The sequence below is a fragment of the Rhodothermales bacterium genome, assembly GCA_041391505.1.
Taxonomy (GTDB): Bacteria; Bacteroidota; Rhodothermia; order Rhodothermales; family JAHQVL01; genus JAWKNW01.
Genome location: JAWKNW010000001.1, coordinates 403,700 through 519,042, shown reverse-complemented (window position 1 = coordinate 519,042; position 115,343 = coordinate 403,700). Strand labels below are relative to the sequence as shown.

At 65.9% G+C, this 115,343-nt stretch carries 81 protein-coding genes (2 of these 81 running past the window's edge); 45 read left to right on the top strand and 36 right to left on the bottom strand.

Annotated elements, in window-relative coordinates; all coding sequences use genetic code 11:
• From R2834_02030 to R2834_02015, 4 genes are all read right to left on the bottom strand, one after another.
• On the bottom strand, positions 1-1,089 hold the 5' portion of the coding sequence (locus R2834_02030) for a right-handed parallel beta-helix repeat-containing protein (GenBank protein MEZ4699082.1). Its footprint begins 630 nt before the window's first position; 1,089 of the gene's 1,719 nt are visible here — the first part of the coding sequence; its start codon is at positions 1,087-1,089; its stop codon lies beyond the left edge, outside the window.
• Between the two features lie 176 nt (positions 1,090-1,265).
• A complete protein-coding gene (locus R2834_02025) occupies positions 1,266-2,279 on the bottom strand; it encodes a hypothetical protein (protein ID MEZ4699081.1) in 1,014 nt (337 codons plus the stop codon).
• Positions 2,280-2,379: 100 nt separating this feature from the next.
• Positions 2,380-3,507, bottom strand: coding sequence for a zf-HC2 domain-containing protein (locus R2834_02020; protein MEZ4699080.1), 1,128 nt, complete (start codon positions 3,505-3,507; stop codon positions 2,380-2,382).
• 4 nt (positions 3,508-3,511) lie between these two features.
• Positions 3,512-4,069 carry a sigma-70 family RNA polymerase sigma factor gene (locus R2834_02015; GenBank protein MEZ4699079.1) on the bottom strand — a complete coding sequence of 186 codons (558 nt, stop codon included), beginning with the start codon at positions 4,067-4,069 and terminating at the stop codon, positions 3,512-3,514.
• Positions 4,070-4,395: 326 nt separating this feature from the next.
• On the opposite strand from R2834_02015, the gene R2834_02010 reads away from it, so the two are divergent.
• On the top strand, positions 4,396-4,872 hold the full coding sequence (locus R2834_02010; GenBank protein ID MEZ4699078.1) for a hypothetical protein: 477 nt from the start codon (positions 4,396-4,398) through the stop codon (positions 4,870-4,872).
• A 106-nt stretch (positions 4,873-4,978) separates the two neighbouring features.
• On the opposite strand, the gene R2834_02005 is transcribed toward R2834_02010, so the two are convergent.
• Both R2834_02005 and R2834_02000 read right to left on the bottom strand, forming a co-directional pair.
• Positions 4,979-7,177: a molybdopterin cofactor-binding domain-containing protein gene (locus R2834_02005; GenBank protein ID MEZ4699077.1), complete on the bottom strand. Its 2,199-nt coding sequence runs from the start codon at positions 7,175-7,177 to the stop codon at positions 4,979-4,981.
• 37 nt (positions 7,178-7,214) lie between these two features.
• Entirely contained in the window at positions 7,215-7,673 is a 459-nt protein-coding gene (locus R2834_02000; GenBank protein MEZ4699076.1) for a (2Fe-2S)-binding protein, read from the bottom strand.
• 420 nt (positions 7,674-8,093) lie between these two features.
• Between R2834_02000 and R2834_01995 the strand changes: the two genes are divergently transcribed.
• Positions 8,094-8,555, top strand: a complete 462-nt coding sequence (locus R2834_01995) for a hypothetical protein (protein ID MEZ4699075.1) — start codon at positions 8,094-8,096, stop codon at positions 8,553-8,555.
• A gap of 40 nt (positions 8,556-8,595) precedes the next feature.
• Positions 8,596-10,107 carry a T9SS type A sorting domain-containing protein gene (locus R2834_01990; protein MEZ4699074.1) on the top strand — a complete coding sequence of 504 codons (1,512 nt, stop codon included), beginning with the start codon at positions 8,596-8,598 and terminating at the stop codon, positions 10,105-10,107.
• Between the two features lie 158 nt (positions 10,108-10,265).
• Here R2834_01990 and R2834_01985 read toward each other — a convergent pair whose 3' ends face one another.
• Together R2834_01985 and R2834_01980 are read right to left on the bottom strand one after the other, a co-directional pair.
• Entirely contained in the window at positions 10,266-11,591 is a 1,326-nt protein-coding gene (locus tag R2834_01985) for a sulfatase (protein MEZ4699073.1), read from the bottom strand.
• A 34-nt stretch (positions 11,592-11,625) separates the two neighbouring features.
• Positions 11,626-12,603 carry a hypothetical protein gene (locus tag R2834_01980; GenBank protein MEZ4699072.1) on the bottom strand — a complete coding sequence of 326 codons (978 nt, stop codon included), beginning with the start codon at positions 12,601-12,603 and terminating at the stop codon, positions 11,626-11,628.
• A gap of 272 nt (positions 12,604-12,875) precedes the next feature.
• Here R2834_01980 and R2834_01975 point away from each other — a divergent pair, with 272 nt between their 5' ends.
• From R2834_01975 to R2834_01935, 9 genes are all read left to right on the top strand, one after another.
• Positions 12,876-14,597, top strand: coding sequence for a CRTAC1 family protein (locus R2834_01975; GenBank protein ID MEZ4699071.1), 1,722 nt, complete (start codon positions 12,876-12,878; stop codon positions 14,595-14,597).
• Positions 14,594-15,829, top strand: coding sequence for a tetratricopeptide repeat protein (locus R2834_01970; GenBank protein ID MEZ4699070.1), 1,236 nt, complete (start codon positions 14,594-14,596; stop codon positions 15,827-15,829). Before R2834_01975 ends, R2834_01970 begins: the two co-directional genes overlap by 4 nt.
• 607 nt (positions 15,830-16,436) lie before the next feature.
• Positions 16,437-17,090, top strand: coding sequence for an outer membrane beta-barrel protein (locus tag R2834_01965; GenBank protein ID MEZ4699069.1), 654 nt, complete (start codon positions 16,437-16,439; stop codon positions 17,088-17,090).
• A gap of 160 nt (positions 17,091-17,250) precedes the next feature.
• Positions 17,251-20,382, top strand: a complete 3,132-nt coding sequence (locus R2834_01960; GenBank protein ID MEZ4699068.1) for a SusC/RagA family TonB-linked outer membrane protein — start codon at positions 17,251-17,253, stop codon at positions 20,380-20,382.
• An 88-nt stretch (positions 20,383-20,470) separates the two neighbouring features.
• Positions 20,471-22,015 (top strand): RagB/SusD family nutrient uptake outer membrane protein, encoded by a 1,545-nt coding sequence (locus R2834_01955; GenBank protein ID MEZ4699067.1) that lies wholly within the window; start codon positions 20,471-20,473, stop codon positions 22,013-22,015.
• 361 nt (positions 22,016-22,376) lie between these two features.
• Positions 22,377-22,898 carry a TonB-dependent receptor plug domain-containing protein gene (locus R2834_01950; protein MEZ4699066.1) on the top strand — a complete coding sequence of 174 codons (522 nt, stop codon included), beginning with the start codon at positions 22,377-22,379 and terminating at the stop codon, positions 22,896-22,898.
• 154 nt (positions 22,899-23,052) lie between these two features.
• A complete protein-coding gene (locus R2834_01945) occupies positions 23,053-23,964 on the top strand; it encodes a TIM barrel protein (GenBank protein ID MEZ4699065.1) in 912 nt (303 codons plus the stop codon).
• A gap of 146 nt (positions 23,965-24,110) precedes the next feature.
• Positions 24,111-25,019 carry a sugar phosphate isomerase/epimerase family protein gene (locus R2834_01940; protein ID MEZ4699064.1) on the top strand — a complete coding sequence of 303 codons (909 nt, stop codon included), beginning with the start codon at positions 24,111-24,113 and terminating at the stop codon, positions 25,017-25,019.
• Positions 25,020-25,222: 203 nt separating this feature from the next.
• On the top strand, positions 25,223-25,738 hold the full coding sequence (locus R2834_01935; protein ID MEZ4699063.1) for a TonB-dependent receptor plug domain-containing protein: 516 nt from the start codon (positions 25,223-25,225) through the stop codon (positions 25,736-25,738).
• 212 nt (positions 25,739-25,950) lie between these two features.
• Here the strand turns inward: R2834_01935 and xylA are convergent, their stop codons facing one another.
• The 3 genes from xylA to R2834_01920 form a co-directional block, all read right to left on the bottom strand.
• Positions 25,951-27,270 (bottom strand): xylose isomerase, encoded by a 1,320-nt coding sequence (xylA, locus tag R2834_01930; GenBank protein ID MEZ4699062.1) that lies wholly within the window; start codon positions 27,268-27,270, stop codon positions 25,951-25,953.
• 84 nt (positions 27,271-27,354) lie between these two features.
• Entirely contained in the window at positions 27,355-28,071 is a 717-nt protein-coding gene (locus R2834_01925) for a hypothetical protein (protein ID MEZ4699061.1), read from the bottom strand.
• Positions 28,072-28,075: 4 nt separating this feature from the next.
• The gene (locus R2834_01920) at positions 28,076-30,001 is read right to left on the bottom strand and encodes a CocE/NonD family hydrolase (GenBank protein MEZ4699060.1); all 1,926 of its coding nucleotides are present in this window, start codon (positions 29,999-30,001) and stop codon (positions 28,076-28,078) included.
• 333 nt (positions 30,002-30,334) lie between these two features.
• On the opposite strand from R2834_01920, the gene R2834_01915 reads away from it, so the two are divergent.
• The 5 genes from R2834_01915 (at position 30,335) to R2834_01895 (ending at position 39,148) form a co-directional block, all read left to right on the top strand.
• A complete protein-coding gene (locus tag R2834_01915; protein ID MEZ4699059.1) occupies positions 30,335-32,434 on the top strand; it encodes a hypothetical protein in 2,100 nt (699 codons plus the stop codon).
• 113 nt (positions 32,435-32,547) lie between these two features.
• Positions 32,548-33,795 carry an ethylbenzene dehydrogenase-related protein gene (locus tag R2834_01910; protein MEZ4699058.1) on the top strand — a complete coding sequence of 416 codons (1,248 nt, stop codon included), beginning with the start codon at positions 32,548-32,550 and terminating at the stop codon, positions 33,793-33,795.
• Positions 33,796-33,850: 55 nt separating this feature from the next.
• Positions 33,851-37,837, top strand: a complete 3,987-nt coding sequence (locus R2834_01905; GenBank protein ID MEZ4699057.1) for a choice-of-anchor D domain-containing protein — start codon at positions 33,851-33,853, stop codon at positions 37,835-37,837.
• 66 nt (positions 37,838-37,903) lie between these two features.
• The gene (locus tag R2834_01900; protein ID MEZ4699056.1) at positions 37,904-38,329 is read left to right on the top strand and encodes a hypothetical protein; all 426 of its coding nucleotides are present in this window, start codon (positions 37,904-37,906) and stop codon (positions 38,327-38,329) included.
• A 237-nt stretch (positions 38,330-38,566) separates the two neighbouring features.
• A complete protein-coding gene (locus R2834_01895; protein MEZ4699055.1) occupies positions 38,567-39,148 on the top strand; it encodes a hypothetical protein in 582 nt (193 codons plus the stop codon).
• Positions 39,149-39,160: 12 nt separating this feature from the next.
• On the opposite strand, the gene R2834_01890 is transcribed toward R2834_01895, so the two are convergent.
• The 3 genes from R2834_01890 to R2834_01880 form a co-directional block, all read right to left on the bottom strand.
• Positions 39,161-40,837 (bottom strand): multicopper oxidase family protein, encoded by a 1,677-nt coding sequence (locus tag R2834_01890; GenBank protein MEZ4699054.1) that lies wholly within the window; start codon positions 40,835-40,837, stop codon positions 39,161-39,163.
• Between the two features lie 131 nt (positions 40,838-40,968).
• On the bottom strand, positions 40,969-41,487 hold the full coding sequence (locus tag R2834_01885) for a hypothetical protein (GenBank protein ID MEZ4699053.1): 519 nt from the start codon (positions 41,485-41,487) through the stop codon (positions 40,969-40,971).
• Between the two features lie 176 nt (positions 41,488-41,663).
• Positions 41,664-42,974: a hypothetical protein gene (locus tag R2834_01880; GenBank protein MEZ4699052.1), complete on the bottom strand. Its 1,311-nt coding sequence runs from the start codon at positions 42,972-42,974 to the stop codon at positions 41,664-41,666.
• A 253-nt stretch (positions 42,975-43,227) separates the two neighbouring features.
• Here R2834_01880 and R2834_01875 point away from each other — a divergent pair, with 253 nt between their 5' ends.
• The 16 genes from R2834_01875 to R2834_01800 all read left to right on the top strand — a co-directional run bounded on the left by R2834_01875 (position 43,228) and on the right by R2834_01800 (position 67,002).
• On the top strand, positions 43,228-44,484 hold the full coding sequence (locus R2834_01875) for an HlyD family efflux transporter periplasmic adaptor subunit (protein ID MEZ4699051.1): 1,257 nt from the start codon (positions 43,228-43,230) through the stop codon (positions 44,482-44,484).
• Positions 44,484-45,818: an ABC transporter permease gene (locus R2834_01870; GenBank protein MEZ4699050.1), complete on the top strand. Its 1,335-nt coding sequence runs from the start codon at positions 44,484-44,486 to the stop codon at positions 45,816-45,818. Before R2834_01875 ends, R2834_01870 begins: the two co-directional genes overlap by 1 nt.
• A gap of 30 nt (positions 45,819-45,848) precedes the next feature.
• Positions 45,849-47,372 carry a TolC family protein gene (locus tag R2834_01865; GenBank protein MEZ4699049.1) on the top strand — a complete coding sequence of 508 codons (1,524 nt, stop codon included), beginning with the start codon at positions 45,849-45,851 and terminating at the stop codon, positions 47,370-47,372.
• Between the two features lie 378 nt (positions 47,373-47,750).
• Positions 47,751-50,729, top strand: coding sequence for a TonB-dependent receptor (locus R2834_01860; protein MEZ4699048.1), 2,979 nt, complete (start codon positions 47,751-47,753; stop codon positions 50,727-50,729).
• A 47-nt stretch (positions 50,730-50,776) separates the two neighbouring features.
• Entirely contained in the window at positions 50,777-53,419 is a 2,643-nt protein-coding gene (locus R2834_01855; protein ID MEZ4699047.1) for a hypothetical protein, read from the top strand.
• A gap of 36 nt (positions 53,420-53,455) precedes the next feature.
• Complete coding sequence (locus R2834_01850) at positions 53,456-54,472, top strand: PorV/PorQ family protein (GenBank protein MEZ4699046.1); 1,017 nt, start codon at positions 53,456-53,458, stop codon at positions 54,470-54,472.
• A gap of 153 nt (positions 54,473-54,625) precedes the next feature.
• Positions 54,626-56,206: a hypothetical protein gene (locus R2834_01845; GenBank protein ID MEZ4699045.1), complete on the top strand. Its 1,581-nt coding sequence runs from the start codon at positions 54,626-54,628 to the stop codon at positions 56,204-56,206.
• Positions 56,207-56,235: 29 nt separating this feature from the next.
• Positions 56,236-57,129, top strand: a complete 894-nt coding sequence (locus tag R2834_01840; GenBank protein ID MEZ4699044.1) for a sugar ABC transporter permease — start codon at positions 56,236-56,238, stop codon at positions 57,127-57,129.
• Positions 57,126-58,016 (top strand): carbohydrate ABC transporter permease, encoded by an 891-nt coding sequence (locus R2834_01835; protein MEZ4699043.1) that lies wholly within the window; start codon positions 57,126-57,128, stop codon positions 58,014-58,016. Before R2834_01840 ends, R2834_01835 begins: the two co-directional genes overlap by 4 nt.
• Positions 58,017-58,026: 10 nt before the next feature.
• Positions 58,027-59,310, top strand: a complete 1,284-nt coding sequence (locus R2834_01830) for an ABC transporter substrate-binding protein (protein MEZ4699042.1) — start codon at positions 58,027-58,029, stop codon at positions 59,308-59,310.
• Positions 59,311-59,456: 146 nt separating this feature from the next.
• On the top strand, positions 59,457-61,220 hold the full coding sequence (locus tag R2834_01825) for a hypothetical protein (protein ID MEZ4699041.1): 1,764 nt from the start codon (positions 59,457-59,459) through the stop codon (positions 61,218-61,220).
• Positions 61,217-62,230 carry a hypothetical protein gene (locus tag R2834_01820; protein ID MEZ4699040.1) on the top strand — a complete coding sequence of 338 codons (1,014 nt, stop codon included), beginning with the start codon at positions 61,217-61,219 and terminating at the stop codon, positions 62,228-62,230. Before R2834_01825 ends, R2834_01820 begins: the two co-directional genes overlap by 4 nt.
• Before the next feature lie 111 nt (positions 62,231-62,341).
• Positions 62,342-63,157 carry a phytanoyl-CoA dioxygenase family protein gene (locus R2834_01815; GenBank protein ID MEZ4699039.1) on the top strand — a complete coding sequence of 272 codons (816 nt, stop codon included), beginning with the start codon at positions 62,342-62,344 and terminating at the stop codon, positions 63,155-63,157.
• A 49-nt stretch (positions 63,158-63,206) separates the two neighbouring features.
• Positions 63,207-63,965, top strand: coding sequence for a phytanoyl-CoA dioxygenase family protein (locus R2834_01810; protein ID MEZ4699038.1), 759 nt, complete (start codon positions 63,207-63,209; stop codon positions 63,963-63,965).
• A gap of 90 nt (positions 63,966-64,055) precedes the next feature.
• Entirely contained in the window at positions 64,056-65,051 is a 996-nt protein-coding gene (locus R2834_01805; protein ID MEZ4699037.1) for a cobalamin-independent methionine synthase II family protein, read from the top strand.
• Between the two features lie 70 nt (positions 65,052-65,121).
• Positions 65,122-67,002 (top strand): hypothetical protein, encoded by a 1,881-nt coding sequence (locus tag R2834_01800; protein ID MEZ4699036.1) that lies wholly within the window; start codon positions 65,122-65,124, stop codon positions 67,000-67,002.
• A gap of 259 nt (positions 67,003-67,261) precedes the next feature.
• On the opposite strand, the gene R2834_01795 is transcribed toward R2834_01800, so the two are convergent.
• Both R2834_01795 and R2834_01790 read right to left on the bottom strand, forming a co-directional pair.
• Positions 67,262-70,840, bottom strand: coding sequence for a family 78 glycoside hydrolase catalytic domain (locus R2834_01795; protein MEZ4699035.1), 3,579 nt, complete (start codon positions 70,838-70,840; stop codon positions 67,262-67,264).
• Positions 70,841-70,872: 32 nt separating this feature from the next.
• On the bottom strand, positions 70,873-72,501 hold the full coding sequence (locus R2834_01790) for a carboxylesterase family protein (GenBank protein MEZ4699034.1): 1,629 nt from the start codon (positions 72,499-72,501) through the stop codon (positions 70,873-70,875).
• A gap of 242 nt (positions 72,502-72,743) precedes the next feature.
• Here R2834_01790 and R2834_01785 point away from each other — a divergent pair, with 242 nt between their 5' ends.
• From R2834_01785 to R2834_01760, 6 genes are all read left to right on the top strand, one after another.
• Complete coding sequence (locus R2834_01785; protein MEZ4699033.1) at positions 72,744-75,005, top strand: DUF5916 domain-containing protein; 2,262 nt, start codon at positions 72,744-72,746, stop codon at positions 75,003-75,005.
• A 27-nt stretch (positions 75,006-75,032) separates the two neighbouring features.
• On the top strand, positions 75,033-75,722 hold the full coding sequence (locus R2834_01780) for a hypothetical protein (protein MEZ4699032.1): 690 nt from the start codon (positions 75,033-75,035) through the stop codon (positions 75,720-75,722).
• A gap of 15 nt (positions 75,723-75,737) precedes the next feature.
• Positions 75,738-76,115: a DUF2294 domain-containing protein gene (locus tag R2834_01775; GenBank protein MEZ4699031.1), complete on the top strand. Its 378-nt coding sequence runs from the start codon at positions 75,738-75,740 to the stop codon at positions 76,113-76,115.
• Between the two features lie 294 nt (positions 76,116-76,409).
• On the top strand, positions 76,410-76,853 hold the full coding sequence (locus R2834_01770; protein MEZ4699030.1) for a hypothetical protein: 444 nt from the start codon (positions 76,410-76,412) through the stop codon (positions 76,851-76,853).
• A 39-nt stretch (positions 76,854-76,892) separates the two neighbouring features.
• On the top strand, positions 76,893-77,858 hold the full coding sequence (locus tag R2834_01765; GenBank protein ID MEZ4699029.1) for a sodium-dependent bicarbonate transport family permease: 966 nt from the start codon (positions 76,893-76,895) through the stop codon (positions 77,856-77,858).
• Between the two features lie 22 nt (positions 77,859-77,880).
• Entirely contained in the window at positions 77,881-78,183 is a 303-nt protein-coding gene (locus tag R2834_01760) for a transcriptional regulator (GenBank protein ID MEZ4699028.1), read from the top strand.
• Here the strand turns inward: R2834_01760 and R2834_01755 are convergent.
• The 3 genes from R2834_01755 to R2834_01745 form a co-directional block, all read right to left on the bottom strand.
• The gene (locus R2834_01755) at positions 78,180-79,541 is read right to left on the bottom strand and encodes a sulfatase (GenBank protein MEZ4699027.1); all 1,362 of its coding nucleotides are present in this window, start codon (positions 79,539-79,541) and stop codon (positions 78,180-78,182) included. The genes R2834_01760 and R2834_01755 overlap by 4 nt on opposite strands.
• Before the next feature lie 56 nt (positions 79,542-79,597).
• On the bottom strand, positions 79,598-82,354 hold the full coding sequence (locus R2834_01750; GenBank protein MEZ4699026.1) for a PQQ-dependent sugar dehydrogenase: 2,757 nt from the start codon (positions 82,352-82,354) through the stop codon (positions 79,598-79,600).
• A 209-nt stretch (positions 82,355-82,563) separates the two neighbouring features.
• Positions 82,564-86,121 (bottom strand): carboxylesterase family protein, encoded by a 3,558-nt coding sequence (locus R2834_01745; protein ID MEZ4699025.1) that lies wholly within the window; start codon positions 86,119-86,121, stop codon positions 82,564-82,566.
• A 172-nt stretch (positions 86,122-86,293) separates the two neighbouring features.
• Here R2834_01745 and R2834_01740 point away from each other — a divergent pair, with 172 nt between their 5' ends.
• Positions 86,294-86,551 carry a hypothetical protein gene (locus tag R2834_01740; GenBank protein ID MEZ4699024.1) on the top strand — a complete coding sequence of 86 codons (258 nt, stop codon included), beginning with the start codon at positions 86,294-86,296 and terminating at the stop codon, positions 86,549-86,551.
• An 83-nt stretch (positions 86,552-86,634) separates the two neighbouring features.
• On the opposite strand, the gene R2834_01735 is transcribed toward R2834_01740, so the two are convergent.
• Together R2834_01735 and R2834_01730 are read right to left on the bottom strand one after the other, a co-directional pair.
• Positions 86,635-87,549, bottom strand: coding sequence for a sugar phosphate isomerase/epimerase (locus R2834_01735; protein MEZ4699023.1), 915 nt, complete (start codon positions 87,547-87,549; stop codon positions 86,635-86,637).
• A gap of 277 nt (positions 87,550-87,826) precedes the next feature.
• Positions 87,827-91,507, bottom strand: coding sequence for a ThuA domain-containing protein (locus R2834_01730; protein ID MEZ4699022.1), 3,681 nt, complete (start codon positions 91,505-91,507; stop codon positions 87,827-87,829).
• Positions 91,508-91,699: 192 nt separating this feature from the next.
• Between R2834_01730 and R2834_01725 the strand changes: the two genes are divergently transcribed.
• From R2834_01725 to cydB, 3 genes are all read left to right on the top strand, one after another.
• The gene (locus R2834_01725) at positions 91,700-92,329 is read left to right on the top strand and encodes a hypothetical protein (protein MEZ4699021.1); all 630 of its coding nucleotides are present in this window, start codon (positions 91,700-91,702) and stop codon (positions 92,327-92,329) included.
• A 106-nt stretch (positions 92,330-92,435) separates the two neighbouring features.
• Positions 92,436-93,839, top strand: a complete 1,404-nt coding sequence (locus R2834_01720) for a cytochrome ubiquinol oxidase subunit I (GenBank protein ID MEZ4699020.1) — start codon at positions 92,436-92,438, stop codon at positions 93,837-93,839.
• Positions 93,840-93,909: 70 nt separating this feature from the next.
• A complete protein-coding gene (gene cydB, locus R2834_01715) occupies positions 93,910-94,929 on the top strand; it encodes a cytochrome d ubiquinol oxidase subunit II (protein ID MEZ4699019.1) in 1,020 nt (339 codons plus the stop codon).
• 53 nt (positions 94,930-94,982) lie between these two features.
• Here the strand turns inward: cydB and R2834_01710 are convergent, their stop codons facing one another.
• The 9 genes from R2834_01710 to R2834_01670 all read right to left on the bottom strand — a co-directional run bounded on the left by R2834_01710 (position 94,983) and on the right by R2834_01670 (position 106,556).
• The gene (locus tag R2834_01710; GenBank protein ID MEZ4699018.1) at positions 94,983-97,295 is read right to left on the bottom strand and encodes a hypothetical protein; all 2,313 of its coding nucleotides are present in this window, start codon (positions 97,293-97,295) and stop codon (positions 94,983-94,985) included.
• Between the two features lie 19 nt (positions 97,296-97,314).
• Positions 97,315-99,246 carry a glycoside hydrolase family 97 catalytic domain-containing protein gene (locus R2834_01705; GenBank protein MEZ4699017.1) on the bottom strand — a complete coding sequence of 644 codons (1,932 nt, stop codon included), beginning with the start codon at positions 99,244-99,246 and terminating at the stop codon, positions 97,315-97,317.
• The gene (locus R2834_01700) at positions 99,243-100,202 is read right to left on the bottom strand and encodes an aldo/keto reductase (protein MEZ4699016.1); all 960 of its coding nucleotides are present in this window, start codon (positions 100,200-100,202) and stop codon (positions 99,243-99,245) included. Before R2834_01700 ends, R2834_01705 begins: the two co-directional genes overlap by 4 nt.
• Positions 100,199-100,897 carry a creatininase family protein gene (locus R2834_01695; protein ID MEZ4699015.1) on the bottom strand — a complete coding sequence of 233 codons (699 nt, stop codon included), beginning with the start codon at positions 100,895-100,897 and terminating at the stop codon, positions 100,199-100,201. Before R2834_01695 ends, R2834_01700 begins: the two co-directional genes overlap by 4 nt.
• 121 nt (positions 100,898-101,018) lie before the next feature.
• Positions 101,019-101,981 carry a zinc-binding dehydrogenase gene (locus tag R2834_01690; GenBank protein ID MEZ4699014.1) on the bottom strand — a complete coding sequence of 321 codons (963 nt, stop codon included), beginning with the start codon at positions 101,979-101,981 and terminating at the stop codon, positions 101,019-101,021.
• A gap of 50 nt (positions 101,982-102,031) precedes the next feature.
• On the bottom strand, positions 102,032-103,051 hold the full coding sequence (locus R2834_01685; GenBank protein MEZ4699013.1) for a zinc-binding dehydrogenase: 1,020 nt from the start codon (positions 103,049-103,051) through the stop codon (positions 102,032-102,034).
• Complete coding sequence (locus tag R2834_01680) at positions 103,048-103,869, bottom strand: TIM barrel protein (GenBank protein ID MEZ4699012.1); 822 nt, start codon at positions 103,867-103,869, stop codon at positions 103,048-103,050. Before R2834_01680 ends, R2834_01685 begins: the two co-directional genes overlap by 4 nt.
• On the bottom strand, positions 103,859-105,652 hold the full coding sequence (locus tag R2834_01675; protein ID MEZ4699011.1) for a hypothetical protein: 1,794 nt from the start codon (positions 105,650-105,652) through the stop codon (positions 103,859-103,861). Before R2834_01675 ends, R2834_01680 begins: the two co-directional genes overlap by 11 nt.
• Positions 105,645-106,556, bottom strand: a complete 912-nt coding sequence (locus R2834_01670; GenBank protein ID MEZ4699010.1) for a hypothetical protein — start codon at positions 106,554-106,556, stop codon at positions 105,645-105,647. Before R2834_01670 ends, R2834_01675 begins: the two co-directional genes overlap by 8 nt.
• Positions 106,557-106,686: 130 nt before the next feature.
• Here R2834_01670 and R2834_01665 point away from each other — a divergent pair, with 130 nt between their 5' ends.
• Together R2834_01665 and R2834_01660 are read left to right on the top strand one after the other, a co-directional pair.
• Positions 106,687-107,922, top strand: coding sequence for an aminotransferase class III-fold pyridoxal phosphate-dependent enzyme (locus R2834_01665; protein ID MEZ4699009.1), 1,236 nt, complete (start codon positions 106,687-106,689; stop codon positions 107,920-107,922).
• A 135-nt stretch (positions 107,923-108,057) separates the two neighbouring features.
• Positions 108,058-108,939 (top strand): DUF6268 family outer membrane beta-barrel protein, encoded by an 882-nt coding sequence (locus R2834_01660; protein MEZ4699008.1) that lies wholly within the window; start codon positions 108,058-108,060, stop codon positions 108,937-108,939.
• 7 nt (positions 108,940-108,946) lie between these two features.
• Here the strand turns inward: R2834_01660 and R2834_01655 are convergent, their stop codons facing one another.
• The 6 genes from R2834_01655 to R2834_01630 form a co-directional block, all read right to left on the bottom strand.
• Complete coding sequence (locus R2834_01655) at positions 108,947-110,590, bottom strand: amidohydrolase family protein (GenBank protein ID MEZ4699007.1); 1,644 nt, start codon at positions 110,588-110,590, stop codon at positions 108,947-108,949.
• 21 nt (positions 110,591-110,611) lie between these two features.
• On the bottom strand, positions 110,612-111,019 hold the full coding sequence (locus R2834_01650; protein ID MEZ4699006.1) for a biopolymer transporter ExbD: 408 nt from the start codon (positions 111,017-111,019) through the stop codon (positions 110,612-110,614).
• Between the two features lie 52 nt (positions 111,020-111,071).
• Complete coding sequence (locus R2834_01645; GenBank protein MEZ4699005.1) at positions 111,072-111,797, bottom strand: MotA/TolQ/ExbB proton channel family protein; 726 nt, start codon at positions 111,795-111,797, stop codon at positions 111,072-111,074.
• A gap of 59 nt (positions 111,798-111,856) precedes the next feature.
• Complete coding sequence (locus R2834_01640; protein MEZ4699004.1) at positions 111,857-113,677, bottom strand: SPOR domain-containing protein; 1,821 nt, start codon at positions 113,675-113,677, stop codon at positions 111,857-111,859.
• Positions 113,678-113,730: 53 nt separating this feature from the next.
• Entirely contained in the window at positions 113,731-113,937 is a 207-nt protein-coding gene (locus tag R2834_01635) for an HU family DNA-binding protein (protein ID MEZ4699003.1), read from the bottom strand.
• A 160-nt stretch (positions 113,938-114,097) separates the two neighbouring features.
• A protein-coding gene (locus R2834_01630) for a hypothetical protein (GenBank protein ID MEZ4699002.1) crosses the window boundary here: on the bottom strand, positions 114,098-115,343 show its 3' portion. 506 nt of this gene lie beyond the right edge of the window; only the last 1,246 of its 1,752 coding nucleotides appear in the window; the start codon falls outside the window, past its right edge; its stop codon occupies positions 114,098-114,100.

The following is a 115,343-nucleotide window of genomic DNA, read 5'->3' as shown; positions in this document are numbered from 1 at the left end:
GACGATACCGATGCCCGTCAGGCGCTGGTCGATGAGGTCGGAAAGGACGTCGCCCTCGGCCAGGTTCGAGGCGACGATGGTGCTGTAGAGGAAAGTCTTCGCGTCCTCGCCGTTCCAGATGCCGGCTCCAGGGAAGCCGGAACGGTTGTCGACCACGGTGGAATTCCGGAGGACGGTCGTCCCGAAATCCGCATTCATCAGTCCGCCCGTGCGGCCGGACGCGTTGCCCGAGATCGTGCTGTTCACGACGGCAAGCGTATCGCCGCCCCGGTTGCGGATTCCGCCGGCGTCCTGCGCCGCGGTGTTGCCCGAGACGGTGGAACTGGTGATCGTGAGCCGTTTGTTGTTGTAGATGCCGCCGCCTTCGTTGTCGGCGGTATTCCCGGAGATCGTCGATGCGTGGATGGTCATCGTGCCGGCGCTGGCGTTCCATATGCCGCCGCCGCGAGTCGAGCGGTTGCCGGAGACGGTGGAGCGCTCGATCCGTACCGTGCCGGCCGCGTTGTAAATGCCGCCGCCGTTCGGGGAGAAATCCCCGCCGGCTTCGTTGTCCAGGATCTCGCTGTCGGCGATCAGCAGGGTGGCGGCGCTGTGGATGTACACGCCGCCGCCGTTGTCCAGCGCCCGGTTTCCGGTGATGCGTGTCCGATTCAGGGTCAGATCGGCCCCTTGCCCGACCCATATGCACCCGCCGATGTCGGTCGCGTAGCCGTCCCGGAGCGTCAGGTCCGATAGCGTCGCCTTGACGCCGGCCTGGACAGCGATCACGCGGGAGGCGCCGTTGCCGCTGATGGATAACGCGTCCATCCCCGGGCCGGCGAGGATCACGTCGCGCTCGATGGAGAGGGCTCCGCTGGTGAGCGTCAGCGTCTGCCCGGCCAGCGCGTCGTCAAACCGGATTTCGTCGCCGGCATTCGCGGCGGCGAGCGCGTCGCGCAGCGTGCCGGCTCCGGCATCGTCCAGCGAGGTGACCGTATGCGTTGTCTGGGCGGCCGCCGGGCGGTGCGCCGCGAAACCGATCAGGAGCATCACGAGCGCGAACAGGGCGATCGAGGGGGCGGTGAGCGTCTTCATAAAGCGGTGAGGCATGGTTCGCGGGAAGATAGTCGCTTTCCCGATCACAGGCGAACCCAAAAACCATCCCCTTTCTGCAGACGTGACGCCGCGCACGTCGGCAAAAGCGTGAAGGGGCGGCCGGATCTCTCCGGAACATCCCGTCTCGGAAATGCCGCATCCCGCATACTGCATCCCGCATCGCCCACCGCCTAGTTTCCCGCAGCGTCCAGGGCTGCGACGGCGACGCGGTACACATCCCCCTGTCCGTTCCCCGGCCCCCGGAGCCGGCGCGCCATGGTCTCGTAGGACGCCGGCTGCGGATCGCCGATGCCACGCCGGCTCGTGAAAAAGAAGGCGTGGCCGTCGGGCGAGAGGGCCGGGCAGAAGTCGAGGGCCTCCGAATTGATCGGGGCGCCGAGGTTGACGGCGGGCAGCCAGTCGCCGGCGTCGTTTTTGCGGCTGATGTACAGGTCGCCGCCCCCGAGATCGTCGGGCCGGCCGTAGGACGAAAAGATCAGGGCTTGCTCGTCCGGACTCAGCAGCGCGTTGAATTCGTCGAACGCCGTATTGACGGCGTCACCCAGGTTTTGAGGTTCGAGAAAGCCGCCGGCGCCGTCCGGTTGCGCGATGTAGAGGTCTTCTCCGCCGGCCGAATCCGCTTTTCGGGCGGTGAATACGAGGGCGCCGCGGGAAGAGACGCTGGGGTAGAACTCGTTGCCCTCGGTGTTGACCGGCGCGCCGAGGTTGACGGGCTCGCTCCAGCCGTCGGCTGTTCGATCGAGATACCAGATGTCATAATCCACCGACGTGCTGTCGCCGGCGGGAGGGCGGTTGGAGACGAAATACAGGCGCTGCCCGTCGGGCGCAAAAAACGGTTCTAGATCGCTGTATTTCCCCGAGAAGGCGGCGATTTCCGGAGCGCCCGACCCTTCGGCGGCGACCTCTACGATCGTGCCGGTGTTGCCGTTCATGATCGTAAAAAAGATCGTCCGGCCGTCGGGCGAGAGGGCGATGTCGCGCTCGTTCAGGTCCGTCGACACGACGCCCTCGCCGAAGAGGGTCGGTGTAGCGCGTGGGGGTTCGGACAGGCGGAGGTTCGTTCTGGCCTGAGCAGGTTCAGGGCCGGCGTCGCCGCCGCAGCCGGCGAGGAGCGGCATCATCGCGGCGGCGAGGAGCCATGGCCAGAACGTACGGCGGGTGGTGGGGGAGGTTGACCGGAGCATAATGAATGCAGGGACTGCGTGAGGTGGTGTGTGAAACCACGCCTACGTGCCCCGTGCCGCAAGAGGTTCGCTCGCCGCAGGGCAAAAGGAACGCCCGTTTCTAGCTCGCCGGCTCGTCGACGTGGTGCCCCAGCCGGCGCGCCCAGCGCTCCACCATCTCCGGATCCAGACGCAAGATGCCGTCGCGGGTCACCCCCTCGGGTGGCGCCTCGTAGACGGTCAGCCGTTCGAAAACAGCGGCTCGTTCGGCGGCCTCGACCTGCAGGAGCAGTTGCCAGAGCGTGATGACGTCGGTAGATGTCGCTTCGGCGAGGACGCGTTCGAGCGCGGCCAAGCCGCCGTCCTCGAAGTCGTACTGCCGCAGCGCCTCGCGCAGCGCAGGGGACGCCTGCTCGTCGAACGGCGTTCCCGGGCCTTTCTCGCGGTGCGCCAGGCACATGGCGCCGGCCGGCACCAGAACGGCGCGTCCGTCCCGCTCCAGCTCGACATACCCGGAGGTCACATGCAGCAGGCTCGCCCCGGTGCTGTCGACGCTCAGGGTATAGATGCAGCCGAGGTCTGTCGCCAGCGCGGAGGGCGTCTCGACAAAAAACAGCCGCGGCGGCGCCCAGATGAACGCCTCGATGCGGCCCTGTTCCAGCGCGAGGCGGTGATCGGTGTCGCCGGCCCCGCGAAGCTGGAGGCGGGTGCCCGGCGCCACGTCCACCTGGCCGATCGCGCCGACCTCGACGCGGGCGCGCGATGAGGCGTCCGTTTCGAGCCAGTCGCCGACGCGAAGCCGGCCGGTGTCGACCAGCCGTTGCGCGGCGATGGCCGGGCTGCCTTCGACGGAAACGACCTCCCAGGCCGGCGCCGCGGTGTCGCGCAATGCCCAGATCGCAGCCCAGATCGTCGCCCCTAGCACCAGCACGCCGGCCAGCGCATAGGGCCAGCGCCGCCCGCTCCGGCCCCGGCCGGCAGGGGCGCGCCTCGGCGGCCGGGCGTCCGCCGGGCCGGGTGCCGCGACCGGCTGCAGCCGGGCCGAAATGCCGGCCCAGAGGTCCTCGGGAGGGGTGAGCGCCGGCGGGAGCCGGTGCAACCGATCGACGGTATCCTTCAGCCCGTCGAACGCGGCCTTGCAGGCTTCGCACGACGCCAGGTGCTGATCCACGCGCGCACGCTCCTCGGCCGGCAATTCGCCGTCGAGATAGGCGCTCAGGAGCCCGGTGATATGCTGGGAGGTGGTCATCTTGTCATCTCGTTGAATCCAACATCGCCCGAAGCAGCTGCCGCGCCCGGTGCAGGTGCGCCTTCGAGGTGCCGGTCGCGATGCCCATCATCTCGCCGATTTCCTCATGCCGGTAGCCTTCGATGTCGTGCAGGACCAGCACGGCCCGCGCTTGCGGGGGGAGCGTGGCGATGCCTTGCTCCAGGTCCATCTTTGCATCCGTCTGCCGATCCCGGGAGGGGGGATCGCTGTCGGCCAGATCGTCGAGGCTGTCGACCCGGCCGGCGCGGCGCTGCTGCGTCCTGAGCTCGCCGAGGACGACATTGACGGTCAGCCGGTGGAGCCACGAGCTAAAAGCGGCCGTTCCGTGGAAGGTCGCGAGCTGGCGCCAGGCGTGGACGAAGGCGTCCTGGGTCAGGATGCCGGCGCGGACCGGGTCGGCTACCATGCGGATGCATATCGCGTAGACCCGGCCGACGTGCATGCGATAGAGCTGTTCAAACGCATTCGCATCGCCGGCCTGGGCCCGATCCACGAGATCGTCCGGTACGGCATCGGGCGGGGCGTGCGGGCGTTCAGCCAAATGAATCTCCACAGGTTCGGCGGTCGGTCTGGTCCGGAGTCGAAGGTAGGATGCGCGGCGCCGATCAAAGGTTTAGCGCCTGTCGGAAAAAATCGTTCAGACCGCGCGGGCTACCCGGGCGCGATGCTGGGGCCATCGCTGTTTTTGGGGTTTTCGGATGCGAAGGGACACTCCGAATGCCTTTTTTTGACGCTGCATGGACGGCTGCAAAAATAAAAAAGGCGGGTCAACTAAACGCTGGAACGTGGCAGGGCATCCTATCCCTGAACGGTTCTCCGCGAGCGTCGCCGCAGAATCGATTGCACGAACCAGACCGGAAAACAACCATGAAACCCACGATTCAACGATTTCTGCTGCCCGTCGCGCTGTTGCTGCTCTTCGTCGGGACCGCCGCCGCACCGCAGGGCGGCTTCGAGGTCCGCGCCGAGCGTCCTGCCGTCGACGGGGCCGTACTGATGGTATACATGTTCGGATGCGACGAGCCGCAACGGGCGACGGTCGTCGGGATGGCCGAAGGGCAGGTCGACGGCGTCCGCCAGTCCAGGCCGCTGACGCTGCAGGCGCGATCGGCCGGCGTGTACGACGTAGTGTGGGAACGGCCCGCCGAGGGCGAATGGGTCTTGACGTTTACGGCGACCTACCACGAGCACCTGAGCAGCCTGGTCGTTCCGATCGACGACCAGGGCGTGGCGCAGCTGCCGGAGGCTGATCGGTACGGCCGGCGTTTCGAGCCGATCCGCCGCGAGCTGACTTCCGCCGACATTTCCCAGGCGCTGGAGCGGCTGGCGGTGGCGGGGCGATAACACACTCGACGGGCTAGGAAAGAAAAAACGGGTAGCAGGATGCACGACATCCCGCTACCCGTTTGACTGTTTACCGCGCGCCGGCGACTACCCGGTCCCGGTCGCGTCAGCCGACCGAACTCGGCAGTTCGAGGCCCTCCAGCGCCGGCGCGAACGGCTGGCTGTAGAGCCGTTTTCCGGTCGCCTTCGCGAGGGCGTTGGCCAGCGCGCCCGAAACGGGCGGGAGCGAGGGTTCGCCGAGGCCTGTCGGGTCGATCCCGTTGTCGACGAAAAACGCCTCGACGGCTTTCGGGGCCTGGCTGTTGCGGATGAGGCTGTAGCCGTCGAAGTTGCGCTGCTCGGGCCGGCCGTCGGCGATGGTGATCGCGCCGTACATGGCGTGGCCGATGCCGTCCACGATGCCGCCTTCGATCTGGTTGAGGGCGGCGTCGGGGTTGACGACGATGCCGCAATCGACCGCGCACCAGACTTTCTCGACGACGGGGCGGTTTCCGTCCATCGTCAGGTCGAGCACCTGGGCGACGTACGAGTTGTGGCAGAAATAGGCCGAGACGCCGCGGGCCATGCCGGACGCGTTGTCCCAGCCGGCTTTCTCGCGGACGAGCCTGAGCACGCCGGCGTACCGCGCGGCGTCGTAGTCGTTGTTATCGCCGACCGGGTTGTTGATGGCGCGGTCGAACAACGCGAGCCGGAAGGCGATCGGGTCCTTGCCGGCGGCTTCGGCCACCTCGTCGAGGAAGGCGTTTTCCACGCCGGCGATGAAATTGGACCGGGGCGCGCGCCAGGCGCCGGTCGATACGTTGGAGTTCAGCGAGGCCGTTTCGGCGAGGTAGTTATCCACCGCGCCGGCGGGGAAGCGGTTGGCGAAGACCGGGCTCTCGTTGATCCCGGCGCCCCGAATGTGGAACGCGATCAGGTTGTTGTCGGCGTCGAGCGCGGCGCGGTAGCGGACCTGGTACGCGGGGCGATAGGTGCCCTGCGTCATGTCGTCCTCGCGGGTGTAGATCAACTTGATCGGCGTGCCGGTCGCTTTCGAGATCAGCGCGGCCTCGGCGCCGAAGTTGCCGTACAGCCGCCGGCCGAAGCCGCCGCCCATGCGGGTGAGCTGGATCGAGACGTTTTCGATCGGGATACCGAGCAGCGCCGCCACGGAGCGGCTCAGTGGCTCGGGCGTCTGGATCGGGCCGATCAGCTCCGCGCGGTCGCCCTGGACGTTCGCGAAGAAGTTCATCGGCTCCATCGTGTTGTGCGCGAGGAACGGCGCCGTGTACGTCCGATCGATCACCTTGGCGGCATTCCGGAACGCCGCCTCGGGGTTGCCGTCGCGCCGGGCCACGTCCGCCTTGCGGGCCGTGAGCAGGGAAGCGAGCGCGGCCGACTGCTCGTCGCTGCTTTCCATCTTCGACGTGGCCTCCCACTGAACCGACAGCGCCTTCTTCGCCTTCATCACCTCCCAGGTCGACCGGCCCAGCACCACCACGAGTTCGGGGAAGGCCGTCGTGTCCGACCATTGCGGCTGGAAGCCCTCGGGACGGGTGTTGATCGTGATGACATCGACGATGCCAGGCATCGCCTTGGCGGCCGCGGCGTCGACGGATTTGACGGTCATGCCGAACGCCGGCGGGTGCTCGATCATGGCGATCAGCATCCCGTCGCGCTTGAAGTCCAGCCCATACAGCTTCTCACCGCGGACGATCTTCGGCGCGTCGACGTTCTTCTTGCTATGGCCGACGATCGAAAACGTCTTCGGGTCCTTGAGCGCGACGTCTTCCGGCACCGGGAGGAGGGCCGCCGCGCTGGCGACCTCGCCGTAGCCCATCGACTTCTTCGAGCCGGCGTGCGTGATGACCCCGTTTTTCGTCGTCAGTTCGGCTACCGGCACCTGCCACTCCTGCGCGGCGGCTTCCATCAGCATGCGGCGCGCCGTGGCGCCGGCCTGACGGAGGGCGGACCACGTCTGGCGGATCGACTGGCTGCCGCCGGCCGTTTGCCGGATGTATTTCGCGGTGTCGAGGCCCGCCTGTTCGACCAGCACGTGCTTCCAGTCCACGTCCAGCTCCTCCGCCACGATCATCGGCATGGAGGTCTTGACGTTCTGCCCGATTTCAGGCATGGGAGACATGATGGTGACGATCCCGTTCTCCGCAATCTTGAGGTAGGCGTTGAGGTCCGTGATCGCGCCGGCCGGCGCGAGCGGGTTCGCTGCGGGCTGACAGCCGGCGAACCAGTTGAAGCCAATCATCAGGCCGCCTCCCGTCATGGCGGAGGCTTTCAGGAAGGAGCGGCGGTTGAGCGTCGTGTTCATAGCAGCCGGGTTGCGTAAGGTGAGCGGATGAGCGGGATCAGCGGTTCGAGGCGGCCGTCTTCACGGCGGCCCGGATGCGGAGATAGGTGCCGCAGCGGCAGATATTCCCGTTCATCGCAGCTTCGATCTCTTCGTCGCTCGGGGCAGGGTTCGTCTTCAGGAACGCCACGGCCGTCATGATCTGGCCGGCCTGGCAGTAGCCGCATTGCGGCACGTCGTGTTCCTTCCAGGCTTGCTGAACCGGATGGTCGCCCTCCTCGGAGAGGCCCTCGATCGTGGTCACCGCCGCGTCGCTGACAGCGGAAACGGGCAGCGTGCAGGAACGGACGGCGACACCGTCCAGATGCACCGTGCATGCCCCGCACTGCGCGATGCCGCAGCCGAATTTGGTGCCGGTGAGATCCAGATGGTCGCGCAGCACCCAGAGCAGCGGCGTGTCCGATTCGACATCTACTTGATGCCGCTTTCCGTTTACGTTGAGCGTGTAGGTAGCCATGGCGAGAAGAGCTAGATGATTGCGGAATGGCTTAAAAATACGCCTTCGCCCCGCCAGAATCCAGACACGTTGTAAATAAGGAAGCAGGGCGTCGATGGGGCTGTGTGCAGGGGGACGAAAATCAGTTGGCAGACATGTCATAACACGTCTTGTTGTGGACATGTAGTGTTAGGCCCTTACGGAGGAGCGGAGATCGCCGGCAGGTCGACACGCGGATCGACGGTCCATCCCCGGATGCGGCGGGCCGTATCCTGTCCACGAACGCCTCCGGAACGGCTGGACGGCGCGGCGGGCTTCGGCCCGCCGGCTGATTTCCGCGTGAATGATGTAGGAGGTTTTTGCAACGATCCGCCCCGGCGAAGGCAGCCCGTTCCATACGACGCTGAGGCAGGGGGCGGTGAAGACATAGAGGATATCGCCATGAAAACCAGGCATTTTCTGGCCGGCATCATGCTGGCTGCACTGTTTTTGCCGGCCGGCCTCACCCTGGCGCAGGCCGGTCCGGGCAACGGCGCCTGTCGCAACAGCGCGTTCAATCAACCCTACGACCCGTCGACCGTCGAAACGCTGACCGGCGTCGTGCGGGCGGTCGAGCATGTCGCCTCGGAATCGGGGCCGTGCGTCGGTGTGCACCTCGCCGTCGACGTGAACGGCGAGCGGTTGGCCGTGCATCTCGGCCCGTCGTGGTTTATCGACAACCAGGACCAGACGTTCGCCGTGGGGGATGACATCGTGATCGTCGGCGCGCGCATCGTCAAGGACGGGATGCCGGCGGTGATCGCCGCGACCGTCAAACGAGGCGATCAAGAGCTCAAACTGCGCGACGACGCGGGATTTCCCGTATGGCGCGGATGGCGTCGCGGCCAGCGCCTGAACGGCTGAAACAGCCCGGTACGATACCCATCACGAGAGGAGGAAGATCATGAAAACGAACCTGCACTATAGATGGGCGGGCGTGGCGCTGCTGGCGCTGCTGCTCGCCGGCCCCGCCGCCACCCGCGTTCAGGCCCAGGGAGGCGGGCAGGGCACGGGCCTCCATACCTGGCCTGATTCGCTCGAAATGGTGACCGTCACCGGCGTCGTCATCATCGACAATACCTTTGCGCATCCGCTCTATTACCTGGATGAAAACAGCGATGCGACGGCCGATTACCACCTGTCGTTCGGACCCTGGTGGTACGACCCCGACGGTGTCGAACGGCCCGAAGCCGGCGCCACGGTCACCCTTACCGGCGCGCTGCAGACGCTGGTCGATCCCGGGATGCTGACGACGATCATCGTGTTCGATCTCGACGGCGTCACCTGGCGCGTGCCGATCGAATACGGGCTTCTCGGGTGGAATGCCGAGCCATTCTGGCCGGCCCCGACCAACGATACCCTGACGGTCACCGGCACGGTGTTTATCGATACCACGTACTTCTACACGCACTACTATCTGGACACGGACGGCGATACGCTGCCGGAGTACCGGCTGGGTTTCGGGCCGCCGTTTTTCGAGCCGGCATCCGGCGCGGTGCGGCCGGCGGAGGGGGACGAGGTCACGGTATTTGGCATCCTGCATGAAGGCGATGCGTTCGACCTGATCGCGGTGTACGAACTCGACGGGCTGGTCTGGCGCGTGCTCGGCGAGCCGGCCGCGTGGGCCGGCGGCTGGATGCGGGCCACCCGCGGCGACACGGCCCGCGCGTACTGCATGAACAACCGCCAGAGCTGGATCGATTTCCCGCCGGGAAACTTCGGCCAGGGCATGGGCGGCCCGAACTGGCCCGACTCGCTGTTTGTCCAGTTCTGGGAAATCCACCCGGACAGCCTGCCCGGCCCCATCCGCGACCGGATCTTCGCCGGCCTGCACATCCAGGTGCACGACCGCGACCGTATCCGGTTGATGGATGGGCGTTTTGGCGGTGAAAACGGGATGATGCGGTTCGAGAAGCAGCATCAGGTCCGCATCAGCTACTTCGATGAAGACCTCGCCGCCAACGATCTGATGGAATCCACGATCGAACTGTGGGCATGGGACGCCACGACCGAGGACTGGGTGGTGATGACGGATGCAACGATCGACCCGACGGAGAATACGGTCGTGTTCGAAACGACAGACCTCGCGAGCTACTACGCGCTGGCCGCGGAAGTAACCGGCGTGGCGGTCGAAGGAACACCGGAGCTGCCGGCGTCCATCGCGCTACGGCAGAACTATCCGAACCCGTTCAACCCGTCGACCACGATCCCCTATGTCGTCTCCGACGCGCAGCGGATCGAACTCGCCGTGTTCGACGCTCTGGGCCGCCGCGTGGCGCTCCTCGTCGATGAAGTCAAGCCGGCCGGCGAGTACCAGGCCGTTTTCGACGCGCGCCATCTCCCAAGCGGCGTCTACGTCTACCGCCTCAAGGGCGCCGACCGGACGCTGCGGCGTGAGCTGGTGGTGGTGAAGTAGGGGGGTAAGGGTCACTGGACATTGGTCACTGGACATTGGTCACTGGACATTGGTCACTGGGTCACTGGAATCAGTGTCCTGATCGCCAGCATGCCTACCATAGCCAATGACCGATGACCAGTGACCAGTGACCTCTTTCGGAACCGATGACCATTGAATCACCGATAGACCCTCCACCAACCCTCCAGCGTATCCGTCAACGCTTCGACCAGGTCCGGCCTTGCGCCGGCCTGGTCGTTTTTTTCGTACGGATCGTCGATCACGTTATACAGCTCCGGTTCGAACCGCATCCAGTCGGCCTGTTGGCCGTTGATCATCAGCGTCACGTCGCGGTTCGGGGTGTAGGGGAGGACGAGCTTCCACCCGTCTTCGCGGACCGTGTAGCGGTACTTGAGGTTGGCGATCGGGTCGTTCAGGTCGACGGCCGTATGGGCGAAAAGGGCGCCGTAGAGCGCCTTGCGTTCGCGTAGCCGCTCCGGATGGAGGAGGCTGATGCCTGGCAGGTTCGCGGGCGGCTCGATGCCGGCGGCCTCGAGCATGGTCGGCGCGAGGTCGATGCTGCCCGCCAGCGTCGTCTCGTCCCGGCCGGACGCGACGACGCCGGGCCAGCGGATGAGGATCGGCGTGCGCATGCCGGCGTCGTAGGGCGACATCTTGGCGCGGCTGTCGGCCATCGAGCGGCCCGCGCCTTCCTGCACCCATCCGTTGTCGCTCACATAGAGGACGAGGGTGTTTTCCGCGAGCCCGCGCGTGTCGAGCTGGCGCATGAGTTCGCCGATGGTTTCATCGAACCACGCCACCATCGCGTCGTACCGCGCGACTTCCACCGGGCGACCCGGCGTGAGATACTTTTCGAGCAACCGCTCGGGCGGGGTGTGCGGCGTGTGGGGCAGGAACGGCGCGTACCAGAGGAAAAACGGCCGGTCGCCGGTGGTGTCGAGAAAGTCGGAGATCGGCTGGAGGCCTTCCCGCCCGATGGCGAGCCCGTCGTCGCCATGCCGGCCGCCGCGCGACACGTCGCCGTGCGTCATCGCGGCCGTGAAGCCGGCCTCGCGCGGGTTGCCTTCCCACCATTTGCCCGATTGGTGGCTCACGTAGCCCCGGTCCGCCAGCGCCTGGCTGACGGTCGGGTTGTGTTTGAAGATCTCGACCATCATCGCCCGCGCCACCGGGTCGCGCATGGTCTCCGCGCCTCCGGGGGGATCGTTGCCGGTGATGCCGTGCTCGTGCGGGAAGAGCCCGGTGATCATGGTCGCCAGGCTCGGCCGGCAGACGGATGTCGGCACGTACCCGCGGGTATACACCCTGCTCTCCGCCGCGAGCGCGTCGAGGTTGGGGGTCTGGATGTCGGGATGGCCCATGAACCCGTAGTCCGACCACCCATGATCGTCGCTGATCAGCAACACGATGTTCGGTGGAGGCTTAGGCGCCGGCGGGGCGCACGAGCCAGCCAGCAGCATCACAGCCAGGGCCAGGAATGACATCGCCGTGCGAGAAAAACAGTTCATGTTGCGATTTTCATTTTGCGATTTCCAATGACTCTACCCACGCCATTCCGTCCGGATTCTCCAGACCGGTGATGACGCCGACGATGTCCAGTGTCTCCAGGTCGATGGCCACGACCTTGTCTTCGGGGCTCACGGCCACGAAGGCCCGCCGGCCGTCGGGCGTCATCAGCAACCCCTCCGATCCACCGCCGACATCGATCCGCCGGACGATGTCGTATGTCGCGGCATCGTACAGCACGACATGGTCGCCCTGGAGGTCGGCTACCAGCACCCGGCGTCCGTCGCGGGTGAACTTCAACCGGTTGGAAAACGTCGTGGGCGGCTGGAGGGTGCGGACGACCGATTTCGAGGCGACATCGATCACCGAGATGGTCCGTTCGTCGACGTTGGCGACCCAGAGCGTGCGGCCGTCGGGGGAGAGGTCGATGCCTTCGGCGCGCCGGCCGGTCGGGATTTCCGTGATCGTCCAGTCGCCCGGCTTTCCGTCCGCCCCGAGCGGGCGTTCGATGATGCCGGCGGAGCCGGGGCGCATGTTGGCGGTGAACAGGGTGGATGCGTCGGCCGAGAGGACGAGCATGTGCGAGCGGGGGAGGCCCGTCCCGAGCACCCAGTCGATTTCCCGCGTGGCGGGGTCGTACCGGCCGATCGTGCGGGCGTTTTCGCTCGCGAAATAGAGTTTGCCGCCGGCCATCCAGAGGCCGTGGCATGCCCCGAGGCCGCCGAGCGCGATGCCGGGCGCCTGGGCGCGCGCCGCGATATCGATGACCGTTATGGCATTGGCGCCGCTGTTGGACACATACGCGTACCGTCCGTCCGTCGCCACCTCGTGCGGATGGCTGTTGGCCGGAACACGCGCAAGGATCGCCAGGGTCGCGGGATCGACAAACGCCAGCCGGCCGCCGTCTTTTTCACCGACGAGGAGGGTCTGCGCGCGGACGGGGAGGGCGCAGAGCAGGAAACAGGCCGCCAGAAACAGGCCAGGGCGCATGTCAAATCTGCAAACGTTATGCTGTTGACCGGACGCGATGGCGCTCCGACCGTGCGATGCCGGGACGCAGGGAGGCCGGATGATCGGTCAAAAAAACGGAATTTCGGGCGAAATCCCGCCTCTTGCATGCCGGCGTCGATCCGGGGCGTGCAGGACGCCACGGCAACAGCCAGGGGGAGAAACCGCGAAACGAGCGGGGTCATGTATATAAGCGCGCAGGCTCGTACATTCCAACCCCGCTCCTTCCAAACCCCGATTTCCATCCGGATTCTGTGCGCGTTGCATTGCTCCAAGGCGTCATCTTTTGCGCGCTGCTGACGGTATGCGCCTGCGGCGGCCCGGCGGCGGAGCGCCCGGCCGCGTCGGAGGCGTCCGTCCGGTTTACCGACATCACCGCCGAGGCCGGCCTCGGGGCGTTCCGGCACCGCAACGGCGGTTTCGGCGCGTACTGGATGCCGGAAATCATGAGCGGGGGCGGCGGGTTCGTCGATGTCGACGACGATGGCGATCCGGACGTCGTGCTCGTCGGCGGAGGGAGCCTCCCTGGACGCACGGACGCGGCAGGGCCGGCGCTCGTCGTCTACCGCAACGACGGCGGGTCCTTTTCCGACGCGACCGCAGCGCTCGGGCTGGCCGGCGAGCGCGCCTACGGGCAGGGCATCGCGGCGGCCGACTACGACAACGACGGCGACACCGACATCCTGCTCACGGCCATCGGGCGAAATCGCCTTTACCGCAACGACGCCGGCCTCTTCAGGGACGTGAGCGACGCGGCCGGCCTTGCCGACGTGGAGGCCTGGAGCACCTCCGCCGTCTTTTTCGACGCCGACCGCGACGGCTGGCTGGATCTCTACATCGCCAACTACCTGGACTGGTCCGCCGAGACCGACAAGGTCTGCATCGAAAACGGGCAGCGCGACTACTGCAATCCGAAGACCTATCGCGGGATGGAGGACACCTTTTACCGAAACCGGGGCGACGGGACGTTCGAGAACCGCACCGCGCCCTCGGGCATCAGCCCGGCCGGCGCGCCGCGGCGCGGAAAGGGGCTGGGGGTGATCGAGCTGGATATGAACGACGACGGCTGGTCCGATCTCTACGTGGCCAACGACGGGGAGCCGAATTTTCTCTTTCGAAACGACGGCGCGGGCGGCTTCACGGAGGTGGCGCTGACGAGCGGGGTGGCGGTGGATCAGAATGGTACGCCGCGCGCCGGCATGGGCGTGGCGGCCGGCGTGGTCGACAGCACCGGGGCGCTGAGCCTGTTCGTCGGAAATTTTTCGCAGGAGATGGTCGGCGTCTGGCGGCGCGAGCGCGGCGAACTGTTCGAGGACCGCGCCGCCGCGTCGCGGCTCGGCTTCCCGACGCTGAAGACGCTCACGTTCGGGCTCGTCCTGTTCGATGCCGACCTGGACACCGACCTCGACCTGTTGGCCGCGAACGGGCACGTCATGCAGTACATCGCCGACAAGCAACTCGGCGTTTCGTTTCGCCAGCCGCCGCAGCTTTTTCTGAACGACGGCGCCGGGTATTTCACCGAGGCCGCCGCGGAAGCCGGCCCCTTCGCCGCGCCGCTGCTCGGCCGCGCGCTGGCGACCGCGGACCACGACGGCGACGGCGACCTCGACGTGCTGCTGACCGAAAACGACGGGCCGGCGCACCTCTGGCGCAACGACACCGCCGGCGGTAGCTACCTGCGCGTTCGGCTCCGGAGCGAGACGGGCAACCGCGGCGCCATCGGCGCGCGGATCCGCGCGACGGTGAAGGGGCTGACCATGGAGCGCCGGATCCGCACCGGCGGCAGTTTCCAGGCGCAATCCGAGCTGGTGGCCACCTTCGGCCTGGGCGGGGCGACGGACGTGGATCGCCTGGACGTGACGTGGCCCGACGGGCAGACTGAGACATTCCAGCGGGTGGCCGGCGGTCGCGAGGTGCTGATCGAGCAGGGAACGGGCATCGTGGCGGACGCGGCGTCGTCCGGGAGCGCGCCATGAGGGGATGGCTGATCGTGCTGGTCGCCGGCGTCGTGCTGGCCGGGTGCGCCGCCGACGAGCCGGCGAGACCCGTCTCGCGGACGGACGCACTGCGCGCCGCGCTGGATCCGCGTCTGCGCGCCTTGCTGCTGGAGGGGGATGAGGCGTTTCAGCAGGGGCGCTACGCGGTCGCCCTGGCGCTGGCCGACAGCGTGGGGCGGCAGGCTCCCGAACTCGCCGATGTGCCGTTTTTCCAGGGCAACGTGTGGATGCGCCTCAATCGGTACGCGGATGCGCGGGCCGCCTTCGAGCGGGTGCTGGCCCTGGATCCGTATTTCCCCGGCGCCTGGCAGCGGCTGGGCGACATCGCCGGCGAGCTCGGCCAGCCGGCGGAGGCCGTGCGGTATTACCGGAAAGAGGCGGCGTTGGCGCCGCGGTCGGAGGTGTATGAAAAGCTCGGCGTGGTCTATGCCGAAGCCGGCGTGCCGGACAGCGCGCGGTGGGCCTACGACCGGGCGCTCGAACTGGACAGCACGAACGCCGACGCGCAGCTCCTCTACGGCCAGTTTCTGGAGAAGCTGGGCGCGTACGAGGAGGCGCTCGTCCACTCCCGGGCGGCGCTGGCGTTGCGGCCGGACCATGCGAATTACCGCTTTGCCGTCGGCGCGCAACTCTACCGCACCGGCCGGCTCGAGGAGGCACGGCGGTACCTCCAGCAGGCGGCCGACGCCCTTCCGCTGCATTACCCCGCCCAGTACAACCTCGGCCAGGTGCTGTTGCGGCTCGGGAGGGAAGACGAGGCGCGGGTCTATCTGGCCAGAGCCGACACGGCCCGCGTGCTGATGGCCGACATCACCGCGACGGAAGAGGCGGTCGCCCGCGACCCCGATGCGCCGGCGATCTGGGTGCATCTCGGGCGGCTGTACCACCGGGCCGGCGTGATGGACCGCGCCGAGGAGGCGTTTGCGCGCGCCGAGGCCCTGGCGCCCGACAACCTGGATGCCCGTAGCGGTCTGGCGCGGATTGCGATGGCGAACGGCCGTACGAACGAGGCGATCCAGCGGTTTTCGTCCATCCTGAAGGCGGATCCGCGCCGGATCGACGACCGGCTGGCGCTGGGCCTGGCCTATGCCGTGACGGGCGACTGCAGCAACGCCCGCGAGGCCTGGAATGGCGTGTTGCGGCAGCAGCCCGACCACCCGACAGCGCGCGGTTATCTGGACGGATTGTGCGCGTTTCAGGCTCCGCCGTGAGGAGGGTAGGGCATTTCTAACTACCCTGAGCCGGTGCGCGCCTCAATTTTGTCGACGATCGGTTGAAAATCCCTGGATTTATTATGCCTGGAAGCAGGCCCACGTGCCGGGCGGCGCGCCGGCGCCGGCGTCGGGGTTCTCATGACGCCGGGATCGCTTCCGGGCTTGTTTTTTACTCGGGCATTAGATATTCTGCCGGTGTCGTGCCAGATCGTCCCGCGCGAAAGCGGTTTTCCTGGTTTCTACGTACGGTTCACGGCGTACAACCGCCGCCCTCCCCGGTCAGCGACCGGTTAATTTATAGAGGCGAATCCCGCTACCACCACCTCGGCGGCGTTCGCCACGCACCACCGAAATCCCGACAGCGGGAGCGTCCCCCCTTGGTCTGCTTCCGTTGAGAGATACATAGCGCTTCCTGCGCCCGATGAGCGCACGCGGTGCATCCTCCCCGTAAATGGACGTGAATTCCCAGTGCGAGCGATCCACCGCCCCCGCCCTGGAAGGCACGTTGCCCCCGGACACCGACCCGAGGGCATCCCACGCGCGCGAGCATGTGCCGGGTTGTCGCCATCGTCATTTGTTTAACTGTCACGATGGAGGATGTATTATGACCGCATCGCCAAGCAAGGGATTATTACTCGCATCTCTGCTCGTGTTGCTGACGTTGCCGGCGAAAGCGCAGATCGGCTTTGCCGGCGGATATGCGCTGAACATGGCCAACTCGCCCAGTTTCACGAGTTCGGCCTCCAATTCGTTCGAACCCTCGGGCGGTTTTAATCTGGGCATGTTCTACGATTTCCGTTTTGGGAAAGTCACGTTCCGTCCCGGCGCGTTCGTTCGTCAGGCCGACTTCGACTGGGAGATCGAGGGGTTGAGCGCTGCACTGAATCCGCTGAAGTCGAGCATTCGCGTCGCCGAATTCCCGCTCGATTTCCTGATCCATTTCCGGATGGAAACGCTCAGCCCCTATGTCGTGCTGGGTCCCTCGTTCAACTTCCTGCACACGGATCAACCCGATCTGCGGCAGACGCTGGACAATCCGAAGGGATCGACGTCGTTCGCCAGCTTCAACATCGGCGCCGGCCTCGAATTCCAGCCCGAAGGCTGGGGCCTCGTGTTCTTCCCCGAGATCCGCTACGGACTCGCGCTCTCCGGATTCATGGATGAGGACTACATCGTCCGCACCATCGCCTTTTCCTCGGATCAGCAGCGCATCAGCAACCTCGTGCTTCGTCTCGGGATCTCGCTGCCGTCCTATTGATGCGTACGCGTCCGGCCGGCACGCCGAGCGTGGACGCAGCGCTTTTTCTAACGAGTCCTCTTTGTAGAAGTCTACCATGAAAGATTCAGCTATGAACGCAACGCACGCATCGCAACGACACGCGACACGCATGCGGCGCCATGGACTATCCGCGGTGCTGATGCTTGTACTCGCTGTCTGTTCGGCCTTCACCTTTTCGCCGCAGCAGGCGCTCGCCCAGGGGACGGTGTCCGGTGTCATCACCGACGTGAAGACCGGTGATCCGCTTCCCGGCGCCACCGTCTCGCTGGTCGGCACCTCGAAAGGCGCCACGAGCGACCTGAACGGACGCTACACGATCACCAACGTGGCGCCCGGCACCTACATCGCGCGCGCCCGCTTCGTCGGGTTCGTGCCCATCGAACGCACCGACGTCGTCGTCACGGCCGGCGGCACGACGAATGTCGACTTCGGCATGACCGAGTCGGCGATCGACCTCGGCGAAGTGACGGTCGTCGGCTACGGTACCGTGCGCAGTGAGGACGTCACCGGCTCGGTGGGCGTCATCAACGCGGAAAACATCTCCGGCATGCCGCGTACGTCCGTCGACCAGGTCATCCAGGGCCAGATCGCCGGCGTGCAGGTGCAGACGGCGACAGGCGTCCCGGGCGGCGGTCCGAACATCCAGGTCCGCGGCATCGGCAACGTGGGCGCCGGCGGCCAGCCGCTGTACGTCGTCGACGGGTTTGCGCTGCCGCAGGCCGATCAGACGACGACCAACGTCCGCAACCCGCTGGCGGACATCCCGGCCGAGGACATCGCCTCGATCACGCTGCTCAAGGACGCCTCGGCGACCGCCATCTACGGCTCGCGCGCCTCGAACGGCGTCGTCATCGTGACGACGAAGAGCGGCTCCGCCGGCCCGCGCCAGCTGAGCATCTCGGCGTATTCGGGTCAGAACCACCCGATCGACCGCATGACGATCGACGCCGCCAACGGCTACGAGTTCGCGCTCTTCCAGAATCGACTCTGGCAGGGCCGTATCGACGCCGGGACCGCCACGGCGATTCCGGTGGAATACCAGAACCCCGAGCAGTACCGGGGGCAGGGCACCAACTGGTGGGATCAGATCAACCGCGTGTCGAACCAGTACAATATCCAGGTTTCGGCGAGCGGCGGCAGCAACCAGGTTCGGTCCTACTTCTCTGCCGGTTATACCCGCCAGGAAGGCCAGGTGCTTAATACGGACTTCAACCGCGTTTCCCTCCGCGCCAACCTGGAAGCCAACCTCTCCGACAAGGTCACGGCCGGCCTCCGCGTCGCGCCGGTGTTCTCCATCCGCAACCTCGGTTTCGAGGGTGGCACGGGCCGCGGCGGCAACAACGATCCGGGCGGCGGCGCCTGGATGATGTGCCCGCTCTCGCCGGTCCGCCTGGCCGACGGCAGCCTGAACCCGCAAATCGGCGACACGTCGGACGAAGTCGGGTGTACGGGCGTTTGGTCGCAGCCGAACCCGGTCCTCTGGCTCAACGAGGACGTGGACAAGCAGACGGGCCTCCGGGCCATCAGCAGCGCGTTCGTGAACTACGAAATCGTCGATGGCCTCGAGCTGCGCCAGAGCTTCAACGTCGACTACTCGAGCTCCGACCGCGAGCAGTTCCGCCCGTCGACGATCGGTCAGATCCGCGTCTCCCCGCCGACCGTTCCTTCCGGTTCGTTTGGCACCAGCTCCTACCTGAACTGGCTCTCGGAAACGACGCTGAACCTGACGAAGAACATCGGCCCCGGCCGGCTCGACGCCCTCGCGGGTGTCACGGCCCAGCGCGAAAACACGATCACGAGCGCCTTCAACGGCCTCTTCCCGAGCGACGACATCCGCACGCTCAACGTGGCTTTCAACCTGACGGGCAATACGAACGAACAGAGCTGGTCGCTGCTGTCCGGCCTGGCGCGTTTGAACTACAACATCAAGGACAAATACGTCTTTACCGGCACCATCCGTACGGACGGCTCCTCCCGCTTCGGCGAGAACAAACGCTGGGGTACGTTCCCCTCGGGCGCCTTCGCGTGGAACCTGCACAACGAGAAGTTCATGGCGGGGCTCCGCACCGACGTTCCCGAACTGCGCGCCCGCATCAGCTACGGCGAGACGGGTAACAACCAGATCGGCAACTACTCGCAGCTGGGTACCGTCGTGACGGGCAACTACGTGCTCGGCAACAACGAGGCCGCCGGCCGCCTGCTCAACACGCTGGGCAACGCCGACCTCGCCTGGGAAAAGACGGAAGAAGTCAACTTCGGTCTGGACGCCGCGCTGCACAACTACCAGGTGCGGCTCTCGATGGAGCTCTACCAGCGCAACACGAACAGCCTGCTGCTCCAGCGCGATCTGCCGTACCTGACGGGCTTCACGAACGTGACGCAGAACCTCGGCGAAATCCGCAACCGCGGTCTGGAACTGAGCCTGAGCACCGTGAACGTCAGCCGCGACAAGTTCTCGTGGACGACCGACTTCAACGTGGCCTTCAACCGCAACCAAGTGACCAAGCTGCCGGACGGCAACGACATCTTCTATCGTGATGCCGGCCCGACGGCCTTCATCCACCGTGTCGGCCTTCCGATGGCCACCTACGTCGGCTACATCATCGACGGCCTGTACGAAAGCACTGCCCAGATCGCGAGCCTGACGTCCTACGCCGGCGCCGTGCCGGGCAGCTTCATCATCCGCGACCTGAACGGCGACGGCTCCATCACGGAACGGGTCATGGTGGAAGCCGGCGGCGACTTCGCCGTGCTGGGTGACAACTACCCGGACTTCATCTTCGGCATGACGCAGACCCTGAGCTTCGGGAATATCGACGTCCGCGCGCTCTTCACGGGCTCGTTCGGCGGCGACAACCTGCGCTCGGAGTTCTTCCGTACGTCGCGTAACATCGACGGTCTGTTCATTGTGGACTCGGATTACGTCCAGAACATGTGGCTCTCCCCGGATCAGCCGGGCGACGGCATCACCCCGACGATGAACGGTGGCGCCTTCGGCCGGCAGCAGTACCGCGACAACAACCACTCGCTCATCCTGTCGGACGCCAGCTACATCTGGCTGCGCAACCTCATGGTGCGCTACAACTTCGACAAGGGTGCGCTGGCCGGTTCGAGCGTGTACCTCTCGGGCGACAACCTGATGATCCTCTCGCCGTATCCGGGCAACCCCGACGTCACCGACCGCGAGCGCGCCAACGTCGCGCCGGGTCTCGACTTTGGCAACTACCCGATTCCCAGGAGCTTCACCTTCGGCATCGAGCTGAACCTGTGATGCCCACCGGTTCAGCCGCTAACGGACGAACGCGCCCACGGCCGTTTTTCCGCTCTCTGTCGAATCCAAGCTTAATACTGAGAACACAATGAGACATTCGAATATGATCAAACGCATCCTGCCCGTGCTCTGCATGGTTGTGCTGTGGACGGGCTGCGATTCGTTCCTCGAACCCGACCCGGCCTCGTTCTCGACGACGGCCAACTTCTACGAGACGCCTACGCAAATGGAGCAGGCGGTCAATGGCGTGTATGCGCGCCTTCGGGGCTTCATGGGCGATGAAGATTATCGCTACATGACCGACCTCCGCGGGCCCACGCTGACGCGCCATTTCGACGTCAACCTGCCGCATACGGTCGCCGGCATCCCGCAGCTGGATGAGTTCACGATGGACGTCGCCAACGGCGTCGTGGAGCGCAACTGGCAGCGGATGTACCAGACCATCAAGGAGGCCAACGTCGTCATCGGCCGCATCGACGCTGTCGAGTTTCCCGACGCCGCCCAGAAGGACCGCATCATCGGTGAGGCGAAGTTCATCCGGGCGCTGTGCTACTGGAATGGCGTGCAGTTCTGGGGCGATATCCCGCTTTCGCTCGAAGAAATCACGTCCCCGTCGCAGGCCGTGCCCGAAGGCGGGCGTCGCCCCGCGTCGGAGGTCTACACCCAGATCGTGACCGACCTTCAGGATGCCATCGCGAAGCTGCCCGTCAGCTACAGCGGGGCCAACGTGGGTCGTGCCACGCAGGGTGCCGCGCGCTTCCTGCTGGGCAAGACCTACCTGCTCACCGGCAACTTCACCGGCGCCGCCACCGAATTCACGGCACTCGACGCGGGCCCCTACAGCTACTCGATGATGCCGACCTACCTGTCGGTCTTCGATCCCGCGAACAAGAACAACGCGGAATCGATCTTCGAACTGCAGTTCAACCCGAACATCGCCGGGCAGCCGCAGATCGACGCGCTCCTCGTGGACATCCTGCCGTACACGGCCGGCGGCGTCTTCGCCATCCCGACCGTCGTACCCCTCGGCCGGTACATGCCGACGCCGGACGTGATCAACGCGTACGAGCCGGGCGACCTGCGGTACGCCGACGCGATCGGCTGGTGGGAAGCCGCGGGCAATAGCGCCTACCCGGAAATCGCCTTCAACGACTCGATCCCGTACCTCAACAAGTTCTACTGGCCGGCGGCCATCAACGGCCAGGGCCAGATGAACGTCAACTGGATCTCGTTCCGGTTCGCCGACGCGCTCCTCTCGGCGGCGGAAGCGTACTGGCGCTCGAGCAACGATGGGCAGGCGATGACGTACCTGAACCGGGTGCGCGACCGTGCCGGCCTGCCGCCGGTCAACCTGGGTGATTTCTCGGGCGCCACGACCGGCAGCCCGATGGGCGATGCCATCCTGCACGAGCGGATGATCGAACTGCTGGGCGAAGGCCACTACTGGCTCGACCTCATGCGCTTCGGCTCCGACGTCGCGGAACGCGTGATGGTCGCGCACGGTCAGGCCTTCCGCGCGCGCGACTCGAAGACGCTGGATGTGTACAACATCCGGCCGGACCGCTTCCTGTATATGGTCCCGCCCCGCGAAATCCTGCTCGGCGAATTGACGCAGAATCCAGGCTGGAACTAGGCGCAGTCTGACATCTTCAGACCGCGCCGTATCCTCAACTCGTTTCAGGTTCTACACGCCTGATGCCCTGAGACAGTGCGCTGAAGGCATGTTGAACAGCATGTTCAGGACCTGCTGAGGCACTGTCTGAATAATCTTCAGACGGCGTCGTATCCTGAGCTTGATTCTGGATTCAGCTCGGTTTTAGAAGCGACTTGAATGCTTCGGGACAACCCGAACGCGTTCAGACAGACACCGTACCGCGCCGCGCCCCCTGTATCCCTGGATGCAGGGGGCGCGGCTTTTGGGGCGACAGGAACCGTCGCGTCCGACGCGCCATTCAACATCGTGCACCCATTCCAGCGGTTATCCGCCTACGCCTATGCCTGGTTCACGCCTGCTGATTGCCTGTTTTTGCCTCGGCGCTCCTCTCGTACTGGGCGCATGCGCCTCGAGCCGTGACATGGCCTCCGAGGAGCCTGAAGAGGAAGTGGATCCGTACGTCGCGGACGTACGCTCGCGCGGCATCGCGGCCGCCGCCGGCCAGCATGTCGGCTGGGCCTCGGTCGTCGAGGACGAGGAGAACAACCGGCAGCACGCCTTCACCGAGCAATTGCTGCACGGTCAGGTCGCCGGCGTGGAGGTGGATGAACTGCCCGGTGGCGGCTTCAAAGTCCGGATCCGCAACGCCAGCTCCTTCCTCGGTGGAACCGAACCCCTGTATGTCGTCGACGGCATGCCCGTGCTGCATCACGACGGGAACGGTCTCAGCTGGCTGAACATCCGCGACGTGAAGCGCATCGAGATCATCAAGGACGTCGGCTCCACGGCGCTCTACGGCGCGCGGGGCGCGAACGGCGTGGTGCTGATCACGACGAAACTCGGGCCGGACGACAACGAGTAGGGCGTCACCGCATCGTTTCGGGAAAAACGAAAGCCCGGTCATTATGGCCGGGCTTTTTTTTGTTTTTTTCCATGATGAAACGCTATTCTACATGCACACGCAGGCATTCCGATGGATGCGTGCGCCCTCCCTCCCCATCCAACCCTTCGCCCTCATGGACCGTCGCGATTTTCTACGCAGCGGGGCCGCGGCCTCCGCGCTCGTTGCCGCACCCCGTGTGCTCACCGCCCAGGCCCCGTCAGCCACGCCGGCCGCCGCTCCCTTCCGCATGAAGTTTGCCCCGCATTTCGGGATGTTTACGAATCATGCCGGCGAGGATCTGATCGATCAGATCAAGTTCATGGCCGACCAGGGATTCACCGCCATCGAAGACAACAACCTGAAGCGGCGGACCCCCGAGGAACAGGAAGCCATCGGGCGCGAACTGGCCCGGCTGAACATGGAGATGGGCGTCTTCGTGTGCTACAACGCGCGCGAAGCCTCGCTCACGACGGGAAAACCCGAATTCGTGGAGGATCTGGTGAAGCAACTCGAGGAGTCCGTCGAGGTCGCCAAACGCGTCAACGCCACCTGGATGACGCTCGTCCCGGGCCACACCGAGCACCGGCTCGATCCGGAGTTTCAGACCGCGAACATCATCGAGGCCCTGAAGCGGGGCGCGGAGGTGTTCGAACCGCATAACCTCGTGATGGTGCTCGAGCCGCTCAACCACTTCAACCACCCCAATCATTTCGTCCGCAGCGTGCCGCACGGCTACAACATCTGCAAAGCGGTCGGAAGCCCCGCCGTCAAGCTGCTGGACGACCTCTACCACCAGCAGGTCTCCATCGGCAACCTTATCGCCAACATGGACCTCGGCTGGTCGGAGATCGCCTACATCCAGATCGGCGACGTGCCGGGCCGCAAGGAGCCCACGACCGGGGAGATGAACTACAAAAACATCTTCCAGCACATCCACGATAAGGGCTACACCGGCATCCTCGGGATGGAACACGGCGTCTTCGGCGAAGGGAAAGAAGGCGAGATGGCGCTGATCAAGGCGTACCGGGAGGTCGATCTTTCGTGAACGCAGTTCGCGAAAGATCGAGTTCAAAGTCCATGGTTTAAGGTTCAAGGTTCATCGTTCCGCGTTCGCAAACTCTCCCACGTAACGCTTCCTGTTCACGTTGCGATTTGCACGTTGCAATTTGCATTCAGACTCCCCCATCCCCCATGTTTCTCTCCATGCACAACTGGATGCGGGCCGAGCCGATCGATGTGACGATCCGCCGGCTCGCCCGATGCGGGTATCACAGCATCGAAATCGAAGGCGAACCCTCCAAGTACGACACGAAGGAGGTCCGCAAACTGCTCAAGGAGCATAAGCTGTTCTGTTTCGGCTCGGTATCGCTCATGTTCGCCGGCCGCGACCTGATCCATGCCGACGAGGCGGTGCGGGCCAGCACCGTGCAGTACCTCAAGGACTGCATCACGATGGTGAAGGAGCTGGAGGGTCGGGAGATGACCATCGTCCCCTCCCAGGTGGGCAAGGTCAACGCCATGGCCAGCGAGGAGGAAGAATGGGGATGGGCCGTCGAGGGGTTGCGCGAGATCTACGGACACAGCGAAAAGGCTGGCGTGGTCATCGGCATCGAGCCGCTCAACCGGTTTGAAACCAACTTCCTCAACCGGCACGATCAGGCGCTCATGCTCGCCGAGGCCGTCGGGCCGAACTGCGGCATCTGCCTGGATGCCTTCCACATCAACATCGAGGAGTCGGACCTCTACCAGGCCATCCTCAACTCCGCCCCGCGGCTTCGGGCGTTTCACGTGGCGGATAACAACCGCATGGCGCCCGGCCAGGGCGACTACGACTGGGTGCGCCTCCTCACGACGCTCAAGGCCGCCGGCTACAACGACGCCCTCACCGTTGAGTTCGTGGCGCCGCTCGACCGCACCCCCGCCAATCCGTACAAAAACGCCAAGGCCAGCGCCGAGGCGGAATTGACGCCCGAGCAGCTCAAGTTTATCGAGGATCATGCCAGCGGCGTGTTGTCCGACGAGTTCTACAGCTGGCTCGTGGACGAATCCGCCAAGACCTTGCGCCGCGCCATGGAGCGGGTGGGCGTGCTCGACTCCTGACCCCGCGGTCTTTCCCAACGCGTAACAAAAGGCGGCTAAAGTTCTCGAAGCCCGTTCGATCCTCTTACTAGGGCTGCGCGAGATCCATTCGAGAACCGATCGCCAGCATACGTCCCGGTCGGGAATACGTATGTCCTGTCGCATTGCATGCGGCCCGGGAAACTCCTCCCGTGCAAGCGCCGGCGAACAGGCCCATACGCATCATGAAACGCTGCACTCCCTTCTACAGCGCACCTTTATTCGTATTCACCCTCCTCCTCGCCTCGGGCTGCGCGCTGAGCCGGCCCGAAGACGGGCGAGCGGACGCCGGCAAGCGGACGGCGGAGGAAGAACGCCTCATGGAACGGCGCCGGTCCGGTCCCATCGCGGCGGCGGCCGGCGAAAATACCCGCTGGGCGGATGTCGTCGACGGGATGGAGGCGAAGCGCCAGCCCAACGCCAGCGTCGAGCAGTTGCTGGCCGGGCAGATCGCCGGCGTGGATGTCATCCGCCGCGCCAATGGCGCCTATTCGATTCGCATCCGCGGCGGCTCCAGCACGATCCTCGGCGGCGGCGAGCCGCTGTACGTGGTGGACGGCTTCCCGGTCCTCAGCGCCTACGACGGCATCATGATCAATCCGTTCGACGTCAAACGCATCGAAGTGCTGAAGGATGTCGATTCCAGGGCGCTCTACGGTTCACGCGCCGCCAACGGCGTCGTGCTGATCACGACAAAATGACGCATCGCATGACCGCGGGCGCTCCGGTCGTCCAGCGCACTCGACGCGGTGCCCGCGTGCATCGGGGTGTTTGCCCCTGAGCGGGTTCACGGGTATCAAGGCGCACCCCTCGAACGGCTGGAGGACCCACGGCCGTTCGAGGGCATGCCTTTCTCGAAGCGCAAACCGGTCCGCGGCAAACGGACACCGGCCTCGGCGTACGGCGCCGGTACTTAAATGTACCGGTTGATCAGGTTCTCGAACATCTCCTGCCGGCCGCTCGTCGTAGCGGGCTCGCCCTGCTTCGCAGCGATCTTGTGGAGATCGGTGAGCGAGAGCGTGCCTTGCTCGAAGGCCCGGCCGTCGCCGCTGTCGAACGACGCATACCGTTCACGGCGCATCGCTTCCAGCGGCGAGGCTTCGATCAGGTTGGCCGCGGTGATGAGCGCGCGCGCGAAGGTATCCATGCCGCCGATGTGGGCGTGGAAGATGTCGTCCGGGGCCGTCGAGTTGCGGCGGATCTTGGCGTCGAAGTTGACGCCGCCGCCCTTGAGGCCGCCGGCGCGCAGGAAGACGAGCATCGCCTCGGTCAGCTCGTTCAGGTTGTACGGAAACTGGTCCGTGTCCCATCCATTCTGGTAGTCGCCCCGGTTGGCGTCGATGCTGCCGAGGAGGCCGGCGCTGGCGGCTACCTCCAGTTCGTGGGTGAAGGTGTGGCCGGCGAGGGTGGCGTGGTTGACCTCGATGTTGAGCTTGAAGTCGGTGTCGAGGTCGTACGTCTTCAGGAAGGCGATGACGGTCGCCGCGTCGTAATCGTACTGGTGCTTGGTCGGCTCACAGGGTTTCGGCTCGATGAAGAAGGTCCCCTTGAAACCCTGGCCGCGCGCATAGTCGCGCGCCATGTGGAGGAACCGGGCGAGGTGATCCTGCTCGCGCTTGAGGTCGGTATTCAGCAGCGACATGTAGCCCTCGCGCCCGCCCCAGAATACGTAGTTTTCGCCGTTGAGCTTGACGGTGGCGTCGATGGCGTTCTTGAGCTGGGCGCCGGCGTAGGCGAGGACGTTGAAGTCGGGGTTGGTGGCGGCGCCGTTCATGTAGCGCGGGTTGCCGAACAGGTTGGCGGTGCCCCAGAGCACCTTGATGCCCGTTGCCTTCATGTGCTCGAGGGCGTGGTCGGTGATGGCCTGGAGCCGGCGCTCGGATTCCGCCAGCGAGCCGCCCTCGTCGACCAGGTCGAAGTCGTGAAAACAGAAGTATTCCAGCCCCATCTTCGACATGAACTCGAACGCGGCGTCCATCTTTTTCCTGGCGCTGCTGATGGGGTCGGGGTCGGACGCCCAGGCGAACTGATGCGTCCCGGGGCCGAACGGATCGGCGCCTACGTTGCAGAACGAATGCCAGTAGGCACAGGCGAACTTGAAGTGATCGCGGAGCGTCTTGCCGGCCACCACACGGTCGGGATTGTAGTAGCGGAACGCCAGCGGGTTGTGGGATTCCGGTCCTTCGAACGGGATGGGGTCGATGCCCTGGAAATATGCCGTTTTTGATGCCATGCCAGAGGTGATGCGTTTGGTGTGGATCCTGGTTGTACGGGTCGGAAAAACGTTCGGGAAAATAAGGACATATTATCAATTCTGCTACCGCACGACGGCCACCGCCACGGCTTTTCGATAGCGCCCGCCGACGGCCAGCTGACAGTAGTAGATTCCGCTGGGGACCTTGCGCCCCGTGCGGTCCACGCCGGCCCAGGGGATCTCGGCGGACGCAAACGTGTCGACGATGTCGTCCAGCAGCACGATCACTTCCTGGCCGATCGCATTAAACACGCTCAGGCGGACCAGCGCCGGCCCGTTCGCGATATAGCGAATCCGGATTTCGGTATGGAACGGATTGGGCCCCTCGACGGCGATGGAGTCCCGGTCGAGCCCAGGGCGGAAGCCCACGGCGGTCAGGATGTCGGTCTGGGTCGCATACCGGGGGCTTCGGAGCGGTTTGCCACCGGGCGTGCCGAGGATGGCGTCCGGGTCGTCGGCCACCGGCTCGCCGACGCCGACGAGGTAGTAGTAGTAGCCGGTATTGATGACGAAGGCGCTGTCCGTCGTCGACCGCGCGCTCCCGGGGAGCGTCTGCAGGAGCGTGTAGGGGAGGTTGTCGATGGCGTTGCTCGTGCGGTAGACCTCCCACGCCACGGGGTCGGCGGCGCCCGGCTGGGTCGTCCACGACAGGAGGATGCCGTCCTTCATGCCGTCCACCGTGAAGGTCCGGGGCGGGAGGGGAGGCAGCAGCGCATCCTGGGCGAACCCGGGGAGGGCCCACGGAAGGAGGCCGGCCAGCACGAGAAAGGCGGTGCGCATGAGGTCAGCGTGATGGGGTCCACTGACCCACTTCGAGGCGGGACGGATGTGCCGCCGAACGGAAAACGCGGTGCGTGGCGGCCTTGAAGTCGGCGTCCGTCGCCTCGGGAATGTCGAGGAACTGCTGGGGATTGCGGTCCACGAGCGGAAACCACGAGCTCTGGACGTGCACCATGATCCGGTGGCCGGCCTTGAAGGTATGGAAGATGTCGGGCGTGTCGAAACGCACGGTTTCGACCTTGCCGGGCGTCAGCGGCTCCGGCCGTTCGTAGCTGTTCCGGAATTTGGCGCGGAAGACTTCGCCGCGGACGAGCATCTGGTAGCCGGCCATGGGCACGTTCAGGTACTTATCCGCCGGCTCCTGGTGCTCGGGCGTGTCGTCCGGGTAGACGTCGATCAGCTTGACCACAAAGTCGGCGTCGGTGCCCGTGGTCGACACGAAGAGGTTGGCCGTTATCGGGCCGGCGAACGTGACGTCCTCCGTGAGGGGTTCGGTCTGGTAGACCAGGACATCGGGCCGGTCGGACACGAAGCGCTGGTCCTCGACCATGTATTCGCGGGTGCGGTTCGTCGTCTTTTCCTGTGTGTAGGGCACCGGGTTCGCCGGATCGCTCACGTACGCGTCGGCGGCATCGCCGGAGGCCGTGGGCGCCTCGAAGCTGAGCCGGCCGTTGTCGCCGAAGTAGAGCGTGCGCGTGGTCATGGCTGGCGGCGGCCAGGCGGGGAGCCGGTGCCAGTCGTTCGATCCGGTCGAAAAGGCGAGCGCTTCGGGCAGGTCGATCGACCCTTTGTCCTTCAGGTGGTACGCAAAAAACGGGAGGTCGATCTCCTCCTGGTAATACACCGAAGTTTGCTCCTCGAAGGTCACGTTCCCGAGCGCGTCGCCGGTGGAGCGGACCCATCCCCCGTGAAACCAGGGGCCGAGCACCAGCGTGTTGCCGATGCCGGGGTTACGCGCCTCGATGTTGTGGTAGATGTGGATGGGGCCGTAGGGGTCTTCGGCGTCGAAGAGGCCGGCGACGGTCATCACGTTGGCGCGGACGTTGTTGAGATGCGGGAGGATGTTGCGGCGCTGCCAGAAGGCGTCGTTCGTGTCGTGGACCATCAACGAATCCCAGAAGGCGACGCGGTGCTGGTAATAGCGCTCGTTGACGTTGCGCAGCGCGCCGAGACCGAGGAAAAAGGTGTAGGCGTCGTCGACCGGGTACGCGAAGCTTTCGCCGCGGCGATCCGTCGGGTTGGGGACCGGATGTTCGAAGCGGGTGAAAAAGTTGAAGGCGTCCTGCAGGAACAGCGCCCCGTTGTGGTGGAAGTCATCCCCCACAAACCAGTCGCCGATGGGGGCCTGCGGCGAGGCGGCCCGGATGGCGGGATGGGAGTTGATGATGCTGGCGGCGGCGTAGAAGCCGGGGTAGGAGATGCCGAGGATGCCGACGCGGCCGTTATTGGGTGTGACGTTGGCGAGGAGCCACTCGACCGAGTCGTACATGTCGGTGCTCTCGTCGACGCAGGTGGCCGGGGCGTCGGGGGGGCACGCCGGCGTCATGTTGAGGAACTGGCCCTCGGACATGAACCGGCCGCGGACATCCTGATTGACAAAAATGAAGCCTTCTTCCATGAAGCGGGTCGTCCCCGTCGGGCCGACCCGGTCCGGGTAGGCATCCGGTCCGTACGGGCCCGAGCTGTAGGGGGTGCGGTGGAAGAGAAAGGGGTACGTCTCGCCGGCGTCTTTCGGCACATACACTGCCGTATACAGGGTCACGCCGTCGCGCATCGGGATCCGGTATTCGTGTTTGGTATAGTGCGCCGTCAGGTCGTAGGCACCGTCCTCCGGCGCGGCGGGCCGGTCGCAGCCGGCGAGCAGGAAGAGGAGCAGCGACGCCGCCGCGGCGACGCGGCGAATCAGGAGGGTATCTGGGGCCAGGGCCATGGCGATCAACGATTTGGGATGCATTTACCGGTACGATCCGCGAGCGACGCGAATGGATCGACAATATAGGGGACGCCGCGCAGTGGCGCATCGCCACAACCCGGATTCGGGATGTAAGGGCACTCCCCACACGCATCGTCAGGAGCCACTTACAGGCGCCGGCTTGCCATTGACCGATCTTGGGACATGCCTGCAGCCGCATCCATGCGGTTCGGGATCGCCCCTCTTTTTGACGACTCACGAGCGTAACGCGAGCACTTCCCCCCGGCCCAGCTATCCGGCCTCGCCGCGCGTATCCGTGGGCGTTTTCATATAGACGCATCCGACTCCATCATGTCTGCGATTTCTGTATTCGTACGCCCCGTGTGTTTCCGGGTCGCTCCGTTCGTCTTTTTCCTGTTGATCCTTGCGACGCCGGCTTTTGCGCAGGGCCTCGGGCCCATCCCGGCCGACGTGCTCGACGTTCGGCCGACCCGCTATACGCATGTCGCGGCCTCCGGCGCCGAGTACACCTTCGAGCGCAGCACGCTGGACGGCACCGGGCTGGTCCATCCGACGGCATTGAACTTCGGCCCCGACGGCCGGCTCTACGTCGCCCAGGAAAACGGGCTCATCATCGCCCACACCATCGTCCGCAACGGCCCGCAGGATTTTGTGGTATCGGACGAAGAGCTGATCCGCAACGTCAAACTCGATGTGCGCAACCACAACGACGACGGGCAGCCCAACGACAGCACCATCACCCAGGGCGCTTTCCAGATCAACCTCGACACGCAACGGCAGGTGACGGGACTGGTTGTCGTCGGGACCGCCGAAAGCCCGGTGATCTACGTGTCGTCGAGCGATCCCCGGCAGGGCGGCGGCGCCGGCCTGAAGGACCTCGACCTGGACACGAATTCGGGCGTCATCAGCCGGCTGACCCGGACGGGCTCCGGCTGGACCAAGGTCGATCTCGTCCGCGGCCTTCCACGGTCCGAGGAGCAGCACGCGCCGAACGGCCTCGTCTTCGATGCCGCGTCGAACAAACTGTATCTGGCGAACGGTGGGATGACCAACGCCGGCGCGCCGTCTAACAACTTCTCGCGCACCGGCGAATACGCCCTGTCTGCCGCCATCCTCGTCATCGATCTGAACCTGCTCGACGCGATGCCGGTGCTCACGGACGACGATGGCACGAGCTACGTCTACGACCTGCCCACGCTCGATGACCCCACGCGCGCCAACGCCAACGGGATCGACGATCCGGCCCAGATGGGATACGACGGGATCGACGTGAACGACCCGTTCGGCGGCAACGACGGGCTGAACCAGGCCCGGGTGACGCCGGACGGACCGGTGCAGCTGCACGCGACGGGCTTCCGTAACCCGTACGATGTCGTCATCACCCGCACGCCGGGCCGCGAAGGCCGGATGTACACCGTAGACAACGGCGCCAACGCCGGCTGGGGCGGCATCCCGATGGGCGAAGACGAATACACGCAGGCCGGCGAGTCGGGCGCGTGCACGAACGACTACGACCCGGCCGAGCCGGGCTCGAACGGGTCCGTCGGCAACGACAACAAGGTCAACAACCTCAACGGGCTGCACTTCGTCCGGGAAGTCGATCCCGGCCATCGCTACTACGGCGGTCATCCGAACCCCGTCCGCGGCAACCCCACGGGCGCCGGCCTGTATTCGTACGACGACGTCACCGGTGTTTTCCGCACCAGCACCACGGGCGACAATCCGCTGCCGGCGGACTGGCCGCCGGTGCCGGAGAGCGCTGCCTATGCGGCGGAATGCGACTTCAGGAACTCCGGGGAGGGCGACGGCGCGCTGGCCAACTACATCCCGTCGACCAACGGCATCGCCGAATACCAGGCCACGAACTTCGACAGCGGGCTTCTGGGCGCGCTCCTGTCGGTGGGCATGAACGGCGATGTGTATGTCGCCAAACTCAACGAAGCCGGCGACGCCGTGACCGAGGGCGACGCCAACGGTGTCTCGGTGCTTTTCCCGGCGATCGGCGGCGTGCCGCTCGATATCGCGGTCATGGGCGATGCCGATCCCTATCCGGGTTCGATCTGGACGGCCAACTACCTCAGCGAAAACATCACCGTTTTCGAGCCGATGGAAAGCGGCGGCGTGGCGGTGGAAGACGGCGACGCGTTCCCGGGCGCGTTTACGCTGCATGGCAACTTCCCGAACCCGTTCGACGAGGCGACGTCGATCGCCTTCGATCTGCCGGCGCCGGCGTACGTGAGCCTCGAGGTGTACGACATCCTCGGCCGGCGCGCGCTGTCGCTGCCCGAAACGGCCCTGCCGGCCGGCCCGAACCGCCAACTGGCGGTCGATGGCGCCCCGCTCGCCGCCGGCACCTACGTCTACCGCCTCACGATCCGCAACGACCGCGCGACGAGCGTGCGCAGCGGCCGCATGTCGGTCGTTCGCTAAGCGTGGTTTCGGGTGGGCATGACCGTCACGACGCCGGGGACCGGCTAGATACGGATGGGCATTCCGCCATGTGCTCCAGAATTCGATTGATACACATAACACGCATAGATTCCATGATTCTACGTACTGCATTTTCGCTCTTTGTGGCCGGGGCGCTCGCGGCGCCGGCCTTCGCGCAGAATACCACGCTCGTCGTCCAGCCGGGCGCGCCCGTGCTCGACGGGGTCGTCTCGGAAGGCGAATGGACCTCGACGCCGCTCGTGACGGCGCGCGGCGTGACGCTCAACGCCATGGCCGACGGCGAATTTCTCTATGTCGCCGCCAGCTGGGCGGATGAGACGGAGAATGCCCGGCATAACCTGCTTTCCTATACGGGCACCCGGTGGACGAAAGCGGAGGATGAAGATCGGATCGCGTTTTTGTTCGACATGGGCCAGACGGGCTCCGACGGCGCGAACTGCCAGGCGTTCTGTCACTTCCCGGGGATGAATACCAACGGCGGCACGGTCGACGTGTGGCAATGGCGCGCGGCGCGTTCCAACCCGATGGGCTACGCCGTCGACACGCACTGGGACGAAACCGGCCAGTTTAGTGATGACGGCGTCACGGCGGCCCTCCTCAACGATCTCAATCAGGATACGCGGCTGCCGGGCTTTATGGCGACGGCCGATCCGGGCGCCATCGCGGCGTTTCTCGTCGAGAATGCGGAAGCGCTCGCCGGCTTCGACCCCTACGACACGCTCGGCGAACCGAAGGTCGAGGAAGCGGTCGCGTTTGACGCCGCGGCGACGTTCTCCATGAACGACCAGATCCCGGGCAACGTCCTGCGCGTGCCTTCGGGCGATGTGGCGGACGTGCGCGCCGCCGGCAAATACGACAACGGCGTCTGGACCGTCGAGTTCAAGCGCGCCTTCGCCGGCAGCGACAAGGACTTCCAGGTCGTTCCGGGCGCGTCCGTCGAGTTCATGCACGAGCTGTTCGACAACCAGGGCGGCGACCACGCGATCGATGCCACGCTCGTCGATCCCACGATCTATACCATGGACTTCTCCATGATCTCGGGCGTCGCCATCGAGCCGGTGACGGATCTGCTGCCCCGCCGCACCGCGCTGCATCAAAACTATCCCAACCCCTTCAACGGGGCGACAGAAATCGAGATCGACATCGCCTCGCCGGACCGGGCGCGGCTCGACGTGCTGGATATCCACGGGCGTGTCGTACGGACGCTGCTGAACGAATCCGTTGCGCCCGGACACTACCGCATTCCGTTCGACAGCCAGCACCTGGCGTCGGGGATGTATTTCTACCGGCTGACGACGGGCGCGACGTCTGAGACGCGTCATATGGTGCTCGTCCGGTAGCCCGCCGTTTCAGGATTATTGTATCAGGATTGAGGTTACGACCATGCGTTGGAGTATGCGACGCCCCCTTCTCGTAGTGTTTCTGGTGATGTCGCTTACGGGGTCTGTCCGTGCGGCGGAGAAGGCGGCGATCACGGTCGTGAACGATGCCTACACCCTGGCGCGGGGGGGCGTGCTCGAGGTGCCGGCTCCCGGCGTGCTCGGCAACGACACCGGCGCCTATCTGGCCACCGTCGTGACGTCGCCGGCGGTCGGGACGCTGACGCTGTCGCCCGACGGCGGGTTTACGTATGCCCACGACGGCTCGGCGGGCAGCACGGTGACGTTCACGTACGCCGCCGGCGACGGCTCGGCCTCGGCCACCGGGACGGTGACGATCACGCTCGTCGATCCGTCGTTTACCCGCAGCCAGCTCACGGGCCACACCCTCACGCTTCCGTCGTCGCTGCAATTCGGCCCGGACAACCGGCTCTACGCCCTGCGCAAGCTCGGACACGTCGAGATCATGGTCGTCCAGCGCACCGCCGCCAACACCTATCAGGTTGCCTCCGAGGAGATCGTGACGCTGGTGCGGAGCATCCCGAATCACGACGACGACGGCTACCCGAACACGGGCGAGAAGAACCGGCAGGCCACGGGTATCCTGGTCGCGGGCACGGCGTCGAACCCGATCGTGTACGTCTCGTCGTCCGACCCGCGCGTCGGCGGCGGTTCGAACGAGCCGGATACCTGGCTGGATACGAACTCCGGCGTGGTGTCGAAGCTGACGTGGATGGGAAGCAGCCGCACCGATCCGGCCGGCTTCTGGGAGAAGGTCGATCTCGTGCGCGGGCTGCCGCGTTCCGAGGAAAACCACGCGTCCAACGGCTTGCAGCTGAGCCTGACCGGGGATACGCTCTTCGTGGCCTCGGGCGGGTTCACCAACGCCGGCGCCCCGTCGACCAACCTCGTCTACATCAACGAATACGCCCTCTCCGGCGCGATCCTGTCGATCGACCTGCCGGCGATCGAGGCGATGCCGACGAAGACCGACGCGAACGGGCAGAAATACAAATACGACCTGCCCACCCTCGACGACCCCACGCGCCCGAACGTGAACGGCATCACCGACCCGTCGAACCCGGCGTACAACGGGATCGACGTCGACGACCCGTGGGGCGGCAACGACGGGCTGAACCAGGCCAAGCTGGTGGCCGGCGGGCCGGTGCAGATCTATTCGCCGGGCTACCGCAATGCGTACGACCTCCTGATCCAGCGGACGCCGGGGCGGGAGGGGCGGATGTACACGATCGACAACGGCGCCAACCGGGGATGGGGCGGCCATCCGGTCGGCGAGCAGAGCTACCCGGGCGCCCTCGCCGGCACCTGCACCAACAACTACGACCCCACCGAGCCGGGGTCGCTGTCCGCCGGCCCGCACGATCCGACCGTCAACAACGAGAACGGGCTCCACTACATCCGGACGTTGAAGCCCGGAGATGAAAATTACGCGGCGCCGGGCGAGAAATATTACGCCGGCCATCCGAACCCCATCCGCGCCAACCCGGCCGGCGCGGGGCTGTACACGGGCGACTACAACGCGGATGCGGCCAAGAACACCGGCGTCTGGCGCGACGGCACCAATCCGGCCAAACCGCTGCCTGTGGACTGGCCGCCCGTGCCGGTCTCGATGGCCAATCCGGCGGAGTGCGATTTCCGGAACAGCGGGGAGACCGACGGCGCGCTCCACAACTTTACGGCGTCGACCAACGGCCTGGCCGAATACCGGTCCTCCAACTTCAACAACCTGTATAAGGGCGACATCCTGGCCGCCGGCTGGAATTTCACGCACATCTACCGCATCCGGCTCAACGAAGCCGGCGACGAAGTGCTCAACCCGACCGCCATCGGCACCGACATCTTCGCGCAGGACTTCGGGAATGCGCTGCTGGATGTGACGACCCAGGGCGATGCGGACATCTTCCCTGGTACGGTGTGGGTGGCCGACTTCAGCGGGCACCAGATCTATGTCTTCGAGCCGTCGGACTACGGCCAGGCGTTCCGGCCGCTCGCGGCCTCGGCGTCGCGGATCAGCTTCGGCGCTACCCCCACGGGAGGTACGTCGGTCAGGACGCTCACACTGTCGAACCCCAACGGCAATGCGGCGCTGACGGTATCGAGCATCACGAAAACAGGGACCCATGCCGGCGACTTCAGCCTGTCGACGGCCGGGCCGATCACGATCGCGCCCGGTGCGACGGCGACGGTGACGCTGACGTTCGCCCCCGGCGCCGTCGGCGACCGGTCGGCGCAGGTGGTCCTCAACCACGACGGCGGCAACGGCCCGACGCGGGTCGATCTCGTGGGCGCCGGCACCGACGGATCGGAGCCGGCGACGGTGCTGTTCCGCGTCAACGCTGGCGGGTATGTCGCCTTCGATGGCGGCGACGTGATGTGGGAGCCGGACCAGGCGGGCGCGCCGCATCCGTACGGCAACGGGGCGGCCACGGGCGACGCGACGTATGGCACCCCCGACGCGGTCTCGCTCGATCCGTCGGTGCCGGCGGGCACGCCGGCCGGTGTGTTCCAGGCCGCGCGGCTCGATGCCCCGTCCGGGGAAAACCTGCAATGGGACATCCCCGTAGCGGCCGGAAAGACCGTCGAGGTGCGTTTTTATCTCTCGGAGCCCATCTTCACGGCGCCGAACGTGCCGTCGTGGGCGGTGTGGCCGCGCACCTTCGGGATCCGGATCGACGGCGTCACGCCGGTCGACCTGGCGACCGTCGACCTCTTCAAGGAAGCTGGGCACGATGTGGGCCTCGTCAAATCGGTGGTGGTGACCTCGGACGGCCATCTCGACATCGACCTCCTCCCGGCCTCCGGCGACCCGATCGTGCAGGGCATCGAGGTCGTCGAACTCCATGCCCCGTGGGCGGCCTACCGCAAAGGCTGGAATCTCGTCGGTTTGCCGACGGACCCCGCCAGCGGGGTCACGGCGACCGTCTTCACCGAGGTCGCGCCGCAGTCGTCGCTGTACCTGTGGAACGGCTCGGCCTACGCCGAGACGGCCACGCTGACGCCCGGAGGCGGCTACTGGCTGGACCTGGGCGCGATGCGCGCCCAGACCTTCGCCGGCACGTCGCTGACGTCGCTCAACCTGTCGCTCCAGGCCGGCTGGAACCTCATCTCCGGTCCGAATTGCGCCTTCGACCGCGCCGCGATCTCCGATCCGGGCGGCATCCTCGTGCCCGACATCCTGTTCGGGTTCGACGGAGCCTACGTGCGGGCGACGACGATGCGGCCGGGCCACGGCTACTGGGTGCTCGCCACGGCCGCCGGCGGCGTGTCGCTCACCTGCGGCGCGGGCAAAACCGTGGCGGCGGCCGACGAGGAGCCGGCCGGTTTCGGCGTGCTCACGGCGTCTTCGGCCGATGGGCGGGCGCAGACGCTGTATTTCGGCGGAGCGTTGGAGGCGGGGGATCGGCTGGACCGATACGCCCTGCCGCCGCGCACCGACCGGGCCGCGTTCGATGCGCGCTTTGCGACGGACCGGTGGCTGGAGACGGCGAGAGAAGGGGTGATTCGACTCTCCGGGGACGCCCCGGTGCGCTTCACCGTCGCGGCGCTGCCGCCGGCGCTGGGGCAGACGCTCCTCGTCGAGGAGCTGGGGGTCGAGGGCGTGCTACAACGCCACGCCCTGCAGGCCGGCGACGCCATCGACGTGGATGTGCGGTACAGCAATCGGTTACGCGTGCAGGCGCTGGAAACGGCGGCGGAGCGGCCGGAGGCGTTTGCGCTGCACGGCAACTACCCCAATCCGTTTAATCCGACCACGCATATCGTCTTCGATCTGCCCGACGCCGCGCTCGTCGACGTGCGCGTTTTCGACCTGCTTGGCCACGAGGTCCTCGCCGTCCCGGCGCAGACGATGGACGCCGGCGCCGGCCGCACGCTGCGTCTCGATGCGTCGTCCCTGGCATCGGGCGTGTACGTCTACCGCCTCACCGTGACAGCGGCGGCCGGCATCGAGGCACGCTCGGGGCGCTTCGTCCTGCTGCGGTAGTGTCCAACCAAAAATTGATCTCGCTGTTGATCATTCGCTTTGTAATACGATCGTCAATAGAACGTCATGAAACGGTATAGATTCGTCCCCATCGTCCTGCTTGCCCTCGTGTCGCTGCGCTGCGAGCACGCCCAGCCGTTCGAACCCGAGCCGTTGCCGCAGGCGCCGGCGCTGGCGGATATCCAGACCTCCGTGTTTTCCGTGAGCTGTGCCGTGCAGGGCTGTCACGCCGGCGCGAACGCGATCATGGGCCTCGACCTGAGCGAGGGCCTTTCGCACGCCAACATCGTAAATGTCCCGAGCGTGGAGTCGCCCGATCTGATGCTGGTCAAACCCGGCGATCCGGATAACAGCTATCTCGTGGCGAAGATCGAGGGCAGCGCGCTCGTCAAAGCCGGCACGTTTCGGATGCCGCTCGGCCGTGAACCGCTGTCGGACGACGTGATACAGGCCGTGCGCGAATGGATCGAGGCCGGCGCGAAGAACGATTGACGATCGGGGCGGGGAGCGCTTCGGGCGCGCGCGCGGACGTAACGAACCGTAAGCAGAACCCTCGGCACGCGGTCCGTCCGCGCGTTTCGGACGCACGGGGCCAGACGGCCGTCGTACGGCTTTTGGAAGGGAGCATTGCAACCGATATGGCGTATAGCCCGGCATCACACGGGCGCGTTCGGTGATCCGTCTCGTCGTAGCCTCATTCTGCCATTCATGCCATTCATCCGACACACCATGCGTCGATCCCTGGCTCTACTCGTTGCCGGCCTGAGCCTCGTGGCCGGCTGTTCGACAGAAACGACCGCCACGCTCGACAACCGCTTCATGCGCCGGCCTGGCCCCGGCGAAATCCATTATTCGGCGCTGCTCGGGGGCGTTCACGGGCGGGAGGGCGAGGTCATCGAGCAGGAGTGCGTGCCGGCGGGGAGCGTCCTCCAGGCGATCCAGGTCAACATCGGCGAAAAACCCCGGCTGCTGCGCGGCGTGCGATGCCGGTTCCAGACGCAAGCCGGCGCTGTAGAGGAGCGGGTGTTCGGCCACGATGACGGCAACTGGCAGGACTGGTACGAGGTGCCGGCCGGCGTGTCGCTGCTGGGCATCTCCGGCGCGACCGGCTGGTATGTCGACTCTTTCCAACTCGTGTTCGACGACGGCAGCGTGACGCCCGTGTATGGCGGAGGAGGAGGGGATACCCGCTTCGATCTGCGGCTCAACAAAGACCCGGGCGCCGAGGGCGGCCGGATCCGGGGTTTCTACGGCACCCTGGATCGCGTCGGGCTGGAGACCATCGGGCTGGTGTTCGATCCGGCGGACTGAGCGTTCGGCCAGCTAGCGGACGCTGAACGAGAGCATCATCCCCGATTCGAGATGCTCCGCGATGTGGCAGTGCATCATCCAGTCGCCCGGATTGGACATGTCCACCAGCAGATCGATCGTCGACCCGACCGGGATGATGGCGGTGTCTTTCCAGACGAAGTTCCGGTTTTCCACCCCGTCGATCGCGAGCACCAGGTAGCGCTGCCCGTGGATGTGGAAGGGGTGATGCATCGGGTGGAACGACTTCGGGTTGTTGAAGAGGCGGATCTTGGCGACATCCCCCTGTTTGAAATCCCACCGGATGTCCATGTTTTCGCGGCCGGTCTGGCGGTCGCGCAGGATCCATTTCACCTGCCGGCTGGTGGATAGCCAGTTCATCATGGGCATGGCGTCGTTCCACTCGACCGGCGGCACGTAGAGCGTGTCGATCTCCATCGAGACGACGATGGGCAGCGGCAGGTCCTTCGTGGTGAGCGTCAGTTCGAGCTCGTGATCGGGCGGCCGGCTGAAATAGGGGCGGTACGTTTCGATGTCGGCCTCGACATCCCGGTTTTCGCGGAGGCGCTCGAAGGCCGGCGCGTGGCTGGCCGTGGTGCCCTGGTCGCTGACGCGGACGATCCCCAGCGTGTCGACCCGGGGGTAGAACTCGCCCCGGAAGTGGTCGATCGCCTGGATGGTGTTGGTGATGGCGTAGTCGCCCGGCCGGTCGAAGAGCACCTCGGCGATATAGCGCTCCGCCGGCGCGATGGGCACGCTCGGCACCCGCACCTCGCGCTCGTATTTGCTCACGTCCGACCCCACCAGTTTGATCGGCGCGCCGCCGAAGACCACGTTGAAGGTGCGCGAGTTGGCAACGTTGGTGAGAAAAAAGCGCACCACGTCGCCACGCTGGACGTCCATCCGGTAGTCGGTCCGTCCGTTGAGGAGCATCACGTTGCCGAAGCGACCCATCAGGGCGTGCGTGGCGCCGACGTCGCCCCAGGCGATCATGCCGGCGTCGTCCATCAGGATGTCGTCCAGGATCAGCGTTTCCTCGCGGTTTACCGGGTTGTAGTACCCCGGGTCGCCGGGGTCGACGAGCAGGTTGCCGTAGAGGCCGAGGTCCTGCTGGATGTCTTCCCGAATGTGGGGGTGATACCAGTAGATGCCGGCGTCGGGGAAGTGGACTTCATAGGTGAACGACTCGCCGGAGGCGATGGGCGCCTGGGTGAGGCCGGGGATGCCGTCGAACCGGTTGTCGAGCCGGAGGCCGTGCCAGTGCACGGTGGTCGGCATCTCGATATGGTTTTCGAACTCGACGATGACGGTTGCGCCCCGGGGCGCCTTGATGAGCGGGCCGGGGTACATGCCGTTGTACCCGTACATCACGAAGGCCTTTTCGTTGAAGGTCCGCCGCACGAGCGTGGCTTCGAGGTGGAGCGTGTCGCCGTCGGCCATTTCGACCACCGTCGCCGGCCGGGCTTCGGGGTACATGCCGACCATGCCGGCGCCGCCGGGCAGGAACGGGTTGACGGGAGGAAGCTCGTCGTCGAGCCCCGGCATCATCGGCATGCTCATGTCCATCGGCGGCATGCGCCACACGGCCGGGTCGGCCTCGGCCGGCGCGGGGTGGTGGTGCATGTGGCCTGCGTCCTGGCCGAGGGCCGGCAGGGCAGCGAAAAGGAGCGCCAGGGCGATAGAACCTTTCACAGCGAGATGGTGCGAGCGGGGTGTATGAATAACAAGTACGAAGGGGTCACGTACTGCGCGACCCGGGCCCATCCGGCAACCTCGAACATGAAACCTGCCGTCTGAAACGGGTCCCGTATCGCGGGACCGTCTCAGTACCCGTAGCGGGCGCAGGGTTCGCGGGCGAAGGCGCCGTGGCCGGCCATCGTATGCATCATGCCGGAGCGGGCGAGGCCGCGGAGCACGATGGGTCCCTGCCAGGTGTCGCCGGCGGCGCCCTCCGGTTCGAGGGTGATCACGACGAGGAACTTGTTCCAGTGCGATTCGCCGGCGAGCCGATGGTCGGCGTCGAGGGGGCCGATGCGCGCGATGCGGTCGACCTCAGGCGTCGTGACCCAGGCGACGTACTGGCCGGAGGTCGCCGGCTTGAGGTTGTCGATGGCGATGGCGAGGTCGAGCCGGTAGCTACCGTCCGCCGCTACGGCGATGCCGAAGGGGCTTTCGTCGAACCCCACCCGCACGGTGCCCCGGGCGAGGCCGGAGCCCGGGACGCGTTTCGTGGAGACGAGGTCGATCGCGTAATAGTCCGTCGCAATCGCGCAGCCGGATGGCGTTGGCGCGTCGTGGGCCAGCAGGCCGGCCCACGACAGCGCCATCAGAATCCCTATCATGTACTAGACCGAGTCTGAAAAATCGTTCGGGTCGTCCCGGAGCATCCAAAAAACCTCCAGAACAGCGTTGGATCCTGAATCACGTTCGGGATACGTTGCTGTCTGAAAGATTTTTCAGACAGAACCTGAACCATGTTGCCGGTCGGCTCGGGTGTGGGGACACGAGTATCGTGTCCTTACTGGGCCGCGGGGCCGCGGTCGAAATCCTGGACGCTGGATACGTTGGGCATCCCCCAGTTATTGCCGTTCCACCCCTGGAATCCTTCCATCCGGAACGTCCAGAACCCCGTGCTCATATCGCTGACGACGATCAGGCCGTCCTCGTTCCGCACGTCGATGCCGAAGGCGCCGTTGAACATGGGGTACCGGTCGGTATTCGGTTGGCCGATGTACGTGTCGTAGTAGGCGACGGTGGTCGGGTTGGTCGGGTCGGACATCTCGAAGACCTGCAGGCCGTCGAGGTAGCCGGAGACGAAGACGTAGGGCCAGCGCACCTCGTGGTTGTGCGCGAGGTTTTTCCAGTTGGCGGTCCATGCCCCGATCGGCCGGCTGATGTTCGTGACCTTGCCTTCCAGCGCCGGCTGGAGATCGAAGATCCGGAGCGGCGCGTACTGGTACTCCGTCTCGCCGATGACGTAGCGCCCGTCCGGCGTCGGGGTGAAGGTATGGCCCCACGCCACGCCGTCGACGCCGGTCAGCGTGATCAGCAGTTCGGGGTTTTCGATGTCGGAGATGTTGTAGATGTAGTACCCGCCGCCGCCGCCGCCGTAGAACCGGTCCTGAGCAGTATCCATGTGGTAGCCGGCGTAGAAGTCGTGGTACCCGAAGTTCGGATCCTTCGGGTTGGGAATCTGGGCGACGAGCGCCTGGTCGACCTTGCCCTCGACCACGAGGCCGAGGTCGTACACGTTCGCGAAGGGGCCGTTGATCGTCGTCATCAGATAGACGCGACCGTTCGAGTGTTTGTAGATGAAGATGTTGTGGAAGCCGCCCGGCGTTTCAGGGGCGCGGATGCGGGCCACCTCCTTCACCGTTTTCGGATCGGGCAGGCCGGTCACGTCGAGCACCACGGCGCCGAGGTCGTTGTCCGGGCCGCCCTGGCCGAACTGGAGCGACTGGACGACGTAGTAGCGGCCGTTCCACTTGAAGTATTTTACGTCCATTGCGCCGGTGGGCAGGTGGAGGTCCTGATTCTCGATGCGCCAGGTGGCGATGACCTTCGGATGCCCGGGGTCGGCGATGCTGATGATATCGGTTCCTTTGGGGCCGTCATCCCCGTACACCATGCGGGAGACATAGACGTAGGGCCGGCTGAGTTCCTGCTCCATGTCGAGGTCCGCCACGCTGAGGCGGTGTCCGAGCGGAATATGCCCGAGCACTTCCATGTTGTCGCTGCCGCGGTCGAGCGGCGTCCACTGGGCGGAGGCAGGGAGGGCGAGAAAAACCGCGCAGCACGCGGCGAGGGAGATCCGAAGCGATGTAGACATGGCGTAGGCGTAAAGGTGAAAGAGATCCATGAACCTACGACGCCGGCGGTTAAACGTAAAGTGCCGGGAAGTCCCGGCGGCGATTGACATTGTGCGGCCGGCGTAGTATGCTAAGAATTTAGCAGTGGACCTCGATTGCAATCCTTGCGTTAAGAGGCATACCTGCTCCCGAAATCCGGCCGGAATGGCGTCCAAGCCGGCGCGGCTGCAGCCCCGCACGCACCTCCTGAACATTCTTGCGCTCTTAAACGATATGAATTTACGCAACGCGCTCATCGCGATAGCGGCCCTGGTGGTTCTGGTCGCCGCCGGCTTCTGGCTGGACCGACCGGACGAAGCCCGCGCCGAACTGCTGGTCCAGCCCACCTCCGGACCTTTCCGGGTGACCGTCACGGCCACCGGGGAGTTGCGGGCCAAGAACTCGGTGTCGATCTACGGCCCCAGCCGGGCGAGGCAGGCGAGGATTTACGACATGAAGATCCTGCAGCTGGTGCCCGAAGGGACGGTGGTGACGAAGGGGCAGTTCGTGGCGGAGCTCGACAAGTCGGAGCTGAACAGCAACATCCAGACGGCGCAGATCGATCTCCAGAAGGCGCAGAGCCTCTACACGCAGACGTCGCTCGACACGGCGCTCACGCTGAGCCAGGCCCGCGACGAACTGGTCAACCTCCAATATGCGATGGAGGAAGCCAAGCTGCGCAAGGAGCAGGCCGCGTACGAGCCGCCCTCCGTGCAGCGGCAGGAGGACATCAACTTCGAAAAAGCGGAGCGTTCGTTCGCCCAGGCCAAAAAGAACTATGTGACGCAGGTGAACCAGGCCATCGCCAAGATGCAGGAGGTGGGGGCCGAGCTGTCGAAGAACCAGAAACAGCACGACGACCTCGTGTCCATCGCCAACGAGTTCACGGTGATGGCGCCGGACAACGGGATGGTGATCTACGACCGCGAGTGGGACGGGACGAAGAAGCGGATCGGCAGCACGGTCAGCTCCTGGAATCCGGTGGTGGCGACGCTGCCGGATCTGACCGTGATGCAATCGATCACCTACGTGAACGAGGTCGACATCCAGAAAGTGAAGGCCGGCCAGACGGTGAGCATCGCCCTCGACGCGGACGCCGACAAACAGCTGACCGGTTTTGTCGAGAGCGTCGCCAACATCGGCGAGCAGCGCCCGAATTCGGACGCGAAGGTGTTCGAGGTGGCCATCGTGATCAACGAAAAGGACAGCACGCTGCGGCCGGCGATGACGACGAGCAATACGATCGTCGTGTCCGACGTCCCGGAGGCGCTCTACATCCCCCTCGAGTGCGTCCACACGGCGGATGACGTCACGTTCGTCTATGTGAAAGACGGCGCGCAGACGCGCCGGCAGGAGGTGCGGCTGGGGATGCTGAACGAGAACGAGGTGATCGTGGAGGCCGGCCTGACGACGGAGGACCGGCTGCTGCTTTCGGCGCCGGATGGCGGCGAGACGCTGGACCTGGACCGGCTCGAGGGGGGAGGCGCGTAATGCTCGAGAAGCTTTCGTACAACTTCAACATCGCCATCGAAGCGATCGCGTACAACAAGCTGCGCGCGCTGCTGACGTCGCTGGGCATCATCTTCGGCGTCGGGTCCGTGATCGCGATGCTGGCGATCGGCAGCGGGGCGCGGCAGGAAATCCTGGACCAGATCCGGCTGCTGGGCGCCAATAACATCATTATAACGCCGATGGTGAAGCAGGAAGAGGGCCCGGTAGACGAGGAGGCGCAGGCGGATCTGACCGAAAAACAACCCTTTTCACCCGGGCTCACGCTGGTGGATGCCGCGAGCATCCGCGAACTGATTCCCCAGATCGCGACCGTCAACCCCGAGATCGTCGTGGAGACCGTGGCGCTGCGGCCCGGCTACCGGCGGACGACCAAACTGGTCGGCGTCGAAAATGCGTATTTCACCACGAGCGGGTTCGAGCTCGCGCAGGGCGGCTTTTTCACCGAAGAGCACCTGCGGAGCAACGCGCCGGTGGCGATCATCGGGCAGGATGTGAAGACCAAGTTTTTTGCGAAGGAAGAGGCGATCGGGAAGCGGATCAAATGCGGGCAGCTGTGGCTCACGGTGATCGGCGTGCTAAAGGCCCGCAACATCGACGCGCGCAGCATCGAGCGGCTCGGCATCCGGAACTACGACCTCGACATCTACACGCCGATCACGACCATGCTGCTCCGGTTTGAGAACCGGGCGCAGGTCACGTCCCAGGAGATCGTGAAGGCGCAGCAGGATGCGCGTCGCGGCCGCACGTCGTCGGAGGCGAACTACCACCAGCTGGACCGCCTGGTCGTGGGCGTCGCCGGCTCCGAATACGTCCAGCCCGTGGCGGAGGTCATCACGCGGATGCTCGAGCGCCGGCACTACGGCGTGGTCGACTACGAGGTGACGATCCCCGAGCTGCTGCTCGAGCAGGAGCAGCGCACCCAGAACCTCTTCAATATCGTGCTGGCGGCCATCGCGTCGATCAGCCTGGTGGTGGGCGGCATCGGCATCATGAACATCATGCTGGCCTCCGTCATGGAGCGGATCAAGGAGATCGGCATCCGGCGGTCGCTCGGAGCGACGCGGCAGGACGTGCACATGCAGTTTTTGATCGAGGCGATGGCGTTGAGTTTTACCGGCGGCGTGATCGGCATCCTCGTCGGCGTCACGATCAGTTTCGCGATCCAGCAGACGACGGGCATCGAGACCATCGTATCGTTTTTTTCCGTCGTGCTGGCGTTTGTCGTCGCCGTCACCGTCGGGCTCGTCTTCGGCTTCCTGCCGGCCCGCCGCGCCGCGGAGCACGATCCCGTGGACGCCCTGCGGCATGAATAAGTGGACAGGCGGTTTTTGCGGAGCGGATTCTTGGAGCGGATTCTTAACGTCGCCGTGCAGGCGCGTAGCGACATCGATAACACGAAAGGGGTGAGTTTGGTGCGTCGTCTTTTATTGATTCTGATGGTGATCGGGGCCGCCGTGTCCCTCCCGGCGGCGGCGCAGGAGCGTCTGTTGCTCACGCTCGACGAGGCGATCGCCCGGGGGCAGGGGCAGGGGCCGGATGCGCGTCTGGCGCGGCTGGATCGGGATATCGCCGAATGGGATTACCGCGCGGCGCGGGCGAGCCTGCTGCCGGCGCTCTCACTCAACGGCAACGCGCCGGGGTATCTGCGTTCGCTGACGAGCCTGGACCTCGACGACGGCTCGCTCCGCTATATCCTGCAGGAGCGGACGTTTTCCTCGATGTCGATGGCGGTCCGCCAGCCGATCCCGCTGACGGGCGGCAACCTGTCGATTTCATCGGGACTGAGCCGGATCACGCAGACCGGCGGATTCGGATCGAGCCAGTGGCAGGCCGCGCCGCTGCTGCTCTTCCTGGATCAGCCGCTCTTCCAGTATAACCCGCTCAAGTGGCAGCGCCGGCTCGATCCGTTGCGGTTCGCCGTGGCCGAGCGGGCGTTCACCGAAGACATGGCCACGATCGCGTGGGATGTGGCGAACCGTTACTTCGACGTGTTCGAGGCGCAGCAGAACATCGCGATCGCCACGTTCAACGTCGCGGTAAACGACACCATCTACGTCCTGTCGCGCGGCCGCTTCGACATCGGCCGCATCGCCGAAAACGACCTGCTGCAGAGCGAGCTGCAGCTCATCAACGCGCGGACGGCGCTCGACAACGCCGAGATCACCTATCAGCGCGCGCTGGAAGCGTTGAAGATCGCGCTCCGCGTGGAAGGCGACGTGGAGATCGACCTCGTGCCGCCGCAGGAGCTGCCGGAGATCGGCATCACGCCGGACGCGGCCGTCGAGCAGGCGCGGCAGCGGCAGCCGGCGGTGTTGCAGACGGTCCTCCAGGAGATGGAGGCCGCGCGCGCGCTCGAGGAGGCACGGCGCAACGCCTTCTCCATCGACATGTCCGCCAGCTACGGTTTGAACCAGAGCAGCCCCGATCTGAGCCGCGTGTACGTGGATCCGCTCGATCGCCAGCAGTTCAACCTGTCGTTTCAGGTGCCCATCTTTCAATGGGGGCAGTCCAGGGCGCGCATCCGGTCGGCGGCGGCGGCGCAGCAGCGCGCGGTGGAAGAGGGGATGCGTCAGCGGGAAGAGATCGATCAGGCCGTGTATTTCGAGACGCTGCAACTCCAGTTGCTGCGCCGGCAGGTGGATGTCGCCGCCCAGGCGGACACCATCGCGACGCGGCGCTTCGAGGTGGCGCGCAACCGGTATCTGGTAGGAAATATCGACATCACCGAGTTGTTCAATGCCCAGAACGAGAAGGACGGCGCCAACCGCTCGTACATCCAGACCCTGCGCAACTTCTGGAGCTCCTTTTATAATGTGCAGCGGCTGACGCTGTTCGACCTCACCCGCCGCGAGCCGCTCGCGCCCTGACGCCTTCAGGGACACCCAGACCTGTTATTTTTGCGGTACTTAACACCTAATTAACAAAGCAGGTTGGAAGGGCTTTCCATAGCGCCTTGACTATGCGTGCAATGGTTTGTAATTAAGGCGCATCAACCCCATGCGCGGGGTTCATGAAGGCCGCGTACTCTTTCAGATCGCGCGGCGCAGTACCCACCACGAAGAAGAAGACACACCGTGCCGGCTATGTGGCCGGCCCCCCGTTCATGTCGTGCATTTCCGATGTGCTCGGGGGCGTGTTCCTGTGATTGTGTTGTAGGGAACCGTATCCCATTCAATCCGCGTGTATTCCCGGAATGGGCTCGTTTCCCGCACCTCAGTTTTGTCCCAACCAACGAGGTCCATTCTATGAGACATCGAGCTACACCCCTCGCCGCATCGCTGGCCCTGGTGTTTTTGCTGGCCCTGGCGGCGATGCCGGAAACCGTACAGGCGCAAACGGGGCGCCTGGCCGGCGTCGTCACCGATGCGGAATCCGGGACGCCACTTCCCGGCGTCACGGTCGTCATCGACGGCACGACCCGCGGCACGACCACGGATGTCGATGGCCGCTACGTCATCCTCAACCTGTCGCCGGCGACCTATAGCATCCGCTTTTCGTTCGTCGGCTACACGACCCGCGTGATCGACGGCATCCTCGTCACCTCGGGTCGTACCACCTCGCTCGACACCGAACTCGGCACGGAGGTCGTCGAGGCCGGCGAAGTGGTCGTGGAAGCCGAACGCCCGGTGGTCGACGCGAACCAGACGACGTCGCGCGCCATCGTCACGAGCGACGAAATCTCCCGCTTGCCCGTTTCGTCGCTGCAGGACGTGATTTCGCGCACGTCCAACTCCTACGAAGGCTTCATCCGGGGCAGCCGGCGCTACGAGACCAAGACGATCCTCGACGGCATCGACATCTCCGACGCCTTCAACCCGATCGCGCCGAACGGCACCAATACGGCGTATGCCGGCGCGGTGTACAGCAATACGAACAAGTCGACGGAAACGAACGCGAGCCTGTTCTCCATCAACCCCGACGCCGTATCCGAAGTGACGGTCAACACCGGCGCGATGGATTCCCGCTATGCGGCGGCGTCCGGCGGCGTGGTCACCGTGGCGCTCAGCGAAGGCCGCGGCCCCATCCGGGGCACGGCGTCCTTCCGCTACACGCCCCAGTACAACCGTCCGGGGCCGGATTCGCTCGACTTCTACCGCGATTCGGGCGCCTATTTCGCCGAACGCCAGGCCAAGATCGACGCGGCTTCGCCCAGCGCCGACCTCTTTACGTGGCAGGACGGCAAGTACCCGATCTCGGCGGATCCAGAAGTGGACGCCCGATTCTCGATCGGCGGCTCGATCACCGACAACTGGGGCTTTACGGCGTCCGGCCAGTGGTTCCAGACCAACGGGTTCCAGCCGAATGAATTCCGGAAGCGCCTCAACGGCCAGATCAAGACCACCTATTCGCTGGGCGAAAACACGCGCATCAGCGCGCTCGGCATGGTGGAAGACAACGGCCTCTGGGGCGACTGGAATAACCGCAGCTACCTCGACTTCTGGCGCTATTACCTCGAAGGCGTTACGCAGAACGACGGCGGCAGCTACCTCGGGTCTATCAAGGTGACCCAGCTGCTTTCCGAGAAGTCGTTCCTCGACGTCCAGGTCTACAACACCTACAAGCGCACCCGGTACGGGTACGTGGACGACGACGGCGACGGCTTCACCGAACTCGGCGAAGACGGCGACTTCATCGACTTCCACGATCCGGCGAACATCCAGAAATACATCGGCACCGGGGCGGATCACTCGAAGATGTTCTACGAGAACATTTCCGACGGCTTCTCCGACACGCAGCTGTTCCTCCCGAGCGGCAGCCGCTACAAAGCCGCGCAGCCGCAGCCGTATTCGGAGGACGCCACCCAGACCAACACCGGCATCAAGATCGACTACGCTAATCAGGTCGCGAAGAACCACTTCATCCAGATCGGTTCGGAGTACAAGATGCGTACGTTCGAATACGACCAGGTGTACGGCGTCGACCAGACCGGTGCCAAGCTGAACGGGGCGGCGGAGCCGTTTATCCCGCAGCAGTGGAAACGGAGCCCGACCGAACTGGCCTTCTACGCGTCCGACCGCATGGAATATGCCGGCCTGATCGTGAACCTCGGCTTCCGCGTCGAACTCGTCGACCGCGACATGGAGAAGATCGCCGACCTGTTCTACCCGTTCCAGAGCGACACGGTGACGGTGGTGTCCTCCATCGACCCGTCGCTTTCGAGCACGCTCGCCCGGAATAATTTCCGGCGCGAGGGGAAGGTGCCGGTGGACTTCCTCTTCATCCCGTCGATCGGCGTTTCGCACCCGATCGGGACCAACGGCGCGATGTACTTCTCGTATGCGCGCACGCAGCAGCTGCTGCCGTACACGACGCTGTACCAGTTCTACGACGGCAACCACTCGAACAACCGGTTCTTCAACTACCAGGATCCGGAGCAGGACCCCATCACCTCGAACAACTACGAGGTGGGCGTCCAGTGGGAGTTTGCCGAAGGCTGGGGCGCGGACGTGAACGCGTACATGCGCAGCATCAAGAACTACAGCCAGACGACGCTGACGGCGACGAACCGCGCGCCGGTGGTCGGCGATCCGGTGCTGGTTGGCAGCCCGCACACGTATGCCACGAGCTTCGGCTACGCCGACGTGCGGGGCATCGAGGTGGTGCTTCGCCGGCGCCCGCTGCGCCTGGCGGAGGACGTCACGCTCGGCGTGACGGCGTCCTACACGTTCTCGGCGGTGGAGCAGGCGATCATCGCCGGCGCCAACACGCGCGACTTCATCGACGCCGACGGCACGCAGACCACGCTGCCGTTTGACGATGCGGTGGACTACAAGAACTTCCCGCAGAACGTCCGCGGCGGCGCCTCGACCCTGACGGGCGGCTACGACCGCACCCACCGTTTCGTGCTGCGCTCGGTCTCCGCGCTGCCGTACGAGATCTCGGTCGGCCTCACGGGCAGCCTCGAAAGCGGCTTCCTGTACCCGCGCGAGATCAACGCCGACCCGCGCGACCGCGAACTGCTCGTCGGCCCGACGAACTACCGGCTCGACCTGCGTCTCGAAAAACGATTTACGTTCCAGAACCGGTACGGGGTCGACGTCTATGTCGACATCACGAACCTCACCAACCGCGACAACATCGTGGCCTACGAAACGGCGACGATCAACACGCGGCAGGAATTCGAGGAGTTCGGCCGTCCCGGCCCGCGCCTGATCACGAGCGACGGTACGTCGCTCTACGGCCCGGCCCGCAACGTTTTCTTTGGTGCGCGCCTGCGCTTCTAGGCGCCTGAGGTCCTCACCGTTTTACGCATTTGATATTCGATCGTGTTATGAAGAAGAACCTCTTGCAGATCGGCTTAATCGGCCTCCTCGTTGCGGCATCGGCCGGGCAGGCTGTCGCGCAGAAGCGCAGCATGCCCTCGTCGCTGCTCAACTACAGGACGTCGGCCGTTGAGCGCGTCGGATCCGGCTATCTGACCGCCGGCGATTTCTGGAGCACGGTGCACCCGTTCAACGCGGAAGTGCCCAACCTGCTGCGGAGCCGCTTCGCCGGCATCGGCCTCAACTACATCATGATGCTCGGGTCCACCGGCAACTGGCAGGAACCCATCGGGTCCTGGCCGTCCGGGTATCCCTACACCAACACTTTCCGTAACTCCCCGCTGTTTTTCTTCAGCGTGTTCGACAAGGACGGCTGGGCCGGGTATGCGCCGGGTAACCGCCTGCGCGACCTCGACGGCACGACCGACGCCAATGGCGCCGGCGGGACGAGCCGGTTCATGTTTCCGACCTACGGGCCGGACGTCGTCGGCGCCGGCGACCCGACCCGCGACTACATGCGGCCGGCGCGGTTTACCGACGCCACCCGCACGCACATGATCTACGAAGCCGGCTGGCCGACCAGCGCGGGCATCGACTACAAGATCCGCGCGCACCAGTACAGCTCGAACGAGCAGAACCTGAACGACTTCGTCGCCATCGAAATCACGATGACCAACACCGGCGTCGTCGACAGCGATGCGAACGGGGTGGCGGAAGAGACCAACAACGTGATCGACGGCATCGCGGCGACGGTGACCGGCGACGTGTCGCCGAGCATCCAGATCAGCACCGCCGGCGACCGCGGGTGTAACTGTATCGCCGCCGGCCGCACCTTCGGGTATGTGGCCGCGCCGGACGAAACGGGCGCGCCGTACGACATGTTCGTCTGGATGGCCAACGTGTCCCCGACGACGACGACCAACCGGGCCAACCCGCCCGCCGGCGCCCGCTCGTTCGGCATCGACAACACGAACCAGCGCCTCGGCTACAGCGACATCTGGAACACGTGGACCTTCGTCGGCGCCCGCCAGGGATCGATCGACGACACCGACCTCGGCGCGATCAGCTTCGATACGCCGGACAAGTCGACCGTCTTCGGCACCCACTCCGTGGGCGAAGGCAGCCGGCGCGGCTGGTACAACTCGGTCCACTGGCAGAGCGGCCTCTCGAACCGGAACAACTCCGACGTCGCCTTCCGCAACGCCACCGCGACCTGGTACGAAGACTACGGCAAGCTGTCCAATGGCGGCGACGTCCTCCCGAGCCTCGCGCCGAACCCGGCGTTTTTCTCGGGCGGCACGGCGGACGACATCTCGACCTTCGTCGTCGGCAACCCCGATGCGCGTCCGAACGGCGACTTCAAGTACGCCCATGAGGACATCAGCCCGGCGGTCGCCATCGAGCAGCCGATCTGGGAGCCGGCCTGGAACCCCGGCGCCGCCAGCGGCGACTTCTACAACCAGGGCATGGGCTTCACCAAGGAGTACACCTTCGGTCAGGCCCCGCAGAGCAGCACCGGTCCGTTCAAGCTCGAAGTGGGCGAATCGATGACGCTCGTCTTCGTGCATGCCGCCGGCTTCCGCCTCGAAGGCGTCAAGGATGCCGTCGATGCCGCCCGCTGGGCGTGGGCACGCGGCTGGGACGTGAGCGCGGACATGCCGACGCCGCCGGCGCCGGACATGCTGCCGATCAGCACCGAAAACGGCAGCGCCCTCATCCGCTGGACGGATGTGAGCGACATCGCCCCGGTCGACGGCTACAAGATCTGGCGCGCGTCGCAGTTCCAGCGCACCAACTACCTCGACGCCGGCATGCGCGTGATGGACAACTACCAGCACCTGCACGAAGCCGGCGGCGATCCCTACGCCGCGCAGTTCCTCGATCCGGTCAACCCGAACTTCGACGTCGGCGACCCCGAGGTCTATTTCGAGGGCGACATCCAGGGCTCGTACCAGCCCGCGGAGTGGGGGACCTACGAACTCGTCGCCAAGATTCCGACGAGCGAGCTGAGCCAGTACCTGGACGCCACCGACGGCTACGACTACGCCTACGACGATCAGCAGGTGATCACCGGGTTCACGTACTGGTACTACGTGTCGTCGTACATCGAAGGCTCGTTCACCGGCCCGCAAGGCCCGGTCTCGGTCGGCCACATCGAATCCGCGAACCTCAACCGTAACGGCCGCAACTCGCCGGGCGCGACGAACGGGGAGATCGGGCTCGAATCGCTCTGGGCCGGCACCTACCCGTATGCGTTCCGGAACGCGGCCTTCCCCGTAGCCGGCACGCAGACCTTTAAAAATATCGGAGCGCCCTTTACGGTGACGCCCCCCGTGGCTTCGCCCAGCCAGGTGGCGGACCTCGTCACGGTGACGCCGAACCCCTACAAGATCACGGGGCTCAACGACATCCGTAACGATGCCGCCAGCCACAACATCGACTTCCTCAACCTCCCGGCCGACTATACGCTGACGATCATCGACGTCTCCGGCCAGATCGTCTTCCAGGCGGTCGTCGATGGAGCCGTCGATGGCAAGTATACGTGGGACCTCTTCTCCAAGGATGGGGTCGAGGTGTCGAGCGGGCTGTATCTCTACCACGTCGCGTTCGACGGTGGAGAGGCCTCGGGACATTTCGCGATCCTGCGCTAACGATCGCGCGTCACCAGATTTTAAAAGGAGAACGATATGAATAGGATCATAAAGAGCTTTGTCCTGCTTATGCTGGCCGGCCTCGTGGCCTGGCCGGCGATGGGGCAGCGAAAAGCGGGACGCAGCGGCGCAGCCTTTCTCGAGATCGGCGTCGGCGCACGCGAAGTCGCGCTGGGCTCCGCCGCCAGTTCGATGTCGCAGGACGCGAACAACATCTTCTGGAACCCCGCCGGCACGGCGCTCCCCGCCGACAAGTCGTTTAGCGCGGCCTTCTCGTTCACGAACTGGATCGCCGGCCTCGATTACGGCGCCGTCGCGTTCGGCTACGGGATGCAGAATGCCGGCACGATCACGCTGGGCGTCCAGTTCGGCGGCGTGTCCGACATCGCGGCCAACCGCCAGAACGGGTACACGGATCCGATCCTCCAGAACCTCGTGACCGACACCGAGACCGGTGGCACGTACAACTTCCAGGATCTGGCGGTGAGCGTGTCGTACGCCCGGTACGTCATCGACCGGCTCTCGCTCGGCGCGACGTTCAAGGTGGTCAACGAATCCATCGACGGCGTCAACGCCAACGCGGTGGCGTTCGACTTCGGGTCGGTGTACAGCGTCGGGTTTTCGGGATGGCAGATCGCGGCCCGGCTGAGCAACCTCGGGACGGACATGACCTTCTACAACCAGGAGAATCCGCTTCCGCTGACGTTCTCGATCGGCACCTCGATCTACCCGGTGAACACCGAGAACACGCGCCTCATGCTGGCCTTCGACACGATCAAACCGCTCGACTCCCAGCAGCTGCTCTTCGGCGGCGCGGAGCTGTCGTTCTACGATCTGCTCTTCCTTCGCGGCGGGTACAAGTTCAACTACAGCGGTGTGGATGACGGCGGCGCGATCGGTCGCGACGCCATCAACGACACGATCGAAGGGGCGTCCTTCGGCGCCGGCATCCAGTACGCCATGGGTGGCTACGCGATCGCGATCGACTACGCGTACACCCAGATGGACCTGCTGGATAGCGTGAGCCGGCTGACGCTGCGGATCAACCGCTGAGGTGTCTTCGGGAGTGCCGGGGGTGAGCGTGTAAGGGAGGTGGGAGTATGGGCGTGATCTGGAGAGTGCTTCGTGCTCTCCGCATCCCCCATACCCCCACACTCCCACACCTCCATACTCCCGTCCCATAGAGCCAACCGTAATCGTACCGAATTGCTGCACATCTCCACCCCATCCGGCCGCTGGTCTGCTTTTGCCGAACGGCTCCTTGCCTTTCTCCGCGCGGATATCGTTGAAATGCCGATCGACGGCCGGCTCGTGCGCGGCTTCCGGAGTCCGGACAACCCGGCGTTGTGGATCCGGGACCATTCGGACATGCTCCGCGCCGGCAAATACTTCGAGGCGGATCTGAAAAGCGCGGCCGACTGCTTCGCCGACGCCCAGGCCGCGAACGGCCGGATCTACGACTACGTCATCACCGCCCCCGAGACCTGGACGACGGCGCGCGAGAACTGGGAGCGATGGGTCCGGGTGCCCGTCGAAGCCGATGTGGAATACCGGTTCGTCAAAACCGTCTACCTCGCGTGGCAGGCGACGGGGGACACGGCCTGGATGACCGGGCTCATTCCGGCGTGCGAGCGCGCGTTGCGCTACACCATGACGCATCCCTGGCGCTGGGACCCGACGCATCGCCTCGTGAAGCGGGCGTATACGATCGACACCTGGGACTTCGACTATACCGCAGGCCGGCACGACTGGCTCAATTTCCAGGTCACGCCCCATACCTTCTGGGGGCTGATGCATGGCGACAACAGCGGGCTCTACGAGGCGATGAACCTTCTCGCGACGCTCCTGGATGCCGCAGGACGCGCCGGCGCGGCCGGCGCCTGGCGCGAGGAAGCGGCCGGCCTCCGCGAGCGCGCCAACGCCCTCCTGTTTAACGGCCGCTTCTATACCCACTTTTTTAAACTTACCCCCGTCGAGATCCCGGACGTCGACGAGGCCGAGCAGTTGAGCCTCAGCAATCCGATGGACATCAACCGGGGCATGGCCACGCCGGCCATCGCCCGGGCCATCCTCGAGGAGTACCGGCGGCGCAAGGAGTCGACCGGCGCCTTCGCCGAGTGGTTCAGCATCGATCCGCCCTTCCCGAAAGGGCATTTCGGCGAGGACAAGCTGGTGCCCGGCGCCTACGTGAACGGCGGCGTCATGCCGCTGGTGGGCGGCGAATTGTCGCGCGCGGCGTTTGAACACGGGTTTGAGTCCTACGGGGTCGATATCTTACAGACCTACGACATGATGACGGCCTCGTCGGGTGAGACCCACCTGTGGTATTTCCCGAACGGCGAGCCGGCGAGCGTGGAGACCAGCACCAGTCCGGAGGCGCAGCCGACGGACGGATGGGGGTCTTCGGCGATGCTTTTTGCGCTGGTCGAGGGGCTGTGCGGCATCGTGGATTGGGGCCATTCGTTCGAGCGGGTGCGCTGCGCGCCGCGGTGGGAAGCCGCCGGCGAACGCGAAGCGACCGTGCATGTCGCCTACGCCGCCTCCGGGGCGGGATTCGGGTACCGGTACCTGCACAACCCCGAGGCGACGACGCTCACGCTGGCGATGGAGGCGGATGACGCCGAGGTCGAACTGTCGGTGCTGTTGCCCGCCGGCGCGCAGCCCGCCGCCGTGCGCTGGGCCGGCGCCCCGGTCGCGTTCAAGGCCGTCGATGTCGCCGGCAGCCGGTACGCCACATGCCGTGGACGCGTGCAGGGCGTCGCCGAAGTCCATATCGCCTATCGTTAACCCGGGCGGGAGAGAGACCGCCTTTTGACATGCCAGCCACGCCGACCGTCATATCTCGTCTGAGAACGGGCGCCGACCGCCATGCGCCGGCGTTGTGGCTGTTGCCGATCCTGCTGTTTTTTATCCTCTTCCAGTACTACCCGATCGTAAAAAGCCTCGCCATCAGCTTTTTCGACTACGGGCTGCTTCGCCGGGAGACGCCTTTTGTGGGGCTCGACAACTACATCCGCCAGTTTCAGGATCTCCTCTTCCTGTCGGCGCTCCGCAACACCCTCGTTTTTGTCACGGCCGCCGTGGTGATCGGCGTCGCGCTCGCGCTCTTTTTCGCCATCCTCGTGGAGCGAACGGGTCGATGGGCAAAATATTACCGGACGCTCTTTTTTATCCCCGTCGTCGTATCCCTCCTCGCCACCACCATGGTATGGCGTTGGTTGTACGCCTCGAACGGGCTCTTCAACTTCATCCTCACCTATTTCGGCTTCAGCCCGCAGGCCTGGCTGCTGAGCGAGTCGCTCGCCCTGCCGTCGCTGATCGCGCTGACGGTGTGGAAAAACATCGGCTTCGATCTCGTGCTGTTCTCGGCGGCGCTCCAGGCGATACCCGATTCGTACTACGAAGCATCGAGCCTGGACGGGGCGAGTTCGTGGCAGGATTTCCTGTTCATCACGCTGCCGCAGCTGCGTCCGATCGTGGTGCTGGTCTGCATCACCGCCGTGATCCGCTCGTTCCAGGTGTTCACTACCGTGCTCGCCATGACGCAGGGTGGACCGCTCAACGCGACGCGCACCGTCGTCTACCATATCTACGAACAGGGCATTCAGTACGACGAGATGGGGTATGCCTCGGCGGCGGCGGTCATCCTGCTGGCGATTATCGGGGTGCTGGCCTACGCCCAGTGGCGGCTCGGAGCAGAGAAGGCATGAGCGACGGAAAACACATAGCCTCGGGCGCCATCAAGCGGAAAACCCCGCTGGTCGACGCGATTGTGCACGCCGTGCTCATTCTGGGCAGTCTGGCGATGGTGGGGCCGCTCATCTGGATGGCGCTGACCTCGCTCAAGACGCCGGCGAACGCCGAAGCGTTTTTCAACACGCCGCGCGAGCTGCTCGCCGTGCTCAAGAACCTCTGGCCCGACCCCCTGACGTGGGATGGCTACCGGGCCGTGTTCACCGAACGGCCGATGCTGCGCTATTTCCTCAACAGCGCCATTTACACCGGCATGCGCCTGTTGCCCGGCCTCTTCTTCTGCTCGCTCGCCGGCTTCCTGTTTGCCAAAACCTCGTTCCGGGGCAAGGACTGGATCTTCTGGAGCATCATCGCCACGATGATGATTCCCTTCCAGATCAAGATGCTGACGCTGTACGAGATGATGGTGCAGTTCGGCTGGGTGGATACGTACTGGGCCGTCGCCGTCGTGGGGCTGATGGAGCCCTTCGGGATCTTCCTGTTTCGCCAGACGATCGCCAGCATCCCGGACGACCTGCTGGATGCGGCCCGAATCGACGGGTGCGGGCTGTTCCGTTCGTACGTGAGCGTCGTCCTCCCGCTGATCCGGCCCACGCTCGCGGCCTACAGCATCTTCCTCTTCATGTGGTCGTGGAGCGACTTCCTGTGGCCGCTGATCGTGATCAACTCCGAGCTGCTCAAACCGGTGGAAGTCGGGATTCTCGGCTTCTCGGACATCAACAACCCCGAGTTCGTGAAGATGATGGCGGCGTCGACCGTGGCCGTGCTGCCGATCCTGATCTTCTTCCTGTTCATGCAACGCCAGTTTATCAAGGGCGTTACCATGAGCGGCCTCAAGGGCTGATCGCCGACCGATGCATCCGCTCCGCACATATCGTCTTCTGGGCGTCGCTTTCGCGATGCTGCTGCTCGCCGGCTGCGGGGGCGATGCCGGCGAGACGGGCGATGGGCGGACCGTCATCCGGTTCAATCTGCTCCTCATCAGCGCCGGCCAGGTCGACCATTTCAAGTGGGTCGAGCAGGAATACGAACGCCTGCATCCCGATATCGACGTCGTCTTCGAGCAGTTTCCAGGCAGTTCGCTCAAGGACTTCGAGATCAAGCTTCGGCTGCGCTTCGCGAGCGGCCAGGCGCCCGACATCTTTTTCATCAACGACCGCGTCGTCGCCGAATTCGCGCGCTTCGGGTTGCTGTCGCCGGCGCCGGATTTTATCACCGCGTACGCGGATTCGATGAGCCTCAACCCGGCCATCCGCGATGCGCCGTATTTCGGCGGCGTGTCGTACGGCATCACGAGCGACATCGCGCCGACGGTGCTGTATTACAACAAGGACATGTTTCGCGAAGCCGGCCTCGACCCCGAGCGGCCTCCGCGGACGTGGTCCGAGTTGCTCGACTATGCCGACCGTCTCACGGTTCGGTCGCCCGACGGCGCCATCCAGCGCGCCGGCTTCTCGCTGCGCAAAACAGGCTTCAAGCCGGGGACGGCCGAAAAATGGCTGACCTTCCTGTTTTCGGCGGGAGGCGAGGCGTTCGACGAGGCCGGCACCAGGGCCCTGCTCAACAGTCCCCAGGGGCGCAAGGCCATCGATTTTTACGACCAGGTGCTGTTCAAGCGGCACATCGACGCGGTCACGCTGGAAGGCGACCAGCAGGGGTTCGGGCAGCAGCGGGTCGCCATGTTTTTGCGGGAAGTGCATGTGGTGCGATGGATGCAGGAAAACTATCCGGATATCGACTTCGGCGTCGCCCCGATTCCGGCAGAAGAAGGGTCGTACAGCGCCGGCGGGACGTATATCTGGAGCGTCAGCGGCGACAGCCCGCACCAGGAAGAGGCCTGGCGGCTGATCGATTTCATGATGAGCCACGAGGTGTACGACCGCTACGCGATCGTGGGTGGCGCGCTCCCGACCATCAAGTCGGTCGCCGCGCTGCCGCGTTACCAGGACGACCCGTATCTGCGGACCTTCCTCGCGCAGGATCTCCGCGTCCTCAAACCGTTTCCGCGCATGCAGCAGGCCCTCGAAATCGTCGGCGCCTACATCGAACGTTTCTGTTACGGGCAGATCGCCGCCAACGAGGTGCTGCCGCGGATGGAAGAAGACCTCAACGCGCTACTGGCGCCCAACCGCCCGTGAATGGCATGCAGCGAATTGAACGCGAAATGGGACTCCGAAATCGTCTTTGGATACGATTTTCTCGCCGTCAACCTCGGAGCCTTGCATGGATCCCCGCTTTCGCGGGGATGACGATTGCGGCGGCAGCGCTCGGTTTACTGCTGGCGATGACGACCGCCGTCCCGGCCTCCGCGCAATCCACCCCGGGCGCCTACTCCGAGGCCTACCAGGCGCGGCGGGATTCGTTGATCGCCTTTTATGCGCACCGGGTGCCGGCGACGGACCTGTCCGCCGGCGGCTATTTCGAGATTGCGGCCCGGCTGACGCGCGGGGAGGACATGGACTGGGTGCTGGCCCGCATCGATTCGGTCCTGGCGAAGCCGCCGAGCGGCGACATGTTCTGGATGTTTCCCTTCGTCACCGCCTGGTTCGCCGGCCGCGATACGCTGCCGGCGTCGTACAAGGCCCGGTTGCGGGACCTGTGGCGGACGTACATGCCCTACCGCGGCGATACCGAGAATCACTGGGCGCTCTATTATTCGACCCTCTACCTGATGGCGCAGGAGTACCCGGACGATGCCGGCGACCGGTGGTACAACGGGAAATCGTCGCGCGAAAACATGGCCGAGGCCAAAGAATACCTGACCGAATGGATGCGCCTCGCGACGACGATCGGACAGGGCGAATACGACTCGCCACACTACATCAAGGTCTACATCGCCCCGATGGCGCTTCTCGCGGCGTATGCGATCGACCCCGAGATGCGCCAGCGTGGCCGGATGATGCTGGAGTATGTGATCGCCGACTACGCGGCGGAGAGTCTGGGAGGCTATTACGGCGGCGCGCACAGCCGCATCTACGAACGCGGCGTCACCGAACAATGGCTCTCCGCCTCGCCGCGTTTCGCGTGGCTGATGTGGGGCAACATGCCGTTCGGCCCGAGCGGTGAATCCTACATCCTGGCCCAGAGCGGCTACGAGCCGCCTTACCTGCTGTACCAGATCGCGACGGATCGCGCCACCCCCTACGCGCATCGCGAATTGAAACGCACGCGCCACCGGTGGCGGAACAGCGACGTCCGGAACGCGCCGGTCTACAAGTACACCTGGATGCGCCCCGAATACGTTCTCGGATCGAGCCAGGGCGGGCTCCTCCAGCCGATCCAGCAGGAGACGTGGAGCCTGATGTGGACGGTGGACGATCCGCGGGGCGCGCACAACACATTTTTTACAGTGCAACCCTACTCCAATCCCGAAGAAGGCACCATGTATTTCGCCGAGCATCCCGATATGGTGACGGAGTTGATCGTCCGCTCGAAAAAGGAATATGACGAGCCGACGAAATGGACGGGCGGCTCCCCCTACGAGCAGGTGGCGCAGCACGAGGATGCGTTGATCGCCCTCTACGATATCCCGAAAGGAAACCGGTTTCCGGTGGTGAACGCCTTCTTCTCCCGCGATCTCACGAAGCGGGAGGAAGACCCTTCCGGCTGGATCTTCGCCCGGGGCGGCGACGCGTACATCGCCTTCTTCCCCCTCGCCGGCTATGCCTGGGAGCAAAATGACGCCGGCGACTGGCGATGGTATAGCGGGCAGTTGAAGAACGGCGCCGTCGTCCAGGTGGCGCCGGCCGGCCGCTATGCGTCGTGGGAGGGCTTCAAGGAGGCCGTCCGCGCCCTGCCGCTGCATACCGCGACCGAGCCCGTGCCGGAGGTCTCGTTCACCACACTGGCCGGCGCCCGGCTCCACGCGCGGTATGGCGAGCCCATGACCGTCGATGGAACGCCGCTCGATTACGCCGGCTGGCCGCTGTTCGAGGGGCCGTTCCTGAATGCGGATCGAGGCAGCCAGAAGCTGGAAATCTGCTACGAGCGCGCCTGCCGCGTCCTCGATTTCACCGATCTGACGATCACAGACACGGTAACGCCATGACCCGGATCATCCCAGCCCGGGCGAGGGGCGTACTGCTCGCCGGCCTGCTGGTCGCCGGTTTGGTCGCACCCGCCCGCGCGCAGCACCGGCTCTACGCCGGCCTCATCCAGAACAAGGGCTATGTGGTGGGCGCGCCGCTCACCGACGCCGGCTTCCACGTATTTGCCGGCGACAGCACCTGGACCCATATCGGCTGGAAGATTCCTCGCGTATTCGGGATCGCGTTCGACCCCTCCGACCCGCGCACGATCTATCTGGCGGCCGGCAACGGCCTGCTCCGTTCGTTCGACGGTGGCGCAAGCTGGCGCATCGTGACGGACTGGCGGATCACGGAAGTGCAGGACGTGGAGGTCGATCCGCAGCGGCCCGAACGCATCTACCTCTCGTCGGCCGACGGCGTCTGGCGCTCCCACGATCGCGGCGACACCTGGGCCTTTATCGGCGGCGAGGTGCTGAACCGGTACGTGCAGGCGGTGGAGGTGGATCGCTCCGCATCGGGCCGGCTGCTCGCCGGCGCCGAACACGGCCTGTACCGCTCCGAGGACGACGGCGCGACCTGGACGCGTGTCGCCGAGGTCGACGACGTGATGGATATCCAGCAAAGCGCCAGCGAGCCCGGCGTGTGGCTCGCCGGCATGGCCCGAGGCGGCGTGATGGCCTCCAACGACGGCGGGCGGACGTGGACGCGGGCCCGGGGGCGGACGCAGCAGCAGACATTCTACGGCGTCGCCATCGACCCGGCGAACGCCCGGCGCATGGCCGCCGTGGGCTGGGATACCGGGGTGCTCATCAGCGCCAACGGCGGCCGCACCTGGAAACGCACCGGAGACCGCCTCCCGGTCGACGACTTCTACGAAGTCATCTTCGACCCGGACGTCAGCGGCCGCATCTGGGTCGCCACCGTCGAGGCCGGCATCTTCTACTCGGACGACGATGGAAAACGCTGGACCTCCGCCGGCATGTTCGGGACGCTGGTGTTCGACATGACATTTGCGCCCGCCGCCGATTAACGGCGGGCTGTTTAAGGATTCAGGTTTAACGTCCAAGGATATGGCAACGTATCGCGTGCGACCTGACCCCTTCAAATGCCCTTGAACCATAAACCTTGAACCTTGAACGCGATGCAAGCGCTATTTTCAGGCCCATACCCCGTCTCCGACGAGAAGGTGGCCTTTTTTCGGGAAAACGGGTACGTCCAGTTCGATGACGTGCTCTCGATGGACGAAGTGGAATACCTCCGCGGCGGACTGGCGAAGGCCGTGCAGGAGCGAAAAACGTTGGCGCGTGACCTGGCCGGCGCCACTCCCACCGGCGAGAAGGAAAAGATCCTCCAGATGCTCAACCTGTGGGAGCTGTACCCCGAGGTGAAGGCGTATGTGTTTGGCGAGCGAGTAGCCGGCATCGCGCAGCGGCTGTCGGGCAGTTCGTCGCTGCGCCTGTACCACGATCAGGCGCTGGTGAAGGAGCCGGGGCCGAGCGCTCCTTCGCCGTGGCACCAGGACCAGCCTTATTGGCCGTCGAAGGAGGGCGGCATGTTTTCGTGCTGGATGGCGCTGGACGACGTGACGATCGAACGCGGCTGCATGCAGTTCATCGCCGGATCGCACCGGTGGGGCGAGTTCGAACCGATCTCGTTCGGGCCGGACGGCAAGGCCCTGTTCGATCTCCTCAGCGCCGAGCAGCGCGCGCTGTGGAAGCCGGTCCCCGTGGAGATGAAGGCCGGCAGCTGCACGTTCCACCACGGCCTCACCTTCCATTACGCGAACGCCAACACCACCCAGCAGACGCGACGCGCGTTCGTGACCATCTACATCCCGGAAGGCATCACCTACGCGGCCGATGAAAAGATGGGCAACCCGTTCGACGGCACGATCACCAGCCGAAAGGGCGAACCGCTCCGCGGGACGCGCTTCCCGGTGCTGATCGGGGATGAATAGGGCCGGCAGGATGCCGGACGCGCTCGCCATCAACCAGACGCTCATAACCATGGAATACAAGAACGGGCCGCTCAGCCCGGAACAGCTGGCGCAGTACGAACGCGACGGCTTCCTCGTCGTGCACGGGTTGTTGTCCGATGAAGAGGTGGATCGTTTCGTCGCCTACGAGCAGGAAGCCAAGCCCGCCGGCTGGCGGCAGGACCTCCTGCATCACAAATCCGATCCCGAGTGGCACTACCTCGCCACCCACCCGAACGTGGCGGGCGGCATCGCGCAGATCGTCGGCGGCCGGCCGATGATCGTGCAGACGATGTACCTCGAGAAAAAACCCGCCGGCGACCACGAGGTGGGCGGCAGCGGCGTGGCGCTCCATCAGGACCTGCACTACCTGCCCTGCGAGCCGGCGACGCTGACGGCATGCTGGCTCGCCCTGGGCGACACCGACGCCGAAAACGGCGGCCTCTGCGTGGTGCCGGGCAGCCACAAGCGCGGTCTGTACCGGACGCACAAGAACCAGAATGCGGACGAGCACGACGCGTGGGAAATGGACTACCCGATGCGCGACCGGAACGGCCGTGAGTGGGTCGAGAAGATGTACTCCTTCGAGATCGAGGACATCCGGCCGGAGGAGATCGTTCGCCTGACGGTCCCGAAAGGCGGCGGCGTCTTTTTCGACGGCCACACGATCCACGGATCGTACGGCAACCGGTCGAAGGTCCGCTACCGCCGCGCGTGGGCCGTGCACTACCTGAAGGAAGGCAGCTGGATGAACCGCTGCGACGTCCAGGACGTCATGCCGGCGCTGTAACGTCTTGCCGCCAGGTGGCGATCGCCACCCGCCTCCACGACGTCCCGCCGGGGCGTCACGCTGTAAACCATCTACCCGAAACTGATTATCGTGATTAAAACAACCGTCGTAGGTAGCTACCCGATCATCGACTGGCTCGTGGCCGCGCCCAGCCAGCAGGCCCTCAACGACGCCACGAGCGTCGTCCTCAAAACCCAGGAACTCGCCGGCCTCGACGTCATCGCCGACGGCGAGCTGTACCGCTTCGACATCAACCATCCCGAAACGAACGGGATGATCGAGTACTTCGTGAAGCCGCTGGAAGGGATCCGGAGCCGGGTCACTCGCAAGGACGCCGAGGATTTTCGGAAGAAGCAGGGGATGGGCTTTCGCACGAAGCCAGCCGCCGTCGTCGAGGGGCCGCTCGGGGAGGGGATGCTCAATCTGGTGGACGACTACCGCCGCGTCCGCCGGCTCACCGCTACGCCGCTCAAGTTCACCGTCACCGGGCCGCACATGCTCAGCAAGACGCTGCTCGACCATCACTACAGCGACGTTCCGGAGCTGGCGCACGCCCTCGCAGGCGTGATCGCCGCGCAGATCCGCGAGATCGACGCCGAGATCGTGCAGCTCGACGAAGCCAACATCACGGGCTCACCCGAGGAGGCCGACTGGGCCGCCAGCGCGCTCAACGTCATGCTCGACGCCGTGCCGAACACGCCGGCGGTGCACATGTGCTTCGGCAACTACGGCGGGCAGTCGATCCAGAAGGGCCACTGGCAGTCGCTCATCGGCTACATCAATCAGTTGCACACCGACCACATGGTGCTCGAGTTCGCCTACCGCGGCGAGGAAGAGCTGGCCTATCTGAACGACGTCCGCCCTGAAATTGGCCTCGGCATCGGCGTGATCGACATCAAAAAAACCGTCGTCGAGTCGCCCGAACTCGTCGCCCGCCGGATCGAAGCCGCCGCGAAGGCCGTCGGCGTCGAACGCATCCGGTACGTCCACCCCGACTGCGGCTTCTGGATGCTCAAACGCTCCATTGCCGATGCGAAGATGCGCGCGCTGGTGAAGGGGAGAGATCTGTTTGAAGGCAAGCCGTAAATCGTAAATCGAAGATCGCAAAACATGCATTACCGGGCCGCAAGATGAGAACCGCCTGGCAGGCAACGGCATGATGGGAATCGGACTGATGTACGATGTACGATTTGCGATCCCCGATCCGCCCGACCTGCGTTTCCTCAACCCGCTCGACTACGCCGTCATCGGTCTCTACCTGCTCCTCGTCGCCGGCGCGGGGGTGTATGTGGCGCGGTTCAATCGGGACACGGGGGATTACTTCAAGGGGGGCGGGCGGATACCCTGGGGGCTGTCGATGGTGTCGCTGTTCATCTCGGGGTTTTCGGCGTTCATGTTTGTCGGGGCCGCCGGGGTGACGTACAAGGACGGGGGCGGCGCCCTGGTGCTATTTACGCTGGCGGCGCCCGCGTACCTGCTCGGGTGGGCGGTGTACGGTCCGCTCTGGCGGCGGACGCGCATCGACACGCCGATGGAGTTTCTGAGCCGGCGGTTTTCGACGAGCACGACCTACTTCTACACGCTCCTCGCCGTCGTGCCCAACGTGCTGACGCTGGGCATCCTCATCTACACCCTGTGCATCTTCGTCTCCACGGCGCTGGGTTTCAACGCGGCGACGTTCGACCTCGGCGTGGCGCAGGTCAACGGCTTCCAGCTTTCGATCCTCGCGACCGGCGGCGTGATGGTGATCTATACCCTGTTCGGCGGGCTCTGGGCAGTGATGGTGACGGACGCGCTCCAGTTTGTCATCCTCCTGCTCGTCACGCTGCTTCTGCTCCCGATCGCCTATGTCTTTCTGGGGGATGGCAGCCTGACCGCCGGCATCGCCCGCCTCGCGCGGGATGCGCCGGAGGGGTATTTCGACCTGTCGCTGACGGGCCGGCCGGCGCTGTTCTGGGGCGCGTATCTGGTCAACATCGTGATGGGCTACAACGTCAACTGGCACATTGCGCAGCGCTATTACAGCGTCCCCAACGAGCGCGACACGCGGAAGATGGCGCTCTGGTGCGCCGGCCTCGGCCTGGTCCTCCCCCTGATGTGGATCCTCCCCGTGATGGCGACGCCCATCCTGTTTCCCGACATGGCGTCGCTCTGGCCCGAGCTCCGCGAGCCGTCGGAGGCGGCGTTCGTCACCCTCGCCCTTGCCGTCCTGCCGCACGGACTGCTCGGGTTTATGGTGGCGGCCATCTTCGCCGCCACGATGAGTTCGGTGGATACGACGATCAACTGGCTCTCCGCCGTCGTGACGCACGACGCGTATGTGCCGGTTGCGCGCCGGCTGCGGGGCCAGGCCCCGTCCGATCGCGCGCAGCTGGTCTTTGCGCGGGGCGCCGTGGCCGTGATGGGGATCTTCGCCATCTGGATGGCGCTGACGATGGAGCGGTACGGCGGGGCGTTCGACGTCTACCTGCGCGCCGATTCGCTCTACCGGCCGGCGATGTTCGTGCCGTTGATGCTCGGGCTTGTCATCACGCGCACGCCGTGGTGGTCCGGCATGGCCTCGTTCGGCGCCGGCGTCGTCGCGATCTTTGCGGCGGCCATGGCGGCGAATCATGCGCAGGGCATCCCGGTGGATTCGTTCGGGGCCTTTTTTACGCCGCTCACCGTCCATGTCGCCGGGTTGGAGCTGGGGCGGTATGAGATGAACACGCTCGTCGGCGTCGGCGTGAGCGCACTCGTTTTTCTCGGGTCGATGGTCTTCAAGCGGCGTCCGGCATGGTACGCGGCGCGTGTCGAAGCCCTGGAGGCTGATTTGAAGACGCCGGTGCTGGATTCGGGCGAGCCGGCGGATCTGCGAGGTGCGCGCGCGTACCGGCTTGCCGGCCGGCTCACGTTGGTCATGGGAGGGCTGCTCCTGCTCATCGCGGTGGCGCTGCCGGATGGGCGGTGGCTCAATGCCGCCGGCGGAGTGCTGGGGCTGGCCATCGGCGGCGCGCTGATCGGCTTCGTAGGCCGGTATCGCCCCGGGCAGCGGTGATGGGCTGACTGCCTGTCGCGCAGATACAGGCACTTCGCGGTAATCGCGCAAAAGCCCAGCCCACGCCTGGCCCCCCACGCCTGGCCCCCCAAAAACATAGCCCCCACGCTTCAGCGTGGGGGGCGGAATGCGCGAGGAAGCGACGTTGAATGCAGGCCGGGAGGTCCCTCGGCACGCCCCGCGTGAACGCGTGGCGGCTCGGGATGACGTTGGGACTCGACACGCCCGGCGTGAACGCGTGGCGGCTCGGGATGACGTTTTAGCGCACCACGAACGTATATGCGCCCGGCGCCAGCTCGTAGACCACCCGATCGGCTTCCATCCCCACCCAACGCGCCCCGGTCAGGTCTCCCGAGACGGCTTGAGGCGACGCCGCCGGCAGCCGCAGCGTGGCCGTCGTGTTGGCCGGCACGGTAAACCGGTAGGTCACACCGGTGCCCGACCGCTCCCAGGCGCTCTCGATCCGCCCGTAGACCGCGTCGTAGTGGCCGCGCGCCCAGGTCATGGCGCCGGTAGGATCGGGCGTCGGCTGGAGGATGAAGTGCCGGAACCCCGGCGCGGACGCGTCGCGCTGGATGCCGAGCGAATAGTTGTACATCCAGGCCCCCACGGCCCCGAAGGAGTAGTGGTTGAACGAGTTCATGCTGTTGTTGCCGCCGAAGCCATTCTCGATCGTGTAGGAATTCAGACGCTCCCAGATCGTCGTCGCGCCCTGGTCGACGGGGTAGAGCCAGGAGGGGTAGGACGTCTGCTGGAGCAGCCGGTACGCCGCCTCGTCGTATCCGTAATCCGACAGGGCTTTGCTGATCCACGCCGTCCCGATAAACCCGGTCATCAGCGAATACGCCGGCCGCGTCGCGCCGCTGTCGTCGACATTTTCCCGCATCACCGACTCGGCGAGGAGGCGGGCGGCGTGCGGAGCGTTTTCCTCGCTGAACACGCCCAGCGCGAGGGGTACGGCATAGGAGACCTGCGTGTCGATCACGTCGCCGGCGGCCCTGGGCGCGCCGCCGCCGAAGCCGCGTGTCTGGAAGCCCGAGGCGATCGTCCGATGCGTGGCCGGGTCCACATACGTCGCGTTGAAGTGCGCCTTGCGTTCGGCGCGACGTTGCCAGTACCGGCCGGCGTCGTCGTCGCGCCCGAGCGCCTCGGCCATGCGGGCCGCCAGTTCCAGGTCGAAAATCTGGTAGGCGGTCCACAGCAGCGTGTTGTCGTTTTTGTTGCCCTCCGGGCTCAACCAGTCGCCGAGCGGTCCTTCGTTCAGAACACCGGTGGCGGGATCGATCCGTGTGTCGAGGAACGCCAGGTAGCGCTGAACGGCTTCGAAATGCTCGGCGAGCAGGTCGAGGTCGCCATACTGCTGGAAGGCTTCCCAGGCCACCGTGACGCCGGCGCTGCCCCAGAGGGTGCCGCCAAACCCGCCGCCCATCGGGGCGACATCGGTGAAGCGCCCATCGGCGCGCTGGACGTCGCGCATACCGAGCAGGTGTCGGCGCAGGAAGGGATTGGCGTGGGCCAGATAGGTTGCCGAGCGGGCGAACACGCTGATGTCGCCGCTCCAGCCCATCCGCTCGTTGCGGGCCGGCGTGTCGGTCGGGATCGACAGGAAGTTGCCGCGCATCGACCAGGTGATGTTCTGCCAGAGCCGGTTGACCTTCGGGTTCGACGTTTCGTAGATCGACGCCAGCCGGTCGATGCTGCTCACCACGTTGCCGCGCACCGCGGTCAGCGGGAGCGCCTCGTCGATGCCCGTGATCTCGAGGTAGCGGAAGCCGTGGAAGGTGAACCGGGGCCGGATCGTTTCGTCGCCCCCCTTCATGATGTGGATGTCCTGGGTGAGCGCGGCGCGGATGTTTTCCAGCATGATCATCCCGACGTTGTCGCCGTGCTCGGGCAGGTTGGGATAGAGGACCTCCGCATACCGCAGCGTGACGGGCTGGCCGGCCGTACCGCCCACGATATCGATCTCGGGAAAGCCCACCATGTTCTGGCCCATGTCATAGACAAACACACCGGGGCGCACCTCGTTCACCCGCTCCGCCACCCGCTGCATCACGATGGTGGGGTTTTCGCCGAACTGGGCGACGAGCGCGAAGTCGTCGTAGTTGAGCGTCTCGTTCTGGAATGCCGTGCCGTCCAGCGGGACTTCCACGGCCGGCTTCCAGCCGGCGCCGGCGTAGCCCGGGGTGTCCCAGCCGGCGACGGCCGCTTCCCGCGTCGCGTCGTAGATCTCGCCCTGGAAGAAGCTGCCATACCGCACCGGTCCGTCGTTGTAGAACGACCAGGTTTCGGGCCGCGTCGTGACAACGTCGGTGGTCCCATCCGCATAGGTCACGACCAATCGGGCGAGCAGGGACTGCCGGTCCCCGAAATAATTCCAGTTCTGGCCGCTGAACGTGATGTTGCCGCTCCACCAGCCCTCGGCCAGCATCGCGCCGAGCGCATTGTTGCCGGCGGATACCTGATCGGTCACATCGTACGTCTGGTACATGTGATGCCGGTTGTACTGCGTGAGGCCGGGGTTGAAGTAGTCTTCGCCCACGCGCTCGCCGTTGAGGTACATCTCGTAAATGCCCCGGGCCGTCACATAAAGCCGGGCGCGTGCGATGGGCTTGGATGCCGCGTCGAATTCGGTGCGCAGCATCGGCATGGCGTTCCGGCTCGGGTCGGCGGTGATGAGGCGCCCCGCGCTGCCGCCGTCGACGGTATACGCGCCGCCGGCGATCTGGAGGCCCGCCTCGCCGGCGAAGAGCCCGCTGTAGTCGCTCGCGGCCAGATCCTCGCTAAACAGCGGATTCGACGGCTCGCGGTAGTTCCGCACCACCACCTCGGAGAACCGCGCCTTCTGGCCCGCCGGCATCCGGAAACCGATTTCCGCTACCATCGGGAAGCTGATGAAGTTGTTGCCGCTGCCGACGGGGTTCAGATTCAGGGCCGCCCTGTTGCCGCCCGGGCCGCCGCCGCCCTGGGTCGGTGCGTCGCTCAGGGTGATCTGATGCGCCGGATCCACGGCGTCGATGTAGATCATGAAGAGCCCGAAGTTGCACTCGACGAAGACCCGGTGCGGGGCGTAGGCGTTGGCCGCGCTGATCACCTCCAGCGGGATATCGTACGACTTGAAGGGCGTCTGGGGGCTGTCGCTCGGATGGTACCCGGCGCGGTAGACATGCAGGGCTGCCCGCCCGCCCGGCTGCTGCAGCCCCGCGATGTCCAGCTCGATCGCCACGTAGCTCTCATCCTCGCGGTTTTCGATGCCGAACAGGTTCTTGTCCGCGTCCATCAGCCGGCTGTCGTTGGCCCCGAAAACCAGGCCGGCGCGCGTCGACCTCGCGCCTTCGTCCAGCTGGACGACATAATCGAGTTTGTAGACCGAGAAATAGGACGCCTGAAACGGCAGGTCCTCGTCGCCACCGCCGATCCACGTCGCCCCGTCCCACGCGGCGATATCCGGGTTCATCAACCCCGTCTCGAACCACGAGGACGCGGTGGATCGCCCGCCGAGGTTGTCCCACACCGTCACGGTCCAGATGTAACGCGTCTCGGGCTGGAGCGGCATGCCGGCGTACACGATGCCGTGCGAGATTCCCCCGCCGATCCGCTCCGAGTCCCACATCGCGGCGCCCGACGCATCGTGGACGACGACCCGGTACGCCGTCTGCATGAGCCCCCGCGTGGCGTCCTGCGCGGTCATGCGCCAGCTGAAGCGGGGACGCGCGATATCCAGCCCGAGAGGGGTCTCCATGTACTCGGTCTGGAGCCCCTCGACGAGGGCCGGCGCGGCGGACGCCGTGGCAAAGGACAGACTGAGCGCCAGAATGAGGAGGCGGATAAAACGCATGATGGAGCGGGATGGGGGATCAGGAAAGGCTGTTATTGCGCGGTCATATAGAGGCGGTCGAGCACGCGGTAACGGGCCGCGTTCATCTCGGGTTCGGCGCGGGTGACGGCGTCGATGCGCATAACCTGCGGCGCGCCGCCGGCGTTGAGCGCCGGCCACGCCGGCACGCCGAGGCCGTTCGGGTTGCCGGTCTTGACGAAGTTCGCATAATAGGCCATAAAGATGGCGGAAACCGTGAAGTCCTCCGGCTGCCAGTCGTACACCCGGTTTGTCGATAGATTGCCCATCGCGTATTCGATGTCGGCCGAGTGGACGGCGCCCGTGGCCGGCGGCGGGCGGTTTGCCCGGGCGGCTTCGCCCCGGACGACCCCGCCGGCCAGACCGGCCACGGCGTCACCCATTTCAGGCCGCATGGCCGGACGCGGCCGGGCGTACATGTAGCGGTACACCGGCTGCCCGGTGCGGCTGTGCAGATCGGCCCACTTCCAGGTGCTGAACCCGATGAAGCGGTCGCTCGCGAGATCGGTGGCCACCTGGATCACATCGGCATCGGAGAGCGGGCGGTACACGTCGAGCACGGCGTCGGCGTGGTCGCCATAGAGGGCGCGGACGACCTCCGTGTAGTTGGCGACGGTCGGCTCGCGGTTGGCCAAGAGCGCCTGCCAGCCCATCTCCTGCGAATTCCAGCCGATGAGCAGGGGCACCCGGGCCTGCTCGCCACGGGTGTAAAGGGCGGCGGGGGACTCGGGGATGAGATACCCGTCGATGCTCGACGTGAAATGCGCCGGATTGAGCGTGGCCGTGGCTTCGAGGATCTGGTCTGCCGGGATGGCCCGCAGCGCCGCCAGCGACGCGGCGCCCTGCGCGGCGGCGAAAGCCTCGCCCTTCGCTTCGACCTCCGCGCGCGGTTCGGCGGCGAGCGTGCCCATGAGCGATCCGCTCGACGCGATGGCGCCGGCGATGAGGTCTTTCGTCTGCGGCGACATCATCATCGCGCTGACCGACACCGAGCCGGCCGACTCGCCGGCGATCGTCACCCGATCCGGGTCGCCGCCGAACGCCGCGATGTTGTCGCGCACCCATTCCAGCGCCGCCTTCTGGTCGAGGTAGCCGTAGTTGCCCGAGGCGCGGTTCGGCGACTCGGCCGTCAGTTCGGGGTGCGCGAAGAAGCCGAAGATGTTGAGCCGGTAGTTGGCCGTAAGCGAGACGATGCCCTCGCGCGCGATGCGCTCGCCGTCGTACCGGGGCTCGGAGCCGTCGCCGGTGAAGAGGCCGCCGCCGTAGAAATAGACCAGCACGGGGAGGCGATCGTCGGGCGAGGTCGCGGGCGTCCAGACGTTCAGGTACAGGCAGTCCTCGCTCATGTCGTCCGAGCGGAAGTTCATGTCGCCGAAGAGCGGCCGCTGCATGCAGCGGGGACCGAAGCGATCGGTTTTCCGGACGCCGTCCCACCCCTCGGCGGGCTGCGGCTCGCGCCAGCGCAGATCGCCGACCGGCGGCTGCGCGAACGGAATGCCCTTGAAGGCGCGCACGCCGGATTCCGAAACGCCCTCGACGAGGCCCTGCGCGGTGCGGACGGTCAGGGGAGGCGTGTTCGACTGGGCGCCGGCCCGGTAGGCCACGATCAAGGTCATGACCAGGAGAAGGGAGACGAGTTTCATCGGTGCAGAGAGAGCATGGTGAGCTTCACGAACGGCCGCCGGATTTGCGCGCACATTCAGGTATTTCCCCCGAAATTAACCCCCTGCAAGCAGAAATGCAGATACCCGGTCCCCGGGATTGTGTATCTTGCACGCATTCCAGACGTGCTTCCCTGGCGGGAGGCCGCGTGCCGGCCCCATACGGCGTAAAACGCGAAACGTCTCAGTGGCCTTCTTACCCCATTTGTACCCCATTCTTGTCCATGCGTACGTTGTATCGATTGACGGGTGTTCTCTGTCTGGTTGTATGTGTCGGGTTTGTCGGAGCAGGGCGCGCCGTAGCGCAGCCGGCGGCTTCCTACCGTGCGCCCGAAACCATGGCGCCGGTGGCCAAGGCGATGAAGGCCGCCACCCTGCCCGCCATCGATGGGAATGTGCTCGGCGACCCGGCGTGGCGCGACGCCCCCCAGATTGCCGGCTTCAGCCAGACCACCCCCGACGAAGGGCAACCGGCGACCGAGGAGACGATCGTCCGCGTGGTGTATACCAATGATATGCTGTATGTCGGCGTCGTTTGCTACGACCGATCGCCCGATCAGATCATCGTGGCGGACAGCCGGCGCGACGCGGCGCTTGACGACATGGACAGCTTTCGGATGGTGCTGGATACCTATCGGGACCTCCAGAACGGCTTCATCTTCGGGACGAATCCCGCCGGCGTCGAATACGACGCGCAGGTCAGCAACGAGGGCTCGGGCGGCGGCTTTGCCGGCGGGCCGCGCGCGCAGGCCGGCTCGGGCGGCGGCGTCAACGTCAACTGGGACGGCTCGTGGACAGTCCAGACCGAAATCGGCGATTACGGCTGGAGCGCCGAGTTCGCCATCCCATTCCGAACCCTCCGGTTCACGAGCGGCGAGGCGCAGGTGTGGGGCGTCAATTTCCAGCGCACCATCCGCCGCATGCGCGAGAAGGCGTTCTGGGCCCCGCTGCCCCGGCAGTTCGATCTGCCGCGCGTTTCCCTCGCCGGCACCCTCGAGGGGCTCGACATCCCGGACCCGCGCAACCTCCAGATCACCCCCTACGTCCTGGCGCAGGGCGGCCGCGACGTGCCGGTCGATGCGTTCGAGCGGGTAGGCCCCGACGCCGATTTTGGCGTCGATCTCAAATACAGCCTCACGACCAGCCTCACGCTGGATGCGACCTACAACACCGACTTTGCGCAGGTGGAGGCAGACGAACAGCAGATCAACCTCGACCGCTTCAACCTGTTTTTTCCGGAAAAAAGGCCGTTTTTCCTCGAGAACGCCGGCATCTTCTCCGCCGGCCAGCCCGGCTCGGTGGAGCTGTTTTTCAGCCGGCGGATCGGCATCGGGCCCAACGGGGAGGCAGTCCCGATCGTCGGCGGCGCGCGCGTGTCGGGCGATGCGGCCGGGATGAAGATCGGCTTTCTCAACATGCAGACGGCGCAGATCGGCGAAGCCGGCATCCCCGGAAATAACTTCGGGGTCGCGCGCGTCCGGCGCGAGCTGCGCAACCGCTCGTTTATCGGCGGCCTGTTCACCAACCGGCAGGGCGTCGGCGACTTCGCCGGCACGGACGACTACAACCGCCTCGTCTCGATCGACGGGCAGCTGGGCATCGGACGCTACGGCTCGGTGTCGGGATTCCTGGCGCGCAGCGTCACGCCGGGGTTGTCGGACGATCAGTACGCCTTCCGGATCGGCACGGGCTACAACTCGGAACGCTGGCTGCTCGACGCCGGCTACGTCGAGGTGGCGCAGAACTTCAACCCGGAAGTCGGCTTTCTCCAGCGAACGGCCTACCGCTCCGGCAATGTGCTGATCTTCCATCGCTACCGGCCCGACTTCTTCGGTTTCCATGAGCTGCGCCCCCACATCAGCTACACGGGGTACTGGGGATTCGACGATTTCTACGAAAGCGGCTTCATGCATATCGACAACCACTGGGAATGGGCCAGCGGGTTCGAGATTCATACCGGCATGAACATCACCCACGAAGGCGTGCGGGAGGATTTTACGATCCTCGACGACGTGGTCGTGCCGGCCGGATCCTACGACCATCAGGAAGCCATGCTGGTCGCCCTCACCGATCAGGGCAAGGCGGTGAGCGGACGCATGCAGGCGGTCATCGGCGGGTTTTTCGGCGGCGATCGCGTGGCGCTTTCGCCGACCCTTCGGTTGCGCTCGGGCGACCGGTTTAACTCCGAGTGGAGCCTGAGCCGCAACATCGTCGACCTGCCCGGGGGGCGGTTCACGACCAACCTGTTCCGGGTGCGGCTGTCCTATTCGTTTACGCCGAGCCTCTACGTGCAGTCGCTCGTCCAGTACAACGATGCGGCCGACCTGTGGTCCGCCAACTTCCGGTTCGGCTGGGTCCAGACCGCCGGCACCGGCCTGTTCATCGTCTTCAACCAGACGAACGGGTTCGACAGGTTGCTCCTCCCGGGCGTCGACAGTCAGACCGTCGTCGTCAAATACAGCCGATTGTTCAACGTACTCCACTGAACCCTCCATCATCCCACGGTAGAAACCATGCATCGAACGCACGCACTCCTTCTTTTAGCCGGTCTGCTCGCCGCGTCGGTCACCCTTGGCTGCGGCGACCAGCAGACCTCCAGCGCCGCTGAAATGAACGCCGACGCCACGCCTGCGTCAGACCTCGGCTTCTTCATCACGAGCGCCGGCCCAGGCGACGGCGCAAACCTCGGCGGCCTGGCCGGCGCCGACGCCCACTGCCAGACGCTCGCCGCCGCGGCCGGAGCGGGGGACAAGACCTGGCGCGCCTACCTGAGCGCCCACGCGGCCGACGGCCAGCCGGCGGTGAACGCCCGCGACCGGATCGGCATGGGCCCCTGGATGAATGCGAAGGGCGTCGTTGTGGCCACGAGCGTGGAGGACCTCCACAGCGAAAACAACAAGCTCAGCAAGGAGAATTCCCTGACTGAAACGGGCATGGTCGTCAACGGCCGTGGCGATACGCCGAACCAGCACGATATCCTCACCGGTTCGCAGCTCGACGGCACCGTCTTCCCGGACGGCGACCACACCTGCGGCAACTGGACCAGCAACGGCGATGGCAGCGCGCAGGTCGGGCATCACGACCGACAGGGCGGCGGCGACAATCCGACGTCGTGGAATGCGGCGCACGGGTCCCGCGGCTGCAGCCAGGACAACCTGATCGCCACCGGTGGGAACGGCTATTTTTACTGCTTCGCGATGTAAGACGCACGACGTGTGATGGACCTGAATGGTAAGACCAAAGGGCAGATCGAGGCGGCCGTGACCACGGCGCTGACCCAGTTCGAGCGGGACTTTCTCGGCCGAGGGCCGAAGCAGGCCCGCGCGTTTATCGTGTCCGACCTCGTGCTGGTGCGGTTGACGGGCATCCTGAGTCCGGCCGAGCAGAAGGTCGGGCTGGAGCAGGGCGGCGTCGAGCTCATCAAGCAGATGCGCTCGCGGCTGATCGAGACCTCGAGCCCGGTGATCGTCGCCATGATCGAGGAGGCCACCGGGGCGAGCGTCCTGACGATGCACACGGACATCAGCACGCGCACGGGCGAGCGGATTTTTGTGTTCGGGCTCGATCGGGATCTTGAAATGTCGTTGAATGCCTGACGGAGCCGCCCTGCCACGCCGGCGCCTGTTGCGTCGATGGTCCCATCCGTTGTAGTTTTTTGCATCCGGGGTCGACGCCTGCGCAACCAGGTGTAGACGACGGAATCCATACGGGCAAACTAGCTTGACGCACGCTCCATCCGGAGCGGGCGGATAGAACGTAGGCCGACATGCAACGCACCGCCGTTGCCTGTCGGCCTTTTTTTGTTTGTCCGGTTCGAGGCGGAACGGAGGCCGGCAACGGCCGGCGTTCAGCTTCGGCGCATGAATCCACCCAGTAAACCGGATAACAACATGCCACCTGTCGCATCTACAGCACGCCTGCACGCCGCGGGGTTTTCCGCCGATTCCGCCGAGCCCTACGCGCTGGATCGTTTCCTGGCCGACACGGCGGAGATCCAGCGCTTCGTCGCCGATCCGCCCGAGGCATCGCAGCACGATGGCGATGCCGTGCTGTTGCGGGCCATATGGACCTATTTCGCGGCGACCTACGGCGAGGAACGCGCCAGCCATCGGTACCTGCGTTTCGGGGCCGTGCACGCCGCGCTCGGATCCCATGAGGACGCCATTGAACGGGCGGGGCTGGGCGGCGCCGGACAGGATCTCGCCGCCCCCGCCTTGCTCATCGCCCTGCTGCAGCTGCCGCTCGCGATCGACACGACCACACACGAGGCCGGCTTCAAGGACGCCGCCGTCGCGGGCGCCGTCCAGCGCGCACGCCTGCTGTGCTCCAATTGATCTCGTGTGCGACGTTACTTCATCCAAACGACCAACAACGTGGAACATATACAAAGCCTGTCGGCCAACCTGCTGTCGCCGATCATCCTCGCCTTCCTGCTGGGCATCATATCCTCGCTGGTGCGCAGCGATTTACGTCTGCCGGAGGCCCTGTACAATACGCTTTCCATCTACCTGCTGCTGGCCATCGGCCTCAAGGGGGGCGTGGAACTCAGCAAGACCAGCCTCTCGGCGTTCACCGGGCCCGCCCTGTTGACGCTTTGTCTGGGTATACTCACCCCGATACTGGCCTATAACGTCCTGCGAAAAATCGGGGGGTTCGATCTAGAGAACGCGGCGGCGATCGCGGCGCACTACGGTTCGGTTTCAGCGGTCACCTTCATCGTGGCCACGTCCTTCGGCACCCTCACCGGGCACGCCCCGGAAGGCTTCATGCCGGCGCTGGTCGCCGTGCTCGAAGTGCCGGCCATCGTGGTGGCGCTCATGATCGCGTTCATGCGGGGCAACCGGGCAGGCTCCTGGCAGGACGCGCTGCACGAGGTGCTCGCGGGGCGCAGCGTCATTTTGCTCGCCGGCGGCCTCTGCATCGGGTGGGCCGTGGGTCCGGCCGGGTTTGCGCCCGTGGCGCCGTTTTTTCAGGCCGGCTTTCAGGGCGCGCTCACGCTCTTCCTCCTCGAAATGGGCATCGTCGCGGCCCGGCGGCTCAAGGATCTTCGCGCGGTGGGGATGTTCCTCATCGGGTTCGGCATCCTCATGCCCATCGTGCACGGGATGCTGGCCATCTGGCTCGCCACGCATGTCGGCCTCTCGCTCGCCGGCAGCGCCGTGCTGGGCGCGATGGTGTCCAGCGCATCCTACATCGCCGCGCCGGCGGCCGTCCGCATCGCGCTGCCCGAAGCCAACCCGACGTACTACCTGACGGCCTCGCTGGGCATTACCTTCCCGTTCAACGTCACGCTCGGCATCCCCCTGTATTACGCCTTCGCCTCCTGGCTGCTCTCCTGACCGGCATCAATCCTCCATCCCCATGCATACCACAACATTGAAACTCGTCACGATCGTCACGGAACGGATTCTGGAAGATCGGCTCCTGCGGACGCTCGACACGCTGGGCGCGAGTGGCTACACCCTCACCCAGGTCACCGGAAAAGGATCGCGCGGCGTGCGCGCCAGCGAGTGGGCCGGTCCGGACACGCGCATCGAGTCGCTCGTGAGCCCCGAGGTGGCCGACGCCATCGTGGCCTACATCGCCGAGCACTTTTTCGAGCACTACGCGGTCATCGTCTTCGTGCAGGACGCCCAGGTTGTCCGCGGCGACAAATACATCTAGCGCGTGAGCGGCATCGTCGCGTCGACCTCCGCGCGCCAGGCCCGAAGCATGGCGTGCATCGCGGCGGTTTTCTCGGGGAAGTGCCGGCTCACGTCGACGTTCTCGCCCACATCCACGCTCAGGTCGTACAGCTCCAGGGCGCCGGTTTCGTAGTGCTCGACGAGCTTGAAGTCGCCGAGCCGCATCGCGCCGGCGGGCCGGCTGGTCTGGTTGCTGAAGTGCGGGTAATGCCAGTAGATCGGCCCCCGGTCGAAGGGGGCCGACGCGTCCCGCAGCGTTGCGAGGTAGCTTATCCCGTCGAGCGGGCGGGGGAAGTCGTGGACGCCGAGGATGTCCATGAACGTCGGCAGGTGGTCGGTGCCGGTGATGTAATGATCGTTCGTCGTGCCGGCGTCGATATGGCCCGGCCAGCGCACGATGTACGGGATGCGCGCCCCGCCTTCGTACACGAACCCCTTCCAGGCGCGGAGCGGGTCGTTGAAGGTGGGCGTCGGACCCAGTTCGTCGATCCCCAGGCCGCCGTTGTCGGAGGTGAAGACGACGAGGGTATTCTCGTCGAGGCCGTTTGCCGCGAGGGCGTCGAGGATGCGCCCTACGCCGTCGTCGAGGCTTTCGAGCAGGGCGGCGTAATAGGGATTGTACCGGCCGCCGAACGCGTTGTACTTGAACAGGAACGGCCGCAGCTTGTCGCCTCGCGGCACGATGAGGACGTGCGGGGCGGAATACGGGACGTACAGGAAAAACGGTTTGTCGGCGGTTTGCTGGTCGATGAAATCGACGGCGTAGTCCGTGAGCCGGTCGGTGATGTAGTGGGTGCCGTCATCCTCGAAGACGGTCTCGTTGCGGCTCGAGATGGAGTAGTTGTAGTAATCGAGCCCGTTTTTCGAGATGATGCGGTCGTACTCGAACCCCTGCGCGTGCGCCGAGACCGAGTCGGCCCCGCCGAGGTGCCATTTCCCGACGATGCCGGTATTGTACCCCGCCTCGCGCAACATCTCGGCGAGGGTGGTTTCGCCCGGAGCGAGGTAGTGCTGGAACGGGGCCGGATCGAGGTTGGACGACGGGTCGGTGCGCAGCCCGACGAGGTAGTTGGTGAGATGGAGCCGCGCCGGATGCCGGCCCGTCATGATCGCCGCACGCGACGGCGAGCAGATGGGGGAGGCGACGTAGGCCTGTGTGAACCGCATCCCCATCCGGGCGAGGGAATCGATCCGGGGCGTCTCGTTGAAGGGGTTGCCGTACGCGCCGAGGTCGCTGTATCCCAGGTCGTCCGCCAGGATAAAAACGATGTTGGGCCGCTGGGCGGCCGCCGGCAGGGCGAGGAAGAGCGCAACGAACAGGATAACGAAGCGAGGCATGGCGCGGGAGGTCAGGTTGGGGCGAAGGGCGAGGACTACGCAGGCGGGGACGGTCGCTACGGCGCCGGCGTGAACCCGATGCCGGTCAGCAGCATCAGCGCCTGTTCGCCGGTCACGGCGGGATTGCGGAAGACGAGGTACAGGTCGTGGATACCCGAAACGCGGTCGAGCGCGACCGTCGCGGGCGGCTCGGCGATGAAGAACACGGGGCGCGACGGGGCGCCCTGGTCGCCGCCGCCGAGGCCCTGCTCGGGGTCGACCACCGGCTTCTCCGCTGGCGGGCCGGCAAGCGGGCCGTCGGGGGCGTCGAGGCGGACTTCCACCGTCCCGCCCTGGAAATGCGACCACGTGTAGAAACGCGTCAGGGCATGGACTTCGATCGCGCCCACGCCCGTCAGGTCGATGCCGCGATAGACCGCATACGCGCCGTCTTCGGCGATGATGAAGCCCGGGTCGCGCGATGGCGTGTAGGTGACGCCGTCGTTATAGAAGTCCGCCGTCTCGGGCGCGATCAGCGGGTAGCGGAGCAGGTGCGCGTCGCGCGCCGTCAGCGCCGGGACGCCGTTGGCGCCCCTGTCGGTATAGGCCGCCCGGATGAAATACGAACCGGGCTGATCGACCTGCTGCTGGCCGTTCCAGCCGCCGGCTACCTTCGGCGGGCTGGCCGTGAACGATCCGCCGGTTAGCGCCATGGGACCGGTGGTCGGCTCGGCGAGGTCGAGCACGTAGCGGGCCAGGATGCCGGCCTCGACGGGCGTCAGCGCCGGATGCGCCGGCATGGGCAGTTCGCCCCATACGCCGGATCCCCCGCGCACGATTTTCTGCGCGAGCCGGTCGGGGGCCGTCTCGTCGCCCCGGTATTTCTGCGCGACCGCCCGGAAAGCCGGCCCGGCGCTCGGGGTGTCTATGGTGTGGCAGGTCCGGCAGTCGCTGCCGGCGATGATCGTCTCGGCCTTGACGTGGCGCACGGAGACATCCGGCGGCAAGCCCGCGGCCTCGGCGGCTTCCGCCGGCGTCATGCCCGCCGGCACGTATTCGTAGGTTACCTCGGGTTGCACCCCGGCGCCGTCCTCCCGGTCCTGCGCATCGACCCCAATCGAAACGGATGTCCCGGGGAAGTAGAAGGTCTGGTTGCCGGCCACCCGGAGCGCCACCTCGGGTGGTTCGTTGCCGGCGATGAGCTGCAGGGTGTCGCTTCCGATGGCGCCGGCCGCATCCGTGGCGCTCAGGATGGCCTGGTAAATGCCGGGGCGATTCAGTACGACCTTTGGGATACCAAAAGTCGATTCGTGCACCACCTCTCCCTGCTCATCGATGACGCGCCAACTCGGCGTCAGCCGCTCGTTGTCATAATCCATAAGACGTTCTGTCGTGAATCGCACATCGAACGGTACGGCGCCGGCAGAGCGCTCAACCGCGAGGCGCACGATGGGCGCCCGGTTGCCGGCGTTGTACGAGATCCGCGACAGTCGCGCGTCGGCGTTGCGCCGGAACCACTGGGTGCCGTATTCCAGCACGTACAGTTCGCCGTTCGGCCCGAAATCCATGTCGATCGGACTGCTGTACAGCTCCGCCGGCAGGAAGCGCTCCATCGACAGCACCTTTGTCCGCGCGTCGTCCATGGCCACGGTCATGATCCAGTTGCGCACAAAATCCACGATGAACCATCTATCCTCGAAATAGTCGGGGAAGACGCTCGTCGCGCCGGCGGGGAAGTCGCTCCGGTGGAAGATCGGCCCGCCGACGGCGTTGCGTCCACCGCTGTTCATCTGGGGATATTCTTCGGATACGCCGTAGGGGTAGGCGATAAACGCCGGCTGCGCCGGCGGCAATTCGGTCAGGCCGGTGTTGTTGGGGGAGGGGTTGATCGGGTTTGCCAGATCGAACGGTTCGCCGTGCCGGTGCGCCTCGTAGTCGTAGCTGTTGTACGGCAGCCCGTAGCCGATCCCGTAGGGCCACCCGAAGTTGCCGGCGGCTTTCGCGATGTTGAACTCGTCGTAGCCGCGCGGCCCGACCCCGCTCGAGTCGGCGCCGGCGTCCGGACCGACCTCGCCCCAGTGCAGGTAGCCGGTCTTCGAGTCGATCGACACGCGCCACGGATTGCGGTCGCCCATCGTGTAGATCTCGGGGCGCGTCTTGGCGGTGCCGGGCGGGAAGAGGTTGCCATCCGGGATCGTGTAGCGGCCGTCGGGTTCGGGATGGATGCGCAGGATCTTGCCGCGGAGGTCGTTGGTGTTGGCGGCAGACCGCTGGGCGTCCTGCCCGACGCCGCCGGGCGCCGTCCAGTGGATCGGCGTGTACTGCGTGGCGTCCGAGTTGTCGCCGGTGGAGAGGTAGAGGTTGCCGGCGGCGTCCCACGTCATCCCGCCGCCCATGTGCGAGCCGCGCTCGTAGGGGATGGTCAGCAGCACGATCTCGGAGGCGAGGTCGAGCGCGTCGTCAGGCCCCAGCGTGAGGCGACTCAGATGCATCCGCCCCTCGCCCGGCGCTCCGAAGTAGAAGTAGATGTGCCGGCTCGTCGCGAAGTCGGGCGCGAGCTGGAGGCCGAGTAGCCCGCCCTCGCCGGCGTGGTCGGTCGGGATCGTGCCGAGCGTGGTCACCGACCCGTCGTACCGCCGGACGCCCCCCTTGCGCTCGACCCAGTACACCCGGCCCGTCTCGTCGAAATCCATCTGCATGGGTTCGTCGATGTCCTCGACGAGGACGTCGCGGGTGAACCGTGTCTCGTCCAGCGCGGCCTCCGACGTGTCGGGGCTCGATGGGCTGGCGCAGCCGGCGAGGAGAATCAGCAGGAGCGAGAGGGTGTATTTCAAGCTGATAACTGGCGTTTCCGTCATGCTGGTTTGTGTATATCCCGGTTAAAAACGCCTTGTCATCTCGACCGGACCCTCGATGGTATCGAGGGGAAGTGGAGAGACCTCCAACAGAATAGCACTGCCCTGATTCGGGAGGTCTCTCCGCTTTGTGCTCGCATCCGCGGGCACAAAGCGGAGAGATGACCATGCATTTTTTCGATTCATACTCACTCCGGCAACGCGAACGCGACGAGCCGGCCCGTCCCGGCCGGCGCCTTGGACTTCCCGCCGGCGGACGCGATGACGATGTACTGCTTCCCGTTGACCCGGTAGATGCTGGGCGTCGCGGTTCCGCTGAAGGGCAGCTTCGTTTCCCACAGGATTTCGCCTGTTTTCTTGTCGAACGCCCTGAACATCCCGTCGGCCGTGGCGCCGATGAACAGCAGACCGCTGGCCGTCACCACCGGGCCGCCGTAGTTCTCGGTGCCGGTCGGCGGGATGCCGCGGGCCGTCAGTTCCGGGTATTCGCCCAGCGGCACCTTCCAGAGGATTTCGCCGGTATTGAGGTCTACCGCGTTCAGCGTGCCCCAGGGCGGCTTGATGGCCGGATACCCCTCCTGGTCGAACCAGCGCTGGAAGCCGGTAAAGGCATAGGGCAGCGCGTCGTCGAGCTGGCGATGCGGATCGTTGGTCCGCGATGGCGGCGGGGGCGGGGGCGGCGTCTCGGGGACGCCGTAGAGATAGTTGAGCAGGGCATTCAGCTGCCCGCCGCGCAGGTTGGCGGCCGGCATGCGGCCGAAGCCGGTCGTGAGGATCTGCGTCACCTCCTCGCGCGACTTCCGCGCGCCGATATCCACGAGCGAGGGGAAGCCGCCGGCGAGGTTGCCGGCCCGATCGACGCCGTGACACGAGGCGCACTGGCCCAGATAGGTCCGCTCGCCCACCGTTTTGTCGCTCCCATCGGCGTTCTTGGTCTCGATCATCTGGATGAACCAGGGGATCTCGTTGATATTGGTGTAAAGGACCCCGTCGAGATCGGCGGCCGAGCCGCCCCATTCGAAACCGCCGTCGTAGCCGGGGAAGAGGATGGCTTCCTTGAGATCCGGCGCGGGGAAGGCGCCGTAGGACCCGGAGCGGGCGATGCGCTCCGCGGTGAGGGCCTGGGCTTCGGGAGAGATGTTCGACACCTCATCCATCGTGTACACCTGGCGCATCAGCGGCGCCGGCCGGGTCGGGAACGGCTGGGTGGGCGACAGCAGCTCGCCGGCCAGCTTGCTCTGCATCACCGGGCGCTCCTCGATGGGCCAGAGCGGCTCGCCGGTGACGCGGTCGAAGACGAAGAGGAGTCCGTGTTTCGTGCCCTGGGCCAGCGCGTCGACGCGCCGGCCGTTGTGGGTGACGGTCAGGAGGGTCGGGGGCGTGGGCAGGTCCTTGTCGAGCACGTCGTGGTGCACGATCTGGTAGTGCCACAGCCGCCGGCCCGTCCGCGCGTCGAGGGCGACGACGGAGTTGGCGAACAGGTTCTGCCCGTGCCGCTCCCCGCCGTAGAAGTCGGGGCCGGCGGTTTCGGTGGACGCGTACAGGATGCCGCGGGCCTCGTCGAGCGCCTGGCCGGACCAGTCCGACGCCCCGCCGATCACTTTATAAGCCTCCGCCGGCCAGCTACGGTAGCCGTATTCGCCGGGCCGCGGTATCGTGTTGAAATGCCAGCGTTTTTCGCCGGTGCGGGCGTCGTACGCCTGGATCGAGCCGGGTTCGCGTTCGCCGACCGTGGGGGAGACGAGGAGCAGGTCCTCGAAGATGAGCCCCGGTGTGTTCTGGGAGAACGGGATCGACCCGTTATCGCCAAAACTCCGCACGGGCTTGCCCGTCTTCGCATCGATTGCGAAGAGCCGTCCGCCGGCGGAGGAGAAGATGCGTCCGTTGCCTCCGTCATCGAAATAGACGACGCCGCGCTGCCGGTTGCCCAGCGGCTGCTGGGTCTCGGTCGAGGGGTCGAACGTCCATTTTTTTGCTCCGGTGGCGGCGTCCAGGGCGATGACGAGCCGGCGCGGCGTCGCCGTGTAGAGCACCCCGTCGACGATGAGCGGGTTGGCCTGGTACTCGCCCATCTCGCCGGTATCGTGCGTCCAGGCCACCTCCAGCCGGGTCACGTTGTCCGGGGTGATCTGGTCGAGCGGTGAGTAGTGGCTGCGATCTTTGCCGCCCAGGTATACCGCCCAGTCGTCGGCGTGGGGCATCAGCGCGTTGCGAAGCAAGGTAAACCGGTCCGGGTCCGGCAGGGCCATGGGCGCGATGTCGATCGCGAGACGCTGGAAGGGCGCGTCGCCGGCGTCGTAGGCGGCCCACGCCGGGAGGCCGCGGCCGTTGGGGTTGCCGGTCGTCACGAAATTCACCCAGTACGAGGACATCTGGTCCGCCAGCTTGCGGTCCACCGCTTCCCAGGGCCGCTTCACGCGATCGAGGTTGTTGAATACGTACGGCATCTCGCCGGTGTGGTACGCGCCGAAGCGGGGAAACTCGGGCCAGGGCATGCCGCGGTCGAAATAGTAGAGATAGGCCGGCGTCGACGCCGTTCTGGCCCGCTCCTCGGCCCACAGGTACATGGCTACGACGCCCTGGTCGCGGCTGCTGGCGATCTGCGACGTGCCGGCCTGCTCGTCGGTGCCGGCGGGGTACAGCGCCAGGAAGGCGTCGGTGTCGGCGCCGTAGCGCCGTTCGAGTTGCGTGCGCCACTCGGCGGCCGGGATCCGGCCATAGGTCGGCGAGGCGCTGCCTTCGTCCGCATTGAGCCCGGTCAGCGTCGGCACGTCGTGCTGCGCGCCGCGCGCGAACGTGGCGGCGACGTCCTCCGTCAAAAAGTACCCGTCGATGATGGGGCCGAAGCGAGCCGGCGGCTGGTTCTGCACCGGCTTCATGAGGTCTTCTGCCGGCATCGCGCGGAGTTGCGCGAGGGTTTTCGCCCCGCGCGCTTCAGCGAAGGCCGCGCCGGACGCCTCGCCGTCCGCCCGGAGGCGCAGCGATCCACCCACCCGGGAGCCGCTCTGGGCGATGGCGCGATGGAAAAGGCCGGCTGCCGTGGGGGAGGCGGTCAGGTAATGGATGGAGGCCGCGCCGGCGGACTGGCCGGCGATCGTCACGCGCGCCGGATCGCCGCCGAAGGCCGCGATGTTGCGCTGCACCCATTGCAGCGCCGCCACCTGATCCATCAGGCCGTAGTTGCCGGAGGCATGCGCATCGGCCTCCGCGGTCAGTTCGGGGTGCGCGAAGAAGCCGAAGAGGCCCATCCGGTAGTTGATCGTCACGACCACCAGACCCTTTTTCGCAAAGGCTTCCCCATCGTACACCGACACCTCGCCCGATCCCTCCTGGAACGCGCCGCCGTGGATGTACACCATGACCGGTCGCTTTTCATTCGGCCGGCGGGCGGCGGTCCACACGTTAAGGAAGAGGCAGTCCTCGCTGACGTCGTTCTGCACCATGAACTCCTCGGTCCACGGCTCGCGCGAACGAGTCAACGCCTGCATGCAACTCGCCCCGAACCGGTCCGCCGCGCGGACCCCGTCCCAGGGGAGAGCCGGCTTCGGCGCGCTCCAGCGCAGGTCGCCGACCGGCGGAGCGGCGAAGGGGATGCCCTTGTAGACGCGCACCGATTGGTCCGCGCCGGCGATGCCGGAGACCAGACCGGCGTCGGTGCGGATCGGGTCGTCAAGGAACGAGGGCGGGGTGAACGAGCACAGGGTCAGCAGAGCCAGGGCGAGGGCCGACGGGAAACGCATGGACATAGGGGTAATCTCCAATGGACGGGTTGCAGCGACCCTAATCTAGGCGAAATCCACAGATTTCACCAATGGCCGTGAGCCGGGCGCGGTGCTTTTCCGGCTTCCCCCTTGTGTGAGACGCGCCACGGCGTCCGATCCTACCAAGAAACACGACCTAGAACGGTCCGGATAACCTATGTCAATGATGCATCTGTCCCTGCTGGCCGTACGGCGACTGCTTTTTATCCTGCTCCTCTCCATCGGCCTCTTCAGCGTGGGCTGTGGGCTTCTCGGCGGCGACGATGCGCCGACGGATGAGGAATACGACGTATGCCGCGGCTTCACGAACCAGGTCATTACCCAGGATCGCAACGGCCTGGGGGTTACGTCGACGACGTGTAATGCCGCGCCGCGCGGTGAATGGATTGGCGAGGGGTGTTACTGCGGCGAATGAGCCGGCGTCTGAAATAAAATGAACGAGGCCGGCTTCCTCGAAGGGAGCCGGCCTCTCGCTCAAGGCGCGATGCGGCGAGCGGATCAGCCCGGCACCCAGGTCGACAGGCTCTTGTAACTGGCCGTGATGTTCGCCAGCGCATCTTTCGGGAAGTCGTTTTCGACGAAATAGTGCTCCATGCCCGATTTTTTCGCCGCGGCGAAGATCTTCTTGAAGTCGATGTCGCCGTCGCCGACCGCCGAAACCCGCTCGCCGAAGACCCGGAAGGCCTCGCGCGGGGTTTCCTTGAAGGCTTTCGCCACGACATCGGGGCCTTTCACGTCTTTCACGTGCCACATCGCGAAGCGCCCCGGGTACCGGTCGAACCAGGCCAGCGGATCCTGGCCGCCGATGTAGGCCCACGCGAGGTCCAGTTCGAACGATACGAGGTCGGGGTCGGTCTGGCTCAGGAGGACGTCCAGGGCCGTCTGGTTGCCGACTGGCGCGAACTCGAAGTTGTGGTTGTGGTAGGCCAGCTTCAGCCCGCGGGCCTTGCACGCCTTCCCGATCGTGTTGAACTCGCTGGCGAATTTCGGCCAGGCGTCCGCCGCGATCTGGCCGCCGAAGGCGCCCGGCAGCGCCGGGATGGTTACATAGGTGTGGCCGATCCGGGCGTAGGTGTCCAGGTTGCCCTCGAGGTCCTCGCGAAGCCCTTCGAGGCCGGCGTGGACGCTCGGGCTCGTGAGGCCGAGCCGGTCGAGCAGCGCCCGCACCTGATCCGGCGAGCGGTCGTAATAGCCGGCGAACTCGACCTCCTTGTACCCGATCGCCGCCACCTTTTCGATGGTGCCCTCGAAGTCATCCTTCATCAGGTCGCGCAGGGTGTAGAGCTGCACGCCGATGCGCGGCGCCGCGAACGGATTCAGCGCGGCGAGCGAAGCGCCGGAGGCCAGCATCGCGCCGCCCAGTCCGGCCGCTTGTTTGAGGAAATGCCGGCGTGAAGTATACGGGGTGTTCATGGGTATGTGTTTGGGTTGGGGATGGGATACGGGATGTTGGATGGGGGATACGGGATGTTGGATGCACGATGCAGGATGCAGGATGTGGGATGAAGGATTTTGGATGCAAGATGCAGGATGTTGGATGCAAGATGCAGGATGGGGATGGCTGATGCTGGACTGTCACGTATCCTGCATCTTGCATCCTGCATCCAATTCCAACATCTTGCATCCTGCATCCAATTCCAACATCTTGCATCCCGCATCCAATTCGAACATCCCGCAACCCCCATCCCACTCACAGCGCCCCGAGGTCTTCGTCGAGTTTTGAGAGCATCTCGGCGGTGAAGACATCGGGCGCGTAGGGGGCGATGTCGCGGATGGACATGCTCATCGCCGGCTCGATGCGCGGGTCGGTCGTGAAGCCGGGCATGTGCCGCTCCAGCACGTCCACCGCGCCGGGGTGGGCAAGCAGCGTGGTCAGCGTGCTTCGGGTGCTGAGGCCGGCGCCGCCGCCGCCGGCATTGCGCGGTGCGGCGCCCATCGAGCCCCCCGCGGATTCGGTTTTGAACTGCATCGTGAGCAGGATGCAGATGGGCTGGGTAGGACTCGCCTCGGGGTTCTTGAAGACCACATAGAGATCGTGCCGGCCGTCGGTCGGCGTCAGCGAGGCGGTCATCGGCTGCATGTTGGTAAACCCTTCCGTCGGCTGGATTGCGTTGGTTTCGCCGATCACCGGGCCGTCCGGCGCACCCAGGCGCAGCTCGAGCGACCCACCGGCCGACGGCAGCCCCTGCGACGGCGCGATGCCCATGAACGTGACTTCGCGGATCGCGGTCAGATCGAGCGCCTCGAAGCCGATGTACGCGCCGGGCATCGACCCGATCACGATCGGCATCGGCATCTGCGGCCCGCTGAATCGCATGACGTCTTTTTCGATCGTGGCCTCGTGCACTGGCACCGTGGCGCTGCGCAGGACGAGCGTGGCCTCGTTGGAGGCCGACGCGGCGCCCGGCGCCCCGCGGTCCGAATAGGCGGCGCGGACGATCACTGCGCCCTCCGTCGCCGTAGCCGGGATGTCCGGCAGGTACGATCCCGCCGTCGGGAGGGACGCCAACGCCTCGCTCTGGCCGATGCTCAGCACGTAGGCGACCATCTGGTCGACTTCCGCGCGGCTGAACTGAGGGTGCGGCGGCATCATGATGTCGCCCCAGACGCCCGAGCCACCTTCCATGACCTTGGCCGCGAGTTTTTCGGGGGCCGTCGAGTCGTTCCGGTACTTCGCGGCGACATCGACGTACGCCGGCCCGATCGACTTCGTGTCGATCCCGTGGCACGAGCGGCAGTCGCTGCCTTCGACGAGGCGCTGGCCGGCCGCCGCCACCGCCGAGGCGTCGGCGCTGCGGTGACCCTGCTCGGTCGCCACCTGTTCGTAGCCCTGCTGGTACGTGATCGACACGGCGACCTGATCCTCGGGAATGGTGCCGTCCGCCAGACTGCCGTCCTCGAGGTCGCGCACATGGGCCGCGTAGTGGATGGGTTTGCCGGGGAAGAAGAAGGTGCCGTTGCCGCCGGTGATCTCGACCGAGACCTCCGGCGGTTCGTTGCCCACGACCAGCGTTTGCGCCGAGCGGCTGGTGGCGCCGGCGGCGTCCGTCACGGTCAGGTCGGCCGTGTAGATGCCCGTCTTGTCCAGCGTCAGCGTCACGGACTCGCCCGAGAGGGTGGTGACCGGCTTGCCGTCGAGCGTCGAAATCGCCCAGCTGTACGTCAGCGCATCCCCGTCGAAGTCCTCCGTGTCCGAGGCGGACAGCGTCGTGGTGAGCGGGGTCGCGCCGGCGGGCTTGTCGACGCGGAGGCGCGCGACGGGCGGGCGGTTGCCGCCGTTGTACGAAATGCGCACCAGCCGCGCGTCGTCGTTGCCCTGGAACCAGCCGCTGCCGTACTCGAGCATGTAGAGGTCGCCGCTCGGGCCGAACTCCAGGTCGAGCGGACTGCTGAACTTGTAGCTCGGCATAAACGGCTCGATGGAGAGGAGGTCGCCGGCGTCGTTCATCGTGACGGCCATGATCCAGCCGCGCATGAACTCGTAGATAAAGAGCTTGCCGTCGTAATAGTCAGGGAAAGCGCCTTCGGCGCCCTTGAAGTCGTCCCGGTGGAAGACCGGGCCGGCCATTGCCGAGCGGCCGCCGGCGCCCAGGATCGGGAAATCGGGCGACTCGGCGGCGGGGTACCAGATAAAGGCCGGCATGGCCGGCGGCAGGTCGTTGAGGCCCGTGTTGTTGGGCGAGCGGTTGACCGGATGGGCCGGATCGTAGCGGGCGCCGATCGTCTTCGTCGCGAAGTCGCGGTCGACATACGCCTTGTTGTCGCCCACGAAATAAGGCCAGCCGAAGTTGCCGGCGCGCCGGGCCTGGCCCACCTCGTCATGGCCGGCCGGCCCGAGATCGACGGAATCCCGCGGGGCGTCGGGGCCTACATCCCCCCAGTAGAGGTAGCCCGTGTGTTTGTCGACCGAGATGCGGTAGGGATTGCGGTGCCCCATCGTGTAGATCTCGGGACGCGTTTTGGCCGTTCCGGGCGGAAAGAGGTTGCCGGCGGGGATGGTGTAGCTGCCGTCGGCTTCGGGGTGGATGCGCAGGATCTTGCCGCGGAGGTCGTTGGTGTTGGCGGACGACTTCTGGGCATCCCACGGGAAACGATCCGGCCGCTCGTCGATCGGGGCATAGCCGGTGCCGTGCGGGTTGGTGTTGTCGCCGGTGGAGAGGTAGAGGTTGCCTGCGGCGTCGAACGCGATCGAGCCGGCGGTATGGCAGCACTGGAGGCGCTGCACCGGGACTTCGAGCACGACGTTTTCCGAACCGAGGTCGAGGTCGTCTCCCCGCAGGTTGAAGCGGGATAGGCGGTTTACCGCCTGGTCGCCGGCGACCGAGTAGTACAGGTAGATCCATCCCGTCGTCGCGAAGTCGGGCGACGCGGCGATGCCGAGCAGCCCGTCCTCCGCCACGGCGCCCCCGATGTACTGGGTGCTGACGGGTATCGTAGCGATGACCTTGATGTCGTTCGTGACCGGGCTGTACAGCTTCACGTTGCCCGGGCGCTCGACGAAAAGCACGCGTTCGTCAGGCAGCACCGTCAGTTCGAGCGGCTCGTCCAGCTTCTCGCCGAGGATATGCTTCGTGAACCGGTTTTCCTCCGGCATGCGCGGCGTGTGCGCCCGGGCGAAGTCGACATCGGTTTGGCCTATCGCATACTGGATGCCGCCGAGCAGATGCTCGAGGTAGAGCGGCTCGGAGAAGGTGGACTTCGTGTGCCCCATGTTCGTGTAGAACGCGCGGCCGCCGTCGAACGCGTGGTACCACGCCATCGGGTGGTAGTCGCCGTTCGTGCCGCCGCGGTACGTCTTTTCGTCGATGGTGATGAGCACCGTGACGTCCGGGTTCATCTCTTTATAGGCGTAGAACTCGTCGGTGCGCACCCACGGCTCGGGCAGGTTGGCCATGCCCGGGAAATCGCGGTCCACGATGTGGAAGGTGCCCTGCTGGACGTTGTCCGGCATCGGGTGGTTGGCGAAATACGCGCCGGCGAGGCGACCGTACCAGGCCCACTCGTATTCGGTGTCCGTCGCCGCGTGGATACCCACGTAGCCGCCGCCGCCCTGGATGAAGCGCTCAAACGCATTCTGCTGCATGGCGTCGAGTACGTCGCCGGTCGTGTTGAGAAACACCACGGCCCGGTACGCCTGCAGGTTCTGCTCGGTAAAGGCGGCCGCGTCTTCGGTGGCGTCCACCGCGAAGCCGTTGGCGGCGCCGAGCGCGCGAACGGCCTCGATGCCGGGCTCGATGGAATCGTGGCGGAAGCCGGCGGTTTTGGAGAACACGAGCAGGCGGGGCTGCGTTTGCGCAAGCGCCTCGGGCGTTGCGAGCAGACAGGCGCCGGCGACGAGCAAGGCAAGCGTCGTGCGGAGGAGGGTAGTCATAGCGAAAGGGCCCTGATTGACAAACAGATGTAGCATGGAAAGGTACGTCGTACGGGGAAAAAGGGCACGGGTTGATATGATTTATCTGGTTAGGATGCGTTGTTGCCTGATTGGGACGCCTCCCGCGGCCCATCGTCCACCCGATGCCCGCCTTGCCCTGCCCCATTGTCCCGGGCGAATAAACGAGCGCGTATGCCCACGCTGACCCATCCGATATTGCTCGACGCCGTGAACGAGCTGGCCGATCGCGACCCCGCGCTCGCCGGCATCGTGCAGACCTGGGGTCCGCCGCCGCTCTGGGACCGACCGGAGGGCTTTCCGACTCTCGTGCACATCATCCTCGAACAACAGGTCTCGCTCGCGTCGGCCCGGGCGGCCTTCGACCGCCTCGACGAAACGCTGGGCGGCGTCGATCCCGAAGGCATGCTGCGGCTCGACGATGCGGCGTTGCTGCGGATCGGGTTCAGCCGGCAGAAGGCGCGCTACGGCCGGCTCCTTGCCCGCGCCGTGCTGGACGGCGATCTGGATCTCGTCGCCCTGCCGGCTCTGGCGGACGACGAGGTGCGCCGGCGCCTCACCGCCATCACCGGCATCGGGCCGTGGACGGCCGATATCTATCTGCTCATGGCCCTCCGCCGGCCCGACGTGTGGCCCCAGGGCGATCTCGCGCTCGCCGTGGCCATGCAGCGCGTCCTCGGTCTGCCGCAGCGGCCGTCGCGCCAGGAACAGCTGGAGCGGAGCGAGGCCTGGGCGCCGTGGCGCGCCGTCGCCGCCCGCCTGCTGTGGCATCAGTACCTGTCGGACCGCCGCCGGCCGGTCTGAGCGGCACCTCCTGCGGCGAAGATCCCGTCAATTTCCCCGGAGGCCTCGGTCTTTTTTGGATTCGTAGGGTAGACCCCTACGACGTCCTCCTCATCGATCGCGACGCATGTATGGACCTCGATCCGCTCTTCCTCTCCCGGCTGCAGTTCGCCTTCACGATCATGTTTCACTACCTGTTTCCGCCCCTCACAATCGGGCTGGGCGCGGTGATGGTAGGGATCGAAGGGATGTATCTCAAGACGCGCGACCCGGCCTATCTGGCGATGGCCCGGTACTGGACGCGGATCTTCGCCGTCAATTTCGCGATGGGGGTATCCACCGGGATTGTGATGGAGTTCGAGTTCGGGACCAACTGGGCCGCCTATTCGCGCTACGTGGGGGATGTCTTCGGGTCGGCGCTCGCGGCCGAGGGGTCTTCGCCTTTTTTCTCGAATCCGGCTTTCTCGCCATCCTGCTCTTCGGGTGGGATCGGGTGGGGCCGAAGATGCACTTCTTTGCGACCGCGATGGTCTTCCTCGGGTCGGTCTTTTCCTCGATCTGGATCGTGGTGGCCAACTCGTGGATGCAGACGCCGGCCGGCTTCCACGTCGTCGGCGAAGGGCTGACGGCGCGGGCGGAGATCACGGACTTCTGGGCGATGGTGTTTAACCCTTCCAGCGTCGAGCGCCTGCTGCACGTGTGGACGGGCTCGCTGATTCTCGGGGCGTTTTTTGTCCTCTCCATCGCCGCCTGGTACCTGCTGCACGAGCGGCATGTCGACTTCGCGCGGCGGACCTTCCGCATCGCGCTCGTCCTGGCGGCCGTCTCCTCGCTCGGCGCGCTCGCGACCGGTCACTTTCAGGCAGATGTCACCGCCCACCACCAGCCGGCCAAGCTCGCCGCGCTCGAGGGGCATTTCGAATCCGGGCCGGCGAAACTCTATCTCTTCGGCATCCCGGACGTCGAGTCGGCCACGGTGCGGTACGGTGTGGGCATCCCCGGCGGTCTTTCGTTTCTGGTGCACGGGCGGTTCGACGAACCCGTCCAGGGCCTCGATCAAGTCGCCCCCGCCGACTGGCCGAACGTCGGGCTCGTCTTTCAGACCTACCACCTGATGGTGGCCCTCGGGATGTATTTTATCGCGCTCACGCTGCTCGCGCTGTTTTTCTGGTGGCGGGGGACGCTGTTTGTCCACCGGTGGCTGCTCTGGGTGTTCGTCTTCACGGTCGTGGGGGCCTATGCGGCCAACCAGGCCGGCTGGGTCAGCGCCGAGGCCGGCCGGCAGCCGTGGATCGTCTACGGCCTGCTCCGTACGAGCGACGCGCTGTCGGAGTCGGTCACGGGCGGGATGGTGCTCTCGTCGATCGTCCTGTTCGGGTTGATCTACGCCATGCTGTTCGTGGTATGGATCTATGTCCTCCACAACAAAATCCAGCACGGCCCCGAACCGGTCGCCGAACTCGATACCGCACCCCACGCGGACAGCCTGCTCGACGCCGCCGCGCACCGAACCGGGTCCATCAACACCTGATTCCGGTGCCCCGGGCTCAAAAGGGTCGCCCGCCGCCCGGCGCTTCGTTCATCCCGTTTACCTCTTCATCATGGATCTCCATCTGCTCTGGTTCCTGCTCCTCGGCCTGCTGCTCTTCGGCTACGCCGTCCTCGACGGGTTCGACCTCGGCGTCGGGATGCTCCACCTGTTCGTGGCGAAAGACGACCACGAGCGCCGGCTCCTGCTGAACGCCATCGGCCCGTTGTGGGACGGGAACGAGGTGTGGCTCGTCACCTTCGGCGGCGCCCTCTTCGCGGCATTTCCGATCGTCTACGCGTCGGTGTTTTCGAGTTATTACCTGCCTTTCATGCTGCTGCTGTTCGGCCTCATCTTCCGGGCCGTGGCCATCGAGTTTCGGTCGAAGCGGCCTTCGAAGACCTGGCGCGCCGGCTTCGACGCCGCCTTCTTTGCGGCGAGTGCGCTGGTGACGGTGCTGATGGGCGTCGCCATCGGGAATTCGCTGCGCGGCATCCCCATCGGGGAGCGCGGGATCTACCAGGGGAGCGTGCTCGATCTGCTCCATCCGTACGCGCTGCTGACCGGGTTTCTGGCGCTGGCGCTCTTCGCCATGCACGGCTCGATCTTTCTCTATCTGAAAACCGAAGGCGATTTGCAGGCCCGCCTGGTGCCGTGGATGTGGCGGACGTTCGGGCTGTTCATGGCGCTCTACATGTTCGTCACGATGTATACGCTCGTTACCCTGCCCGACGTCACGCGGCATTTCGAAACCTATCCCGCCGCGTGGGCCATCGTCGGGCTCAACGTGCTGGCCATCGCGAACATTCCTCGGGCCATCTTCAAGGGCCGGCCGTTTCACGCTTTCCTGTCGTCGGTCTTCACCATGTTCAGCCTGGTCTTCCTTTTTGGCGCCGCGCTCTTTCCGAACCTCGTGGTGAGCAGCATCGACCCGGCCTACAACCTCACGATCTACAACAGCGCCTCCTCCGAGGCGACGCTCGGGATCATGTCCATCATCGCGGCCATCGGGATGCCGATTGTGCTCACGTATACCGCCGTCGTCTACTGGATCTTCCGCGGCAAGGTGAAGCTCGGGGAATTCAGCTATTGATGGCCGGCCGGCAGGCCGTCGTATCGCCCCCGGCTTGAGCCGCGTCCCGGCGTCTATCCGCGCACGAACAGCTGCGAAGCGCCCTGGCGTAGATCCAGCTCATGGGTCTGCCGGGCGGGGCCGCCATCCGCCGGCGCCAGCGCGGCATGCAGCGTGATCCGGCGAGGACCTTCCGTCGTCGCCATCACGAACGCGGCGTCCTGCGAGGCGCAGACGAGGTCGGGCGCGCTGCTCCAGAGCCTCGCGCCGGCTTCTTCCGCCAGCCAGCGGAGCAACTCGACGGGCAGCGGGCCGGTGCCGGCGTAGATCGACGTCCACCCCTCCATGTCACGCCGCGCGAACGCGACGCGCTGGCCGGCTTCCTGCCACACCCCCAGCACCTCGTCGGCGCGCCCCGCGACCGAGAACCGGGGGTAGACATGCTGCCCGCCCTTGATGCCGAACGCCGGCGGCAACCCGTCCGCCGCGCGGCCCTGCGTTTTGATCATCAGCGGCCCGGGCTCTTCCAGTATCTCAAAAGAAAAGCCGGTCAGGCGCTCCATCTGGGCGAGATCGAGCCGGTCCGGCGCGACGAAGCCGGGGGCGTAGAACCAGACGACCGTGGCGCCGCTGCCCGTCAGGCCGGCATGCAGCGCGTCCACTTCCGCCGGCGTGAGGTGGAAGGCGTTCGGGACGATGAGGAGCTTGTAGCGCGAAAAATCGTCGGCGCGGAGATCGAAGCGGTAGAGGTAATCCACCGGCGCGCCGATCCGGTGCAGGGTGCGGCTCTGGCTGTTCAGAAACCAGTGGTTGAACAGGTCGCAGTAGCGGATGCCGAAGCCGGGCCACGGCTTGTCGGCCAGCCAGTGGCGGGTGACGAGCGGCGTGGTGTCGTCCATCACGGCGGCGATCTCCGCGACAGGACGGATGTCGCGCGCGTGCATCCCGCGCAGCAGGCGGACGAAGCGGGCCATCTCGTCGACGATCGGCGCATCGCCGTACCAGCCCGACTCGACGCCGTGGATCGGCCCGAAATCGAACACCCAGCCCCCGACGCCCTCTGCGACAACCTTCCCGAAATCCCGCTGCAGGATCATCATGGTGCCTTCCCGGGTCTCGCTGCCCGATCCCCCGATGCTCCGCCACCGGTTGCCGGCGTCGAGGTACGTGCTCGGGTCGATCTCCGAGACGTACAGCTTGCCCAGCCGCTTCACCGAGGCAAGCATCGCCCGGTAGGCCCCGTCGCCGGCGACGCCGCGGGCGCGGCCGAGGAAGTTGCCGGCGCCGTCCTCCATATCGCTCTCCCAGCGCTCCTTGCCTTCGACGTTCGTGTTCTGATAGGCATAGGGGCAGGCGATGAGGTCGAGGTCCGGGCAGCGGAGCACGGTCTCGGTGGCGAGGTAGCCGGCGTCCTGCGCGCGGACGCTCTCGGAGACGTAGCCGTAAAACGTGCCGCAGAGCACCCGGCGATCCACGGCCTCCTTCACCACGCGCGCCAGCTCCACGATGGTCTCGGCGACGACGGCGTGGTACTGCCGGTAGAACGCGATCACCCCCTGCTCCCGGGCGGGGTCGCGGAGGAGCCCGTAGGCGCTATCGAGCCGGTCGCGCACCGCCGGGACGCCGCCGACAGCCTCCTGCATCGGGCGGCTGTAATCGGGCATGTGGTCTGCGCCGAAATAATTCCATTCGGACGTCCGCCCGTGCACGATGAAGTACCCGAGCATCCGGCTGGCCAGGGGGCTCGCCTCGATGTGGGCGATAAAATCCTTGAGCATGGCCGACGTGTCCGCCAGCCACGCCTTCGAGGCCAGCGAGGCCTCCCGGTAGTCGACCTCGGTGAAAAACTGGTGGCCACCTTCGTTCTCCGGAAAACGCACGGGATCGGCGATGTCGTAGCGATCGGCCGGCGTGGGCAGGCCGTACTGGATCAGCTGATCGGGGTGCTGCCGTTTCCACCAGTGCGGTGTGTTGAGCTGGATGCGCGGGAAGAAGTAGGCGTCGGGATGCCGGTCGAGCAACGTCCCGAACAGCGCCTCCATGCGCGACCAGTCGTACGCCCCCGGCCCGGTCCACCCGGAACGCATGCCGAGGATCGGCTGGAGAAAACGGATGCCGGCCGCGCGGTAGTTTTCGAGCGTGGGCAGCAGGTGCGTGCTCAGGGCGAAGACGGGTTCGACTTCCGCATCGTTCAGAAAGAGGCGCGGCCCGCCGCGTTCGGTGCGGACCGCCACGCGCGCCGGCGCCTCGCCGGCCAGACGCGCGACCGCCTCGCGCGCGGCATCCGTCGGTTCGGGCAACGGTGGGGGCGTCGCCGAAAACGGGTTCGGCAGCCAGAGACTCCCCGAGGCGGCGCCGAGCAGGTTCAGAAACGTTGCGCGATCCATGTAGGTGTCGTAGATAGGTTCAGTCCAGACCGGTGCGAGGCCACAGGGGGTAACGCGCGGCGTCGTCCGCCGTCGCCGGCGTGAAGCGCAGCGCCGCTCCGCCGCTCGGGAGAAGATCCAGGACCATCGTCTGCCGGCTGCGGACGAGGGCGTGCGCCACCTGGACGTGCGTCCGCGTCGTCACCTCGTCTCCTCCGTCGGTGTACAGGTCGACCACATAGTCGGTCTCGGGCTCCAGGAAGTCCAGCGGAATCGACACCGTGCGGGCCTCGGTGTTGGTGATCGCGCCGGCGAACCAGTCGGCGCCGCTGCGGCGCGCCACGATGGCGAACACGCCGATGTCGCCGTCGACGACGCGGGTGTCGTCCCACACCGTCGGCACGTCGGCCCAGAACTGCAGCTCGGGTTCGCCCTGGTAGTCGCGCGAGGGGACGTCGTACCAGTAGAGCCACTGGAGCGGGCTGTAGTAGAGGGCGGGCAGCGCGAGCTGGTGGGCCGGCGTGTTCCGGATGTGTCGATCCGGATGGCCAAACTCCTCGCGGAAGTAATACGCCGGCGTGTAATCCGCCGCGCCGGCGACGAACCGGGTGAAGGGGAGGATGGTGTTGTGCGTGGCGTCGGGCATCTCCTCGTTTCCATAGATGCCTTCCTGCGTCATCAGGTTGGGCAGCGTCCGCGAGTGGCCGGTGGGGCGGAATTCGTCGTGGATGTTCACCATCAAGTGATGCTCGGCGGCGAGGGCGACCGCGTCGTAGAGCCACGTGAGCCAGCGGTGCGAGCCGGTCTGGACAAAGCCGAACTTCACGCCGGCGACGCCCCAGGCCCGGTAGAGCGGGAAGAGCGTCCGCATCTGCCGCTCGAGCGCTCGATGGTTGACGTAGAGGATGACGCCGAGGCCCTTCGAACGGGCGTAGCGGATCGCCGCGTGCAGATCCAGGTCCTGGCGCGGGTTGCGTAGCGAGTCGACCGTGACGGTGGTGGCGTCGGCGTCGACCAGGTATTCGTGGCCGTACCAGCCGGCGTCAAAATGCACATAATCCAGCCCGTGGTCGGCGGCGAAATCCACCAGCGCCCGGGCGCCGGCGGTGGAGAGCGTCATCTCCCGGATGGCCTTGCCCGGGCGGATCCAGTCCGTCGCGCCGATGCGGCTGGGCGGGTTCAGGTTCAGCAGGAGGTAATTGTGTTCGAGCAGCGCGCCCGGACGTTCGCCCACCAGGATGAGGCGCCAGGGCGTCTCGAACGGCGACGACTCGACGACGCGGTCGAACATCCGCAGCGCCAGGGTGTTCGGGGCGCCGGACTGCGTGGTGAGCCGCGACCGGGAAAAATTGACGAGGCCGGCTTCCGTCACGCTGAGGTACAGGCCGGCCGGCGTTTCGAGCGTCAGCGGCATCTCGGCCTCCTCGCGCCACTCGGCCAGGGCGATGCGCTCGTACCGCGCCTGCGCCCTCGGCGTGTGCCAGGCGCGCGTGCCGGGCGGAAAGGTGAACGTGGTGGCGTCGCCGTCGATCGTCAGGATGGATAGCCGCGTCTGTTCGGGCCAGGCATACCGGAAGGCGGCGCCCTCATCGTAGGCCCGGATCTCGACGCGCATCGTGGCCTCCTCGTCCGGAAACGAGAGGGTGAGCTGCAACTCGTTGAACCGATCCGGGATGCTGTCGCGCTCGCCGTACACCGGCGTCCAGCTGTCGTCGACGCCCCGCGTGGCGGCGTCGCGCAGCTCGAAGCCGCGATCCCAGCGGTGGTTGCGGTAGCCGGCGTCGACCCCCAGGCGCCCCTCGGCGACGGGCTTGCCGCCCGAGGTGATCCGGTAGGTCAGCCGGTTGTCCGGGGCGACGATTTCGGTCTCGACGACCAGCTTTCCGTCGGGGGAGGCGATGCGGTGCGACTGGGCGAGCGCATCGGAAACGGTGAGGATTCCGAGTAGCCCCAGGAGAAGGCGGGTGCTCATGCGGCCTGGAAGTCGTGGACGTGCCATGCCGCGGCGTGGGCATGCTCATCGGCGGTGAAGGGCGGCGCCTTGGAGGCGAACACGGCGTCGGCCAGCTCGGCGGCGTTCCGGGCGCCGCTCAGCACGACAGCGACGTGCGGATGGTCCAGCACCCAGCGATAGGCCGCCTGCGGCATCGAGTGAATTTCGCCATCCACCAGAAACGACAGGGTGTTGACGTACCGGACGCGCTCGGCGATCTCTTCCCGGCTGTAGCGGGCGTTGAGCGAGCCGGCGGGGAAGACGGTCTCCGCCGTGATGGCGCCGGACAAAAAGCCGTTGGCCAGGGACTCCCGGGCCACGATGCCGACGCCGGCGGCGCCGAGGTCGGCGATGAGCCGGCTCGATTGCCGGTTCATCAAACTGTACACGACCTGGATCACGTCGATGCGCCGCTCCGCCGCCCAGCTGCGCGCCATCGCCTCGGTTTCCTCGAATTTGGAAATCGAGTGGCCGATGACACGGATCTTGCCTTCGGTCTGGAGCCGCTCGAGCTCCTCCCAGACGTCGTCGTGGATGTCTTCGGGGCCGAAGGGGGAATGGAAAAACAGGATGTCGATCCGGTCGGTTTGCAGCCGGCGGAGGCTGCCCTCCACCGACTCCCGGGCGCGCCGCGCGTGGAAGTTCGGCGCGGCCTTTTCGGTCGCGTAGCGGCCGAATTTGGAGGAGATGAGCACGTCGTTACGCGCGGATCCCAGCCCGCGGCCCAGCAAGGTTTCGGCGACGCCGTCCTCGTCGGCCGTGCCGTACAGTGGCGCCGTGTCGAACAGCGTGATGCCGGCGTCGAGCGCGGCGTGGATGGCATGCAGGGCGTCGTTTTCGGCGACGTCGCCGTAGATGCGCGACGCGAAGGCCCAGGTGCCGAGGCCGACCTCGCTGCAGGTGAGCCCGCAGCGGCCCATCGAACGTTGATTCATGTGCGGAACGGGGCTAGCATGTCGATGATGCGGGGAATACAGCGCTCGCAGAACAGATCGAGCATCTCGCGACCCTCCTGGACGGAGGCCTCGCGGGGGTCGGCGCCCCAGACGCCGTCCTCGTCCAGCGTGGGCTCCCGATCGGCCGGCAGCCGGTTCAGTTCGACGGCGCCGGGATTGAAGAGCATCTGGAAGGAGGTCTCGCCCCGCGCGGCGTGGTTGGACGGGAAACGATCCTTGATCGGTTCGAATGACGGCACGAGCCAGATCCGCGCGTCGTTGCGCCGGCTCTGGAAGGCCTGGCAGGCCTCGCCCAGCGCGCGGGTATGCCCGCCGCCGCAATGGCCCGTGATGATGACCACGACGCGGAAGCCTTCGTCGACCAGCTGATCGAGAAACTCGATGCACAGCCGGCGCACGAGCTCCGGACTGTGTTCGATCGTGTGGCCGAACCCTTTGAACGGTTTGATGGTGTCCGTCCCGATGTACACCGGCGGCAACACGACCCCGCCCGTGCGCATGGCCAGCGCGAGGCACTGCCCGTACGCCTGCGTCCCATCCAGCCCGATCGGGCAGTGGTAGCTGTGCCATTCCAGCGCCCCCCACGGTAGATACGCGAGCGGTGTCTGTGCACGGATCGACTCGATCTGATCGGGGCGAAGCCGTTCGTACGGGCCCCAGGCGGGTGATTCCATGTGGCGGGTTTGAGGTTTAGGGTTCCAGGTTCGAGGTGCCGGGGCGAAAGCTGTGGGGTCGTGGAATCATCGCCTTGAACCTCGAACCTGCATCGTTGCACGGCCGGCGTCACGCGCCGGCTCACGCCCACGGATCGAACAGGATCTTGATCGCCTCTTTCGACCGCAGCAGCGCGATGCCTTCGCTGTAGCGGGTGAAAGGAAGCGTATGGGTGACGAGCGGCTTCAGGTCGAGCCGGCCGGATGCGATGAGGTCCAGCGCGCGCTCGCCGGCGGCCCGGTTGTGTTGCCCGTATCCCATCAGACTAAAACCGCCCCACCAGTTGGCGGGTCCGAAACCTACAACTTCGCGGAGTACGCCGAATATCGCAACCGTTTCGCGCGTGCAATCGACCAGGAATTCGATCGAGCGTTTGAGGCCGGTTGTATCCAGGGCGGCGTCGAGCGCGCCGGCGTCGCGCCGGCGGCTGGCAAACGCGCCCGGGTGCATCGCCGCGTCCGCGCCGAGCGACCGGGCGAGCGCGAGCCGGTCCTCCAGCACGTCGAACGCGACGACCTCGGCGGCGCCGTACGCCCGCGCCATCTGCACGGCGATGAGGCCTGCCGGTCCCATCCCGCTGACGCCGACCCGCTTGCCGGCGACGGCATCGACCCGCATCAGCTGGTCGAAGGATACCTGTACGCACATCGCGAGTTCGAGCGAGGCGATGGCTTCGGCCGGCACGTCGTCGCCGACGGCCAGCAGATCGTCCTGGTGGATGGGCATGTACCGGGCATAGGCGCCCTGGCGCCGGCCGCCCGGATCGCGCCACGCCGCCACGCGCGCGCCGGCGGGGAAGGCATCCGCCCCCGGCCCGAGGCGCTCGACGGTCCCGACGGCTTCATGCCCCGGCTGCCCCGGCGTGTACGGGTAGGGCATCTCCATCCCGGGAAACATCGGCTCGCCGTCCAGCACGTGCATGTCCCAGTGCGGGCAGGTGGTGACGCCTTCCACGCGAAGCAAGACCTCGCCTTCGCGCAGTTCGGGCATCGCCGCCGGCCGCCAGACGGCCTGTCCCGGGGATTCGATCTGGAGGAGATGCATAGCGGATCGGGGATGAATGGGTGTGGATAAAAGGCTGCGCGAGGGGGGCTTCAGGTCTTCGGCGACGCATCGCCTTCCCATTCCAGGATGACCCCGAGCACGGGTTCACGCTTGGACTCGATCAGGTCCCAGGCGTCCGCGGCGCGGGCGACGGGAAAACGGTGCGTGATCAGCGGGAGCGTCTGCAGCGTTCCGGCGGCGACGGCCTCGAGCGTTCGGTCCATCCGATCCCGCGTCCATCCCGACACGAGGTGGATCGAAAGCTCCTTGTAGCGGGGCGGCTGCAGCGCGAGCCGGTCGTTCGTCCCGTAAAAGCCGGCCGAAACGAGGTGCCCGAAGCGCCGCATCGCCGGCTGGATGGACTCCAGCACGTCGAGGCTGCCCACGGTGTCGACGGCGATCTGCACGCCTTCCGGGTAGAGCGCCTTCAGCCGGTCGACCCACGGCTCGGCGCCGGCGTCGATCACCGACGCCCCGGGCCATCCGGCGAAGTGCGCAAGCCGGTCCGCGTGCCGGCCGACCAGCGCCACGCGCGCGCCGCGCGACGCGAGGGTCTGCGCCGTCCAGTGCCCGACGAGCCCGTCCCCGACGACGACGGCGGCATCGCCGGGCTCCACCGGGGGGCGCATGCCGCTGTTGTAGCCCACCTGCGCCAGCACGAGGCCGGCGAAGGTGAGGGGCTCCACGCCGGCGGGCAGTTTCCACACGTGCTCGCGGGGGCAAACCGACGGCGAGACATGTCCCGCATACCAGTGATGCATCCCCGTGACGCGGCCGACGGTCGCAAAGACGGTCTCGCCGACGTCGAACCCCGGCACGTTGGCGCCCACCGCCTCCACGCGCCCGATCTTCTGATAGCCGGCCACCACGGGAAACGGCGCCGGATCCCCGGGCTGAAACGGCGTGTCGCCATCCGACCGCTCCCCCCGAAAATATGAGCCTTCGGTGCCGTTGCTGATCCACGAGTGCGTCACCCGAACGACGACGTCGTCGGGACCCGGATCGGGGCAATCGATCGGCAAAAATTCGGCGGTGCGTGGACCGGTGAAGACGACGGCCTGAGCGTTCATGGGGCAGGGTAGCGGGCGTTGAAGCGGCTGCGTTGGCGGTCCGTCATCCAGGCACAGACGGACCACAGATCGGCGGCCGGCTGGCCGGTATGCGGCGCAGTGTGTAAATACGGAGGGGGCCCAAATTCGGGCGTCAGGGTCGAAGTCGCAACCCCGCGGCGTTTCTGATCCGCCCAGACCGCATCCCACCAGCGTTCATGGGCTTCGAGTTCGGCGGAGAAGGCGGGATCGGCGGGGTCCGGCACCTGGGGGCCTTCAGCGTAGCCGACCCGCGCGTGGACGTGCGCGGTGCGGCCGGCGCAGGCTTCGAGAATCGCTTCCTCGCCATCCAGCAGCCGTTCACACACGCACACCCAGTGGCTGAAATCGGCGCAGAGCCGGAGGCCGTCGAACCGATCGAGCAGGCGCGCCGTCGTCCAGGGATTGTACAGGATGCGGCCCCGGTGCGTCTCGTGCGCCGCCGGCACGTCGAAGTCGGCCTCGATGGCCAGCACGCGCGCGAAGTAGCGTTCGGCCTCGGCGTCGCTCCAGCGGTCCCGGCCGCTGTGGCAGGTCACCACCGGCGGGGCGTACGCGACGGCCGCCTCGAACTGGGTGCGGAACGACGCGGCGTGCGCGGCGGGGTCGTCGCCTTCGGTGAAGAGCATCGGGATACAGCGAAGTCCGTTATGGCGCAAGAGGGCGCCGTCGGGGTCGTGACGCTGCAGGTGGATGAGCGGGGCTTCGATGCCGGCGTAGCCCATGCCGGCGAGACGCGGCAGCAGCGTCTCCCAGGCCTCCTCGATGCCCCAGGTGGTCCGGTAGAGGTCAAGCGTCATCGGCCTCTACCTGGTCGATGATGCGCATGGCGTCGAAATCCAGCGTGCGGCACATGCTGCCGTAGCGCATCTCCAGCCGCCGGCTCCCGCGGCCCGCCCGCAGAAAGGGGTTGCTGAACAGGGGCCAGCCGGCGTAGTCCACCGCCTTGCCGTCGATGCGAAACGGCTCGCCGCACTCGGCGTCGAGCACCGAGCCGTGGCGGGTCGTGAAGCGGACGCGCGGCTCGGGGGAGAGGTGCGCCTGGAGTTCCAGCGCGCGGATCGCGGCGGTGAACGCCTCGAACGACGCGTAGTCGCCGGCCGGCGCGGTTTGCACCACGAAGCCGGTGCGGAGCGCTTCGCAATGCAGCCGGCGGCTCCCATCCGGGTGCGCGACGATTTCGCACGGCGCCAGCGGGAAGACCGCGATGTACGCGTCGCCGCCCTGCAGAAAAAGCCAGCCGGAGGCGTCGTCTTCGAGCCGGCTCAGTCGGGGCGAGAGGTACCCGCTCACGTGCGGGAAACGCGTCCCCTCCGGAATGTCGTACAGGACGATCAGGGCGTCGGCGTGCTGGTAGACATGCTCGAAGGGCGATCCGCCGGTGAGTTTGTCGGGCGAGTCGTAGGTGTCTTTTTCGGCTTTCACCACGTTCTCGGTCATGAGCTTGGGTTCTTCGCCGAAATACATGCCCATCTCGTGCGGCGACGAGTAGGGATGGATCGTAAAGAACACGTTGAAGCCCTCGTGCGGGTCGGCCGTGGCCCAGAGCACCTCCCAGGTGTGTTGCTGGATGGGTTGGAGGAGCCCGCCCTGGATCGACCCCATCGCGTATTCCCGGCGCATGAACATGTACTTGTACACGGGCGCATGCCGCTCGCTGCTCCACCGGATGCGCGTCCGCGTCCGCTTGCGCTCAAGGCTGATGAACGGCCGGCTCCGGTCGGTGGCCATGCCGTGCAGCACGGGATGCGGCGTGTAGCCGCTCATGGCGAGAATCGCCACGACGCCGTGGGGCCGGTACCCGATGCGCGGGAGGACGACGTTCACGCGCTGCGGGCTGAAGGGCGTGTTGCCGAAGAGCAGATGGGCGAACGTCGTGCTGCCGTTTTTCCAGCGCTCGACGGCCGGGATGGGGTAGATGCGGCTGAACGCGCCGGCGTACAGCCCGTCGAGGGTGTCGACGGCGAAGTCGGCGATGAGGTAATCCAGCATCATCTCCGCCGCAAGCCGCATGCGGGCGTCCCGCGTGAAGGCGTAGAGCATCGCCATCGGCGTGATGAAGAAGGGGAGATAATGCGGCGAGTCGAACTCGCCCTGTCCCTCACGGGTCGTGAAATCGATCCAGTGGAGGAGGTAGTCGCGGGCCTCGGCATGATTCTCCGCCGAGCTGCGTCCGTTGAACCAGGCGTCGCCCGGCTCGTCCGGGTACAGCTCGGTCATCAGAAACAGCGAGGCGTAATACATCGCCCAGTGGTTTTCCGTGTCGCCGCGGTAGGGCGTGTAGGTGCGCCAGAGCGCGCGCAGGGGCCGGCGGATCGATTCCGGCAGCCGGTTCTCGCCCAGGCAGGCGACGACGGTCATGGGATACATCCAGAACATGTCGCCGTGCGGATTGGCCATGAGGCGGACCAGGTCGGGCACGATCTGGTCGAGCGGTCGGCCCCGGTACAACCGCGCGGCCACTTCGATGAGACCGGTGTACGGCAGATACTCGTCGGCCTCCCGGTCGGCGAAGAAGTCGATCAGCGCGTCGCAGCGGCGACGGTAGGCGGCGTGGAGGTCGAAGGCGGTGGGTTCAGGCATACACGAGGTCGTAAAGCGTGGCTTCGGGGAGGCCGGCGAAGGTCCACGACGCGCCGGCGTCGACGGAGGCGTAAATCCCGCCATGCACCGTGCCGGCGACGAAACGCCCCGATGGGGAGATGGCCAGAGCGTGCACGTGCTGCACCGGCATGTCGTCGCCGGTCCGCCGCCAGGTGGCGCCGCCGTCGAGGCTGACGCACACGCCGGCATCGAACCCGCCCGCGATCAGGATTTCCGGATGCGCGGGGTGGATGGCGACGGCGTAAAAGGTGTCGCATCCGGCCGGCCGGTGCGTGGCCCAGGATCGTCCGCCGTCGGTGCTGTGGAGCAGGCCGCGGTCCTCGGTGCCGGCGAGCCAGACGGAGGGATCGGACGGCGACTGGCAGATCGCCCGGATGGCGGCGTCGTGCGGGCCCGGCGCGTGCCACTGCGCGCCGGATGTCTCGGTGCACAGCAGCCCCGTTTCGGTCCCGACAAACCAGCGCCCGGCCGTCGCGCGGTCCGCCGCCAGCGTCTGGCAGAACAACTGGGTGGTGCGCGGATGCACGGGGAGAAACGTTTCCCCGAGATCCGGCGAGCGCCACAGGCCGTGCACCGTGGCGATCCAGAGGGTGTCGGCGTCGAACGGATCGAGGGCGAGGTCCAGCACCTCGGTGATCTCCCAGCCCGTCATCACGCGCCAGGTCGCGCCGTCGTCGAGCGAGCGAAATACGCCGTTGCCGGCGGCCAGGAACAGCATCGACCGCGCCTCGTGCCGCGCGATGCCGAAACAGCGCACATTCGTCCAGCCCCGGTGCTGCCACCCCGCGCCGGCGGTGTAGACGTGCAGCCCGCTGGGCGCATTGCTGCTGCCCACGATATAGCCTCGTGTTTCGAGGACGGCGGCGTATAATGTTTCGTCCATCGGTATTTTGGTGGGGAGACGGAAGGTAGGGGGATGCCGGTTCATGTACCGGATGGTACCACCGAACGCCCGATAATAAAATACGCGAGCGGACCGTCACGGTCTTCTGTAATCCTATACCCGCAGCTTTATGTCCCGATCCGCCGAGTACCTCGAACGCGCGCTCGCGCTCATGCCGTGGGGGACGCAGACGAACGCGAAGCGCATCGACCCGGCGCTGGCGGACGTCATGCCGGCGTTTATCGAGCGGGCCGAAGGCTGCCGGATCCAGGACATGGAGGGGCGGTGGTACATCGACTACCGCTCGGCGCTCGGCCCCATCATCCTGGGATACCGCCATCCCGAAGTCGATGCGGCCGTCCGCCGGCAGATGGAAAAGGGCGTGCTGTTCAGCATGGCCTCGCCGCTCGAACTCGAACTGGCGGAGCGGATGACGGCGATCGTGCCCGGGCTCGAACAGGTTCGCTTCATGAAGACGGGGCACGAGGCGAACGCGGCGACGATCCGGCTTGCGCGCGCCTACACCGGCCGCGATGCCATCGCCACGTGCGGCTACCACGGCCACAGCGACTGGTTCGCCTGCGGCGCCGGCGCGGCGCCCGCCTGGTGCCCGCGGGACGGCAACGGCGTGCCGGCGCTGCTCGACCGCCTCGTCACCCGCCTCGCCTATGGCGATGTGGGCGCCCTCGAGGCGCTGTTTGCCGCGCAGGGCGACCGCCTCGCCGCCCTCATGCTGGTGCCGTACGATTGGGGCGAGCACGTCGCGCTCGACTTCCTCCGGCGCGCGCGGGCGCTGTGCGACCGCTACGGGACGGTGCTCGTCTTCGATCAGGTCCTCACCGGCTTCCGCCTCGCGATCGACGGCGCCCAGGGGTATTTCGGGGTGGTGCCGGATCTCACCAGCTACGCCAAGGCGCTCGGCAACGGGTATCCGATCTCCGCATATGGCGGCCGCCGCGCCATCATGGAGAAGCTGAACGACGCCATCCTCACGACGACCTACGCCGGCGAAACGCTCTCGCTCGCGGCGTCTTGCGCTACACTCGACATCATGCGCCGGGAGCCGGTCCATGCCCGGCTCTGGGAGATGGGGACGCGGCTCATGCAGGGCTTCGATGCCTTCGCGATGGATCGGGGGTTTCCGGCGCGCGCCTACGGCCTGCCGCCGGCGCCTCAATTTCGCCTGGGCGATGACCCGGATCGCGAGCCGGCGCGCCAGACGCAGTTCTTTCGCGCGCTGCTGGAGCGCGGCATCTTTCCCTCGCGGCCCTTCCTGCTCAATGCGGCGCACGACGCGGCGGTCATCGACCAGACGCTGGAAGCGATCGGCGAGGCGCTCGACCAGGTCTTCCTTAACCTGCCTTGAAATACAGGCCCGCCTTTCAAAGATCGAGCGAGGATGCTGAGCCGGCGCACGCTATGTTGTCAGTATATCCCTTAGCGCCACATCCCGACGATCCCGTGGCGGCCCCCGTTGTATTTCACCGCCATCGATGACGCCATGCTATCTTACCGCCGTTCCAGGATGTTCATCGCTGTGGTTACGGTATCGATCGCCGCCGTCTGTTCAGATCGGGCGTTTGATGCACAGGCGCAGGCCTTTGTCCCCGTTGCGTACGAGTCGGTCGGCAAGGCCTCGTCGGCGACGCCGGCATCCGCCGCTTCGATCGGGTATTCCCGGCTTGGGCTGGGCATAGCATGGCCAATCGCGCTGCGGTCCGGGCGTCTGGTCGCCGGCGTCCGGTACGATCGGGTCGGATTTACGTACGGCGAATGGCCTTCGGCCCTTCCTGCCCCGGACGCCGTTCACCACGTGCGCCTCGAGCTGATCCTGCAACGACCGCTGTCCCGGGACTGGGAGGCCACGGTGCTGGTCGCGCCGGGATGGGCTTCGGATTTCACGAAGGCTGTCCATGCCGGCGACGCCAATCTGGGGATTGCGGCGCTCCTGGCCAGAACCTGGTCCGAGCGCGTGAAGGCCGGCTTCGGCGTGAGTTACGTGACCGATCGGGGGCCGGCGATGCTCCCCGTCGTCCGCGTACTGTGGCAGCGCGGCCGGATGAGCGCCGATCTCATCGCCCCCTCCGCCGCGAATGTGTGGTACCGGATCATGCCGGCGGCTCGAGTCGGGTTCGCCTGGCGCGGCGTGGCCCTGCCGTATCACCTGAATGCGACGGAGGCGGCGGGTGGCGAGTGGACCTTGCGCCGGCAGGTGTTTTCGCTGGCGCCCGCTCTGCGGGTGCACGCGGCGGGTTCACTCTACCTGCACCTTGAGGGCGGCATGACGCTGCGCAACCGCCTCGTGTATCTCAGCGGTCGCGAGAAAACAACGCTCGATCACGATCCGAGCTTCTTTTTCTGGGTGGGGCTCGTCGTCGAATGAGGCGGGCTCAAACCCCGTATCGGGTGCGCAAGGCCGACAGGTCGAGGCCGGCATGCTCGAGCACCCGCAGCATGTTGCCGCCCAGGATCCGGGCCTTGTCCGCTTCGGAAATCTGGCTGTACGCCACCCAGCCGAACTGCGGGATCGGGTCGCGCATGGGCGCGTCGGTGCAGAACAGGACCCGGTCGGCGAGGCCTTCCTCGACGAAGAACTCGACGACGCCGTGGAGCACGCTGGTGAAGGTGAGGTCCAGGTAGACGTTCGGATGGCGTCGGGCGAACGCGGCGCGCTCCCGGGCGACCTCCCAGGTCCAGGCCGAGTGGGCGAGCAGGTAGTTCATGTTCGGGTACCGCACCGCGATATCCTCGATCTCACTCAGAAACCGGTCGCCGATCGCGGTCTGGTGCAGCTTGACGAACCCCCCGATCGCGTTGCCCCGGGTATACCAGGGATCGTAGAGCGGTGCGTTGTACGGCAGCCCGACGCGCGGATTGTACGGCTTCAGGCCGCGAAACCCGTACGCGCCGTGGCAGCGTTCGATCTCGCCGGCGTAATCGAGGCTTTTTTTCGGATCGATCGTGGCGTAGCCCAGGATGTCGTCCGGATAGCGCTCGCAGAGTTCGTGGATGAGCGTATTGCCCGCCGCCGCGTCGATCCAGATGCCGATCCACGAGGAGCAGCAAAACCGGTCGACGCCCATCCGGCGATTCCGGCGGATCATGTGCGGCGCGTCGCCATAGGGCATCGGGACGTAGCCGCCTCCCATCAGGCCGTCGTGCAGCACGTGGGTGTGCGGGTCGATAACCGGAATATGGTCGAGGGGCTTGCCCTCCATGACGCGATCCAGGATCCGGCCCCGGTCTCGCGGGGGATAGGGCTGGGGCGGGGCTTCGAGCCGAAGCAGCCGGGCGAGGTTGCCGCCGGCGATCAGCGCCTTGTCGGCCTCCTCCAGCTCGCAGTAGTCGATGAATGCCTTCGCGGCGCCGGGGCTTTTGAAAGGCCACTCGGTGCCCAGCAGCAGCCGATGCGCGCCCACCTTGCCGGCCAGGTACTCCAGACCGTAGTGGATCTGGAAGCTCGAAAACTCGATGTAGGTGTTCGGGTGCTGCAACAGCAGCGGCACCACCGTCCGCGTGCTTTCCCAGCGCGCCTTCTGTAGCAGCACGGGCAGGTTCGGGTGCGCCCGGCACAGCGCGTCCACTTCCTCGAAGGTGGCCTGCTGGTCGTCGCCGTAGATGCCCACGTCGATCAGGAGCGGGATGCCCTTCGCTTCGAGTGCGCCCAGCAGGCTGCCGCAGGTCGATTCGTCGAATGGATAGTGATGCCGGCGCGGAAACAGCTTCACGGCGCGGGCGCCGGCTTCCTGCATCGCCTCGACGAAGGCGGGGCCGTCGGGCATCTCGTCGCAGTGATGGGGCAGGCCGACCCAGCAGGGGATCAGGCGCGGCTCGTCACGGATTTCCTCCATGAGCCGGCGGTTGCCGTAGCCGGGGTCGTATTCCCTCGCGGTCCAGTGCCAGACGAGCGCGCCATGGATGCCGGCGTGGGCAAGGTCGTCGCGGAGGTGATCCACCGACCACGGGACGCGCGCGTCGGTCGGTCCGTGCATCCCGATCGATGCGCAGGAGTCGAGATAGAGGGATGCGCTCAATCGACCGGAACGGATGGGGCGTTAGCGCCGGTTGCTGCCGCGTTCGGTCGCCATGAGGGTCGTCATGCGCAGCGCCTTGGCCACGTTGGCGACCGCGGCGAACTGGTTGATGGTGGCGGATTCGTCGGCGCGGAGGAGGAGCGCGGTGCGCGTACCCTTCGCGTCGCGGATCGTGTTGAGCAGCGCTTCGCGCGGGACTTCGGTCTGTTCGACAAAAAACCGGCCGTCGTCCGTGATGATCACGGTCACGTAGTTCGGATCCGCCGGCGCGGAGGCATCCGCGTTGGGCAGATCCACCCGGATGCCGAACTGCGGGATGAAGCTCGACGTCAGGAGGAAAAAGATGAGCAGCAGCAGCACGATGTCCGTCAGGCCGGCGAGGCTGAAGGCGGACAGGGGCTTCCGGGAGGATGAAAACTGGAGCGGCATAGCGGATTATCCGTCGACGACCGGTGAGCGGCGCACGGCGTGCGCCGGCGAATCAGTAGGCGCGTTCAGCGCTGCGGGACGAGGACATCGGCACGGGCTCCTGGAGCAGATCGATGAAATCCGTGGCCGACCGCTCCATGTCGTTGACGAGTCGGTTGATCCGGTTGATCAGGAAGTTGTACAGGAAGATGGCGGCGATGCCGACCAGCAGACCCACCGCCGTCGTCACCAGGGCTTCCCAGATGCCGCCGGCCAGCACGCTCGGGTTGACGTTGCCCTGCAGGTTCTGGATTTCCTGGAACGCCTTGATCATGCCGATGACGGTGCCGAGGAAGCCGAGCATCGGCGCGATGCCGGCGATGCTCGCGATGATGTCCGTGCGTTTTTCCAGCTCGTAGGCTTCGTATTTGCCGGCCGCCTGCACGGCGTCCTGGATTTCGGCGATAGGACGCCCGAGCCGCTCGAGGCCGCGCTTCAGGATGCGCGAGATCGGGTTGTTCTGCGCCTCGCAGAATCCGATGGCGCCGCGGACGTCGCCGGCCTGGATGTAGGACCGGGTCCGATCGGTGATGAGGTACGGATCGGTCTGCGCCTTGCGCAACGTCCGCACCCGTTCAAAGAAAATCCAGATGGTCAAAATAGACAGAATGATCAACGGGATCATCGTCCATCCGCCCTGCAGCAACATATCCAGAATGCTGGCCGTCTCGGCCTGGGGTGCGCTTTGCATGGTCCCGAGCTGAGCGCCCGCCGTCTCCTGCAGATGAATGAATGTCATGTGTTAATCCAGTACGACCTGTGGCAAGGGTGGAAGGTAGAGGCCGGTTGGCTCCGGGGTTAGCGTGGAATCGAGATGACCCAGGCGTCGCCCGGAAGCGAACGCGCGTATTGCGCGACAGCCGTGGTGGCAGCCTGTCGCGAACCAAACTGTCCAACGCCGACGCGGAAGCGGGGGGTCCCGAAATCGTCGGTGCGGAGAATATCGACAGGAAAACCCTCATTGGCAAATAGCTGGGCGTACCGATTCGCGAGGGCTTCGGCTTCCGCCATGCTCTCGCGGGACGACACCACGATCGTCCAGCCGCCCCGTCCTTCGACAAAGCCGCGCGGCGCGGTCGCCGCGGGGGTGCCGGTCGGGGCGGTGCTCGCCGGCGCGGGCGTGTTCGCCGCCGGAGCGGTCGCGGCGCCCGGGTCGGTCGACGTCCCGTCGGCCGGCGTCTCCGCGTTCGTCTCGGCCGGCGTTTCCACCGGCGCGGGCGCCGGGTTGCGCGCGGCCGTCGGAGCCGGCGCCTCCTGTGTGGCGCCGGGGCCGAAGGGGAGCATGCCCTTCATGTAGGCATAGCCTCCGGCCGCAATCAGCAGCACGAGGCCGGCCAGACCGAGCCACAGCATCGAATTGCCGGAGCCGGAGCGGCGGCGTTCGTAGGGCCGGCGGTCGGCACGGGACGGACTGGCCTCCGCGGGACTCGCCGTGGCCGCGGGCGCGGCGGCGGCCGCAGCGGCGAGGCGTTCGGCGCCGCTGGAACGGTCCGGGCGCCCATCGCCCTGGCGCGCATCCGGCGGCAGGAAGATCGTTTCATCGGCCTCGGCGACATGCGCGCTCCGGAACAGCTCGTCTTCCGAGAACAGCGCGTCTTCGGCGTCGCCGCCGGCAGAACCCATCGCCGGCGAAAAGAGCTCGTCTTCGTCCCCGAAATCGGAAAGCGGATCCGGACGGCCCTTGCGGCCGCCGGGCGAATCCTCGAAAAACGGCGCATCTTCCAGCGGCGAGCTGGCCCACGTGGCCTCCTCGCGCATGTCGTCGTCGAACGACGCGCCAAAAAGTTCGCTCTCGCGCTCGGATTCAAAGAAGAACTCGTCCTCTTCGGCGCGTTCGCCGGCAAACGGCGAGGCCGGCGGTTTGGGCGGGTTCGATTCGTCCCATACCGTGTCGTCGATATCGAGCGGGGAATCGACCTCGAACTCCACCCCTTCGAGCTCTTCAAAAAATGGACTCCATTCTTCCTCGGACTCCCGGCCGTCCTCCTTGGAGAACAGCGGCGATTTCGGATCGTCTTCTTTCATAGGAATGGCCCCGTTCTCGTGCGCAGCGCTCGATTCAGGGGAGTTGGTGATGTCGTTGGCAAGGTTGGAAGAGGGATGGAGGACGGAGAAGTCAGCCTCTTCGAAGGGCGGCTCCGAGGATTCGCCGAGCGGGTGCTCGTTGGAATGATCGGGCAGGCCGTCCCAGAACGCCGCGTCGAGCGAGTCGCCGATCAGCGTGTCGTCAGCCGCAAGGTCGTCGAGGTTTGGAAGGGCCTCGTCAAAATCGGGGAGCGCGTCGCCCGAGATGCCGCGCAGATCCATGTCGGGGACGGAGACGCCGTCGGCGTCGTCCCCGTGGTCCTCCGCAGGCGGATTCGTCTTGAAGGCGACCTGCACGGTCTCCGTTTCCAGCGCGGCGAACCGGTTGTTCACCATCATGGAAAGACCCGCATCGGGACGGAAGCGGATCGCTTCATCCGTTGCATGGAGCGTGCCAACCCCGCGGATTTCAGCACGCTTGTTGTTGTTTATGTCAGCTTTAAGCTGCTCGACGAAGTCGAAGAGCGCCGCGCCGGCCTGATCTCGGCTGACGTTCAGGTGGCGGGCGAGTTGCTCGAGTAGGGGAAGAGCCATGACGATCGAGGCTTGACGCACCGGACAGGCGTGGGTACGGGGTGCGCGACTGGTTATTGAAAATCAGGGATGAAAATGACTTCATCGCGAGGCGGCCGCATGACGAGTTCGCCATCGGCGCCTTCAATCATTTCGCTGGAGCGGCGATCGACCCGAAACGTGCCCAGACCCGGAATATCCACCTGCTCGCGGCGAATCAACGCTTCGCGAATCACGTGCCCCAGGGCCTCGTTAAGCTGTTCGGACAGTGCATCAGACATACGCAGTGTCGGGGATTGGTTATGTACGGCAGGAAGCGCGGAAGTGACTTGAGGACAGCGCTCGGGCTGGAGCGATACCGCTAAGGCGCAAGATATACACTACTTAGGACAAAATAAACGCGGTTATAATGGCGAAAAACGGAAATAGGTTCCTGACAGCCTACCACAGTACGCGCAGACCGGCGGACAGCGTGAACGGCGACTCCGGATAATGCTCCCAGTATTCGAGGTCGCTGCCCAGCACGTTGTTCGCCCGCATGATCAGGGCCAGGCCCGGATTGATCTTGTGCGAGACCACGAAATCGAGCTCCAGGTAGTCGTCTACCTTGACCTCCTCGAACCGGCTGCGGTAGCGCGGGCTGTGGTAAGTCCCGATCCACTGCACGAGCGTCTTGCGCTTGTTGAAGAGGTACGAGATCATGCCGCGCCCCTCGACGGGCGAGAAATACGGGATCGAGGAGTTGCTGTCCTTGAAGCGGCCGTCGCGGTAGGTCGCGCCGACCTCGGTCTGCAACCCGAACGGGAAGACGAGCGAGACCGTGCCGCCGGCGTGGTAGATCTCGACTTCGTCATAGAAGACCGGGAAAATGCCGCGGCGGTAGTTGTAGCCGTCGGTCGCCGGGTCGGACTCGCCTTCGAAAAACTGGTAGTTGGGGATATACTCGTAGCCGCCCGAGGCGCCCATCTGGAAGACGCCGGCGAACCAGTCGAAGCCGGCGACCGCGTTGATCGGCCGAAGCGATGCCTGCAGCTCGGGCCGGTCCACCATGAACGGGTTGACCTGGTAGAGGTCCCAGAGCCTGTTGCGCATGAGGTCCGGGCGGTTGTGCGCGTAGATGTGCACGCCGCGGCCCGGATACAGATCGAGCAGCAGGTCGCCGGTGGCATAGGACTGCAGTTCGCCCTCCACATCCGAGAAGCCGAGGAAGCGCCCGAGCAGGGTCACGCGAAAGCTCTTGGCCAGATCGAGACGCAGCCCGGTTCCAAAGTTGAAGTCGTACAGCACGTCGCGGCTGAAGAACGCGTCGATGCCGGCGGCGCTGGCGTCGGTCTGCAGCAGCACCGATCCCAGGCTGAAGGGGATGTCGAGCTTGCCGGCCCACTCCGCCCGGTTTTCCGTCCGCTGCAGTTTGGAGAGCGGTTCGAGGTTGTTGTCGAACAGTTCGGTGCTGAACCGCGTGCCGCGCATCGTCAGCTTGAGGTCGAGCGCGGCGCGGGTTTCGGATTGCGATTTCAGCCAGAGCGATGCGGCGCCCATGCGCCCGTTGCGGTTCGGCAGCACGATCGGCGTCGCGTAGCCGCCGGCCTGCAGCAGGTTGGTGCCGAAAAGCGTGTACGCCGCGACGGCACCGTCCAGCCCGAGGCCGTACGCGAATCGGGGGCCCATGCGCCGCAGGCCGAGTTCG

Excerpts from the sequence above, each read along its gene's own strand:
- R2834_02025 (MEZ4699081.1), bottom strand. The coding sequence starts at position 2,279 with ATGCTCCGGTCAACCTCCCCCACCACCCGCCGTACGTTCTGGCCATGG.
- R2834_02020 (MEZ4699080.1), bottom strand. The coding sequence starts at position 3,507 with ATGACCACCTCCCAGCATATCACCGGGCTCCTGAGCGCCTATCTCGAC.
- R2834_02010 (MEZ4699078.1), top strand. The coding sequence starts at position 4,396 with ATGAAACCCACGATTCAACGATTTCTGCTGCCCGTCGCGCTGTTGCTG.
- R2834_02005 (MEZ4699077.1), bottom strand. The coding sequence starts at position 7,177 with ATGAACACGACGCTCAACCGCCGCTCCTTCCTGAAAGCCTCCGCCATG.
- R2834_02000 (MEZ4699076.1), bottom strand. The coding sequence starts at position 7,673 with ATGGCTACCTACACGCTCAACGTAAACGGAAAGCGGCATCAAGTAGAT.
- R2834_01995 (MEZ4699075.1), top strand. The coding sequence starts at position 8,094 with ATGAAAACCAGGCATTTTCTGGCCGGCATCATGCTGGCTGCACTGTTT.
- R2834_01990 (MEZ4699074.1), top strand. The coding sequence starts at position 8,596 with ATGAAAACGAACCTGCACTATAGATGGGCGGGCGTGGCGCTGCTGGCG.
- R2834_01985 (MEZ4699073.1), bottom strand. The coding sequence starts at position 11,591 with ATGTCATTCCTGGCCCTGGCTGTGATGCTGCTGGCTGGCTCGTGCGCC.
- R2834_01980 (MEZ4699072.1), bottom strand. The coding sequence starts at position 12,603 with ATGCGCCCTGGCCTGTTTCTGGCGGCCTGTTTCCTGCTCTGCGCCCTC.
- R2834_01970 (MEZ4699070.1), top strand. The coding sequence starts at position 14,594 with ATGAGGGGATGGCTGATCGTGCTGGTCGCCGGCGTCGTGCTGGCCGGG.
- R2834_01965 (MEZ4699069.1), top strand. The coding sequence starts at position 16,437 with ATGACCGCATCGCCAAGCAAGGGATTATTACTCGCATCTCTGCTCGTG.
- R2834_01960 (MEZ4699068.1), top strand. The coding sequence starts at position 17,251 with ATGCTTGTACTCGCTGTCTGTTCGGCCTTCACCTTTTCGCCGCAGCAG.
- R2834_01955 (MEZ4699067.1), top strand. The coding sequence starts at position 20,471 with ATGAGACATTCGAATATGATCAAACGCATCCTGCCCGTGCTCTGCATG.
- R2834_01950 (MEZ4699066.1), top strand. The coding sequence starts at position 22,377 with ATGCCTGGTTCACGCCTGCTGATTGCCTGTTTTTGCCTCGGCGCTCCT.
- R2834_01945 (MEZ4699065.1), top strand. The coding sequence starts at position 23,053 with ATGGACCGTCGCGATTTTCTACGCAGCGGGGCCGCGGCCTCCGCGCTC.
- R2834_01940 (MEZ4699064.1), top strand. The coding sequence starts at position 24,111 with ATGTTTCTCTCCATGCACAACTGGATGCGGGCCGAGCCGATCGATGTG.
- R2834_01935 (MEZ4699063.1), top strand. The coding sequence starts at position 25,223 with ATGAAACGCTGCACTCCCTTCTACAGCGCACCTTTATTCGTATTCACC.
- xylA (MEZ4699062.1), bottom strand. The coding sequence starts at position 27,270 with ATGGCATCAAAAACGGCATATTTCCAGGGCATCGACCCCATCCCGTTC.
- R2834_01925 (MEZ4699061.1), bottom strand. The coding sequence starts at position 28,071 with ATGCGCACCGCCTTTCTCGTGCTGGCCGGCCTCCTTCCGTGGGCCCTC.
- R2834_01920 (MEZ4699060.1), bottom strand. The coding sequence starts at position 30,001 with ATGGCCCTGGCCCCAGATACCCTCCTGATTCGCCGCGTCGCCGCGGCG.
- R2834_01915 (MEZ4699059.1), top strand. The coding sequence starts at position 30,335 with ATGTCTGCGATTTCTGTATTCGTACGCCCCGTGTGTTTCCGGGTCGCT.
- R2834_01910 (MEZ4699058.1), top strand. The coding sequence starts at position 32,548 with ATGATTCTACGTACTGCATTTTCGCTCTTTGTGGCCGGGGCGCTCGCG.
- R2834_01905 (MEZ4699057.1), top strand. The coding sequence starts at position 33,851 with ATGCGACGCCCCCTTCTCGTAGTGTTTCTGGTGATGTCGCTTACGGGG.
- R2834_01900 (MEZ4699056.1), top strand. The coding sequence starts at position 37,904 with ATGAAACGGTATAGATTCGTCCCCATCGTCCTGCTTGCCCTCGTGTCG.
- R2834_01895 (MEZ4699055.1), top strand. The coding sequence starts at position 38,567 with ATGCGTCGATCCCTGGCTCTACTCGTTGCCGGCCTGAGCCTCGTGGCC.
- R2834_01885 (MEZ4699053.1), bottom strand. The coding sequence starts at position 41,487 with ATGATAGGGATTCTGATGGCGCTGTCGTGGGCCGGCCTGCTGGCCCAC.
- R2834_01880 (MEZ4699052.1), bottom strand. The coding sequence starts at position 42,974 with ATGTCTACATCGCTTCGGATCTCCCTCGCCGCGTGCTGCGCGGTTTTT.
- R2834_01875 (MEZ4699051.1), top strand. The coding sequence starts at position 43,228 with ATGAATTTACGCAACGCGCTCATCGCGATAGCGGCCCTGGTGGTTCTG.
- R2834_01870 (MEZ4699050.1), top strand. The coding sequence starts at position 44,484 with ATGCTCGAGAAGCTTTCGTACAACTTCAACATCGCCATCGAAGCGATC.
- R2834_01860 (MEZ4699048.1), top strand. The coding sequence starts at position 47,751 with ATGAGACATCGAGCTACACCCCTCGCCGCATCGCTGGCCCTGGTGTTT.
- R2834_01855 (MEZ4699047.1), top strand. The coding sequence starts at position 50,777 with ATGAAGAAGAACCTCTTGCAGATCGGCTTAATCGGCCTCCTCGTTGCG.
- R2834_01850 (MEZ4699046.1), top strand. The coding sequence starts at position 53,456 with ATGAATAGGATCATAAAGAGCTTTGTCCTGCTTATGCTGGCCGGCCTC.
- R2834_01840 (MEZ4699044.1), top strand. The coding sequence starts at position 56,236 with ATGCCAGCCACGCCGACCGTCATATCTCGTCTGAGAACGGGCGCCGAC.
- R2834_01835 (MEZ4699043.1), top strand. The coding sequence starts at position 57,126 with ATGAGCGACGGAAAACACATAGCCTCGGGCGCCATCAAGCGGAAAACC.
- R2834_01830 (MEZ4699042.1), top strand. The coding sequence starts at position 58,027 with ATGCATCCGCTCCGCACATATCGTCTTCTGGGCGTCGCTTTCGCGATG.
- R2834_01825 (MEZ4699041.1), top strand. The coding sequence starts at position 59,457 with ATGACGACCGCCGTCCCGGCCTCCGCGCAATCCACCCCGGGCGCCTAC.
- R2834_01820 (MEZ4699040.1), top strand. The coding sequence starts at position 61,217 with ATGACCCGGATCATCCCAGCCCGGGCGAGGGGCGTACTGCTCGCCGGC.
- R2834_01815 (MEZ4699039.1), top strand. The coding sequence starts at position 62,342 with ATGCAAGCGCTATTTTCAGGCCCATACCCCGTCTCCGACGAGAAGGTG.
- R2834_01810 (MEZ4699038.1), top strand. The coding sequence starts at position 63,207 with ATGGAATACAAGAACGGGCCGCTCAGCCCGGAACAGCTGGCGCAGTAC.
- R2834_01800 (MEZ4699036.1), top strand. The coding sequence starts at position 65,122 with ATGATGGGAATCGGACTGATGTACGATGTACGATTTGCGATCCCCGAT.
- R2834_01795 (MEZ4699035.1), bottom strand. The coding sequence starts at position 70,840 with ATGCGTTTTATCCGCCTCCTCATTCTGGCGCTCAGTCTGTCCTTTGCC.
- R2834_01790 (MEZ4699034.1), bottom strand. The coding sequence starts at position 72,501 with ATGAAACTCGTCTCCCTTCTCCTGGTCATGACCTTGATCGTGGCCTAC.
- R2834_01785 (MEZ4699033.1), top strand. The coding sequence starts at position 72,744 with ATGCGTACGTTGTATCGATTGACGGGTGTTCTCTGTCTGGTTGTATGT.
- R2834_01780 (MEZ4699032.1), top strand. The coding sequence starts at position 75,033 with ATGCATCGAACGCACGCACTCCTTCTTTTAGCCGGTCTGCTCGCCGCG.
- R2834_01775 (MEZ4699031.1), top strand. The coding sequence starts at position 75,738 with ATGGACCTGAATGGTAAGACCAAAGGGCAGATCGAGGCGGCCGTGACC.
- R2834_01770 (MEZ4699030.1), top strand. The coding sequence starts at position 76,410 with ATGCCACCTGTCGCATCTACAGCACGCCTGCACGCCGCGGGGTTTTCC.
- R2834_01760 (MEZ4699028.1), top strand. The coding sequence starts at position 77,881 with ATGCATACCACAACATTGAAACTCGTCACGATCGTCACGGAACGGATT.
- R2834_01755 (MEZ4699027.1), bottom strand. The coding sequence starts at position 79,541 with ATGCCTCGCTTCGTTATCCTGTTCGTTGCGCTCTTCCTCGCCCTGCCG.
- R2834_01745 (MEZ4699025.1), bottom strand. The coding sequence starts at position 86,121 with ATGTCCATGCGTTTCCCGTCGGCCCTCGCCCTGGCTCTGCTGACCCTG.
- R2834_01740 (MEZ4699024.1), top strand. The coding sequence starts at position 86,294 with ATGTCAATGATGCATCTGTCCCTGCTGGCCGTACGGCGACTGCTTTTT.
- R2834_01735 (MEZ4699023.1), bottom strand. The coding sequence starts at position 87,549 with ATGAACACCCCGTATACTTCACGCCGGCATTTCCTCAAACAAGCGGCC.
- R2834_01730 (MEZ4699022.1), bottom strand. The coding sequence starts at position 91,507 with ATGACTACCCTCCTCCGCACGACGCTTGCCTTGCTCGTCGCCGGCGCC.
- R2834_01725 (MEZ4699021.1), top strand. The coding sequence starts at position 91,700 with ATGCCCACGCTGACCCATCCGATATTGCTCGACGCCGTGAACGAGCTG.
- R2834_01720 (MEZ4699020.1), top strand. The coding sequence starts at position 92,436 with ATGTATGGACCTCGATCCGCTCTTCCTCTCCCGGCTGCAGTTCGCCTT.
- cydB (MEZ4699019.1), top strand. The coding sequence starts at position 93,910 with ATGGATCTCCATCTGCTCTGGTTCCTGCTCCTCGGCCTGCTGCTCTTC.
- R2834_01710 (MEZ4699018.1), bottom strand. The coding sequence starts at position 97,295 with ATGGATCGCGCAACGTTTCTGAACCTGCTCGGCGCCGCCTCGGGGAGT.
- R2834_01705 (MEZ4699017.1), bottom strand. The coding sequence starts at position 99,246 with ATGAGCACCCGCCTTCTCCTGGGGCTACTCGGAATCCTCACCGTTTCC.
- R2834_01700 (MEZ4699016.1), bottom strand. The coding sequence starts at position 100,202 with ATGAATCAACGTTCGATGGGCCGCTGCGGGCTCACCTGCAGCGAGGTC.
- R2834_01695 (MEZ4699015.1), bottom strand. The coding sequence starts at position 100,897 with ATGGAATCACCCGCCTGGGGCCCGTACGAACGGCTTCGCCCCGATCAG.
- R2834_01690 (MEZ4699014.1), bottom strand. The coding sequence starts at position 101,981 with ATGCATCTCCTCCAGATCGAATCCCCGGGACAGGCCGTCTGGCGGCCG.
- R2834_01685 (MEZ4699013.1), bottom strand. The coding sequence starts at position 103,051 with ATGAACGCTCAGGCCGTCGTCTTCACCGGTCCACGCACCGCCGAATTT.
- R2834_01680 (MEZ4699012.1), bottom strand. The coding sequence starts at position 103,869 with ATGACGCTTGACCTCTACCGGACCACCTGGGGCATCGAGGAGGCCTGG.
- R2834_01675 (MEZ4699011.1), bottom strand. The coding sequence starts at position 105,652 with ATGCCTGAACCCACCGCCTTCGACCTCCACGCCGCCTACCGTCGCCGC.
- R2834_01670 (MEZ4699010.1), bottom strand. The coding sequence starts at position 106,556 with ATGGACGAAACATTATACGCCGCCGTCCTCGAAACACGAGGCTATATC.
- R2834_01665 (MEZ4699009.1), top strand. The coding sequence starts at position 106,687 with ATGTCCCGATCCGCCGAGTACCTCGAACGCGCGCTCGCGCTCATGCCG.
- R2834_01660 (MEZ4699008.1), top strand. The coding sequence starts at position 108,058 with ATGCTATCTTACCGCCGTTCCAGGATGTTCATCGCTGTGGTTACGGTA.
- R2834_01650 (MEZ4699006.1), bottom strand. The coding sequence starts at position 111,019 with ATGCCGCTCCAGTTTTCATCCTCCCGGAAGCCCCTGTCCGCCTTCAGC.
- R2834_01645 (MEZ4699005.1), bottom strand. The coding sequence starts at position 111,797 with ATGACATTCATTCATCTGCAGGAGACGGCGGGCGCTCAGCTCGGGACC.
- R2834_01640 (MEZ4699004.1), bottom strand. The coding sequence starts at position 113,677 with ATGGCTCTTCCCCTACTCGAGCAACTCGCCCGCCACCTGAACGTCAGC.
- R2834_01635 (MEZ4699003.1), bottom strand. The coding sequence starts at position 113,937 with ATGTCTGATGCACTGTCCGAACAGCTTAACGAGGCCCTGGGGCACGTG.